This window comes from Streptomyces sp. P3 (assembly GCF_003032475.1).
Lineage (GTDB): Bacteria > Actinomycetota > Actinomycetes > Streptomycetales > Streptomycetaceae > Streptomyces.
In genome coordinates this window covers 9392005-9504013 of record NZ_CP028369.1, presented here as the reverse complement: position 1 = coordinate 9504013, position 112009 = coordinate 9392005, and the positions used below count along the sequence as shown (strand labels likewise).

Below are 112009 nucleotides of genomic sequence, written 5' to 3'. Positions count from 1 at the left end.
CGCGGCTCGCCGCGACGGCGCCCGTGCACCTGGTCCTGTTCGACGTGCTGCATCTCGGCGGACGCTCGCTGCTGCCCCTGCCCTACGCGCGCCGCCGGGCCCGGCTCGAGGCGCTCGCGCTGGACGGGCCCCGCTGGTCGACGCCGGGCGCACTGGTCGGCCACGGGCGCGAGGCCCTGGAGGCGACCCGGGCCCACGGTCTTGAGGGCCTGGTCTGCAAACGGCTGGATTCCCCGTACGAGCCGGGTGTGCGCTCGCGGGCCTGGATCAAGATTCGGAACATGCGCGTCGCGGACGTCCTGGTGGGCGGCTGGCTCCCCGGCAAGGGCCGGCTGACCGGACTGCCCGGCGCCGTCCTCGTCGGCCAGCGCGCCACGACGGGGCTGCGCTACGTGGGCGGCGTGGGCACCGGGTGGAGCGAGGCCGAGCGCACCGAACTCGCCGCGCTGCTGAGGGCCGCCGCGACCGACGCCTGCCCCTTCGACGCCGTGCCGCGGGCGCCCGGCGCGCACTGGGTCGTGCCCCGTCTGGTCGGCGAGGTCCGCTACAGCACCCGTACCCGGGCCGGGCTGCTGCGCCAGCCGTCCTGGCTGCGGCTGCGACCGGACCTGACGCCGGAGGAGTCGGCGGCCGACCTTCCGGACGTTTCCGCCTGAGCCGGCGTCCGCCGGCCGGCCGCGGGCCGTCCCCCGCCACGAACCCGGTGCGGACCTCTTGGCGCGGAAGGGGAAACCGAGGAAGCTGAACTCCCTTTTCCCCCACAGCCGTTCGGCTGCGCCCGCATACCGAGGGAGAACTCCGTGCCGTCACGCAGACTCAAGGCCCACCGCAGGAGATGGCTGACCGGACTCGCCGGTGCCGCCGCACTCGTCCTCGCCGTCCCCGCCACCGCCTTCGCCGCCCCTCCCCCGGCACTTCCGCAGAACGCCGAGGCCGGCGAACTGGCGTACCAGCCCGCCTTCGACTACGACACGGACGGGTGTTACTCCACCGCCGCGATCGGCCCGGACGGCACGGTCAACGGCGGCCTGAAGCCGACCGGCGCGCTCAACGGCAACTGCCGCGACGCCTCCGACCTCGCCTCCACCAACACCTATTCGCGCTACAAGTGCGACAACGACTGGTGCGCCTACCTCTACGGGCTGTACTTCGAGAAGGACCAGGCCCTCCCGGGCGTCAGCCTCGGCGGGCACCGGCACGACTGGGAGCACGTCGTGGTCTGGGTGCAGAACGGCCAGGCCCAGTACGTCTCGACGTCCAACCACGGCTCGTTCACCGTGCACACGGCGTCCTCGGTCCGCTTCGAGGGCACCCACGCGAAGGTCGTCTACCACAAGGACGGCATCGGCACGCACTGCTTCCGGATCGCCGGCTCGGGCGACGAACCGCCGGAGAACCACCGGGGCGTCTGGCAGTACCCGCCGCTGGTCGGCTGGAACGGATATCCGGCGGGCCTGCGCGACAAGCTCGTCTCCTACGACTTCGGCAGCGCCCACTTCGGCCTGAGGGACGACAGTTTCGCCGGCCACCTGTCGAAGGCCCTGCCTCCCGGGGTCGCCTTCGACCCCAACGCATAGCCGCGGCCAACGGGTTCGGCCCCGGATATGGCGTCCGGGGCCGTCCGGGCGGGCATGATGACCGGATGGATCTTCATGAGGAACTCCCGACGGCGATATCCGCGCGGGCGCCGCACATCCCCGCCCGGCGTCCGATGAAGGCGGACACGGCCGAGGGGACGGTCAGGTGATCGCCGCCCGGGTGCGGCACGCCGAGCGGGCCGATCTGCCGCGGGTCGCCGAACTGACCGCCCAGCACGCCGCGTACGAGCGTGCCGACCCTCCCTCGCCCGACCTCGCCCGGCGACTGGCCGGATACCTCTTCGACGCGGCGACGCCCCGCCTGTGCTGTCTGGTCGCCGAGCTGCCCGACGGCGAGATCGTCGGCTACGCCACCTGCGCGCCCGAACTCTCCACCTGGGAGGGCCGCGAGTACCTGCACATGGACTGTCTGTTCCTGACGCCCGGCCATCGGGGCCTGGGCATCGGCGCCCTGCTGATGGACGCGGTCGCGGCCGAGGCGCGGAGCAGGGGGCTGGCCGAGGTGCAGTGGCAGACCCCCGTCTGGAACGAGGGAGCGATCCGCTTCTACGCCCGGCGCGGGGCCCTGGGCGCGGACAAGCGGCGCTTCAGCCTGCGGGTGAACCCCTGACATCCGGCGCAGACGTCGGCGGAAACCGGGACTTTGGCGAGGCATGAGCCGCGAAGGTCTATCGTGTCCCGCATGTCCGTTCCGGAACTGATTCGCATCGTCTCCCGCGACTCGCCCATGGCACTGGCCCAAGTGGAGAGAGTGCGCGCCGAGTTGACCACTGCGTACCCCGGTGTGCGCACCGACGTCGTACCCGTGAGGACGACCGGCGACAAGTGGATGGGAGACCTGTCCCAGGTCGAGGGGAAGGGCGCGTTCACCAAGGAGGTCGACGCCGCGCTGCTGGCGGGCGAGGCGGACCTCGCGGTGCACTGCGTCAAGGACGTCCCCGCCGACCGGCCGCTGCCCGCGGGCACCGTGTTCGCCGCGTTCCTGCGGCGCGACGACATCCGTGACGCCCTGATCCACCCCGGCGGCCTCACTCTGGACGAGCTGCCGGACGGGACACGGATCGGCACCTCGTCGGTGCGCCGCGTCGCGCAACTCGCCGCAACCCAACCGCGCCTGGAGTGCGTGCCGTTCCGCGGCAACGCCAACCGGCGGCTGGAGAAGCTCGCCGCGGGCGAGGCGGACGCGCTGCTGCTCGCGGTGTCCGGCCTGGAGCGCATCGGCCGGCACGACGTGATCAGCGAGGTGCTGTCGACGGAGACGATGATGCCGCCGATCGGTGCGGGCATCCTCGCCCTGCAGTGCCGCGAGGGCGACGTGGACCTCATCGACGCGGTCAGCGCACTGGGCGATCCGGCGACCCACCGGGAGGCCACGGCGGAACGCATGTTCCTGCACGTGCTCCAGGGGCACTGCAACAGCCCGATCGCGGGCTTCGCACGGGTGGACCGCAGTGGTGAACTGTCCCTGCGGGCCTGTGTGTTCACTGCCGACGGCAAGACCCGGCTGAACGCCCACGAGTGGGCGGGCCGACTCGACCCGGCGACCCTCGGCACGTCGGTGGCGGTGGCGCTGCTGCGCCAGGGCGCCCGCGAGATCATCGACGGCATCCCGCACTGACCGCACGGCGGCCGCCGGGCACAAAGCGGCGGCCGGCGCGGAGGGCGGCCACCGTCAGGCGGTGCCCTCTTCGGCCTGGTCGCGCAGGAAGTTGCTGACCTGGCGGGCCAGGCTCTCGCGGCCCGCGCCGGTCGCGGCGCCGCCGGAGCCCTCCTGCAGGCCGATGCCGCCGCTCCACAGCCGGCGGTCGGCCCAGTCGTCGTCCACCCGCAGCTGGATCTGGACGTCCACCTGCTTCAGGGACGCCTCGGCTCCCGCCGCGTACAGCACGGCGGTGGCCCGGCGCAGCGGGTAGACGTCGAAGCCCTCGATGAACTGCGAGTTGCGCCAGTCGATGAACGCGCTCTCGCCGTCCGGGCCGAGCCGCACGTCGATCTGGCCGTCCTCGAGGTGGATCGTGGAGTGGCCGTCGCCGCGGTTCTCGACCGTCACCCGCAGACAGAAGTACGTCAGGCCCTCGGCTGCGTCGTCGCGCCCCCGCGGCGGCTCGCTCTGCTCCAGGCGGTGGACGCGGACCCGCAGACCGGCATGCTCGTCGTACTCCTGCCAGTCCCCGACCACGTTCGGCTCGTACACGGTGCACCTCTCGACTTCTACCGGCTGCTTCCTATCCGTGCGCCGATCGCACTGTCAAATGAGCGGAATGCGCTGTGGCCAGGGGCTTCGCCCCCTTTGATCGCTGATCAAGCCGTGCGCAGGCACTATCCGCCGACGGGGTCCGAAAGGGCTTGCCGACGGCGTGCCGCACATCACGTCGCGGACAAGATCAGCGAGATGGCCGCGGCCGGCCCGGTCGGCGGAGTGCGTGGACGGCTCCTCGGCCACGTACCGCGGCGTCCGCGCCGACACGGGTCGAGCCGGCCGGGAGAACGCCGCCCCGTCCGCCCGCGTCTTCAGGTGCGCGGGCGCGAGCGGGCCGAGCCGCGCAGGGCGGGCCGCGACGCGCGCAGGACCCCCGGTCGGCGGCGGCCGGACGGGCGACGTGCCGCCCACGGGAGCGCACTCCGGTCGGCCGGGTCGGCCTCCCGCAGGAGAAGCGGCGAAAACCGATGAAGCAGGACAAAATAGTTTCATGAGTCTCAATACGGGCATGAGCAGGTGAGTGCTTCGGACAGGAGGCACCGTCCGTGGGGCTTGCCGCAAAGGCCGGCCCAGGGTCTCCTCCGGTCCGCCCAGGCGCGATTCCCACGGTGTCCGCCCTTTCAACGGCATCCTCCTGAGGGAGGTGCGCGTGATGCGTACTACCGTCCGAACAAGGCAGCACCCCCATGACGACGCCCCGGACACGGGCGAGACCTTCGCACGGCTCGCCGGACTGCCCGACGGGCCCGAGCGCCAGGCACTCAGGGACGAGCTGGTCACCCTCTGGCTACCCATGGCCGAGCGGATCGCCGTCCGCTTCCGCGGCCGGGGCGAGGTCCTCGAAGACCTCTACCAGGTCGCGGCGCTGGGACTGGTCAAGGCCGTCGACCACTACGACCCGGACCGCGGACGCGCCTTCGAGGCGTACGCGGTGCCCACGATCACCGGCGAGATCAAACGGCACTTCCGCGACCACATGTGGACGCTGCACGTGCCGCGCCGGGTCCAGGACCTGCGCAACCGGGTACGGCACGCCGGCAAGGAGCTGTCCCAGACCATCCCGGGACGGCCGCCGACGATCGCCGAGATCGCCGCGTACGCCCAGCTGACCGAGGACGAGGTACGCACCGGCGCCGAGGCACTGGAATGCTTCTCCGCACTGTCGCTGGAGGCCGAGCTGCCCGGCACCGACGGCTACGCCCTCGAGGACGCGCTGGGGGACGCCGACCCCGGCTACGACACGGTCGTCGACCGGGTGGCCGCGGCGCCCTGCCTGCGGGCCCTGCCGGAACGCGAACGGACCATCCTGTATCTGCGGTTCTTCGCGGGAATGACGCAGAGCCGCATCGCGGAGCAGCTCGGCATCTCCCAGATGCACGTCTCCCGCCTGCTCAGCGGCTGCTTCGCGCGGCTGCGCGAGGAGATCAGCGCCGTGGAGGGCGACTGACCCGGCGCCGCGGCGGGACCGCCTGCTCCAGCGGGGGCGCGCCCGGGACCTGGGTGGGGCCGTACCGGTCCAGGACGTCCTCCAGCTCGGCCCGGATGTCCGGGGGCAGCTCCCCCCGGCGCCCCCACAGGAGGATCAGCTCGGCCACGCTGCGCAGCTTGACGTTGGTGTGCTGGGAGACCTCTCTCAGCACGGCCCACCCCTCGTCGGGCGTCATCCGCCCGAGCGCCACGACCACTCCGATGGCCTGGTCGACCACCGCATGGGAGTCGACGGCCTCCTTCAGCTGTTCGACCTCCTCCTGAAGCTCGAAGATCCGGGTCGTTTCGTCACGGGATGTGCGCGGTACTCGTCCCATCACCCCATCGTGCCACCGGGCCGCTCGGCAGGCGGCCCGGACCGGGTCGGCCGGACACTGGTGGCAGATCCCGTCTGCCGGGAGACCCGCCGGCCGAGAGACCAGGAACGCGAGCGCCATGAACCGTCGTCCGACATCCGCCCCCGGTGCCCGGGGCGCCCTCTCCACACACTCCGTGTTCGGCGCTCCCTGCTGGGTGAGCCTGACCAGCCGTGACCTCGAGGCCACCCAGGACTTCTACGGCGCGGTGCTGGGCTGGAAGTGGCTCAAGGGCACGCTGGGCGACCACTTCCGTACCGCACTGGTCGGCGGTGTGCCGGTCGCGGGCATCGCGGCGGTCGCCTCGATGTGGCAGATGGCGGTCGCGTGGACGCCGTATTTCGCGGTGCCCAGCGCGGACGAGGCCGCCTCCCGGGCCCGCGAGCGGGGAGGGACGGTGGCCGTGGGGCCCATCTCGCTCCCGCCGGGCCGGGCGGCGCTGCTGGCCGACCGGGACGGCGCGACCTTCGGCATCTGGGAGGGCGAGCTGATCGGCAACTGGGAGGCGTGGCGGCAGGCGGCGCCCGCCTTCATCAGGCTGCACACGCGCGACGCCTTCGACTCCGCCATCTTCTACGGCGAGATCCTCGACTGGGCCACCGACCGCCCCGGCGCCTGCGAGGTCCACTACGAGTCCGGCGAGGTCTGGCTGCGCAACCGCGGCGACGTCGTCGCCCGGATCGAGTCCGGCGCGCTGGAGGCTGCGCCGGACCCGACGATCCGCCCGCACTGGCAGGTGCACTTCGCCGTGGCGGACGTGTCGGCCTGTGCGCGCGCCGCGGAGAAGCACGGCGGCTCGGTGCTGCGCGAGAACGCCGAGGAAGCGGTGCTGCGGGACCCGGACGGGGCCCAGTTCACGGTGACCTCGCGCCGCGAACGCTGAGCCCCCGCCCGTCCCGAGGTCCGCTACGGGCGGCGCGGCGGCCGGGTCAGCACGAGGAGGCTGCGGGCCTCCAGCCCGACCTGCGCGTCGGCCTTGTACTCCGTCTCGTCCGGGCCGCCGTCCGGCTCCGCGGTGTCGGCGCACACCGTCCAGCGCTCGCCGTAGGCGGCGTCGGGCAGCCGGAAGACGACCGGCTCCCAGTAGCTGTTGAACAGCAGCAGGAACGAGTCGTCCACGACGGGTCCGCCGCGCGGGCCGGGCTCGGCGATGGCGTCACCGTTGAGGAAGACGCCGACGCTGTGCGCGTCGGGGCGCAGCCAGTCGCGGTCCGTCATCTCTCCCGCGTCGGGCCGCAACCAGACCAGGTCGGGCAGCGGCTGTCCCGCGTGGGTGACCGTCTCGCCGCGGAAGAATCGCCGCCGGCGCAGCACCGGGTGGCCGGCCCGCAGGGCGATCAGACGTCGGCAGAAGCCGGTGAGGGCCTGCTGCTCGTCGGACAACCGCCAGTCGATCCAGGACACTTCGCTGTCCTGGCAGTAGGCGTTGTTGTTGCCGCCCTGGGTGCGGCCGAGCTCGTCGCCGTGGGAGAGCATCGGAATGCCCTGCGACAGCAGCAGCGTGGCGAGCAGGTTGCGCTGCTGCCGGGCCCGCAGGGCGAGCACTCCGGGGCGCTGCGTGGGCCCCTCGATCCCGCAGTTCCAGGAGCGGTTGTCGCTCTCGCCGTCACGGTTGTCCTCACCGTTGGCCTCGTTGTGCTTGTCGTTGTACGAGACCAGGTCGCGCAGCGTGAAACCGTCGTGCGCGGTGACGAAGTTGACGCTGGCGCGTGGGCGGCGGCGGTTGTGGGCGTACAGGTCCGAGGAGCCGGTCAGGCGGGAGGCGAACTCGCCCAGCGAGCCGAGTTCGGCGCGCCAGAAGTCGCGCACGGCGTCACGGTAGCGGCCGTTCCACTCCGACCACAGGGGCGGGAAGTTGCCGACGTGGTAGCCGCCCTCGCCGACGTCCCACGGTTCGGCGATGAGTTTGACGCGGCTGATCACCGGGTCCTGCTGGATGAGGTCGAAGAACGCCGAGAGCCGGTCCACCTCGTGGAACTGCCGGGCCAGCGTGGCCGCGAGGTCGAAGCGGAAGCCGTCGACGTGCATCTCCGTGACCCAGTAGCGCAGCGAGTCCATGATCAGTTGCAGTACGTGCGGGTGCCGCATGAGCAGGCTGTTGCCGGTGCCGGTGGTGTCGTAGTAGTGCGCCCAGTCGCTGTCCACGAGCCGGTAGTAGGAGGCGTTGTCGATGCCGCGGAAGGAGAGCGTGGGGCCCTTCTCGTTGCCCTCGGCGGTGTGGTTGTAGACCACGTCGAGGATCACCTCGAGCCCGGCCGCGTGCAGCGCCTTGACCATGGACTTGAACTCGTCGACCTGTCTGCCGCGGATGCCGTGGGCGGCGTAGTCGTTGTGCGGGGCAAAGAAGCCGATGGTGTTGTAGCCCCAGTAGTTGGACAGACCCCGGTCCCGCAGCACGCCGTCCTGCACGTACTGGTGCACGGGCATCAGCTCGATCGCCGTCACGCCCAGCGAGGTCAGGTGCCCGGTCACCGCGGGGTGGGCCAGCCCGGCGTAGGTGCCGCGCAGGGCTGGCGGGACGTCGGGATGGGTCCGGGTCAGGCCGCGCACATGTGCCTCGTAGATCACCGTGTCGGCGTAGGGACGGCGGAGCGGCGCGTCGTCGCCCCAGTCGAACGCGGGATCGGTGACCACGCCCAGCAGCGTGTGGCCGGAGCTGTCCGCCGGGTCGGGGCGGTCACCGGCCCGTTCGAACAGCGAGGCGTCGTTGTCGATCTGGCCGTCGACGGCCCGCGCGTAGGGGTCCAGGAGCAGCTTCGCCGGGTTGCACCGGTGGCCGCAGGACGGGTTCCACGGCCCGTGCACCCGGTAGCCGTACCGTTGTCCCGGGCCCACGCCGGGCAGATACGCGTGCCAGACGAAGCCGTCGACCTCGGCCAGCGGGACGTCGCGGGTGTCGCCGTCGTCGTCCACGAGGACGAGGTCGACGTGCTCGGCGACCTCGCTGAAGAGTGCGAAGTTGGTTCCCTCCCCGTCGAAGTCGGCGCCCAGCGGGTAGGGGTGCCCGCTCCACGCGGGCACCCCTGCACGGCGATCCGTCCGATGACGCCGTGACGTCACCGGGCGGCCACCAGAACCCGCGGCTCCTCGGCGGCCGGGGCGGCCACGACGGCCACCGGCAGCGCGCGGGGCACCTTGCGCCCTTCGCGCAGGTTCGGCGCCGGCGCGGTCGGCACCAGCGGCTTGCGCTCGCCCGAGCGGGCCCGCTGGGAGAACCAGATGACCTTGCTGCCGGTGCCGGTGGAGCAGCAGCCCCAGCCGTCGCTCATCGCGGCGATGTGCTCCAGGCAGGCCCGCAGGTGCTGATCGGGGCGCAGATGACGGTCGTCGCCCCCGAGGGCCGTGATCAGATGCTGGCCGTTCCACCACATCTCGATGGACGTGCGCTTGTCCGCGGCGTGCTCGTCGATGGCCTCGAGCAGCATCCCGGCGCCGCGGCAGACGGGCTCGACGAGTGTCTGGAGGTCCCAGTGGTTCAGGTGCGCGGCCAGAATGCGCCTGACCTGTCCCACGCGTTCCGCACTGACGTCCACATCGAGGTGGTAGTAGCAGGGGACTGCGGTCTTCATCTCGTTCGCTCCTCACCGGCGAGGCTCCGCTCCTGTCGGCCCGACGGGCGGGCCACCGACACGAAGCGTGAGCGGTTATCGCTTCAGAGTCACAACCACAGTGGGGCTGCTACGCCATTCGTGCAACACGAGCACACCACAACCAAGATCCAACAGGACGTTGGGTGATGTGCCGTGCACCATAAGTGAAGGCCTCGGGAGGTTGGACGTTTTCGCACCTCTGCGGAAAGGGCCGACCCGCTCGTCTCGAGCGGCGTACCTCGTGAACTCCCGGAAGGTGAACAGCGCGATGCTGCAACCAGCGAAGACCGAAGTCGCCCGAACCCTGCGCAGTTTCCGGTCCTGGGAGCGGGCCATGCTCGCGCATCCCGAGGACCGCACCGCGCGGGCCGCCTTCGAGGACTGCGGATACACGCTGTGCGTGCTGATGGGCAAGCGGTGCGCCCGCGAGGCCGCGGACGCCGCGGAGCAGTATCTGCGCGCCGGCACGCCCGCCCGCCACCGCGAGCGCCGGGGCGCGAACCTGAGGAACGGCGCCGCACGGCTCACCGTGACGCGTCCCCTGCCCTGCCTGCCCGCGGAGACGTAGCCGCCCGCGGCGGTGCAGGTCCGTCGCCCAACACCGGGCGAACGAAGCCATTTTCAGTCAGCGGAGGTGCAGAGGTGAAGTCCACCAGGGCGATCGGCCGGATCCCGGTGCGGGACGTCGAACCGCGTGTGGAGTGCGGCAGGCGGCCGGCGAAAGCCGTGCTCGGTGAGACGGTGCGGATCTCCGCGACGGTGTTCCGCGAGGGCCACGACGCCATCGGCGCCAACGTGGTCCTCAAGAGCCCGGAGGGCGGCCGTGGACCCTGGACGCCGATGCGGGAGCTCGCCCCCGGCACCGACCGCTGGGGCGCCGATGTGACCCTGGAGGCCATGGGCCGCTGGACCTTCGCCGTGGAGGCCTGGAGCGACCCGATCACCACCTGGCGCCGCAACGCCGAGATCAAGATCCCGGCGGGGATCGACCCGGGGCTGGTTCTGGAGGAGGGCGGCCTGCTCCACGAGAAGGCGGCCGCCCGGGCCCCGCGCGGTCCGCAGCGCACCCTGCTGCGGGAGACGGCGAAGAAGCTGCTGGACGACTCGACCTCGGTGGCCGAGCGCTACGCCGCGGCGTTGACGCCGGAGGTGGACGCGGTGCTGGCGCGGTTTCCGCTGCGGGAGCTGGTGACCGCGTCGGAGCCGCTGCCCCTGCTGGTGGAACGCGAACGCGCCCTGTACGGCTCCTGGTACGAGTTCTTCCCCCGCTCCGAGGGCACCCCGCAGCAGCCGCACGGCACGTTCCGCACCGCCGCCCGCAGACTCCCCGCGATCGCCGCGATGGGCTTCGACGTCGTCTACCTCCCCCCGGTCCACCCCATCGGCACCACCTTCCGCAAGGGCCGCAACAACACCCTCGACCCCGGGCCCGACGACGTCGGTGTGCCCTGGGCGATCGGCTCGCCGGAGGGCGGCCACGACGCCGTCCACCCCGCGCTGGGCACCCTGGAGGACTTCACCTGGTTCGTCGGACAGGCCCGCGCGCTGGGCCTGGAGATCGCCCTCGACTTCGCCCTGCAGTGCTCCCCCGACCACCCCTGGGTGCACAAGCACCCGGAGTGGTTCCACCACCGCCCCGACGGCACCATCGCCTACGCCGAGAACCCGCCGAAGAAGTACCAGGACATCTACCCGGTCGCGTTCGACGCCGACATGAAGGGCCTGGTCGCGGAGACCGTACGGGTGCTGCGGCACTGGATGTCGCACGGGGTGCGGATCTTCCGCGTCGACAACCCGCACACCAAGCCGGTCGTCTTCTGGGAGCGGGTCATCACCGAGGTCAACCGCACCGACCCCGACGTGATCTTCCTGGCCGAGGCGTTCACCCGGCCCGCGATGATGCACACCCTCGCCCAGATCGGCTTCCAGCAGTCCTACACCTACTTCACCTGGCGTACCACCAAGGACGAGCTGACCGACTACCTCACCGAGCTGTCGGGGCAGGCCGCCTCGTACATGCGGCCCAACTTCTTCGCCAACACCCCCGACATCCTGCCCGCCCACCTCCAGCACGGCGGCCGGCCCGCCTTCGAGGCCCGCGCCGTCCTGGCCGCCACCCTCTCCCCCACCTGGGGCCTCTACAGCGGCTACGAACTCTGCGAGAACACCCCCCTGCGCGAGGGCGGCGAGGAATACCTCGACTCCGAGAAATACCAGCTCACCCCCCGCGACTGGGAGACCGCCGAACGCGAGGGCCGCACCATCGCCCCCCTCGTCACCCGCCTCAACGAGATCCGACGGGCCAACCCCGCCCTGCACCGACTGCGCAACCTCCGGTTCCACGGCACGGACAACCCCTCCGTGATCGCCTACAGCAAGCGCGAGGGATCGAACACGGTTCTGGTGGTCGTCAACCTCGACCCCCACCACACCCAGGAGGCGACGGTCTCGTTGGACATGCCGCAACTCGGCGTGGAGCACGACGCGACCCTGTCCGTACACGACGAGCTGACCGGTGACACCTACGCCTGGGGCAGGACGAACTACGTGCGTCTGGAGCCCGGTCGGACCCCTGCCCACGTGTTCCACGTCCGGTGACCCACCCCGCCGATCGGAGACCCCAGACCGCCATGACCGTCAACGAGCCCGTTCCGGACACCTTCGAGGACACACCCGCAAAGGACCGCGACCCCGAGTGGTTCAAACGCGCCGTGTTCTACGAGGTCCTCGTCCGCTCCTTCCAGGACAGCAACGGCGACGGCATCGGCGACCTCAAAGGCATCACCGCCAAACTCGACTACCTGCAATGGCTCGGAGTCGACTGCCTCTGGCTCCCGCCCTTCTTCAAGTCACCCCTGCGCGACGGCGGCTACGACGTCTCCGACTACACCGCCGTCCTCCCCGAGTTCGGCGACCTCGCCGACTTCGTCGAATTCGTCGACGCCGCCCACCAACGCGGCATGCGCGTCATCATCGACTTCGTCATGAACCACACCAGCGACCAGCACCCGTGGTTCCAGGAATCCCGCAACAACCCCGACGGACCCTACGGCGACTACTACATGTGGGCCGACGACGACAAGCAGTACCCCGACGCCCGCATCATCTTCGTCGACACCGAAGTCTCCAACTGGACCTTCGACCCCGTCCGCAAGCAGTACTTCTTCCACCGCTTCTTCTCCCACCAGCCCGACCTCAACTACGAGAACCCCGCCGTCCAGGAGGAGATCCTGGCCGCACTGCGGTTCTGGCTGGACCTCGGGATCGACGGCTTCCGCCTCGACGCGGTGCCCTATCTCTACGCGGCCGACGGCACCAACTGCGAGAACCTGCCCGCGACCCACCAGTTCCTCAAGCGGGTGCGCCGTGACATCGACGCGCACTATCCGGACACGGTGATCCTGGCCGAGGCCAACCAGTGGCCCGAGGACGTCGTCGACTACTTCGGCGACTACACCTCCGGCGGCGACGAATGCCACATGGCGTTCCACTTCCCCGTCATGCCCCGCATCTTCATGGCCGTCCGCCGCGAATCACGCCACCCCGTCTCCGAGATCCTCGCCAAGACCCCCGCCATCCCCGCAAGCTGCCAATGGGGCATCTTCCTGCGCAACCACGACGAGCTCACCCTCGAAATGGTCACCGACGAAGAACGCGACTACATGTACGCCGAATACGCCAAAGACCCGCGTATGCGCGCCAACATCGGCATCCGCCGCCGCCTCGCACCCCTCCTCGACAACGACCGCAACCAGATCGAGCTCTTCACCGCCCTGCTGCTCTCCCTGCCCGGCTCCCCGATCCTCTACTACGGCGACGAGATCGGCATGGGCGACAACATCTGGCTCGGCGACCGCGACGCCGTCCGCACCCCCATGCAGTGGACCCCCGACCGCAACGCCGGATTCTCCTCCTGCGACCCCGGACGCCTCTCCCTGCCCACCATCATGGACCCCGTCTACGGCTACCAGGTCACCAACGTCGAGGCGTCCATGTCGTCGCCCTCCTCGCTCCTGCACTGGACCCGCCGCATGATCGAGATCCGCAAACAGAACCCCGCCTTCGGCCTCGGCACCTACACCGAACTCCCCTCCTCCAACCCCGCCGTCCTCGCCTTCCTGCGCGAACACGAGGACGACCTCGTCCTGTGCGTCCACAACTTCTCCCGCTTCGCCCAGCCCACCGAACTCGACCTCAGCCGCTTCCACGGCCGCTACCCCGTCGAACTCTTCGGCACAGTCCGCTTCCCACCCGTCGGCGAACTCCCCTACCTGCTCACCCTCGCCGGCCACGGCTTCTACTGGTTCCGGCTCACCAGAGCCGCGTCCCGGACCGGCCGCCGCCCGTGAGGGTGCGCCGAGGAAAGGATGGGTCACCGTGACGAAGACCGCGAAGACCGCACCCCTGCGCCCGGGCACCGTGAGCGGCGTCCGCTCCGCGGGCCCGCTCGGCGCGCTGCTGTGCGAGTGGCTGCCCCGCCAGCGCTGGTTCGCCGGCAAGGACCGCCCGCTCACCGACCTGCGCATGCTGTCGATGACCGAGCTGTACCCGGGCTGTCTGCATCTGCTGGTGCACGCCGGCCAGTCGGGCGTCCCGACACCGGGGTGCACTCCCCCGGCCGGCGACTGCTACCAGTTGCTCCTCGGCCTCCAGGAGCATCTGTCGCCGCGGCTCGGGCGTGCGCTGATCGGCAGGGTGGAGGAGGGTCCGCTGGCCGGGCTGACCGTCCATGACGCGCTCCAGGACCCGCGCTCGGCGCACCTCCTCCTGGAGCGGATGCGGCACCCCGGCACACTCGGCCCGTTGTCGTTCGAGTCGGACCCTGCGGTGTCGCTGCCCCCGGGGCTCGCGCCGCGACTGCTGGAGGCCGAGCAGTCCAACACCTCCCTGGTGTACGGGGACGCGTTCATCCTGAAGATCTTCCGGCGCATCCAGCCCGGGGTGAACCCCGATCTGGAGGTGCCGGTCGCGCTGGCCGGCCAGGGGTGCGGGCGGGTGCCCGCACCCGTCGCCTGGTTCCGGACAACCCATCCGCAGGAGGCGACGCTCGGCGTGCTGCAGCCGTTCCTGCCCGACGCCTCGGACGGCTGGACGCTGGCGCTGCGCGCGCTCTCCCGCGGCGAGGACTTCACGGCGGAGGCCGAGGAACTGGGGCGGGCCACGGCGGACGTCCATCTGGCGCTCGCCGCGGCCCTTCCGGCCGGTCCGGACGCGGAGGACGGGCGCACGGCGGCCGCGATGACCGAGCGGCTGGAGGCGGCCGCACACCACGTGCCGGCGCTGCGGCCGTTCGTGCCGGGCCTCATCACCGCGTTCGGCGCGCTCTCGGCGTGCGACGCGGGTCCGCCCGCCCAGCGCATCCACGGCGACCTGCACCTCGGGCAGGTCCTGCGCGCCGGACGCGACTGGTTCGTCATCGACTTCGAGGGCGAGCCGTCCCGTCCGCTGGCCGAGCGGCGCAGCGCCCACTCGCCGGTCCGGGACATCGCCGGAATGCTGCGCTCCTTCGACTACGCCGCCCGCCAGCGCCGCCCCTGGCGGCCGGAGTGGGCGCGGCGTTGCCGGGAGGCCTACTGCGCGGGCTACGCGGCCCGCGCGGGCTGGGACCCCCGTAAGAAACATGCCCTGCTGCGCGCCTACGAGACGGACCGGGCCGTGTACGAAGTGCTGTACGAGGCCCGTAACCGTCCCGACTGGCTGCCCGTACCCATGGCGGCGATCGAACGACTCGCCGTCCGAGGAGGCTGACCCCTGTGGCCCTGCGTGACACCTCTCCGCCTGAGTCGGCCGGCCCCCGCCCGCGTACGGCGCCCGCGCTCGACGCGGGCGACCGCGGACGGCTGCTCTCCGGCGCCCACCACGATCCGCACGCGCTGCTCGGCGCGCACCCGGTGCCGGGCGGGATCCTCTTCCGGACGCTGCGGCCCTTCGCCGACGCCGTGAGCGTGGTGATCGACGGCGATCCCACCCCGCTGGTCTCGGAGGGCGACGGCCTCTTCGCGGTCGTGCTGCCGCTGGACGCGGTGCCCGCGTACACGCTGCTGGTGTCGTACCAGGGCGCCGAGCACAAGGTGGACGATCCCTACCGGTTCCTGCCGGCCCTGGGCGACCTCGATCTGCACCTCGTCCGGGAGGGGCGGCACGAGGAGCTGTGGAAGGCGCTCGGCGCCGAGCCGATGGCCCACCAGGGCGTGCTCGGCACCCGGTTCACCGTATGGGCGCCCAACGCCCGGGGGGTGCGGGTCGCGGGGGACTTCTGCTTCTGGGACGGGACGGCCTTCCCGATGCGGTCCCTCGGCGCGTCCGGGGTGTGGGAGCTGTTCCTGCCCGGGATCGGCGAGGGCGCCCGGTACAAGTTCGAGATCACCTCGCGGCACGGCGAGCGGTTCCTCAAGGCGGACCCGATGGCCCGGCGCGCCGAGGTGCCGCCGGACACGGCTTCGATCGTGCACGCCTCGCACTACGAGTGGTCGGACGGGGACTGGATGGCGCATCGGGGCGACGTCCCGGTGCATGTCGCCCCGTTCTCCGTGTACGAGGTCCATCTGCCGTCCTGGCGGCCGGGCCTGACGTACCGGGAACTGGCGGAGCAGCTGCCCGCGTATGTCTCCGACCTCGGCTTCACGCATGTGGAGCTCATGCCGGTCGCCCAGCATCCGTTCTCGGGTTCCTGGGGCTACCAGGTCACCGGCTTCTACGCGCCCACCGCCCGGCTCGGCACCCCGGACGACTTCAGGTACCTGGTGGACGCGCTGCACCGGGCCGGCATCGGCGTGATCGTGGACTGGGTGCCGGCGCACTTCCCCAAGGACGACTGGGCGCTCGGCCGGTTCGACGGGGAGCCGCTGTACGAGCCCGGCGACTCGCGGCGGGCCGAGCATCCGGACTGGGGGACGTACGAGTTCGACTTCGGCCGGGTGGAGGTGCGCAACTTCCTGGTGGCGAACGCCACTTACTGGTGCGAGGAGTTCCACATCGACGGCCTGCGGGTGGACGCCGTCGCCTCCATGCTCTACCTGGACTACTCACGCGACTCCGGACAGTGGACGCCGAACGTGTTCGGCGGCCGCGAGGACCTGGCCGCCATGGCGTTCCTGCAGGAGATGAACGCGACGGTGTACCGCCGCAATCCGGGCGTCGTGACGATCGCCGAGGAGTCCACCGCCTGGGACGGCGTGACCCGGCCGACGGACAGCGGCGGTCTGGGCTTCGGGCTGAAGTGGAACATGGGCTGGATGCACGACTCGTTGCAGTACATCGGCAAGGAGCCGGTGCACCGCAAGTACCACCACAACGAGATGACCTTCTCGATGGTGTACGCCTACAGCGAGAACTACGTGCTGCCCATCTCGCACGACGAGGTGGTCCACGGCAAGCAGGCGCTGGTCTCCAAGATGCCGGGCGACTGGTGGCAGCGGCGCGCCAACCACCGTGCCTACCTGGGCTTCATGTGGGCGCATCCGGGCAAGCAGCTCCTCTTCATGGGGCAGGAGTTCGCGCAGGGCGCGGAGTGGTCCGAGGCGCACGGCCCCGAGTGGTGGCTGCTCGACGCCGGGTACGCGTCGGCGGGCGACCACCGGGGCGTGCAGGACCTGGTGCGCGACCTCAACGCCGTGTACCGGGCCACTCCCGCGCTGTGGGAGCGCGACACCGACCCGGCCGGCTTCCGGTGGGTGCTGGGGGACGCCGCAGAGGACAACGTCTTCGCGTTCCTGCGGCACGACGCGCAGGGCGCGCCGCTCCTGGCCGTCAGCAACTTCTCCCCGGTGGTGCGCCACGACTACCGCCTCGTCGTCCCCGCCGGCGTCCCGGCCTGGCGTGAGGTGCTCAACACCGACGCCGAGCGCTACGGCGGCAGCGGCGTCGGCCTGCCCGGCGTCGTCCCCGCGCGCGACGGGGAGCTCAGGCTGACATTGCCCCCGCTGGCGACGGTCTGGATGGCCCCGTCGTCCGTGTGAACGGGGCCCGACGGGGCAGTCGGGTGCGTACCACCCACCAGAGAAGGGCTGACGTCGCGTGCGCACCGTGGGAGTGGAGGAGGAACTCCTCCTGGTCGACCCTGAGACCGGCGAACCGCGGGCTCTGTCCGCCGCCGTCCTGGCCCGCGCCGCGCGGTGCGAGGACGGCGAGGACGACGTCTTCGAGAAGGAACTGCACAGCCAGATGCTCGAGTTCGCCACCCATCCGCAGTCGGGGATGGACGACCTCGGCGCGGAGATCGTGCGGATACGCGGGGAGGCTGCCCGGCACGCCCGGGGGGCCGGGTGCGCGGTGGCGGCGCTGGCCACGTCGCCGCTGCCGGTGCGCCCCTCGGTCAGCATGAACCGGCGCTACCAGTGGATGGCGGAGCAGTTCGGCATCGCCACGCAGGAGCAGATGGTGTGCGGCTGCCATGTCCATGTGTCCGTCGGCTCGGACGAGGAGGGCGTCGCGGTCGTCGACCGCATCCGTCCCTGGCTGTCGGTGCTGATGGCGCTGAGCGCCAACTCGCCCTTCTGGCAGGGCCGGGAGACGGGTTACAGCAGCTACCGCAGCCGGGTGTGGCAGCGCTGGCCGTCGGCGGGTCCGACCGAGCTGTTCGGTTCGGCGGAGCGCTACCACCGGCGGGTCGCGGACATGGTGGCCACGGGCACCATCCTCGACGAGGGCATGGTCTATTTCGACGCCCGGTTGTCGGCGCGCTATCCGACGGTGGAGGTGCGGGTGTCGGACGTCTGTCTGCACGCGGACACGGCGGTGCTCGTCGCCACGCTGGTGCGCGGGCTCGTCGAGACGGCCGCCCGGGACCTGGAGGCCGGCCGGGAGCCGGTGGACCACAGTGTGAGCCTGTTGCGGCTGGCCGGCTGGCGGGCGGCCCGCTCGGGGCTGACGGGGGACCTTCTGCATCCGGCGACCATGCGGCGCGCTCCCGCCGAGACGGTCGTCGGTGCACTGCTGAAGCACGTGGAGGACGCGCTGGCGGACGCCGGAGACCTGGAGCGGGCCCGCGCTGCGTGCGGCGAGCTGCTGCGGCGGGGCAACGGCGCGCACCTCCAGCGCGAGGTGTTCGGACGCACCGGCAGTCTGCGCGAGGTGGTCGCCGCCTGTGTGCGCCAGACCCAGGCCTGAGCGTGGGGGAGCAAACCGGACGGCGCGGCTCCGGCGGCGGTGCGGGCGGACGGTCCGCGCACCGGGCGGGCGAGATCATCAACGCGGATTACTTATTCGTTCCAGGCCACAAGCGGTCTCACCTGGGCTAGATTCGACCACCGTCGATAACGGTTCCCGTCGGCGGAGTCACAGTCCGTACACGTCAGGAGCAGCGCATGCGCGACTTCGCTCTCGCTCCCCCAGCCGCCCCGCCCCTGACCGGGGGCCTCGCCGACACCGTCTTCGACACCGCCGCCCGTACCCCTGCCCTAGCGGTGCTCTCCCGCCGTACGGACGCCGCCTCCGGCGCCTGGGAGGAGGTGACCGCCGTCGAACTGCGGGACGAGGTGGTCGATCTGGCCAAGGGGTTCGTGGCCTCCGGCATCTCCCCCGGACACCGCGTCGCGATCATGGCGCGTACCCGGTACGAGTGGACCGTGCTGTGCCACGCCCTGTGGGTGGTGGGCGCCGAGGTCGTCCCCGTCTATCCGACGTCCTCGCGTGAGCAGGTCGAGTGGATCCTGCGGGACGCCGACTGCGTCGGCGTGGTCGTCGAGGACGAACAGAGCGTGATGACCGTGGGATCGGTGTGCGCGGCCCTGCCGGCGCTGCGGCACGTGTGGCAGTTGGACGCCGGAGCCCTCGAGGAGCTCACCCGGCGCGGCGAACCGGTGTCCATCACCACGGTCGACTCACTGCGCAGGATCGTGCTGCCCGACTCGACCGCGGTGATCGCCTACACCTCCGGCACCTCGGGCCGGGCACTGGGCTGCGCGCTGAGTCATCGCAGCCTGGCCAGCCCCTGCGACACCCTGCTGGCCGGCTGGGGGCACACGGCCGCGCCCGCCGGCCGGCCGGCCAGCGTGCTGGCCTTCCTGCCGTTCTCCCACGTGTACGGGCTGATGATCCAGGGGCTGTGTCTGCGCGGCGGCATCGTGATGGGCCACCAGCCCGACATAGGCGCGGAAGCGCTCGCGGAGTCGCTGCGCACCTTCCGCCCGACGTATCTGTACGCCGTTCCCTCGGTGTTCGAGAAGATCTACAAGAACTTCCTGCGGGCGGCCCAGGAAGCGGGGCGCGGCGCTCTGTTCGAGCGGGCGGCGAAGACGGCCCGCGACTTCGCGGCCGCCGTCGAACGGCAGCGGCTGGGCCGCGGCTCCGGGCCCGGCCTCGACCTGCGACTCCAGCACGCCCTGTTCGAACGGACGGTGTACCGCAGACTCCGGGCCGCGCTCGGCGGCCGGGTCCACCGCGCCACGTCGGGCGGCTCCCCGCTGCACCGGGACCTCTCGCTGTTCTACGAGGGCATCGGCATCTACGTGCACGACGGGTACGGCCTGACGGAGACCGCCGGCGGGATCACCATGCAGCCGCTCGGCCGGGAGAAGTCGGGCACGGTGGGACAGCCCCTGCCGGGCGTGGACGTCCGGGTGGCGAACGACGGGGAGATCCTGGTGCGCGGCCCGTCGGTGTTCCAGGGGTACGTCAACGACGACGCCGCGACGCGGGCGGCCCTGGCGGGCGGCTGGCTGGCCACCGGCGACCTCGGCTTCCTGGACTCCGACGGCTACCTCACGATCACCGGCCGCAAGAAGGACGTCATCATCACCAGCAGCGGCAAGAGCGTGGCGCCGACGGCGCTTGAGCAGCGGCTGCGCATGCATCCGCTGGTCCACCAGGCGGTGGTGGTGGGCGACAACCGGCCGTGCGTGGGCGCGCTGATCACGCTGGACCCGGATTTCCTGGCGCACTGGCGGGGAAGTCTGACGCTGCACGGCGACCCGCAGAGCCGGGAGGCGCGCGAGGAGAACGCCCTGCGCGAGGAGATCGGGCGGGCCGTGGCCGCCGCCAACAGCTCGGTGTCGCGCTCGGAGTCGATCCGGGCGTTCCGTATCCTGCCGCAGCCGTTCGACCAGGCCAACGGGCTACTGACGCCCTCGATGAAACTGCGCCGTGACTCGATCGTCGCGCACTACGCGGCGGAGATCGAGGCGATGTACCAGGCGCGGGCCCGGCTGCCCCGGCAGAGCCCGCAGGAGGAGGTCCTGAGCTGGGACGACGCGGACGACGTCTTCCGGTGAGCCGGGCCGCGCGGCCGCACCGCGCGGCCGAAGGGCCGCGCCGCTCGTCACCGTTGCGGGGCCGTATGCCACCGGAAACCGGACGCGTAGCCTGTGAGTCCTCGGGAACCCAGAGAGGGCGACGCCAGAGAGCCGTACGAGAAAGGACGACGGCCCCCGGACGCTCGGGGCCGCACTGACGACATGGCAGCCGAACCGCGGGGTAATGACGCATTGTCCTCCTGGGCGATTCCGGGCCGTACGGTCCGCTTCACGGGTGAACCGCAGGACGTGACGGGTGCGCGTCTGGCCACGGAGGAGTTCCTCCGGGAGCTGGCGCGGGCCTCGCCGCCCATGGCGTCGGAGTGCTGGCACGACATCGTGCTGATCGTCACGGAACTGGCGGCCAACGCGGTCCAGTACGCGCCGGGTCCCTTCGAGGTGCACCTGCGGCGCACCTTCGACGGGGTGCACGTCACGGTGCACGACACCAACAGCACGCCGCCGACCCCGCGGCCCTTTCATCCCGACACCGGCGGCGGGGGCATCGGCTGGTACCTGGTGGACACGCTCTGCAGTCAGGTCAGCGTGGTGCCGAACGAGGCGGGCCGGGGTGAGGGCAAGGACGTCCACGTCTTCCTGCCCTGGTGAGGCCGCCGTCCCTGGGGGTCCCGCCCGCGGTCAGAGCGACTCGCCGGCCGTGCGGATCGGTACGAACACCCTGATCGCCTTGCCGCCCGCCGGCTCCTTCTCGATGTCGACCTCCCGGGCCAGACGCAGCACCAGCGGCCAGCCGTAGCCGCCGGTGGCCCCGCCGGCCGGCGGGGCGGGCCCGCACACACCGGGCGGAACCTCGTCACTGTGGTCCCGTACCGTCATCCGGATCCCGTCGGCGCCGGACACGGCCTCGAAGCCGGCGAGTCCGCCGCCGTGCCGCAGGGCGTTGGTCACCAGCTCGGAGACGACCAGCAGCAGGTCGATCACGTCCGTCTCGTGCGCCGGGCACGTCACCGGGTCCCAGTCGGCCTCCACCACCGTCCGGGCGTGGGCCCGGGCGGCGGCAGCGGTCGCCACCGGCGCAGGCGCTGGCGCAGGCGCTGGCGCGTTGGGGAACGTCGGCCGTGCGGGCGCGAGTTCGTCCTCCCTCACGCCGTCGTCGTTCCCCGTGGGACCTGCCTCCGGTAGTGGTCGCCCACGGCGGCGAGGTAACGGGGGTCGGTCGTCTCGCTGTCGGTGTGGAAGCGGGGCGCCTCCTTGACCTCGTCCCCGGTGCAGGCCAGGGAGACCTGGCCGGCCTCCGTGTCGACCCCGCTCACCACGCCGACCGGGACCACGGCGCTCCTGCCGAACAGCCATATTCCCGTGTCGACGACCAGGTGCCGCATGCCCTGCGGGTCCGCCTCCCGTTCCACGTGCCCGAGCGTGCCGTCGGCCGTCGTGACGGCGTAGCCGGTCAGGTCCTGTCCCTCGGCATGCCCGCTGCCCGGCGGGTACGACCAGATTGCGTCGATGGTCACACTGCTCCCTTCTCGCGTTCCCGAGCAGCGGCTACCCTGCCGCCGCGGCCGCATTCGGCGGCCCGGCGACCGGTTGGGGACCGTGGCGGCGGACTGCGTCGGCCGCCCGGGCGACTGCGCGGAACGTCTCGGCATACGCGGCCGGATCGGGGGCAGACGCACTCCGTCATCGACGGCCCCGACGAACGGAGTGAACGGCATGGACGCCGTGACGGCACAGGCAGCGACGGCCACGGCGGAGCGTGCGGGCGCGGACGAAGCGCGCGAGGGGGTTCCGTTCATCGACATGCCGACCCAGGTGAGCCCCCGGGACGCGCGGGAGCTCTCCCGCCGCTTCTTCGACCGGCTGGCCGTCGTGGCGGAAGGCACCCACGAGTACCAATACGTGCGCAACACCCTGATCGAGATGAACCTGTCGCTCGTGCGGTACGCGGCCTCCCGCTTCCGCGGCCGGGGCGACGCGATGGAGGACATCGTCCAGGTCGGCACGATCGGACTGATCAAGGCCATCGACCGGTTCGAGCTGACCCGTGAGGTCGAGTTCACCTCGTTCGCCGTCCCGTACATCGTCGGTGAGATCAAGCGCTTCTTCCGCGACACGAGCTGGGCGGTGCACGTGCCCCGCCGCCTCCAGGAGGCCCGGGTCGAACTGGCGAAGGCCACCGAGGAGTTGCAGACGAGGCTGGGCCGCATGCCCACCACGCGTGAGCTGTCGCAGCTGATGTCGCTGTCCGAGGAGGAGGTCGTCGAGGCGCGAAAGGCCTCCAACTGCTACACGTCCGCCTCCCTGGACGCGGCCCTGACCTTCGACGGCGGCGTGGACGGCGAGTCGGTGCTGGCCGACTTCATCGGCGCGGAGGAGCCGGCCCTGGAACTGGTGGAGGACTTCCACTCGCTGGCCCCGCTCATCGCGGAGCTGGACGACCGGAAACGGCGGATCATCCATCTGCGGTTCGTCGAGGAGCGCACACAGGCGGAGATCGGCCGGGAACTCGGTATCTCGCAGATGCACGTGTCGCGGTTGATCAGCCGCATGGTGCACAGGCTGCGGACCGGGCTGCTGGGGGCCGAGGTGGCCTGAGGCGGGCCCGGAGGAGCCGGGTCCGGCACACCGGGATCACCCGGGACGGCAGGGTCGCCGTCCCGGGTGAAACTGTGTCGGGTACCCGTCTTCCGGCCGTGTATGCATCGTGTGCGCCTTCGGGATTTCCTGTGTGCACGACGTGACATGAGGCTTTGTTTCCGCCCGCTTCCGTGGGTTAGCCTGCGGCGGATTTCTCTCATCGCACACTTCCGTGAACTGCGGAAACACAGGCGCGACATGCGGGGCCGTCCACCGGGGCGGCCCGGTTCCGAGTCCCCGCCCGGGGGCTCCTGGGGAGCGGAACGAGGGTACGCATGACCAGCAACGCGACCGAGTCGTCGGACACGGTTCCCGGCGACCACGAGCTTCGCCAGCTCCTGGCCGGCCTGACGGCCGTACGGGACGGGGACTTCGGCACCCGGTTGCCCACCGACGGCGACGGTCTCATGGGCGACATCGCCACCGTCTTCAACGGCATGGTCGACCAGCTGTCGGTCTTCACCTCGGAGGTGACCCGGGTGGCCCGTGAGGTGGGCACCGAGGGCACCCTGGGCGGTCAGGCGGAGGTCCCCGGGGTGTCCGGGACGTGGGCCGATCTGACGGACTCCGTCAACGCCATGGCGGGCAACCTCACCACCCAGGTGCGGGACATCGCCCAGGTGGCGACCGCGGTCGCGAAGGGCGACCTCTCCCAGAAGATCGACGTGCCGGCCCGCGGCGAGATCCTGCAGCTGAAGGAGACCGTCAACACGATGGTCGACCAGCTCTCCGCGTTCGCCGACGAGGTCACCCGCGTCGCCCGCGAGGTCGGCACCGAAGGACGCCTCGGCGGCCAGGCGCAGGTGCCCGGGGTCGCCGGGGTGTGGCGGGACCTCACCGATTCGGTCAACTTCATGGCGGGAAACCTCACCAACCAGGTCCGCAACGTCGCCCAGGTGACGACGGCGGTGGCCAAGGGCGACCTCTCCCAGAAGATCACCGTCGACGCCCGCGGCGAGATCCTCGAACTCAAGAACACCATCAACACCATGGTCGACCAGCTCTCCGCGTTCGCCGACGAGGTCACCCGCGTCGCCCGCGAGGTCGGCACCGAGGGACGCCTCGGCGGGCAGGCCGACGTCAAGGAGGTCAAGGGCACCTGGCGGGACCTCACCGACTCGGTCAACTTCATGGCGGGAAACCTCACCAACCAGGTCCGCAACGTCGCCCAGGTGGCGACCGCGGTGGCCAAGGGCGACCTCTCCCAGAAGATCACCGTCGACGCCCGCGGCGAGATCCTCGAACTCAAGAACACCATCAACACCATGGTCGACCAGCTCTCCGCGTTCGCCGACGAGGTCACCCGCGTCGCCCGCGAGGTCGGCACGGCGGGCAACCTGGGCGGGCAGGCGACGGTCCGCGGGGTGTCCGGCACCTGGAAGGACCTCACCGACAACGTCAACGTCATGGCGTCGAACCTGACGGGTCAGGTGCGCTCCATCGCCCAGGTCGCCACCGCCGTGGCCCGCGGCGACCTGTCGCAGAAGATCACCGTCGAGGCCAAGGGCGAGGTCGCGGCCCTCGCGGACGTCATCAACACCATGGTCGACACACTGTCCGCGTTCGCCGACGAGGTGACCCGCGTCGCCCGCGAGGTCGGCACCGAGGGACGCCTCGGCGGCCAGGCGCAGGTGCCGAACGTGGCCGGCACCTGGAAGGACCTGACCGACAACGTCAACTCGATGGCCAACAACCTCACCGGCCAGGTCCGCAACATCGCGCTGGTGACCACCGCCGTGGCCCGCGGAGACCTTTCGAAGAAGATCGACGTCGACGCCCGCGGCGAGATCCTCGAGCTCAAGACGACCATCAACACGATGGTCGACCAGCTCTCCGCGTTCGCCGACGAGGTCACCCGCGTCGCCCGCGAGGTCGGCACCGAAGGACGCCTCGGCGGCCAGGCCGAGGTGGAGGGCGTCTCGGGCACCTGGAAGCGCCTCACGGAGAACGTCAACGAGCTGGCCGGGAACCTGACCCGGCAGGTCCGCGCGATCGCCGAGGTCACCAGCGCCGTCGCCGAGGGCGATCTCACCCGGTCGATCACCGTGGTGGCCTCCGGCGAGGTGGCCGACCTCAAGGACAACATCAACTCGATGGTGGAGTCCCTGCGCGAGACCACCCGGGCCAACCAGGAGCAGGACTGGCTCAAGACCAACCTGGCGCGCATCTCGGGCCTGATGCAGGGTCACCGCGACCTGCCCGTGGTCGCCGAGCTGATCATGGACGAGCTGGTGCCGCTGGTGTCCGCCCAGTTCGGCGCCTTCCACCTCGCCGAGGACGGCCCCGAAGGGCCCGAGCTGCGGCTCGTGGGCGCCTACGGCTACCCCGCCGACGACACCCGTCCCACCCGCATTCCCTTCGGCCGCTCCCTGGTGGGGCAGGCCGCCCGCAGCCGCCGCACGATCACCGTCGACGAGCTGCCGCCCGGCTACGTCACGGTCTCCTCGGGCCTCGGCGAGGTGGAGCCCAGCGCCCTGCTCCTGCTGCCCATCGTCTTCGAGGGGCAGGTGCTCGGCGTCATCGAGCTGGCGTCGGTCACCGCCTTCACGCAGACGCACGTGGACTTCCTGGAGCAGCTGCGGGTGACCATCGGCGTCAACGTCAACACCATCGTGGCGAACGCCCGCACCGACGAGCTGCTCGACGAGTCGCAGCGGCTCACCGCCGAACTGCAGGCCCGCTCGGCCGAGTTGCAGTCGCAGCAGGAGGAACTTCAGCACTCCAACGCCGAGCTGGAGGAGAAGGCCTCCCTGCTGGTGGCGCAGAACCGCGACATCGAGGCGAAGAACCTGCAGATCGAGCAGGCCCGGCAGGAACTCGAGGCGCGGGCGCAACAGCTGTCCCTGGCCTCGAAGTACAAGTCGGAGTTCCTGGCCAACATGAGCCACGAGCTGCGCACCCCGCTCAACAGCCTTCTGATCCTGGCCCAGTTGCTGGCACAGAACCCCTCGCGCAACCTCACCCCCAAGCAGGTCGAGTACGCGGGCATCATCCACTCGGCCGGCTCCGACCTGCTGCAGCTGATCAACGACATCCTGGACCTGTCGAAGGTCGAGGCCGGCAAGATGGACGTCTCGCCGGAGCGGGTCTCGCTGCGGCAGCTCATCGAGTACGTCGAGGCCACGTTCCGGCCGATGACGTCGCAGAAGAGCCTCGAGTTCACCATCGACACGGCCGCCGGCGCCCCCGCCGACCTGCTCACCGACGACTCACGGCTGCGGCAGGTGCTGCGCAACCTGCTGTCCAACGCGGTGAAGTTCACCGAGCAGGGCGGTGTGGAACTGCGCATCGAGCCGGCTTCCGACGAGGAGGTGCCGGGCGGGGTGGTGCGCGGCGGCACGGTGGTGGCGTTCCGGGTGAAGGACACCGGCATCGGCATCCCGGAGCAGCAGCTGGAGACCATCTTCGGCGCCTTCCAGCAGGCGGACGGCACCACCAGCCGCAAGTACGGCGGCACGGGCCTGGGTCTGTCCATCACCCGGGAGATCGCCCATCTGCTCGGCGGCGCGGTCACGGTCGACAGCACCCCGGGGCGCGGCAGCACGTTCACGCTCTATCTGCCGGTGGCGCGAAGGGACTTCAAGGAGGTCATCGACGGCGGCCGGCCGGTGGAGCGGGGCCTCGGCGAGCCGCCCGCGGCGATCCCGGTCGGCGCCCCGGGCGTGCCGGTGGCGCTCGGTCCTCCCGGTCGGCGTCCGCGCCGGCTGCTGGTGGTGGAGGAGCGGCCCCGCGGTCTGCTGACCCTGGTGGCCGAGTCCGTCGTCGCGGACATGGCGCGCGGCAGGGAGGACGGCACGTCGGCGGCCCCGGTGGACATCGTCACCGCGGTCGGGGCGCACGAGGCGGCGGGCGCGCTGGCGGCGGAGCCCTGCCACTGCGTCGTCCTGGAACTGGGCATGCCCGACGCGGAGGCATCCCGGTTCCTGGAGGCGCTGCACGACGATTCGGCGCTGACCGGTGTGCCGGTGCTCGTGCACAGCGGGCACCGCGCGGACCTCGCCCAGGAGCGGAGCCTGCAGTCCCGTGCGGCGGGCAAGCCGATGGAGTTCCTGTCCAGCCTGGACGAGCTGCGCGAGCGGATCACCCTGCATCTCTCCGCCGAGCAGCCGGGGGACGTGCTGGCCCTGGTCCGCCCGGACGACCCGCAGCCCGAGGGGCCGCCGCCGGTCGACGACGCCGTGGTGGGCCGCACGGTCCTCGTCGTCGACGACGACGCGCGCAACCTGTTCGCGCTCAGCGGGATCCTGGAGCTGCACGGCGTCCGGGTGCTGCACGCGGAGAACGGCCGCGAGGGGATCGACACGCTGCGCAACAACCCGGAGATCGCGCTGGTACTGATGGACGTGATGATGCCGGAGATGGACGGGTACACGGCCACGGCCGAGATCCGCCGCATGCCCGAGTACGCCGAGCTGCCGATCGTGGCGGTGACCGCCAAGGCGATGCCGGGAGACCGGGAGAAGAGCCTCGCCTCGGGGGCCAGCGACTACGTCACCAAGCCCGTCGACACTCATGACCTCATGGCCTGCGTCCGACGCTGGCTGACCGTCTGAGGACGTCCTGCCCCACCCGCGCCCAGGCGTTCCCAGCCGAGGAGTACGTACACCGTGACCATTCCCGCCCAGCCGACAGAACCCGGCGAAGCCCGGTCCCTGCCCGTGACGGCCGCAGCGCCGGGGGGCCCCGCCCCGCAGGCCGGGAACCGGCTCTGGTCCGACGACGACGCGAGCCCGCCGGAGGCGGACGCGCCGGCGGAGGGCGCCGCGTCCTCGTCCTCTCCGGTGGGCCGCCTCGCCGCGACCGTGGACCGGCTGCGCCGGGAGGTGCGCGCGGCTCAGGCCGAGGCGGACGGGCGGGCCCTGGTCGAACTCGCCAAGGGCATCCTCGTGGAGCGCCTCGGCTGCGGACCGGCCGAGGCGGCGCAGCAGTTGTCCGATCTCGCCGAGCAGGCCGGGACGACTCCGCTGGAGTTCGCGGTGGACGTCATCAACCAGGCGGCCAGGGACCGGGTGTCCGAGGTCACCGAGGCCTTCCTGGCCGCCGTCACGGGGACGGAGGACGCCGCGGAGCGGTCGGCAGCCGTGCGGCTGCGGGCCGCCGAGAGCGGCGCGCTGGCGGCGGCGCACGACACCCAGGCGGTCGCCGACTCCCTGCTCCAGCACGCGCTGGAGCCGCTGGGCGCGGTGGCGGTGGCGATCTGGGCGGTGGGTTCCGACGGTTCGCTGACGCTGGCGGGCAGTGCCGGGTTCTCCCCCGGCGAGGCCGAACGCTGGCGGTACGTGCCGCCGGACGTGGCGACCGTGGCACGGCACGCGCTCGCCGGGGGGTCGGCCCAGTGGATCGGGTCGCTCGGCGGGACCGGGCTGCCCACCGTGGGGCGTCAGCTGCACCCGGGCGGCGGGCGGGTCGCGGTGCCCGCCGCGACCGCCGGGCGGGTCCACGGGATTCTGGAGATCGCCTGGCCGGCACCGCTGCCCCCGCAGCCGCCCCAGGTGATGCGCCAGGTGGAGGCGCTGGCGGAGCTGTGTGCGCACACACTCCAGTCGTACGTGCACGTGGGCGGGCCCGGCCGGCAGCCGGTCGTGCTGCCGGACGCCTCGGAGCTGATGGACCTGACGGACGGCCTTCACGACCCCGCCCTGGTCCTGGTGCCGCACGTCGACGCCGGGGGCAAGCTCCTCGACTTCCGCATCCAGCACGTCAACGACCGCTTCCTCGACCCGGCGGGGCGGCCCCGGGCCGTGATCAACGGCGCGCTGCTGCTGGAGGCCTATCCGATGGCCGCCGGCGGCGGTGACCTCTTCCAGCGCATCGAGCGCGTGCACGCCACGGGCGAGCCGTTCCGGGCCCGCCGGATGAGTCTGACCGCGCTGGTCGGCGAGGTGCCGCTGGCGGCCGTCGCGGACCTCAGCATCAGCCGGCACGGCGCGTGCGTGCTGCTGATCTGGCGGATCGAGGACGAGGCGGCGCGGCTGGCGAGCCTGTTGCAGAACGCCCAGCGCCTCGGCCGCATCGGCGGTTTCGAGGAGGACCTGCTCACCGGCGAGACCACCTGGAACGGGCAGCTGTTCGCCCTGTACGGACGGCCCCTGTCGAGCCCTCCGGTACGCCTGGAGGAGCTGTCGGCGCACACGCACCCCGACGACGCGGTGATCGTCGGCCGGCTGCTGCGCACGCTGCTGCACCGCCGCCGTCCGGCTTCCGCCGCCTTTCGGCTGCAACGGCCGGACGGGGTGACCCGGCACATGCGGATCGTCGCCGAGCCGGTGCTGGACACCGACGAGCGGCTGGTCGCCGTGCGCGGGGCCTACCAGGACATCTCGTCGCAGCACTGGACGGAGGTGGCGCTGGCCGCCACCCGCGACCAGCTGGCGCAGACCGAGCAGCACGCCAGCGAGCGCAGCCGGCTGGCCCTCCAGCTCCAGCACGCCATCATGCCGCCCACCCGGGCCCCGCTGGAGGCTCCCGGCCTGCAGGTGGCCGTGCGCTACCGGCCGGCCGAGGAGGAGCACCTGGTGGGCGGCGACTGGTACGACGCCGTCGTGCTGCCCTCCGGCCTGGTGATGCTGTGCGTGGGCGACGTGGCCGGGCACGGCATCGAGGCGGCCACCAGCATGGTGGTGCTGCGCAACGCGCTGCGTGGACTGGCGGTGACCGGGGCGGGGCCGGGGCAGCTGCTGTCGTGGCTGAACATCGTCGCCCACCATCTGACGGGTTCGATCACGGCCACGGCGGTGTGCGGCCTGTACGACCCCGCCCGGCACACCCTGCGCTGGGCCCGGGCGGGTCACCTGCCGCCGGTGCTGGTGCGGGACGCCCAGGCGGCGCCGCTTCCCCTGCTGAGGGGGATGCTGCTGGGCGCCCTGCCGGAGACGGTGTACGAGGAGGAGGAGGTCCAGTTGGCCGCGGACGACACCCTGCTGATGTACACCGACGGCCTCATCGAACGGCGTGACCGGTCCGTGGAGGAGTCGCTGACGCAGCTGCTGGTCCAGGCCCGCACGGTGCCCCCGACGCTCGACCAGCAGCTGGACCGGCTGCTCACCTACAGCAGGTCCGACACGGACGACGACACCTGCATCGTGGGCATCCGCCTGCGGTAGGGCGCCCGCCGTGACGGGTGTGCGGGGGCGGATGCATGAGGTCGGGGTTCGGGGGTATCCGGCTGTGCGCACCGACAGGCCGGGGATCCGCAGGTGGAAAGGGGCAGGACAGGACGATGGGGAACATTCCCGTGCGCCCGCCCGCACCGGCCCGCCGCCCCGGCGCATCGAAGTCGCCCGCCGGGGTAGACGCCCCCGACCCCCAGCTTTCGGAGGAACACGTGTCCATCGCCCAGAACCCCCTGTCCGTCGAGGTCACGCTGCCTCGTGAGGACGTCGCCCTGGTGTCGGTCGAGGGCCATCTGGATCTCGACACCGCGACCGAGTTCCAGGCGCATCTGGCCAACCAGCTCCATCACGGACGGCGGCACTTCCTCATCGACCTCTCCGAGGTCCCGTTCATGGACTCGTCCGGGATGAACATCATCCTGCGGGTCTACCAGGAGGCCCGGAACCTGCCGGGCAGCGTGCACGTGATCAATCCGAGGCCGGCCGTGCGCCGCGTGCTGGAGCTGACCGGGGTCAGTATCACGGTGCCCATATCGGAGAAGGCGGACGACGCCCTGGGGCTCATCGACCGTCAGCAGGCGCCAGGAGCCCCGGGCGACTGACGGCCGTCGTCCGCAGGCCGGGCCCGGCCCGGGGGGCGACTCGGGAAAAGCGCAGGTGCGGACGACTGCCGCCCGACAGTTGTCATTTGACAACTGTCCTCGCGAGGCAACAGAGTGAGCGGGACAGATGCGGGAGGGATGATCACCGATGTGCCTGTGGGCGAACCCGAGCACGCGGGGACACCGTCAGGCGGTACGGGCGTCAGCGGCGTCGGAGTCGTGGATCTGCGAGGCCGCGGCCGCGCAGAACGCCTCCAGCCCCCTCAGCAGCGCGGTGCGCTGCACCGCCGGCATCTGTTCCAGCACGCCCTCCAGCGCCGCCTCCCGGCGTGACCTGAGGTCGGCGAGGAAGGCGCGCCCGCGACGGCTCAGGCACAGCTCCAGCTCCCGGCGGCTGCCGGCGGCGGTCCGGCGTTCCACGAACCCGACGGCCTGCAGCCGGTCGCACAGGCGACTGGTGGACGGTGGAGTGGACCCGAGGGAGTCGGCGAGCGTGCGCAGGTTGATTCCTTCCTGGTGCTCCAGGATGAACAGCACGCGCAGCTGGGACGCGGAGACCGGCGCCGTGGAGGCACGACCCCACAGGACTTCCAGCAGCTCGGACGCCTGTGAGGTCACACGCGCCACCTGTTGGGGCTGCGGACGCGAGGAGGAGGACATCACGGTGACACTCTCGCAGGGATCGGGGCGACTGTCAGCCCGCACCCGACGCGGGGCGACGACGGGACCGGCCGCGTGAACAGACTCGTCGCCGCGGGACGCGCCCTGCGCTCCGCGGCACCGCACCGGTTGCCCGACGCGCTGTGCGAGGTGCTGCGCGGACACTACGCGGCGGAAGCGGTCGAACTCCGGCTGGCCGACTACGGACTGACGGTGCTGCTGCCCGTGCTCGGCGGCGCGCGGGGCACGGGCGGCCCGGCGCCGGCCGCCGTGCACGGCAGCGCGCCCGGCCGCGCCTTCGGCGCCCAGGAACCGCATGTCGAGGAACTCGGCGACGGACTCGTCCTCGCGCACCTGCCCGTGACCGTGCGCGGCGACCGGCTGGGCGTCCTGTCGGTCACGCTGCCGGGGGCACAGGCCCGGGAACGGCTCACCGAGCTCGCCGAGGTGGCGCAGCTGCTGGGGCACGAGATCGTCGTCGCCGAGCGCGACACCGACGCGTACCGGCGTGCGCGCCGCAAGGACCGGCTGACGCTGGCGGCCGAGATCCAGTGGCAGTTGCTCCCGGCCCGGTCCTGTGCCCGGGACGAGTACGCCCTGGGCGCCCAACTGCAGCCCGCCTACGCCGTGTTCGGCGACAACTTCGACTGGGCGGCCGACGACGACCGTCTGACGGTGTGCGTCACCGACGGGATGGGCGAGGGCATCGAGGCGTCACTGCTGACCAGCCTCGGCATCAACGCACTGCGCAACGCGCGCCGGGCCGGCGTCCCGATCGCGGACCAGGCGGCCCTGGCGGACCAGGCGATCCACGCCCACTACGGGGGCGAGGCCCATCTGTCGGTCCTCCTGGTGGACATCGAGCTGTCCACCGGACGCGTTCAGGTCGTCGACGCCGGTTCGCCGCACCTGCTGCTGGTGCGCGACCGGGCACTGACCCGGGTGGAACTGGACGCGCAGCTTCCGCTGGGCATGTTCGAGGAGACCGACTACGTGGCGCAGGAGCTCACCCTGCTGCCCGGCGACCGGCTGCTCTTCGTCAGCGACGGGGTGCACGCGGTCGTCGCGCCGGGCGGCGAGGCGTACGGCGAGCACGCGCTCGCCCGGGCGGTGGCGTCGGCGGCCCTGCTGCCGGCGGCGGACGTGCCGGGCGCGGTACTGCGTGCGCTGGCCGGCCACCGGGGCAGACCCGAGCCGGACGACGACGCGCTGGTCGTGTGTCTCGACTGGTTCGGACAGCCGTCCCCGTCGCCGTCCGGCCGCCCCGGCTCACAGCTGTCGCCCGGCGGGACGCACGGCAGTGTCCCGCCGGGACCGCAACGGCACGACGCGGACGAGGAGTGAGAGAGATGCCGGAAGAACAGACGGCTGCGGAGCGGCCGGCCGAGCGGGCGGCGCCCGTGGCGGAGGTGGGGGCGTTCCTGGGCCGTCGCCGCGAGCAGATCGCCCAGCGCTGGGCCGACGAGACCCTGTTCCGCGCCGTGTTCACGGTCTCGCGGGACGAGGCGGTGGAGGCGGGCCGCGGCGTCGTCGACGCGCTCGCCCGGGTGGCCGCCTCAGGCCGGGTGGAGGACTCCGACAGCGCCGGATTCACGCCGGTGCGCGAGCAGTTGGCCAGGATGGCGGCCGCCCGGGCGCGCGCCGGTCTCGGCAACGCACAGATCTCCCACGAGGTGGACGCCCTGCGCACACCCGTGGTGGATCTCCTGGTCACCGACCTGCCGTCGGCGCCCGCCGAGCACCTCAGGGAGTGTGCGACGACCCTGACCGCGTTGATGGGCACTCTGCGGCTGGTGGTCCTGGAGACCTCGCTGACCGAGGGCCAGGCCCTCATCGACCGGCAGCAGCTGCAGCTGACGGAGGTCGCCACGCCGGTCATCCGGCTGTGGGACGGCATCGTCGCCGTGCCGCTGATCGGGACGCTCGACAGCGCGCGCAGCCAGGTCGTGATGGAGACGCTGCTGGAGTCGGTCGTCGACCAGCAGGCGCGGTTCGCGATCCTGGACATCACCGGGGTGCCGACCGTCGACTCGCTCGTCGCGCAGCACCTGATGAAGACGGTCGCCGCCGTGCGGCTGATGGGCGCGGAGTGTGTCGTCTCGGGCATCCGGCCCGCCATCGCGCAGACGATCGTGCACCTCGGCCTGGACCTGCCCGTCGTCACCCGGTCGAGCCTCGCCGACGCCCTGGCGTACGCACTCGACCGGCTGGGCGCCGGCATCGTGTCAGCCCCGTCCGGCGGTGCGGGTACCCGGTGAACCACGACCTCTCCCGCGCGGGCACCGCCCATGTGCCCGTGCTGCGGCTCGGCGACGTCCTGCTGATCACCCTTCAGGGCGACCTGCACGACGGAGCGGCGGAGCAGCTCCAGCAGGACGTCGCCGAGTCGATCGTCCGCAGCCGGGTCACCGGCGTGGTCATCGACATCTCCGGCGTGGAGATCGTCGACTCGTTCCTGGGTCGGGTGCTGGCGGAGATCGCGGCGAGCGCCCGGCTGCTGGCCGCGCGGACCGTGGTGGCCGGCATGCGTCCCGCGGTGGCGATCACGCTGGTGGAGCTGGGGCTGACACTGCCGGGGCTGCGGACGGCGCTGAGCACCGAGGCCGCCATGGAACTGCTCGCGGCGTCGCCGGACGACCCTCGCCGGGAGCCTCGGTGAGCGAGACGTCCGCGGGCGTCGACGCCCGCCTGCCGATCCGTTCGGACCTGGACCTCGTGTGGGTACGGCAGCATGTGCGCCAGGCGGCGTCGGCGCTCGGCTTCGGGCTGGTGGAGCAGACCAAACTGGTCACCGCCGCCAGCGAACTGGCCCGCAACACGCTGATCTACGGCGGTGGCGGCGAGGTGGAGGCCCGGGAGGTGTCGGACGGACGGGCGGCACGGGGGCTGCGGCTGACCTTCACCGACGGCGGGCCGGGCATCGCCGACCTGGACCAGGCCCTCAGCGACGGCTTCACCTCGGGCGAGGGGCTGGGGATGGGACTCGGCGGCGCGCGCCGGCTGGTGCACGACTTCGCCATCGACAGCGCGCCGGGGGCCGGCACCACGGTCACGGTGACCTCCTGGGCGGTCCGCCCGCCCCGGCCGCGTGAGGAGCAACCCGGATGACGCGCGTGTGGGACGTCCCGGTGCACGACTCGACGCGGGTGCGCGACGCCCGGGTGGCCGCGGAGGACGCGGCGGCGCTGGCCGGACTGGACGGGCCGCGCACCGCCGACGCCGCGCTGGTCGCCACCGAGCTGGCGACCAACCTGCTCAAGCACGCGCGGGGCGGGCAGTTGCTCGTGGAGGCGGTCGCCGCGCCGGGCGGGCCCTCCGAAGCCCTGCTGGTGCAGATCGTCGCCGTCGACCACGGCCCGGGCATATCCGACGTCCCGGCCGCACTCGGCGACGGGTTCTCCACCGCGGGCTCCCTGGGAGCGGGGCTGGGCACCTGCCGACGGCTGTCGGACGACTTCGACCTGCACAGCGTCCCGGGCCGCGGGACCGTGGCACTGGCCCGGATCGGCGGCGCGACGGTCTCCTTCGACCGTCGCGGCCCGGCCGGTGCCTCGTCCCCGCACTCCCCCGCCGCGGTGCGGGCCGGCGGGATCAACATCCCCTTCGGGGGCGGCGAGTGCTCCGGAGACGCCTGGACCTGCGTACGGGACGGCGACGGGCTGACGCTGATGATGGCCGACGGGCTGGGGCACGGGCCCGAGGCGGCCCGCGCCTCCGCGGCCGCGGTGGCGGAGGCGCGGCGCGGCGCCCACCTCCCGCCGGCCGAGCTGCTGCGCCGCCTGGACGGCGCGCTGCGCGGCACACGGGGCGCGGCGGTCGGGGTGGCCCGGCTCGACCTGCGCGCCGGGCGGCTGCGCTTCGCCGGCATCGGCAACATCGGGGCGCGACTGCGCGAGGGCGACTCCTGGCGGCATCTGATCTCCCGGCCGGGCATAGTCGGCGTGCACCGGCCCGCCACCCTGCCGGAGACGGAGGCCGACTGGGCCGCGGACCGGCTGCTCGTGCTGCACAGCGACGGGCTGCCCAGTCGCTGGGCGCCGCCCGCCGACCCCCGTCTGCTGTGCGCCGACCCCGCCCTCACGGCCGCCGTGACGGTGCGCGACGCCGGCAGTTCCGCCCGACCCGTACGGGACGACACCGCCGTGGCCGTCCTGTCCCCGAACCCGTCGGACCGTTCATGAAGCGCAGCTGGCAGATCGGGGCCGTCGACGACGCGGCACGGGCGCGTATCGCCGTCGCCCGGCTGGCCGCCGCGTACGGCGTGCCACCGCTGGACCGCATCCGGCTGTCGGCCGCGCTCAGCGCGCGGCTGCGCCGGTGTCTGACCAAGGGCGGCCGCTGGCGGCTCGAGCTGACCGCGGCCGGGGGGTCGCTGCACGTCGAGGTCGCCGCCTCGCCGGCCGGCGGCGAACCGCCGTGGCGGTTCGCCGCACCCTGCCCGGAGCCGGCCCCGGCCCCCGTCACCGATCCGGCGGCGGGCGACGTCACCGCCTTGGCGGAGGCGCTCCTCGGCGCGGACGAGGACACCGCGCTCGTGCTGGAGCGGCTCACCGGGCAGGAGGAGCTCGTCGCCTTCCACCGGGAGGAACTGCACCAGACCAACCAGGGCGTCCTGGCGCTGCACGCCGACCTGGACGCCGCCGGGCGGGCGCAGCGGGAGGCGTTCGCGGCGGAACGCGCGGCACGCCGGGAGGCGGAGGACGCCCGCCGCAGGCTGACGTTCCTCGCCGACGCCAGCGCCGCGCTCACGGCCTCCCTCAACCACGAGGAGATCGTCCGCCGGCTGCCCGAGCTGTTGGTGCCCGAGTACGCCCGCACGGTCGACGTGTGGCTGTTCGACGCCGAGGACGAGCGGGGGGCGTCCGCACCGCGCCCCGCGGCCGCGGTGGTCGCGGCCCGCACCGGCCGGCCCCAGTACGCGGCCGCCCGTCCCGGCGGTCTGCCCGGTGTGGACGACCTGCCGGCGTCGGCGCTCCATCCGGGCCGGCCGCTGCTGTGCGTGCCCCTGCCGACGCGCCGGGCGCCGCTGGGCGTGCTGACGCTGACCCCGCCCGGCGAGCGCTGGAACCCCGACGACGCCGTCATGCTCGTGGAGCTCACCCGGCGGGCGGGCGGCGCGCTCGACAACGCCCGCCGCTTCGAGCACAACCGGGACATCGCCGAGACGCTGCAGCGCGCCCTGCTGACGGAGCTGCCTACTACCTCGGGGCTGCGGCTGGCGGCCCGCTATCTGCCCGCCACGTACGGGCTGAACATCGGCGGCGACTGGTACGACGCGTTCCGGCAGCCCGACGGCAGCCTGATCACCGTCATCGGCGACGTGACAGGGCACGGGCTGCACGCGGCGGTGATGATGAGCCAGCTGCGCACCGCGTTGCGCGCCTACGCCGTCGACGGAGGCAGTCCCGGCGAGCTGCTGACCCGGCTGCACACCTTTCTGCACCGCCTCCAGCCCGACCTGTACGCGACCGCCGTGATCGCCCGCTTCCGGCCCGGCGAGCCCGTGCTGACGTGGGCGGCCGCGGGTCATCCGCCGCCCGTGCTGCGCGGCCCGGACGGACGGGTGCGCACACTGGACGCCAGGCCGGGGGCGATGCTCGGCATCCCGTTGCACCAGGAGATCGCCGACCACACGGCGCCGCTGGAACCCGGTTCCACACTGGCGCTCTACACCGACGGCCTGGTCGAGCGGCGGGCGCAGGGCATCGACCCGGGGATCGACCGGCTGGCGGCGGCGCTCGGCGCGTTCGGTGCCGAGGAGCTGGACACGGACCTGGACGGCGCGGCCGAACGCATCCTGGAGCCGATGCTGAGCGACTCCGAGCGCGACGACGATGTCTGTCTGCTGCTGTGCCACATCGACAGCCACGTCGGCGCCCGGATGGACGGCCAGGTCGACGGCCGTACCGCCGGCCGGGTCGGCAGCCGGGTCGGTGACGCTCGCGGCGGCGCGTGAGCGGAGCGGTCAGCCCTGCGGACCGGCGGGCCCCTGACCGGACGCCGGCGAGCCCGTCGCCCTGCGGGCCTGGTGGAAGGCGAACAGGCCGTGCTCCAGAGCGGTGCGCTGGGCCGGCGTCATGGCCTCGAACACCGCGGTGAGCCGCCGGACCCGGCGCTCGGCCACGTCCGCGAGGACGCGGTGGCCGTAGGTGGTCAGCACGAGCTGCACCTCACGCCGGTTGTGCGGCTGCACGGCCCGCTCGAGCAGCCCCGCGGCCTCCAGCCGGTCGCAGAGGCGGCTCGCGGTGGGCAGACCGACGCCGAGGTGCTCGGCCAGGGCCGTCAGGTTCATCTCCGGGCGGCCGCGGACCGTCCGCAGGGCATGGAGCTGCCGGGCGGGCAGCCGGGGAGAGGCCTCCTCCGCCGCCGCCAGCCAGCAGGCCACCAGACTCTCCACCGCGTCGGCGACCTGCCGCGCCTGCCTCCCGCGGTTCGTCCACCGTCCGTCGTCGGAGCTGTCCGCATACCCCGCTGTCACGGCTGCCGGACCACCGGATTTGTCATGTACGTCGGCCTACCCGAAGGACCGGGGCGTACACAGGTCCATCGGGGGTAGGACGCTGACCTCAGGAGAAACGTTCGTCTGCATGCCTCGCCCGACTGGCGGAAAAGGTCCGGGCGCGGTGCTATCGATGAGGTGCGAACGGCCCGGGGCGGGGCACGCGCATGACGTCGGGGCAGACCGCCTGGAGCCGCAGAAAGGGATGGACATCGTGACACGACCCAGGATCCTGGTGGTGGGCGCGGGCTTCGCGGGGGTGGGGTGCGTTCGGCGGCTGGAACGCGAGCTCTCCACCGCGGAGGCCGACATCACCCTGGTGACACCGTTCGCCTACCAGCTCTATCTGCCGCTGCTGCCACAGGTCGCCTCAGGCGTGCTGACCCCCCAGTCGATCGCCGTGTCGCTGCGCCGCAGCAAGAAGTACCGCACCCGCATCATCCCGGGCGGCGCCATCGGCGTGGACCTCGCGTCGAAGGTCTGCGTCATCCGGACCATCACCGACGAGATCGTGAACGAGCCGTACGACTACATCGTGCTGGCTCCCGGCAGCGTCACCCGCACCTTCGACATCCCGGGGCTGACGGACCACGCGTTCGGGATGAAGACCCTCGCGGAGGCCGCGTACATCCGCGACCACGTCATCACCCAGCTCGACCTCGCCGACGCCAGCAACGACCCCGCCGAGCGGGCCTCGCGGCTGCAGTTCGTGGTCGTCGGCGGCGGTTACGCCGGCACCGAGACGGCCGCCTGTCTGCAACTGCTCACCCACAACGCGGTCAAACGCTATCCGCGGCTGGACCCGAACCTGATCAAGTGGCATCTCATCGACATCGCCCCGAAGCTGATGCCGGAACTCGGCGACAAGCTGGGCCGCAGCGCCCAGGAGGTGCTGCGCAAGCGCGGCATCGACATCTCGCTGGGCGTGTCGATCGCCAAGGCGGGCCCGGAGGAGGTCACCTTCACCGACGGGCGGGTGGTACCCACCCGGACGCTCATCTGGACCGCGGGCGTCGTGGCGAGCCCGCTGATCGCGACGCTCGGCGCGGAGACGCAGCGCGGGCGGCTCGTGGTCGAGGCCGAGATGAACCTGCCCGGCAGCGACGGGGTGTTCGCGCTCGGGGACGCCGCGGCCGTGCCCGACCGGGCCAAGGGCGAGAAGGGCGCGCTCTGCCCGCCCACCGCGCAGCACGCGATGCGGCAGGGCAAGGTCGTCGCCGACAACGTCATCGCCACGCTGCGGGGCCGACCGATGCGGCCGTACGCGCACAAGGACCTCGGTCTGGTCGTCGACCTCGGCGGCACCGACGCCGTCTCCAAGCCGCTCGGCATCGAGCTGCGGGGGCTGCCCGCGCAGGCCGTGGCGCGCGGCTACCACTGGTCGGCGCTGCGCACCGGCGTCGCCAAGGCGCGGGTCCTGACCAACTGGACGCTGAACGCGGTCGCGGGTGACGATTTCGTCCGGACCGGTTTCCAGGCGCGCCGGACCGCGAAGCTGAAGGACTTCGAGTACACCGACAGCTATCTGACGCCCGAACAGGTGCGGGCGCGCGTCGAGGGGACCGGTCCGGAGACCGCCTGACATCCGCAGGACAGGAGAATACGACGGCGTGAGGGCTGCGGCACGGTCGTTCGGCGCACGGTGGCGGGATCGGTTCGCCGCGTCCGATCCCGGTCTGCTGCGTCTGGCGGCGGGGCTGCGGACGGTCGGCGCGATCGCCCTCACGCTGGCCGTGCTCTCCCTGCTGGGCGCGGACGTCTCGCATCTGGTGGCGGGAGCCATCGCCTCGATGGTCGCCACCTTCGCCGTCCGGGAGAAGCAGCGCGGCCGGCAGGCCGTCACCCTGATGCTGGGACTGCCCGTGGCGCTCGCCTCGGTGTCGCTGGCGGCGCTGCTCACCTCCCGGGCGGTGGCCGGCGACTTCTTCTTCATCGCCCTGATCTTCTGCGCCGTCTACGGCCGCCGCTTCGGCGACCGGGGCACGGCGCTCGGGCTGATCGCCTTCCAGGTCTATTTCATGGCCCTGTTCGTCGGGGTCGGGACCTCTCTGCTGGCCGGCTACCTGGGGGTCGTCGCGGTGGCCTTCGTGTGCAGCGCGGCGGTCCGGTTCCTGCTCGTGCCGCAGACACCGTCCGGGATTCTGGAACGGCTGCGGCAGGCGTTCCGGGCGCGGCTCGCCCAGTTGCTGGACGCCCAGCTGGACCTGCTAGACGCAGGGCCGGACGACGCGGAGAAGGCCCTCGGCCAGGTGCGCGAGGGCACCGCCCGGCTGCACGAGACGGCCATGATGATCCAGGGCCGGCTGGCGGAGGGCACGCCCGACGAGACGGTGGCCCGCATGGTCCAGCGCCGGATCGCCGACGCCGAGATCGCCGCCGAGCGGCTGGGGCTGCTCCTGCTCACCGCCCGCAGCGCCGAGCGGGCGGACACGCTGACCCTGCACCTGCCCGGCGCGCCGCTGCCCGAGGCCACCCGGCTGCCGGTGCGGGACGAGGCTCTCGACACCCTCCGCCATGATCTGCGGGCCCTGCGGCTGCTGGTGCGGCATCCCGTCGAGGCGGGGTCGGGCACCGCGCTGTCGCAGGTGCGCAACCGGCTGCTCGGCTACCGGGAGGAGGAGAACCTGCCGCCGGCGCCGCCTCCCGTGCAGGACGTCTTCCGGGGCGTCGGCGAGACGGCGCGTGCGGTGCTGGGCCTGCGGATCGCGCTCGACGGCCCGCAGGACGAGTCAGGCGACAGTCCCGAGACGGCCCGCTCCCGAGAGGAACTCGACGCGGAGGACGCGGCGATCGGCGGCGCCGAGGAGGACGAGGCCCCGGCCGCCGAGGTCACCGGGCTGCGGCGGCCGACCACCCGGGCCGCCGTGCAGGTCGCCGTCGGGTCCTCGCTGGCCATCCTCGGCGGCGAGCTGCTCTCCGCGCACCGCTGGTACTGGGCGGTGCTGACCTGCTGGATCGTGTTCATCAACACGTCCTCCACCGGGGAGATCCTGGTCAAGGGCTACCGGCGGCTGCTGGGCACCGTGCTCGGCGTGGTGGCCGGCATCGCGTTGGCGGGTCTGGTGGGCCATCACACGTGGACGGCGTTCGCGGTGGTGCTGCTGTGCGTGTTCGCGATGTTCTACACGGCGCCGCTGTCGTACACACTGATGTCCTTCTTCGTGACCGCCGCGCTCGGTGTCCTGTACACGTTGCTGCACACCTACAGCCTGTCGGTGCTGGTGCTGCGGGTGGAGGAGACGGCGCTGGGGGCGGCCTGCGGGATCGTCGCCGCGGCGCTGGTGCTGCCGGTGCACACGGACCGGCGGACCAACGAACTGCTGGCGACCGTGCTCGAGCGGCTGAGCGGGGTCACCGAGGCGGCCGTGGAACAGCTGAGCGGCGCTCCCCCGGTCGATCTGCTGGAGCAGGCCCGGGGCCTGGACCAGGCGCTGGCCGATCTGCGGGCCGCCACCCAGCCCCTGACCCACCCGGTCACCCCGCTGCGGTCGCGGCGGGACACCGCCCGCTACGTCGTCGCACTGCTGGAGACCTGCGCCTACCACGCGCGGTCCCTGGCGGCGACCGCGGAACTGCTGCCGACCCATCCGTCGATAGCGGCGGACCCGCGGCTGCGCCGGGCCGGTGTGCGCATCCTGCACAACATCGGGGCGATCGACGCGCGCGTCGCGGACGGGCGGAGCACGGCGCAGGTGCTGGCCGGGCCGAGCGTCGCCGCGCTGCTGAAGCCGGGCGTCCCGGGGACGCCGCGCTACGGGCGGGTGACCGACCGGGTGCTGCGGCATCTCCAGCGCCTGGACGAGGCGGTGGTGGGCCTCGCCCGCCCGCTCGGGGCGCCGGTGGCGGCGCCGAAGTGAGAGCGGGCCGGGGGCGGGCTCGGACACGGCCGGGGCTCCCGCCGGCTGCGGCGGACCCGGCCGGGCTCAGAAGTCGGTGGGCATTCCGCTGGCCGCGGCGATGCCCCGCAGAGCCTCGGTGTCCTTCTGACGCTGCCGTATGCAGCCGGCGATCTCGGCGAGCCGGGACGGGTCGGACGCGGTGACCGCGTCGGTGACCACCCGGACCGGGCCGGTTCCGTCCACCTGGATCTCCACCAGCTGGTTGTCCAGCCGGCCGGTGACCGCGGTGGCGATGACCAGAGCGGCCTCGTCGCGGATCTCCTGAGGCAGGTCCTGGGTCTCCTGCGGGTCGAGGGCGAAGTCGATGCCTTCGGGTCGCTGTTCGTCGAGGGCGCGCAGCGCCGGGGCGACGACCTCCAGCAGGAGCTGGTAGTCGTCGCTGTCCATGCGGACGCGCAGCAGGTCGAGATACATGTCCACGGGCCGTCCGTCGCGCGGGAACTCTGCTTCGTTCATCTGGTCCGTGTTCCCCGGCAGACGGTTGTCAGACCTTGCGCCAGCGAGCCATGCAGAAAGAGAACAGTCCGAAGAGGACGAGCCCGGCGGCGACGCAGGCCAGCAGGGCCGGCCCGGCGGGGGTGCCGGCGAAGGAACGCAGCGTGTCGTCGAGCCCCTTGGCCTTGTCGGGACGGTAGTCCACGGCGGCCCGGACGGCGAACGCCCCGGCGGCCGCGAACACCAGCCCGCGGGCCGCGCCGCCGCCCACCCCGGTGACGTCCACCAGGCGCCGCACGCCCGGGGACATCTCCCCGAGCCGCAGCTGCTTGCGATAGGAGCGCATGACGGCGCGGGCGCCGATCCACAGGCCGGCGACGACGATCCCGACACCGGCCGCGCCGACGATCCACTGGCCTCCGGGAAGGCCTAGCACCCGCGCGGTGACGTCCCGGGACTGTTCGTCGCTCGAACCGCCCCCGTCGCCCGACCCGGCGGCGAACTCCAGCACGGAGTAGGCGACGAAGGAGTAGAAGGCGCACCGGGCGAGCGCGGTCAGCCGCTTCCTGGCGCCGCGCCCGTCGGCGCCGGCCCCGCCGAAGACGGCCTCGGACAGCCGCCACAGCGCCATGCCGACCAGCCCGACGCCGAGCGCCCACAGCAGTACGGCGCCGAAGGGCTTCTCCGCTATCTCGGCGAGGGCGCCGCGGCGGTCGGCCTCCTGTCCGCTCTCGCCGAAGGCGATCTGCAGGGCGATCACGCCCACCAGCAGATAGATCACACCCCGCGCGGCGAGCCCGGCCCGGGCCGCCCCCTTGGTCAGCGACCCCCGGGCCGCCCGTTCCGCCTCGGCCCGCCCGTTGCGCGCCAGTGCACTCGCGTTCATCCCGACCTCCCGGAATCCTCCCCGAACTTCGCGAGATCCGCATGCCCCGGCTCGGGCCGTGCACACCCGCCGGTCGGCGGAGGGGGCCCACACCACGCGGGCCCCCCCGCCGAGGCGCACCCGAACGGGCGCACACCACGGGCGGGCGCGCAGAGGCACAGACGCACGGACGGGCAGGCGCACCGCGGCCACTGCCATGGTGCGCCTGCCCGTCCCGGCCGCTCAGGCGTACACGCGCGGACCGTCGCCTGGGTGTCGTCCGGCGGCGTCTGCCGCCGAGGCCGCGTCGAGCCACTGGCGCGCCGTCTCCAGGGCATGTCGTACGTCCCGGGTCCCGGTGGACACGCACAGGGTGTAGGCGAGGTCGCGGGCCTGCGGATGCTGTTCGCCGGCTCCGGACTCCCTCAACGCCTCGTATTCGTCGACGAGTTTGCGCAGCACGGCGGGATGGGGCATCAGCATGGGTCTCTTCTCTCCGTTCTTCGGTCGGGACCCGGGGGTGAGCGGTCGAGTGTCCTGCCGCGTCAACGCAGCGCCTCCTGGCGCACCCGCTCGCAGCTTCGGCTGATGAGCCGGGAGACGTGCATCTGGGAGATGCCCAGCCGGTCGGCGATCCTGCTCTGCGTCATGTCCTCGAAGAAGCGCATGTAGAGGATGGCGCGCTCGCGTTCGGGCAGTCGCCGCAGACCCTCCTTGGCGGACTCGCGGTCCACCACGGTGTCGAAGGAGGAGTCGGCCGCGCCGAGCGTGTCGGCGAGGCTGTACCCGTCGTCGCCGGCCGGGAGCTCGGCGTCCAGCGACAGCGTGCTGAAGCTCTCCAGGGCCTCCAGGCCGGCCGCGACCTCGTCCTCGGTGAGGCCGGTGTGCGCGGCGATGTCGGCGACCGCGGGCTCGGGGGCGCCGGGGGCCTGGGCCAGTTCCCGGCGGGCGACGCGCACCTTGTTGCGCAGCTCCTGCACGCGGCGGGGCACGCGCAGCGCCCACATGCGGTCACGGAAGTGGCGCTTGATCTCACCGGTGATGGTGGGCACGGCGTAGCTCTCGAAGGCGCCACGCTCGGGGTCGAAACGGTCGACGGCCTTCACCAGGCCGAGGGCCGCCACCTGCCGCAGATCCTCGGTGGCCTCGCCGCGGTCGCGGAACCGGCCCGCGATCCGGTGGGCCATGGGCAGCCAGGCGGTGACGATCTCGTCGCGCAGGGCGTCCCGTTCGGGCCCGTCCTCCAGGGCGACGAGCCGGGCGAAACGGCCTGCCGTGTCGGGCGCGTCGTCGTGGGTGCGGCGCAGCTGGGCGGTCGTCCGCGCGGTGGGCCGGGCACTGGGCTGAGCAGGGGTGGAAGCCGTGATGTCGTGACGGCTTGTCGACATGTCGATAGGCATGCGAATTCGCTCCTGAACGGTCATTTCAGGGACAGACGACGAGAGGGCTTCCACCACCCGGAGCGCACGGGGCGCCCCGGGGCGGACATACCGCTCCCGACGGCGCGCCTCCGGTCCGAAGCACGAACCTCCGTCTGCCCTGACCCATGGGGCGCAAACTCCGCTTGCCCGAAACCCGCTCCGGCAATGTCGGCGGCCGCGCCCTTCAGGGCCGGCCCGCGGGTCGGAAGACGGGCACGACGGCGGTGATGCGCTTGCCGCCGGAGGGGAGACCGGCCACCCGGACGTCGCGGGCCAGCCGGCAGACGATCGGCCAGCCGCGGCCGCCCGCGCGGCCTCGTTCCCGTTCGTCGTACGGGTCGACGGCGACGGGCAGCCGGTCGCTGCGGTCGCTGACGGAGACCCGCACGGCGCGGCCGTCCACGTCGACGTCGAATCCCGTCATGCCGCCCCCGTGGAGGATGGCGTTGGTGGAGAGTTCCGAGGCGACCAGCAGCGCGTCGGAGAGGCCCTGCTCGTCGTACGGACACCCGGTGGCCCCGCATCGGCCGACCACCGCCCGTCGTACGGCGTTGCGGACGTCGGCCGGTCGGCACCACTCACGGTCCCCGCACCGGAACGGGTCGTCCGGCGTGTCCACGAAGTCGGTGGAGTGGTTCGTACGCATCCCTTCGCTCCCCTGACTGTTGCCGAGTGGTGGTGGCCGACGAGTGAGCTGTCGCGCCGACCTGCTGCTGTTGTGGCGGCCGTCGGCCTCAGGCCGGCGCCGGCGACGCCCGGCTTCGGGCGGGACCGTGATGTCGCCCGCGTCCGTCGCGGTCGGGGCCGGGCACCGCGGTCCGGCGTCGGCGGGCGGCCGGGGAGGCACCCGCCCGGCCACGGCCTCGACGTGACGGGAGGCGACCCGCTCGCGCCGGCGGTCCGGGTGCCGAAAGGGCGGGCCCGGACTGCGCCGGACCGCACCGTGCGGGCCTCTTCTCTTCGGCTGGCCGCCCCGCCCGCGACCAAACCTCCGGGACGGGGAGCAATCGTCCACCCGGACCGGGGTAGACGGCGTACATGATGGATGTCGTGGACTCGGACGAACTGCTGCGCCGCATCCAGCGGGCCAGGACCTGCGCCCAGGAGGAGGTGCGGGCCTGGCGGGCCCGCGGCGCGGATCTCGCGGACGCCGACGCGGACGGGGCGCGTGACGCCCGCACGCGGGGTATCGCCTACGAGGCCGTGCTCAGGGTGCTGGACGAGATCGTGACCCCGGGCCGGTCGGCCGAAGGGCTCTGACCTGGCCGGCGACGGCCGGGGGCCGCCATCCGGACTACGCCAAGTGAGGCCGCCGGGGCCGCAGATGAGGTGAAACAGGTCACGCAACCGGGTTTTTGGTGTGCCAAATCCCCGCGAGTGGTTTACCGTTCATACATACGTGGTGGTCGGGGTCGACTCGCTTCTCCCGCACTCCCACTCCCATACCGCCCTGGCTGGCTTCCCCCGTCCAGCCAGGGCTTTTCTCTGCCCGAACCCGGAAAGTCACGTCCGCCGAGGTGCCCTGGGCGTCCCGAGCGGCTGAAATGGAAGAGGCAAGCACCCCCGACGACCGCCGGCGAGAGGCCCGCGCCATGACCAGAGCGACCAAGCTGCTGACCGCCCTCCCCCCGCCCCAGCGCCAGCGCCTGATGACCCTCGCCCACGAGGTCTCCTTCCCCGAGGACGCCCGGATCTTCGAAGCGGGCGGTACGGCCGACCGCTTCTGGATCCTGCGCTCCGGTGCGGTCTCGCTCGTCCAGCAGGTGACGTCGTTGCGCCGGGTGACCGTGGCCGGCCTCGGCTCCGGCGACCTGCTGGGATGGTCGTGGCTGTTCCCGCCGTACCGGTGGGACTTCGGCGCGGAGGCCTTCAGCCCCGTGCGCGCCTACGAGTTCGAGGCACAGCCGGTGCTCAAGCTGTGCGAGGAGGATCCGGCACTGGGCCTGACGCTGGTGCGGATCGTGGCCGAGATCCTGGCGCACCGGCTGGAGATGACCCGGGGCAAGCTCATGGAGCAGTACGGCACGCGTCGGCGCGGAGTGCTGTAGCGGCACGCGTCGGCGTCCACCGCCGACCGCCTTCCGCGACGCACCGCGTCCGGCCCGCACCCGCCGTGCGCCGGCTTCCGCGCCGGAACTCCCCCGCCCGGGTTCCGGGCGGTTCAGGCCCCCGCGACGAGGGTCACGCCGAGGACGATCATCGTGGCGGCGACCAGGCCGTCCAGGACGCGCCAGGCCGAGGGCCGGGACAGGAAGCGGCCGAGCAGCCGGGCCCCGAAGCCCAGCGCGGCGAACCAGCACACGCTGGCGAGCGCGGCGCCGAGGCCGAAGGTCCAGCGCAGCGGACCGCGGTCGGCGGCGACCGAACCGAGCAGGAAGACGGTGTCGAGGTAGACGTGCGGGTTGAGCCACGTCATCGCCAGGCAGGTCAGGACCGCGCGCCGGCGGGAGCCCACCGGGTCGCCCCCGGTCACCAGCGCGCCCGACGGCCGCAGCACCCGCCGGACCGCCAGCGCCCCGTAACCGAGCAGGAACAGGCCGCCGATCCAGGCCACCGCGGTCAGCGCGCCCGGCCAGGCCGTCACCAGTGCGCCCACCCCGCCGACACCGAGCGCGATGAGCAGAGCGTCCGAGAGGGCGCAGATCCCGACGACGGCGAGGACGGCCTCGCGCCGGATCCCCTGGCGAAGGACGAAGGCGTTCTGGGCGCCGATGGCGACGATGAGCGAGAGACCGGTGCCGAACCCGGCGGTCGCGGCGGCGAGAGCGTGGGACATACCGACCACGCTAGGGAGGCGATCACCGGGCGTACAGCTAAAGATTCTTACGTATCATTAGCGCCCGTGATGACGACGTGATGACGGACCTGCCTCTCGACCAGGTGCGGACACTGCTCGCCGTGGTGGACGAGGGCACCTTCGACGCGGCCGCCGCCGCCCTGCACGTGACGCCGTCGGCGGTCAGCCAGCGGGTGAAGGCCCTCGAGCAGCGCACGGGCCGGGTGCTGCTGCTGCGCACCAAGCCGGTGCGGGCGACCGAGTCCGGGGAGATCGTCGTGCGGTTCGCCCGCCAGCTGGCCCGGCTGGAGCGCGACACGCGGTCCGAGCTGGGCATGAGCGCGGAGGGCGAGCCCACCCGGGTGACGGTCGCGGTGAACGCCGACTCCCTCGCGACCTGGTTCCTGCCCGCCCTGTCCCGGGTGCCGCAGGAGCCGCCGCTCTGTTTCGAACTGCACCGCGAGGACGAGACGCGCACGGCGGAACTGCTGCGCGAGGGGCTGGTGATGGCCGCGGTGACCTCGTCGCCCGACGCGGTGACCGGCTGCTCCGTGCGCGCACTGGGCACGATGCGCTATCTGGCCGCCGCGAGCCCGGAGTTCACGGCCCGCCATCTCTCCGACGGCCCGTTGCGCGAGACCCTGCCCCGGGCGCCCGTGATGACGCTGGACCGCAGCGACGACCTCCAGGACGCCTTCGTGCGCGGCCTGCGGCGCGGGGCGGGCGGCGCGAGCACCCTGCGCCACGCCGTGCCGACCTCGGAGGGCTTCGTGGCGTCGGTCGTCGCGGGCTTCGGCTGGGGCATGGTCCCCGCGGCGCAGGCCGAAGCGCCGCTGCGGGCCGGCCGGCTGCTCTCCCTCGCCCCGCGCCGGCCCCTGGACGTCCCCCTGTACTGGCAGCAGTGGCGGCTCGACTCGCCCGCGCTGGCCGCGGTCGCGGACGCGGTGGCGGCCACGGCTGCCGAGACCCTGCACCCTCCCCGCCGGAACGCGCCACAGCAGTAGCCGAAGACGACAGCGGCGACGACGGCGACGACGCAGGAGTGGTCGGCCGCACCGAGGGCCTTCAAGGGGCGGGGGGCCCTCAGGGGGCGGCGGGCCGGTTCTCACGCAGGGTGGCCAGCCGGGTCTGCGCGCTGTCCAGCAGCATCTCCAACGCGGTCGGGTAGGCGCTGGTCACCATGCGGGTCGACAGCAACGCGGCCGCCTCGGCGATCCGGGGGTGGGTCTCGGCGGGCAGCCGGGCGTAGGTCGAGCGCCACATCCCGTCGTCGGCGCGCTGCGCGGCCCGTGGCAGGGCCAGGGCCGCGGCGTCCAGGGCGGCGAAGGCCAGGGTCTGGTCGATGAAGGCGTGGTAGATCCGCACGGTCTCCGGCAGCGGGAAGCCGGCCGTGCGCAGCACGTCCAACACGGCCTCGTCGGCGGCGAGTTCGTTGGCCCGGCCGGTCACCCGGCTGGTGGTGAGCTGGGCGGCCTGCGGGTGGGCGACATAGGCGGCGTGGATGCGCACGCCGACGGTATACAGGTCGGCCCGCCACTCCCCCGTCGGCCGCCAGCCACGCAACGCCTCGCCGATGAGGGCGTCACCGATGGCCAGCGTGAGATCGTCCATGCCCCGGAAGTAGCGGTAGAGCGTGCTCGGGTCGCAGTCGAGGGCGAGGCCGAGGCGGCGGGCGGTGAGTCCGGCGCTGCCGTGCTCGCGCAGCAGGCGCAGCGCGGCCTCGACGATCAGCCGCTCGGACAGCACCGTGCCGCTGCGGGTGGGCCGGCGTCTGCGCCGCTTCTCCTCGGGCACGACCTGCTTGGCCATACGTCCCGCACGCTCCCTCCGGCCTGTCGCCGTCCTGCCCGCGGCCTCCGGGCTCCATCCTTATGCCAACGCCATTGACCTTACGTGAGCCCCGGGCGTTGTATCGGTGCCGGGCCCCGCTTCGCACACGTCCTTCTCAGGTTCGGCCGAGGGAGTTCTTCTCATGCGTGTCCTGCTCGTAGGCGCCGGCGGTGTGGGCACCGCCGTCACCCGCATCGCCGCCCGCCGTCCGTTCTTCGAGGCGATGGTCGTCGCCGACTACGACCCCGCCCGCGCCGCGGCCGCCGTCGCCGCACTCGACGGCGACGAGCGGTTCCTCGCCGAGCGGATCGACGCCGCGGACGAGGCGGCCGTTGTCGCCCTGCTCGCCCGCCACCGCTGCGACGTCCTGCTGAACGCCACGGACCCGCGGTTCGTGATGCCGCTGTTCGGCGCGGCGCGCACGGCCGGCGCCACCTATGTCGACATGGCGATGTCACTGTCCCGCCCGCACCCGGAGCGGCCGCACGAGGAATGCGGCGTCAAGCTCGGCGACGCGCAGTTCGCCGAGGCCGACGACTGGGCGGCCGCCGGCGCCCTGGCGCTGGTCGGCATGGGCGTCGAACCGGGCCTCTCGGACGTCTTCGCCCGGTACGCGGCCGACGAACTCTTCGACGAGATCGAGGAGATCGGCGTGCGCGACGGCGCGAACCTCACCGTCGAGGGCTACGACTTCGCCCCCTCCTTCAGCATCTGGACCACGATCGAGGAGTGCCTGAACCCGCCGGTCGTGTACGAAGCCGACCGCGGCTGGTTCACCACCGCGCCGTTCAGCGAGCCCGAGGTGTTCGACTTCCCCGAGGGCATCGGGCCGGTGGAGTGCGTCAACGTGGAGCACGAGGAGGTGCTGCTCGTACCGCGCTGGGTGAAGGCGGACCGGGTCACCTTCAAGTACGGCCTGGGCGCGGAGTTCGTCGAGACGCTCAGGACGCTGCACCGCCTGGGGCTGGACGGCACCGCGCCGGTGACGGTGCCGAGCGCGCGGGGACCGGTCCAGGTCTCGCCCCGTGACGTGGTGGCCGCCTGCCTGCCCGACCCGGCGACGCTGGGCGAGCTCATGCACGGCAAGACCTGTGCGGGCACCTGGGTGCGCGGCGTCAAGGACGGGGCGCCTCGCGAGGTGTACCTGTACCACGTGGTCGACAACCAGTGGTCGATGGCCGAGTACGGCAGCCAGGCCGTCGTGTGGCAGACGGCGGTCAACCCGGTCGTCGCCCTCGAACTGCTCGCGACGGGCGCATGGACGGGGGCGGGCGTCCTCGGACCCGAGGCGTTCCCGGCCCGCCCCTTCCTCGACCTGCTGACGGAGTACGGCTCGCCGTGGGGGCTGCGGGAGCAGTGAACGACTTTCCGGGCGCGACCTGTTTCACCTCCGCGTCGCCGGTGACCCGATCAGGAGCAACCATCCGGAACATCACAGACGAGAGATCGCAGGTGACTTCGATGGACGACTGGCGACAGCACGCCGCGTGCCGCCGCGAGGACCCGGACCTCTTCTTCCCGATCGGAACCTCGGGCCCGGCACTGATGCAGGAGCAACAGGCGAAGGCGGTCTGCCGGCGCTGCCCCGTGCAGGAGGCGTGCCTGGAGTGGGCCATGGAGACCGACCAGACACTCGGTGTGTGGGGCGGCACGAACGAGACGGAACGCCGCGCCCTCAAGCGGCGCATCAAGGCACGACGCAGTTCGTGACCGTGAAGGTGAGCCGAGGTGAAGGGCCTTGACGCCTCAGCCGTCTCCCGGGGGCGGCGCGGCGGGGAGCCGCAGGGTGAACACACTGCCCTCGCCCGGGGTGCTGGCCGCTTCGGCCGTGCCCCCGTGGGCGTCCGTCAGCTGGCGGACGATCGGCAGGCCCAGCCCGCTGCCGCCGGTGCGCCGGCTCCGCGACTTCTCCGCCCGCCAGAACCGTTCGAAGACGTGCGGCAGATCCTCGGGGGTGATGCCCGTGCCGGTGTCGGCTACCTCCAGGACGACCCGGTCTCCGTCGCGGCGGGCGGTCAGCGTGACCGTGCCGTCCGCCGGGGTGTGGCGCACGGCGTTGGCCACGAGGTTGCCGAGGACCTGGCGCAGCCGCACCGGGTCGGCGTCCAGCCACACGGCGTCCTCGGTCCCGGTGCGCAGGGCGACCCCGGCGGTGTCGGCGGCCACCCGGTGCGCGGCGGCGACCTGGGCGAGCAGATCGTCGGCGGGCACCGGTTCACGGCGCAGGAGGAGGGTGCCGGCGTCGGCGGCGGCGAGGTCGCGCAGGTCGTCGATGACCCGCTGCAGGACCAGCGCCTCCTCGTGCAGCGCGCCGAGCAGCTCGGCGTCGGGTTCGACGAGACCGTCGCGGGTCACCTCCAGCCAGCCCCGGATGTTGGTGAGCGGGCTGCGCAGTTCGTGGGCCACGTCCGCGACGAGGGCCTTGCGCTGGACCTCCAGCCGTTCCCTGCGCTCGGCCAGGTCGTTGAACGCCTCCGCGAGGATGCCGGTCTCGTCCCGCGTCGTGACGGGAACCCGTGCGTGCCGGTCCGGGGGCTGCTGCGCGGCTTCCGTCAGGGCTCGCAGGGGGCGCACGAGACGGGTGGCGACGAGGGCGCTCACCGCGACGGTGACGGCCAGCACCAGCCCCGCCACACCGACGACCTTCGCCTTGTTGGCGGGTGACATGACCCAGCGGGGCTGGGCGCCCATGTCCCCACCGCCCAGGAACAGTTCGGCGACAGGGGCCACGTACGGGTCGAGCTGGACGCGGCGGGCCTCCTCGAGGCAGCTCTGTGCCGCCCGCATCGCCCTGGCGCCGCGCGCCTTGCCGTACACGGGCCCGGGGGTCGCGTCCCGGCCGAGGACGCCGGGCGCGCCGAGGCCGAAGAACAGCGGCGTCCCGGGATCCAGGCCCTCGCGGGTCAGGCAGCCGGCCGCCTGCCCCTGGAGCGCGGCCAGCGCCTTCTCCTCTGTGGGCATCGGGGTGTTGAGCCGGCCGTCCGCGCACTCGTCGGGCACATAGCCGGACGGTGTCGCGCCGTCGGCGTCCTCGACCACCGGGCGGCCGCTCGGGGTCCGGGTCACGGTCGTCTCGATGCCGTTCCGGGCGAAACACGCCTGCCGGTCGCGGGCGTCGGCGTCGAGTTCGTCGCGTTCCCCGGAGGTGAGCCGGTAGGGGCCCACCACCCGTGGATCGGTGCCGCTGAGCTGGGCGCCGCGCTCCGTGTACGTGTCGGTGCGCAGCGGGTCGACGGTGGCGGCGGCGCGCGGCGGCAGCGACGTACCCCGCGGCGCCGAGTCGGCGAGGGGGGTGCGGTCGGTCGAGGTGAGGGCGATGCGCCTGCCGGTCCTCGCGGACAGCTCACGGACCGTGTCCTGGACGCCGGTCCACTCGGGATGGGTGGCCGCGTAGCCGCTGAGCTGCGCGAGGATGTCCATGTCGTCGGCGAGCGCCTGGCCCTGCTCCTCCCGCAGCGCGCGGGTGGTGGTGGTCACCGCCAGCCAGGCGGTCGCGGCCACCGAGCACACGGCGATGAGGACCGACGCGCTCAGCAGCCGGACCAGCAGACGCTTGCGCAGCGGTATCCGGGTGCGCTTCACGGCCGGCCGCCGCTGAGCTTGTACCCGACGCCGAACACGGTGAGCAGCCGCACGGGCTTGCGCGGGTCGGCCTCGATCTTGCGGCGCAGGTTCATGATGTGCACGTCGACGGCACGTTCGGTGGAGGAGCGGTCGAAGCCGCGGGTGCACTGGAGCAACTGCCGCCGGGAGAAGACCCTTTCGGGTTCGGCGGCCATGGCCAGCAGGATCTGGAACTCGGCCGGTGTGCATTCCACCGGCTCGCCCTCGCAGCGCACCTCGTGCCGCTCCGGGTCGACGGCGAGCCCCGCGGCCCGCACGACGAGGCCGTCCCGCCGGTCGTCGCCGGCCCGTCCGCTGCGCCGCAGGACGGTGCGGATGCGGGCCATCAGCTCGCGCGGGCTGTACGGCTTGGTCATGTAGTCGTCGGCGCCGAGTTCGAGGCCGAGCAGAAGGTCGTCCTCGGCGTCGCGGGCGGTCAGCATGAGCACCGGGACGTCGTCGCCCTGCCGCAGCACCCGGCACACCCCGAACCCGTCGACGACCGGCAGCATCAGGTCGAGCACGACGAGGTCCGGCCGGTCCCGCCGCACCGCCTCCAGCGCGGCGGAGCCGTCGTGCACGACGGTGGCGGAGTGGCCCTCGGCGAGCAGCGAGCGGCGGATGAGCTCGGCCTGCATCGCGTCGTCCTCGGCCACCAGTACATGAGCGCACACGCGACTACTCCGTCTTCCTCAGCGGGCCACAGAGGCATGGTCGCCCATGACGACCACGGGGTGCAGGGCGGGGTCGAGGGTCCGCAGCAGTTCCCTCATGTGGCGCTCGGCGATGCTCACGCATCCGTGGGTGGGGCCGCCGTGGTCGACGTGGAGCCAGATCCCGCCGCCGCGACCCGCGCCGAGCGGGCGGGTCCAGTCGAGCGGGGAGACGCCGGGCGTGCGGTTGTAGTCGATGGCGACGACGTAGTCGAAGGAGCCCTCCAGCGACTCGCCCTCGAAGCCGGTGCCCGGCGAGCGGAAGCCTCTGCCGTGGTCGTAGGGGAGTTTCGTGCCGGGGTCGGGCAGCAGACCGCCGGCGTCGGTGAGGCCGTAGACGCCGACGGGCGAGCGCAGGTCGCCGCCCATGTGGTGGTCGCTCCAGCCGCGCAGGGCGTTGTGCGCGGGCCAACGCTCGCCGGCCTGCCAGCCGGTCGCGGTGCGCCGGTAGAGGACGACGGTGGAGAGCGGGGAGTTCCTGCCGCGGCCGGTCACCACGACCGCCTGCCGCGCGTCGCCGGGCACCTGGGACCAGGTCCTCGGCCCCAGGCCCGGTATCCGCCGCGGCACGCTGCGGGCGGCGGCCCCGGGCGCGGGAGTGCTCGGCGCGGCGCTCACCGCGGCGGGGGCGGCGGGGGCGCCGTCGGCCCCGGCCCCGGCCCCGGATCCGTGGGGGGCCGCGGTGCCGCCGCATCCGGTGAGCAGCAGGGATGCGGCGAGCAGCAGGGCACGGGGGCGGGGCAGCGGCCGGGGAAGGTGGGCGATCATGGGTCGACTCTCGCCGACAGGTGTGTGGAACTCGTCAGGTTGCGGGGCCTGTTCGCCGGCTACGGCGTGACGGGCTTGCCCCGGCCGTACAGCCAGGTCCGGAACAGGTTGCCGAGGTCCTTGCCGGACGTCCGTTTAGCGAGGCGTTCGAACTGGGCGGTGGTGCCGTTGCCGTCGCGGTGTGCCGCCGCCCAGGCACGCAGGATGCGGAAGAAGGCGCGGTCCCCGACGGTGGTGCGCAGCACGTGCAGGGTCATGGCGCCGCGGGCGTAGACCGGAGTGCCGAAGATGTTCGCGCCGCTGCCGGGGTCGCCGGGCGGGAACGCCCACAGCTCGTCGCTCGCCGGGAGGGCGTACAGGCCGTCGAAGGTCTTCTGGGCGCTGTCGCCGCCGTGCTGCTCGGCGTAGAGCCACTCGGCGTAGGTGGCGAAGCCCTCGTTGAGCCAGATGTCCTTCCACGAGGTGAGCGAGACGGAGTCGCCGAACCACTGGTGGGCGCTCTCGTGGACGAGGGTGCTCAGAGAGGGCGCCCGGTCGTACACCGGCCGGGTCTGGGTCTCCAGGGCGTAGCCGACGTTCGGGGCGTGGTCGACGATCGATCCGGCGGCGCGGAACGGGTAGGGGCCGAACAGCCGGCTCTCCCACTCCAGTACGGAGGGCAGTTTCTTCAGCACCGGCGCGGCCGCCGCGGCCTCGCGCGGGTCGACGGCGTTGTAGACCTTGAGTCCGTCGCGGGTGGTGTACTGCTCGACCTGGAACTTCCCGACGGTCGCCGTGGCGAGGTAGGCGGCCATGGGCTCCTTCTGCCGCCAGCGGTAGGTGGTCGTGCCGTGCGCGGTGCGCTGTCCGACCAGGACGCCGTTGGCGACGGCGGCACGGCCGGCGGGGACGGTGATGGTGAAGTCGTAGGAGGACTTGTCGAGGGGGTGGTTGTTCGCCGGGAACCAGGTCATGGCGCCCTGCGGCTCGCCGGCGACGAAGGCGCCGTCGTCGGTGGGGATCCAGCCGTCCAGGGAGCCGTCGGGGTCGGTGACCGGGCCGGGGGTGCCGTGGTATCTGACGGTGACCTGGAACCGCTCGCCCTTGCGCAGCGCGTGTCTCGGGGTGACGACGAGTTCCTGGCCCTGGCGGCGGTGTGCGGCCTTGACGTGATCGACCGTCAGGCCGGTGACGTTCAGGCCCTGGAAGTCGAGGTCGAATCGGGTCAGCCGCTGGGTGGCGCGGGCGGTGAGGACCGCCTTGCCGTCGAGGCGGCGGCTGCCGGGGTCGTAACGGAGGGTCAGGTCGTAGTGGGTCACGTGGTAGCCGCCGTTGCCGGCCAGCGGGAAGTAGGGGTCGCCGACGCCGGCCGCGCCTGCCGGTCCGGCCGCGGTGGCGGGTCCCGCCACCGCCAGCAGCGCCGCCACGGCGACGGGGACGGTGGCGGCGACGGCTTCGCGTCGCAGCAGGACGGTGGCGCGTCTGCGGGGGTGTGTCACGTGCGCTCCTGGGGGGTGGCGTGTGATCAAACGTCCTCAGACTAGGACGGGACGCCGCGGTGTTCCCCCTCATTCAGGTCAAGCCGAGCTGTGTCCTCGGACGCGCGGGCCTACGATCGACGCGATCCGCCAACCCGAGGACGGCCACCATGAAGGTTCGCGTACGTCGCGTCTACGACCCGCCCGATACCGGGGACGGCGTGCGGGTGCTGGTGGACCGGCTGTGGCCGCGTGGGGTGTCCAAGGAGGCGGCTCGCGTCGACGAGTGGCCCAAGGGCCTCACCCCGTCGACGGAACTGCGCCGTTGGTACCACACGGGCGAGGGCTCCCACGAGGAGTTCGCCCGCCGCTACGAGGCGGAGCTCGCCGAGCCCGAGGCAGCTGAACTCCTCGACCATGTACGCGAGTTGGCGGCGAAGGGACCGGTCACGCTGCTCACCTCCGCGAAGTCACCGGAGCGGAGCCACACGGCGGTGCTGGTCCGCCTGCTGACGGCGGACCAGCGCTGAGGTCAGCCGGTCTGCTTCGCCGCCGCCCGGCCGGCCGCCCGCCCGGAGAAGAGGCAGCCGCCGAGGAAGGTGCCTTCGAGGGCGTTGTAGCCGTGGACGCCGCCGCCGCCGAAGCCGGCGACCTCGCCCGCCGCGTACAGGCCCTCGACCGGCTGCCCGTCGGCGCCGAGCGCGCGTGAGTCGAGGTCGGTCTGGATGCCGCCGAGCGTCTTGCGGGTGAGGACGTGCAGCTTGACGGCGATCAGCGGGCCGGCGTCCGGGTCGAGTACACGGTGCGGGGTGGCGACGCGGCCGAGCCGGTCGCCGATGTAGCGGCGGGCGTTGCGCATGCCCTGGACCTGGGCGTCCTTGCTGTACGGGTTGGCGATCTGCAGGTCGCGGGCCTGGATCTGCCGGCGCAGTCCGTCCACGTCGAGCAGCGGCTTGCCGGTCAGCGCGTTCATCTTCCCGACGAGCTCGTCGAGGGTGTCGGCGATCACGAAGTCCGCGCCGTGGTCGAGGAACGCCTGCACCGGCGCGGGGGCGCCCTTGCCGAGCAGTCGGTCGCGCAGCACGGCCCGGCGGTCCTTGGCGGTGATGTCGGGGTTCTGCTCGGAGCCCGACAGCGCGAACTCCTTCTCGATGATCCGGCGGGTGAGGATGAACCAGGAGTGGTCGTGGCCGGCGATGTCCTCGGTCGTGCGCAGGTACTTGAGCGTGCCCAGGGTGTCGTAGCCGGGCAGGCACGGGTCGGGCAGCCGACGGCCGAGGGCGTCGAACCACAGGGAGGACGGACCGGGCAGGATGCGGATGCCGTGACCGGGCCAGACGGGGTCCCAGTTCTGGATGCCCTCGGTGTAGTGCCACATGCGGTCGCGGTTGACCAGTCGGACGCCGGCCTCGGCACTGATGTCGAGCATCCGGCCGTCGACGTAGGCGGGCACTCCGGTCACCATCTCGGCGGGGGGCGTGCCGAGCCGCTCGGGCCAGTAGCGCCGCACGATGTCGTGGTCGGCGCCGATGCCGCCGCTGGTGACGACCACGGCCCGGGCGGTCAGCTCGAAGTCGCCGATCGCCGCGCGGCTGGAGGCGACGCCGCGCGCGCAGTCGTCGGGGGCCAGGACCGTGCCGCGCACGCCGCGGGCGGTGCCGTCCTCCATGACCAGTTCGTCCACCCGGTGGCGGTGGTGGAAGGTCAGCAGTCCGTCGCGGGCGGCCTGCTTGGCGTACCGGACGAACGGATCGACGACGCCGGTGCCCGTCCCCCACGCGACGTGGAAGCGGGGTACGGAGTTGCCGTGCCCGTCGGCGCGCAGATCGCCGCGCTCGGCCCAGCCGACGGTCGGCACGAAGGAGATCCCGTGCCCGGCGAGCCAGCTGCGCTTCTCCCCCGCCGCCCACTCCACGTAGGCGCGCGCCCAGCGCACCGCCCAGGAGTCCTCGTCCTCGGTCCGGTCGAACTGCGCGCTGCCCTGCCAGTCGTTCCAGGCGAGGTCGAAGGAGTCCTTGATGCCGAGGCGGCGCTGCTCCGGGGAGTCGACGAGGAAGAGCCCGCCGAAGGACCAGAACGCCTGGCCGCCGAGGTTGGCGGCGTTCTCCTGGTCGACCAGGGCGACCCGCCGGCCTCTGCTGGTGAGTTCGTGCGCCGCGACCAGGCCGGCGAGGCCCGCTCCGACGACGATGACGTCCGCGTCCATGGCGACCGTTGCCCTTCTGTCCGAGTCTGTCTGAGACCGTCTGAGTCTGTCCGTGGTGGTGCGTGTGCGTGTCAGGCGTGGTGTCCGCTGCCGTCGGTCAGCAGCGCGGTGAGCAGTTGCTTGAGCCAGGCGCGGGCGCTGTTCACGTCCTTGTCCAGCAGCAGTTGGGTGGTGACGCCGTCGTAGGCGGCGACCACCGCGCGGGCGGCGCGGTCGCCGTCACCGAGCACGGCGGGCAGGGGGGTGTGGCCGCGGGCCCGGGACAGCCGGTCGGCGATCGCGCGGCGCAGCCGGGCCCGGTGTTCGAGCAGGGTCTGCGCGACGGCCGGGTCGCGGGCGGCGTGCACCAGGAAGTCCGTCTTGACCAGCAGCCAGTCCAGGTCGAGGAGGAGCACCTCGGTGACGCGGTCCACGGAGGCCGGCACGTCGAGGTCGGGCCCGTCGCCGGCGAGGGCGTCGGCCACCTGCCGGGCGATGACCTCCGCCCGCTCCTGGTAGAGGGCGAAGAACAGTTCGTCGAGGCTGTCGAAGTTGGAGTAGAAGGCGCCCCTGCTGTAGCCGGCGGCCTCGCAGACCTCCTCGATGGAGACCCGGCCGAAACCCTTGGCGGCGAACACGGCGAAGGCGGCGTCCAGCAGGTTGGCGCGGGTGCGGACGCGCCGCCGCGTGACGCGTCCCGTCGTCCGCTGCGCTGTCATGGCCACACCCCCGTTCGATACATGAATGTATCCGATACGTCGATGTATCGAAAGATCCCTCCGAGGCCCCCCTTCCTCCGGAGGTCTCCCGACGACCCCTTCCTCCGGAGACACGCCATAACGAACGGATTTTCGATTCAGGCGTACGCTGGAACCATGACCGCGCACCACCTCCAGGGCTCCCTCTTCGACCAGACCGACGAGCCACGCCTCGGTCCCCTCGACGGCCTGCGCCGCACCGTGCTCGGCGCGGGCGCCTGGATCGACGTGCTGCCGGGCTGGCTCACCGGCTCGGACACGCTGTTCGCACACCTCGCGGCCGAGGTCCCCTGGCGCGCCGAGCAGCGCAGGATGTACGACAACGTCGTCGCCGTCCCACGCCTGCTGGCGTTCTACGCGGAGCGCGAGACACTGCCCCACCCGGTGCTGGACGAGGCCCGCCGGGAACTGTCCGCGCACTACGCCCGGGAACTGGGCGAGCCGTTCGTCACCGCCGGGCTCTGCCAGTACCGCGACGGCAACGACGGCGTCGCCTGGCACGGCGACCGGATCGGCCGCGGCGCCGACCAGGACACCATGGTCGCGATCCTCTCCGTGGGCTCCCCGCGCGACCTGCTGCTGCGCCCCGCGGGCGGAGGCAAGGCGGTGCGGCGCCCGCTCGGCCACGGCGACCTGATCGTGATGGGCGGCTCCTGCCAGCGGACCTGGGAGCACTGCGTCCCCAAGTCCGGCCGCGCCGCGGGGCCGCGCATCAGCGTCCAGTTCCGCCCGCACGGGGTGCGATGACACCGGGCGCGTGCGCGGCGCGCCTGCCACGGCCGGCCGCCCGGGGGTGCGCCCGACTCGGAACCCTGCCGTCCGCATCCGTCCGGTGATCTGCTTTGCTGTCCCCCGTCGAGAACGAACCTTTGCGGACACGGGGACGACCATGCGGGCGGACGTACGGCAAGTGGCGGACGGCACCTACCTGGTGCACGGCTCGCACACCAACTGGGTGATCCTCTCCGAGGGGGACGCCTTCACCCTGATCGACACCGGATACCCGGGCGACCGTGAGCAGGTCCTCGACTCCCTGGCGGCGGTGGGCGGTTCACCCGAGGCGCTCACGGCCGTGCTGATCACCCACGCCCACAACGACCACCTGGGCTCCGCCGAGCACCTGCGCTCGGTGTACGGCGTCCCGGTCTATCTGCACGAGGCCGAAGTCCCGCACGCGCGCAGGGATTTCCTCCAGCAGGTGAGCGTCGGGGCGGTCCTGGCGAACGCCTGGCGGCCCGGCGTCGTGCCGTGGCTGGTGCACGTGGTGCGCTCCGGCGGCACCGAACAGCACCCGGTCACCGCACCCGAGGCGTTCCCCGTCACCGACGGCCCGCTCGACCTGCCCGGCCGGCCGGTCCCCGTGCACACCCCGGGCCACACCGACGGCCACACGGTGTACCACCTGCCGCAGGCGGGGATCGTCGTCTCCGGCGACGCGCTGGTCAGCGGCCACGCGACCTCACGGGTGAAGGGGCCGCAGCTCCTGCCGGACATGTTCCACCACGAGCGGGCCCGCGCGGTGGCGTCGCTGGACGTGATCGGCGGCCTCGCGGCCGACCGGCTGCTGCCCGGTCACGGCCCGCTGCACGAGGGGTCCGTGCGGGCGGCGGCCGAGCTGGCCCGCGAACGCGCCGTCTAAGGTCAGGCCATGGCTTTGCAGATCAGCGCCACCAATCCGGAGCACCCGGCACTCCTGCTGGAGCTGCCCTGGCACCTGCCCCTGGAGGAGTGGCCCGACGAGGTCCTCGTCCCGCTGCCGCGCGGCATCTCCCGCCACGTCGTGCGCTACGCCCGGGCCGGTGACGAGGTCATCGCCGTCAAGGAGCTCGCCGAACGGCCCGCGCTGCGCGAGTACGAGCTGCTCCGCGACCTGGACCGGCTCGGCATCCCCTCCGTCGACCCGCTGGCCGTGGTCACCGGCCGCACCGACCCGGGCGGGGGCTCCCTGGAGCCGGTGCTGGTCACCCGCCATCTGGGCGGTTCGCTGCCGTACCGGTCGATGTTCGAGACCACGATGCGCCCGGCGACCATGCACCGGCTGATGGACGCCCTCGCCGTGCTGCTGGTGCGGCTGCACCTGGCCGGTTTCGCGTGGGGCGACTGCTCGCTGTCCAACACGCTGTTCCGGCGGGACGCGGGCGCCTACGCCGCCTACCTCGTGGACGCCGAGACCGGTGACCTGCACCCGCAGCTCAGCCCCGGCCAGCGCGACTACGACCTCGACCTGGCCCGGGTCAACATCAGCGGCGAGCTGCTCGACCTGGAGGCCTCGGGGGCGCTGCACCCCTCCGTGGACCCGATCGAGTTCGGCACCGAGATCTGCGGCCGCTACGGGGCTCTGTGGCAGGAGCTCACCCGCACCTCGGTGTACCCGGCGGGCAAGTACCACTACATCGAGCGCCGCATCCGCCGGCTCAACGAGCTCGGCTTCGACGTCGCCGAGATGCAGATCGAGCACTCCTCCAACGGTGCCTCGGTGGCCTTCGTGCCGAAGGTCGTGGACGCCGGCCACCACCAGCGCCAGCTGTTGCGCCTGACCGGTCTGGACACCGAGGAGAACCAGGCCCGGCGGCTGCTCAGCGACCTCGAGAGCTGGATGGCCACCCAGGACGACTACGCCCCGAACGACCCCCTCGCGGCCCGCCCGGAGGTGTTGGCGCACCGCTGGGTGCGGGACGTGTTCCGGCCCACCGTGCGCGAGGTCCCCCTCGAACTGCGCGGCTCCATGGACCCGGCGGAGATCTACCACGAGTTGCTGGAGCACCGCTGGTACCTCTCGGAGCGCGCGCAGCACGACATCGGGCTCGACACGGTGGTCGCGGACTACATCAGGAACATCCTGCCCAGGGCACGCGAGACCCTGGAGCCGACCCTGCCGGAGTGAGTCCGCCCGGCGTCCTGCGTCAGCCCTGCGGCACCACGGTGACCGGGCAGTCCGCGTGGTGCAGGACGCCGTGCGCCACCGAGCCGATCCGGGCGCCCACGGCCGTGCGGTGGGCGCGTCTGCCGACCACCATCAGCTGCGCCCGGCCCGACACCGAGAGCAGCACCTGTCCGGCGCTGCCCATCTCCACGTGCTCCACCACGGGCACGTCCGGGAACCGCTGCCGCCACGGTTCCAGGGCCGCGGCCAGCGCCTTCTTCTCGTACGGCTCGAGACCGCCGGCCTCGTCGGCGAGGCGGAGCGAGCCGGGGCTGTAGGCGAACACGGGCGGCAGCGTCCAGGCCCGCACGGCCCGCACGGCCGCACCCCGGGCCGCGGCGGTCTCGAAGGCGAATCGCAGCGCGGGGGCGCTGTCCTCGGGGTCGCCCTGCTGACCGACGACGATCTCCTGACCGCCGGCCTCGGCCGAGGCCCGGTCGCCCGCCCGCACCAGCACCACCGGGCGCGCGGCCTCGGCGATCACCTGCTGGCCGACCGAGCCCAGCAGGAACCCGACCACCGGCCCGTGCCCGCGGGAACCGAGCACCAGCAGCTCCGCCTCCGCCGCCGCGGCGACCAGCGTCTCGACCGGGCCGCCCTCCCGGACGTCGGTGGCGACGGTCAGTCCGGGGTGCCGCTCGGTGATCTCCGCGACGCTCCGCCCGGCCGCGTCCCGCACCCAGCGTTCCTGCGCGTCCCGGTCGGCCACGTCCTGCGCCGCGTTCGGCTGGAACCGCCAGGCGTGCACCACCCGCAGCTCCAGGTCGCGCCGGACGGCCTCGCGGGCCGCCCAGGCGAGCCCCGCGAGGCTCTCGTCCGTTCCGTCGACCCCTGCCGTGATCGGGCCCGTCATCCCGCCGCCTCCTTGTGTCGTGATCACATCCGTCGGGCCCCAGTCTTCACTACGCTGCGAGCATGGCTTTGGACTGGGAGCAGGTGATCGTCGACGCGGCCGACCCGTCGGCGCTGGGACGCTGGTGGGCCGCGGCCCTCGGCTGGGTGGTGGTCGACGACTCCCCCGAGGAGTACGAGATCCGACCGGAGCAGGACCGGACGCCGGGCCTGCTCTTCGTCCGGGTCCCGGAGACCAAGACGGTCAAGAACCGGCTCCACCTGGACTTCCGCCCCGACGACCAGCGGGCCGAGGTGACCCGGCTGCTGTCCCTGGGCGCCCGCCACGCGGACGTCGGGCAGGGCGAGCAGCCGTGGGTGACGATGACCGACCCCGAGGGCAACGAGTTCTGCGTCCTGGGCGAACGGCGGCCTTCTTGACCGTGGGCGCCCGGTACTGACCTCGCAGCGCACGGTCCGCCGACGGCACGGAGCGGACCGGGGCGATCGAACATACGATGGGCACAGCCGGCGCGGCCTTCGCCGTGCCGCGACGACCGACGACCCTCTCGGGGTGGGAGACGTATGGCACAGGCCGCCGATTCGGCGCGGACCGTCATCCTGACCGTGGACGACGACCCGGGGGTATCCCGTGCCGTCGCCCGTGACCTGCGGCGCCGTTACGGTGCCGGGTACCGGATCGTGCGCGCCGAGTCCGGGGAGTCCGCGCTGGAGGCGCTGCGGGAGCTGAAGCTGCGCGGCGACCTGGTGGCGGTGATCCTGGCCGACTACCGGATGCCGCAGATGAACGGCATCGAGTTCCTCGAACAGGCCATGGACGTCTATCCGGGCGCCCGGCGCGTGCTGCTGACCGCCTACGCGGACACGAGCGCGGCGATCGACGCGATCAACGTCGTCGACCTCGACCACTACCTGCTCAAGCCGTGGGACCCGCCGGAGGAGAAGCTCTACCCGGTGCTCGACGACCTGCTGGACGCCTGGCGCGCCAGCGACTACCGGCCCGTGCCCGCCACGAAGGTCGTCGGACACCGCTGGTCGGCGCGGTCCTCGCAGGTGCGCGAGTTCCTGGCCCGCAACCAGGTGCCGTACCGCTGGTACTCCGCCGACGAGCCCGAGGGGCAGCGGCTGCTGGCGGCGGCCGGCGAGAACGGGCAGCGCCTCCCGCTGGTGGTCACCGCGCAGGGCACCCCCCTGGTCGAGCCGGACGCGCCGGAGCTGGCCGCGCAGGTGGGGCTGGCGACCACGCCGACGGCCGAGTTCTACGACCTGGTGGTGATCGGCGGCGGCCCGGCCGGACTCGGCGCGGCCGTGTACGGGGCCTCCGAGGGGCTGCGGACGGTGCTCGTGGAACGCTCGGCGACCGGTGGGCAGGCCGGGCAGAGCTCCCGCATCGAGAACTACCTGGGCTTCCCCGACGGGGTGTCCGGAGGCCAGCTCACCGAGCGGGCACGCCGCCAGGCCGCCAAGTTCGGCGCGGAGATCCTCACCGCGCGCGAGGTGACCGGGCTCGAGGTCAACGGGTCAGCGCGGGTGGTGCGCTTCTCGGACGGCTCGGCGGTGGCCGCGCACAGCGTGATCCTCGCGACGGGCGTGTCCTACCGGCAGCTGGCGGCCCCGGGCTGCGACGACCTGACCGGCTGCGGGGTGTTCTACGGGTCCGCGCTCACGGAGGCGGCCGCCTGCCAGGGGCACGACGTGTACATCGTGGGCGGCGCCAACTCGGCCGGGCAGGCGGCGATGTACCTGTCGCGGGGCGCCAAGTCCGTGACGCTGCTGGTGCGCGGGGAGTCCCTCGCGGCGTCGATGTCGCACTACCTGATCCAGCAGATCGAGGAGGCGCCCAACATCTCGGTGCGCGCCGGGACGGTCGTCGAGAGCGCGCACGGGGACGGGCACCTGGAGCAGCTGACGCTGCGGGACGTGACCACCGGGCAGAGCGAACTCGTCGACGCGCAGTGGCTGTTCGTGTTCATCGGCGCGGCCCCCCTGACCGGCTGGCTGGACGGCGCGGTGCTGCGCGACGAGCGCGGGTTCATCCTCGCCGGGCCCGACCTCACACCGGACGGGCGGCCGCCGGCCAACTGGGAGCTGGACCGGCCGCCGTACCACCTGGAGACCAACATCCCCGGCGTGTTCGTGGCGGGCGACGCGCGCGCCGAGTCCGCGAAGCGCGTCGCGTCCGCCGTCGGAGAGGGAGCCATGGCCGTGATGCTCGTCCACCGGTATCTGGAGCAGTCGTGAGCGGGCGGCTGATGCCGTGCAGCCCGGCCGAGATCAGCTCGCTGTTCCTGTTCGAGAAGCTCTCCCCCGACCAGTTGGGACGGCTGTGCGGCGAGGGGCGGGTGGAGAGGTTCGAGCCCGGCCCGGTGTACACCGAGGGTGATCCGGCGACCTGCTTCTACGTGATGCTCGAGGGCTCGGTCGTGATGTACCGGCGGGTCGGCGGGGACGACATCGAGGTCAGCCGCACCTCCCAGCGCGGGGTCTACGCCGGGGCCATGCAGGCCTACCTGGGCGACCGGGTGCCGCAGGTCTACCAGAACTCGATGCGGGTGACCGAGCCGACCCGGTTCTTCGTGCTGCCCGCCGAGTCGTTCTCGGCGGTCATGCAGGAGTGGTTCCCGATGGCGGCCCACCTGCTGGAGGGACTGTTCTTCGGTTCGAAGAACACCCAGCGGGCCGTCGGCCAGCGCGAACGGCTGCTGGCGCTGGGCTCGCTGTCGGCCGGTCTCACGCACGAGCTGAACAACCCGGCGGCGGCGGCCGTGCGGGCCACCGCCACGCTGCGCGAACGGGTGGCGAAGATGCGGCACAAGCTGGCCGTGATCGCCTCCGGCGGCTACGAGCCGGCGGCGCTGACCCGGCTGATCGAGATACAGGAGCGCACCGCCGAACTGGTCGCCAAGGCACCGATGTTGAGCCCGCTGGAGGCCTCCGACCGGGAGGACGCGCTCACCGACTGGCTGGACGACCACGACATCACGGAGGGCTGGCGGATCGCTCCGACCTTCGTACAGGCCGGACTCGACGTGGACTGGCTGGAGCAGGTCGCGGACGCCGTGGACGAGGACATCCTGCCGGGTGCGATCGGATGGCTCAACTACACCGTCGAGACCGAGCTGTTGATGGACGAGATAGACGACTCGACCAACCGCATCTCCCATCTCGTCGACGCCGCCAAGCAGTACTCGCAGCTCGACCGCGCCCCCTACCGGGTCGTCGACGTGCACGAACTCCTCGACAGCACCCTGCTGATGCTCGGCGGCAAGATCGGCCGGCGCATCCAGGTCGTCAAGGACTACGACCGCACGCTGCCGAAGATCCCCGCCTACCCGGCCGAGCTCAACCAGGTGTGGACCAACCTCGTCGACAACGCCGTGTTCGCCGTCGACAGCGCCGGCGGCGACGGCACGTTGACGGTGCGGACCGCGCGGGAGGGCGACCGGCTGCTGGTGGAGTTCCGTGACACCGGCCCCGGTATCCCGCCGGACATCCGGGGCCGCATCTTCGACCCGTTCTTCACCACCAAGCCGGTGGGCGAGGGCACCGGTCTGGGCCTGGACATCTCGTGGCGGATCGTCGTCAACAAGCACCACGGCAGCCTGCACGTCGAGTCCGTTCCGGGCGACACCCGCTTCCAGGTCCTGCTGCCGCTGACCGCCCCCGCCGCCGACGACCCCGAGACCCCCGAGGAGCCCGTATGACCGACGTGAACGGCATCGACCCGAGCGTCCCGCCCAGCGGCGACGGCTGCGTCGACTGCGACGCCGCGGGCGGCTGGTGGTTCCACCTGAGGCGCTGCGCGAGCTGCGGGCACGTGGGCTGCTGCGACTCCTCCCCCGCCCAGCACGCCACCGCCCACTACAAGACGACCGGGCATCCCCTGGTCCGCAGCTTCGAGCCCGGCGAGGAGTGGTTCTGGGACTACTCCAGCGACGAGCTCTACGAGTCGGGGCCGGAACTGGCCCCGCCGGTCAGCCACCCCGTGGACCAGCCGACGCCGGGACCCGCCGGGCGGGTGCCGCAGGACTGGGCGCGATCGCTGCACCGCTGACCCCGCCGGGTCCTCGCTCCCGGCCTCCGTGCTCGGGCCCGGCCGCGGCCTCCGTGCTCGGGCCCGGCCGCGGCGACCGCCAGATCGGCGAGGAGCCGTTCATCATGGGCGAGACGGCCGGCGTGCTCGTCTCCACCGTCCTCGCCGAGTTCGGTGCGGCGAGCCGCACGGAGGCCGTGGCGATCGCCCACCGCGAGGGGCTGCTGGAACCGGCGGCCGGCGCGCCGGACCGGGCCTCGCGCACACGCGGTGAGTTGACCCGCACGGCGACACCGGGTGAGGGTGCGAGGACACGAAGAGCCAAGGCGCGGTCCCGTCTCCTGTCCGCGCCGGAAGGGTGACCGCCTTGATCGGCATTTCCGACATCGAAGCCGCCGCCGCACGGATCGCCGGACATGTCGTCCGCACCCCGACCGTGCCGAGCCCCGGCCTGTCGGCCCTGCTCGGCGTCCCGGTGACGACGAAACTCGAACTCCTCCAGCGCACCGGCTCGTTCAAGGCGCGGGGCGCGACGGCGAAGCTGCTGTCGCTGAGCGAGGCCGAGCGGGCCGCCGGGGTGGTCGCCGTGAGCGGCGGGAACCACGGCGTCGCGCTCGCGGTGATGGCCGCCGCCCTGGACGTGAAGGCCACGGTGGTGATGCCGCGCTCCGCGCCCGCGCGCTCCGTGGAGACCGCGGAGGCGGCCGGCGCCTCGGTGCGGCTGACCGACGGTATGGACACCGCGTTCGCGCTGGTGGAACGGTTGCGCGACGAAGGACTCACACTGGTGCACCCGTTCGACGATCCACTGGTCGTCGCCGGACAGGGCACCGTCGGTCTGGAGCTCGCCGCGGACGCCGACGAGCTCACCGACGTGCTGGTCAGCATCGGGGGCGGCGGACTGATCGCGGGCGTCGCAGCGGCGCTGCGGGCGCGCCGCCCGCAGGTGCGGATCTGGGGCGTGGAGACGGAGGGCGCGCAGGCGATGTCGCAGGCGCTGACGGCGGGCGGACCGGTGCCGGTGGCACTGTCGTCGATCGTCACCACTCTGAGCGCGCCCAGCGTCTCGCAGTTGACGTACGACCATGTCCACGCGCTGGTCACCGAGGTGCTGGTGGTCTCCGACCGGGAGGCCGTGCGGGGGTCGGTGGAGTTCGCCGAGCACGCGAAGGTGTGGACCGAGCCGGCGGCCGGCTGTCTGCTGCCCGCGGCCCGGCGGGTCGTCGAGCGGGTGGGCGACGGGGCACGGCTGGGACTGGTGGTCTGCGGGGGCAACGTGACGACTGCCGACATGAGGGATTGGACGGACGGGTTCGGGGTGCGCTGAATCGATTCCCCGGTGAAGGCGAAAACCCGGCCGAGGGGTCGCCGAACAGAATGGACCGCGCCCCGGAAGGTCGATTTCCGGACGCCCGAGGAGACGCGCCCGTCCTGTTTACCGCGGGTTACACCCGCAGGAGGGGACGGGTGCGACCCGGGCCGATGTCCGCCAATTCCCTTTTCTCGCACACCTACTCGACCCGCGGCGAAGCCCTTTCTTGAATGAAGGACAGGAATCGGGCCGACTTGCCGGTCCCGTTGAACGGACCCCCTCGCGCCGGTCGTACCACTGGGAAAGGTGAGTGACAGCGGTTTCGACGAGGGATGACCATGGTCAAGACGCACGTCTCCACGCACGAGTGGGTCGCCGGGAGGTACCGGCTGCTCGACGTCGTCCACCGGGAGACGAACCGCGTCAGCTGGTACGGCGAATACGTCGAGGAGACCGGGGCCGCCCGCCCCTGCCTGGTCACCAGGATCGGTCTGCCCCCTGAACAGGGCGAGGAGAAGGCGCGGCAGGCCGCCGACCGGGTGCTGCGCATGTCGGAGACGATGGCCCGGCTGTGCCCGGGCCGGATCGCCTCGGTCGTCGACGCCCTGGAGGAGGAGGGGTCCCTGTGGACCGTCACCGAATGGATCGACGGCCTCCCGCTGGGCCAGCTCCTCGCACAGAAGGGCGCGTTCAGCCCGGGAAGGGCCGCGGCGATCGGGCTGCAACTGCTCGACGTGCTCGAGGCCGCGCACGGTGAGGGCGTCACCCACGGCGAGCTGAGCCCCGGCCAGATCTTCGTGCGGAGCCAGGGTCCCCTCGTCCTCACCGGGTTCGGGCTGGCCGGCGCGACCCTGGCGCCGCGCGTGGCGGCCCCGTCGTACGCCTCGCCCGAACAGGCCCGCGACGAACGGATCGGCCCGGCCGCGGACCTGTGGGCGCTGGGCGCCCTCCTCTACACGATGGTCGAGGGACGGCCTCCGTACCGGGACCGGGACCGGCCCGAGGCCACCTTGAAGGGCGTGGACAGGCTGCCCCTGCGCACCCCGCTGCGCGCCGGTCCCCTCACCCCGATCGTGCAGGGACTGCTGCGCAAGGACTCCCGGGAGCGGCTGACCCGCACCGTGGTGCGCCAGTCCCTCACCCGGCTGCTGGAGGACGACCCGCACGCCGCCGTGCCCGCTCCCCCGTTGCGCCGCGTCCGCGCCGCCGCGCGCCGCGTCGGCCCGCAGTGGAGCGGCCGGGCGATGGCGGCCGGGACCGCGCTGGCCGTCGTCACGGTGGCGCTCGCCGCCCTCGCCGTGGCCCAGGGCCTGCCCGACGGCGACGACACGGCGGCGGGCGACGCCCGGCCGTCCGCCTCCGCCACGGGGCCGGGCGAGGACGCCGGCGACAGAGTCTCCGCCACGCCGGACCCGACCCCCACACCGACCTCCGCTCCCAGCACGCCGGACGCTCCCTCCCCGAGCGCGCCCCCGCGCACCTCGCCCCCGCCGCCCGCCGACGCCCTCCCGGACGGCTTCCGGGTCTACCGCGCCGACGAGGGCTTCTCGGTGGCCCTGCCCAAGGGGTGGCAGCGGCTGGACACCGCCCGCTCCCCCGACGGGGCCTATCGCGTCACCTTCGGCGCGAAGGGCGACCCGCGCACCCTCGCGGTCACCTACAGCAGGAAAGCCGGACCCGACCCGGTCGCCGTCTGGCGCGACGACGTCGAACCCAACCTGAGGCGCACCGCGGGTTTCCGGCGGATCGGCGAGATCAGGGCCACGACGTACCAGGGGTTCAAGGGCGCGGACATGGAGTGGCTCGCCGACGGCGCCGACGGGCAGGAACGCACCTTCGGCCGCGGATTCCTGCTCGGCGGGCACCGCAGTTTCTCGCTCCGCTGGACGACGCCCGCCGCGGACTGGAACACGGCCGCCGACCGGCAGGCCCTCGACACGTTCCTCAGGACCTTCCGGCCGGGCTCCGCCGCCTGACGGCCGGGCTCCGCCGCCCGCCCGGCGACATCGACAACGGGGCCCCGGGGGAGGGGCGCCGGCGCCCTTCCCGGTCGCCGTGGGCCTGTTTCCCCCCGCGGCGGCAGGGGACCCGGGGCTCATGGTGCGAATCGGATACACGATGATGACCGAGCAGGCCGGCCCCCGTGACCTGGTCGACCACGTGGTGCGGGCCGAGGAGGCGGGCTTCGACTTCTCGGTGACGTCGGACCACTCCTTCCCGTGGCTGCGCTCGCAGGGACACGCGCCGTACGCCTGGAGCGTGCTCGGGGCGGCCGCCCAGGCCACCTCGCGCATTCCGCTGATGACGTACGTGACGTGTCCGACCTTCCGCTACCACCCTGCGGTGGTGGCGCAGAAGGCGGCGACGATGCAGTTGCTGTCCGAAGGACGCTTCCGGCTGGGGCTCGGCTCGGGCGAGAACCTCAACGAGCATGTGGTGGGCGGCGGGTGGCCGCCGGTGGACGTCCGGCACGAGATGCTCGAGGAGGCCGTGGAGATCATCCGTGCGCTCTTCGAGGGCGGGCACGTCACCCGGCACGGCGCCCACTTCGACGTGGACTCGGCCCGGCTGTGGGACCTCCCCGACGAGCCGCCGCCGATCGGGCTCGCCGTCTCCGGCGACCGCTCGTGCGCGCTCGCGGGACGGCTGGCCGACCTGGTGATCGCCACCGAGCCCGAGCAGGGACTGCTCGAGGCGTTCGACCGGCACGGCGGTGCGGGCAAGCCGCGCGTCGGCCAGCTCCCCGTGTCGTACGACGGCGACCGGGAGACGGCCGTGCAGCGGGCCCACGCCCAGTTCCGCTGGTTCGGCAGCGGCTGGAAGGTGAACTCCGAACTGCCGCATCCGGACTCCTTCGAGGCGGCCACCCGGTTCGTGACGCCCGACGACGTCGCCGCCTCGATTCCCTGCGGCGACGACCCGGAGGACTTCGTCGAGGCCGTACGCCCCTACGTCGAGGCCGGGTTCACGGAGGTCGCCCTGGTGCAGATCGGCGGGGACACCCAGCCTGCCTACCTGGACTGGTCCGAGAAGACCCTGCTGCCCGCGCTGCGCGGCGCCTTCGGGTGACCGGCCGCCGGACGGACCCCGCCGCGGGTCTGTCCGGGCGGGGCCGGGGAGCGCGTATAGGCTGCCGTTCCGGACATCCGCGGTGCCGATCCCGCGGCCGGCAGCCTGTGGAGGAGAGCCACCCGTGACCCTGGCGATCGACCTGCCCGAGACAACCGTCGAGGCGTCCCCCGAGACGTCCCCCGCGCCCCTGTCCGACCTCGTGGCGCGCGACGCCCGCGAGTTCGGCGTCTACGCGCGGACCGGCGGGTGGGCCTTCGGCCTGCTGGTGGCGCGCAGTGTCCGGCCGGGCGGGCAGAGCGCGGACGAGACGCCGAAGGTGTCGGCGAAGGAGTTCGCCGGGCTGGCCGGCTGTTCCCCCGAGCGCGTTCTGCGGTTCTACAAGGCGTGGGACCGGGCCGCGGACGACGGTCTCGTCCCGCACTTCGAGGAGCTGGCGCCCGGCCAGGAGGTCGAGCTGCCGGACGCCGAGGTCTGGCTGACGTACTACGTCTCGCGCTCCAGCGCCACGTCCGAGCGTGGGACCGCGATCGCGGAGGCCGCCGCGGCCGAGGGCATCCGGCCGACGAAGGCGCTGGAGGTCGCGGAGAACCCCACCGCCCTGCGGGCCGCGATCCTCGCCGACCCCTCGACCGCCCGCGCGGCCCGTGCCGCCCTCCTGGACCGTGTCAGGGAGGACCCGGAGCTGCAGCACGAGCTGGCCCGTGACGTCGTGCGCACCGACGACCTGAAGAAGGCCGTGGCCTCCGAGAGCCGCTCGGCCGACCGCATCGGTTATGTGCGCCAGATCGCCGAGTCCGGGCGGATCAGGACGCCCGCCGGACAGACCCTCGACGCGCCCGCCGAGCTGCGGCAGGAGGCCGAGCGGCACCTCTCGCTGCTCGACGAGCTGGACGACGGCGAGGACAGCGGCGAGTGGGCGAACGACGCCTACGACACCATGAAGAACCTGGTCGTGGAGACCGTCGAGGCCGACCCCGGACTGCGTGTCCAGGAGCGGCGCACGAAGTTCTACAGCAGCCTCCAGCGGGCGACCAGGGTCTTCGAGGAGCTGACCTTCGACGACGTCGACCCTCAGGAGTTCTACGAGGACGACATGGTCCAGCAGCTGGAGGAGCTCCAGCAGGCGATCGGCAGCTGCATCACCGCGCTGCGCGGCGCACGCGGCGCCGCCCCCGAGGCGGGTGGTCCGGCTCAGTCCGTGGTGTAGTGGCTGCGGGTCCACAGGGGCAGCACGAACCAGCACAGCCCGTACCACGCGACCACGGCCGCGACCAGCCACGGCACGAACGCGTCGTGGGTGGCCACCCGCAGGATCAGCAGCAGCGAGGAGGTCATGGTGGCGAGCAGCAGAAGCAGGCCGACCAGGGTCAGCCTGGACGCCACCTGCACCGCCTGCGGCTTGACCCGCCGCCCGGAGACCAGGCGGTGCAGGGACACCGGACCGATGAGGGCGCCGGTCGCACAGGCGCCGAGGACCACGGTCACGATGTAGATGACCTGGTCGATGTCCCGCAGGTCCGCGTAGCGCGGCGTGAACACGACGGTCAGCAGGAAGCCGAAGAGGATCTGCACACCCGTCTGGGCCACGCGGATCTCCTGGATGAGCTCCCCCCACATCCGGTCGGCTCTCTCCTCCTCGGTCTCGTTCCGCCCCGTGCGCCCCTCGGAGCTCGTCGCCGTGTCCGTCACCTTCGTCGTCCTCCCGGTTCGTGTGGTCCCTCGACCGCCTCCTCACCGCGAGTACCCCGGGAGCGCCGGTTCTTGCCGCCCGGCGCCGGGTCCGTCTACCAGCGGCCCTCGACCTGCTCCTTGATCCGCCGGTCGTAGAGGTCGCGCACGGCCGCGAGGGTGGCGTCGGAGAGCTCCGGGAGCCGGGCGGCGGCCGCGTTGGCGCGGGCCTGCTCGGGCGAGCGGGCGCCCGGGATCACCGTGGTCACGCCGGGCTGCTGGACGATCCAGCGCAGCGCCAGCTGGGCCGGGGTGTATCCCTCGGGGGCGAGGGCCGCGAACTCGACGGCAGCCTCGACGCCGGTGGCGTAGTCGACGCCGGAGAAGGTCTCCCCCTGGTCGAAGGCCTCACCGTGCCGGTTGTAGGCACGGTGGTCGTTCTCGGGGAACACGGTGTCCGCGGTGTACTTCCCGGAGAGCAGTCCGGAGGCGAGCGGGACCCGGGCGATGATGCCGACGCCGGCCTCCCGGGCCGCCGGGAGCACCTCGGTCAGGGGCTTGAGACGGAACGGGTTGAGGATGATCTGGACGCTCGCCACGCCCGGCCGGGCGATCGCGGTGAGCGCCTCGGCGCAGGTCTCCACGCTGACCCCGTAGTGCGCGATGCGCTCCTCCTCGACGAGGGTGTCGAGAGCGTCGAACACCTCGTCGCTGGAGTAGACGGGAGTCGGCGGACAGTGCAGCTGCACGAGGTCGACGCGGTCGACGCCGAGGTTGCGGCGGGAGCGGTCGTTCCAGGCGCGGAAGTTGTCCAGGACGTAGTTCTCGGGGATCTGGTCGACGCGGCGGCCCATCTTCGTGGCGACCAGCACATGCAGGTCGGGCCGGCCGCTCAGGAAGGCGGCGATGGTCTGCTCGCTGCGTCCGTCGCCGTACACGTCGGCCGTGTCGAAGAAGGTGACTCCCGACTCGGCCGCCGCTTCGAGGACCGTCAGGGCTTCCTTGTCGTCGACGTCGCCCCAGTCGGCCCCCAGCTGCCAGGTGCCGAGACCGACGACGGACGCGTGCTGACCGGACCTGACGAATTCGCGCTCTTCCATGCCGTCAGTGTGTCATCCGTCGTGTCATCCGTCGCAGCCCGCCGCGGAACGCGGCCCTCCGTCGTCGGGGCCGCCGTCGAGGTGGGTCACCCACGGATCGCTCCGGCGTGACGGAGCTCGCGGGAGGCTACCCGCCGGAGGCCGGCGTCCGGGCGTGCGTGCCGCGCGCCAGCTTCGGACCCAGCCAGCGCTTGAGGCGGCGCAGCGCCTCGAGGCGTCCGGCCGCCCTGTCGAGGCGGTAGTACAGCTGGGGCGGGACATAGGGGAGCAGGGGCGAGTGGCGCTGTCCGAGCAGCGCGAACATCTGCTCCGGGGGGTAGTGGATGTAGCGGGTGAGGTTCTCGTACCACTGGGCGCTGTAGCGGGCCGCGCTCTGCTGGGACAGCAGCGCGGACTTGCGTACGCGTTCGTAGCGGCCGAGGGCCTGCGAAAGGTCCGCGCTCTCGCCCAGCGCCTCGGCGAGGGCGATGGCGTCCTGAAGGGCGAGGGTGGTGCCGGCGCCGATCGAGTAGTGGGTGGTGTGCGCGGCGTCGCCCAGGAGGACGAGGTTGCCGCGGTGCCAGCTGCGGTTGACGAGGGTGCGGAAGGTCAGCCACTGGGCGCTGCCGCCGGCGCCGGTGGCGCGGCCGACGAGGGGGTGGCCGTCGAGGATGTGCGCGAAGAGCTTCTCCAGGTCGGCGAGGCCGTCGGCCTCCCTCGCCCGGTCCAGGCCGAGCCCGGCCAGGGTCTCGGGGGCGCACTCGATCACGCAGGTGCTCCGCTCGTCGCTGAAGGGGTAGCCGTAGCACCAGATCCAGCCGTGCGCGGTCTCCACGAAGGCGAAGGTGAAGGAGTCGAAGACCTTGGTCGTGCCCAGCCAGACGTAGGAGTTGCGGCCTTCGGTGAGCTGGGCGCCGAAGTCGTCGGCGTGGTGGGTGCGCAGCGCGCTGTGGACGCCGTCGCCCGCCACCACGAGGTCTGCGTCCGGCAGGTTCGCCGCGGTGATCTCGCTCTCGAACTCCAGCCGTACACCGAGCGCGTGGGCCCGGTCCGCGAGGATCTCCAGCAACCGGTGGCGGCCGATGCCGTGCCCCTCGTCGCCTGGCTGACGGGTGATCAGGTCCCGTACGTGCGCGACGCCCGCGTTCCAGCGGACGGAGCTCTCCTCGATCGCGCGCGCCGACTCGGGGTCGCGGGCACGGAGTTCGTCGAGGAGACCCTGCCAGTACGTGACGCCCCAGCCGTAGGTCGAGCCCTCCGGGTTGCGCTCGTGGACGGTGATGTCGTGGGACGGGTCCTGCCGCTTGAGCAGGATCGAGAGATACAGGCCGGCGGGCCCGCCGCCGACACAGGCGACCTTCACGCGCACCCCTTGGAGCTACCAGACGTGTTTGATTGACGACGCAGGGTAGCAGCGGGGACGGCACCCCCGGGGACGCCCCACCTGCCCGATCACGCCACTTTCCGCACGTGAGCCACGCCACCGACGACGCGGCGACCCGAGAAAGATCACCGGAAGCGGTGGTCCAGACGGAAAGGAATTGCCCGTTCCGCCGCACGGCGGCCGCACCCACGGCCAAGATCATCTTTGTTCAAGATTGCACGACATGTAAGTGAATGTCCGGATCGGAGCCAACCACTCGCGGGCGATTTCCCGGCCCGGTGGCCCGGCCGATAGGCATGCGGGGTCGTCAACCTCTCGCACTCCTGGAGATCCCGCATGCAGCAACTCAGCCGTCGTCGCGCCCTCGGCGCGGTCGCCGCCGGCGCCGCGCTCGCCGCCGTCCCCGCCGCCCGTGCCGCCCACGCCGCCGACGGCGGGCACGAGGCGCACGACTCCCCCGAGGCCTTCGACGAGGTCTACAAGGGCCGTCGGATACAGGGCCGGAGCCGGACCGGCGGCGGCCATCACCACGGCGGTGGCTACGCCGTGTACGTCGACGGTGTCGAACTGCACGTGATGCGCAACGCCGACGGCTCCTGGATCAGCGTGGTCAGTCACTACGACCCGGTGTCCACACCGCGGGCCGCGGCCCGGGCCGCGGTCGACGAGCTGCAGGGCGCCCGGCTCGTCCCGTTCCCGGCCGGCTGACCCGCCGACCGCCCCGCCCTTCCGCACCCTTGGAGCACCGCACATGACCGTCCGCAAGAACCAGGCCGCCCTGACCGCCGACGAGAAGCGGCGGTTCGTCGCCGCCGTCCTCGAGCTCAAGCGCACCGGCCGCTACGACGCCTTCGTCACCACGCACAACGCGTTCATCCTGGGTGACACCGACGACGGCGAGCGCACCGGCCACCGTTCGCCCTCCTTCCTGCCGTGGCACCGCAGATTCCTGCTGGAGTTCGAGCGGGCGCTGCAGTCGGTGGACGCCTCGGTGGCGCTGCCGTACTGGGACTGGTCCGCCGACCGTTCGCCCCGTTCCTCACTGTGGTCGCCGGACTTCCTCGGCGGCACCGGGCGCAGCAGGGACGGCCAGGTGATGGACGGTCCGTTCGCCGCTGCGGCGGGCAAATGGCCGATCAACGTCCGGGTGGACGGCCGCACCTATCTGCGCCGCTCGCTGGGGACGGGCGTCCGCGAGCTGCCGACCCGGGCCGAGGTCGAGTCGGTGCTCGCGATGGCGACGTACGACATGGCTCCCTGGAACAGCGCCTCCGACGGCTTCCGCAACCACCTCGAGGGCTGGCGCGGCGTGAACCTGCACAACCGGGTCCATGTGTGGGTCGGCGGGCAGATGTCGACCGGGGTCTCCCCCAACGACCCGGTGTTCTGGCTGCACCACGCCTACATCGACAAGCTGTGGGCCCGGTGGCAGCGCCGGCACCCCGATTCCGGGTACGTCCCGGGCGGCGGGACGCCGAACGTCGTCGACCTGCACGAGACGATGCGGCCCTGGAACGACACCACCCCGGCGGAGCTTCTCGACCACACCGCCCACTACACCTTCGACGCCGACTGACCGCTCCGGCTGATCGCACCGGCCTGTTTGCCGCCGCGCCGACGGGTACCCGCCAGGGGCAGCACCGACAGGATGAACCCCCGACTACACAGGAGGAGACGACCGTGTCGCAGGTCGAGGAATCCATCGAGGTCGACGTGCCCGTGCACACGGCCTACAACCAGTGGACGCAGTTCGAGAGCTTCCCCGAGTTCATGGGCGGCGTGCAGCGCGTCGAGCAGCGCACCGACACGCTCACGCACTGGGTGACCAGTGTCGACGGCGTGCACCGGGAGTTCGACGCGGAGATCACCGAGCAGATCCCGGACGAACGGGTCGCCTGGACCACGGTCTCGGGCGAGGCCAGGCAGGCCGGGGTGGTGACCTTCCACCGGCTCGACGACGCCCACACCAAGGTGATGCTCCAGATGGAGTTCCAGCCGGAGGGCGTCGCCGAGAACGTCGGCGACAAGCTGGGCTTCGTGAAGCGCCGGACCAAGGGAGACCTGGAGCGCTTCAAGACGTTCATCGAGGAGCGCGGCCTGGAGACCGGGGGCTGGCGCGGCACGGTGGTGTGACCGCCACCGGCCCGGCGCCGCCGATCAGCCCGCGTCGGCGGCCGCCGTCCGGCACTCCGGGTGCCCCCAGCCCTGGTCGTTCTTGGCGATCTGCTCGCCGGCCGCGTAGGGGCGGCCGCACAGGCAGCGGCCGGGAAACTTGGCGCTGATCGTGCGGGTCGACGAACCGCCGCTCCGCCGGGGCGACTTGCCCCCGGCGGAGCGGCTCTGCTTGGAGGCGGGCCGCGCCTTCGGGGTGTCCGGCGAGGCCGGCGGCTCGGGCGAGCCCTGGGCGCTGCCGGCCGGCTGCTGGACGACCGCCGCCTGGCTGGCCGCGCGGTCCGCGAAATCGTTCAGCGGGTCGCCGTCCACCTGGTGAGCCGGCACGTAACGGAAGTCGACGGAGCGGCCCGCGAGCAGCTCGTCGATGCGGACGACCAGCTCCTGATTGGCCACCGGCTTGCCGCCGGACGTCTTCCAGCCGTTGCGTTTCCAGCCGGGCAGCCATGTGGTGACGGCCTTCATCGCGTACTGCGAGTCCATCCGGACCTCGAGCGGGACGGCCGGGTCGGTCGCCGCCAACAGGCGTTCCAGCGCGGTGAGTTCGGCGACGTTGTTGGTGGCCCTGCCGAGCGGGCCGGCCTCCCAGCGGGCCGGCGCCTCCGCGTCGTCCGCGACCACCCATGCCCAGGCCGCCGGTCCCGGGTTCCCCTTCGAAGCCCCGTCGCACGCGGCCACCAGTCGTTCACGCATGCGCCCGATCATGCCATGACCCGCCCGGGGCCCCGCCACGCCGCCCGGCCGGACCGGGCCGGCACGCCGCTCGGCCGGACCGGGTCAGACGTCCGTGGTCCGCGGCATCTCACCGGCCGTGGTCGTCACGTCGATCACCGAGAAGTTCGCTCCCTGCGGGTCGCTGATCGCCGCGAACCGTCCGAACGGGGTGTCCATCGGGCCGAAGCGCAGGGTGCCGCCGTTCTTGGTCGCCCGCGCCACGGCCTCGTCGCAGTCGTCGACGGTGAAGTAGACGTTGACGTACGAGGGCACCTCGGGCGGGAACTCCTCCGTCATCCGCATGCGGCCCAGCACCGTGTCGCCGCCGATCTCGAACATCCGGAAGTCGACCGCGTCGTCCTGCATCTGCTTCGCCGTGTACGGGAACACGGCCGGGAGGAAGACGTCCGTCCGCTCCGGTTCGCGGGTGAAGACCTCGGCCCAGCAGTACGCGCCGGGCTGCTCGGGCGGGGCCTCGAAGCCCTCGTGGGCGCCGGCCTGCCACACGCCGAACACCGCGCCGCCCGGCTCGCGTCCCAGGCACATCGTGCCGAAGTCGCCCACCTGCATGGGCTCCATCAGCACCTCGCCGCCGTTCTCACGGATCCTGGCGGCGGTCGCGGCGGCGTCCTCGGAGGCCAGGTACAGACACCACTGCGACTGGCCCTCCTGGCCCGGCATCGGCGGGACCACCGCGGCGACCGCCTTCCCGTCGGCGTAGGCCTGCGTGTAGTTCCCGTACTCCGACGACGCGTCCCCGAAGGTCCAGCCGAGGACCTCGGCGTAGAAGTGCTTGGCTGCCTCCACGTCGCGGAACATCGCGTCGGCCCAGCACGGGGTTCCCTCTGGTCGTACGGTCATGACGGCGGCCCTCCCGGTGAGATGGATTGTCCGGTTCCTCACGCTAGCCACCCCGCGTTCGCCTCGCGCGCCGAACACCCGGTTCCCCCTGCACGGCACAGCGTGGCCCACGAGCAGCGGTGGCCGGCCCGGCTTGCGCCGCTGCCGCTGGTGGCCGCGCCGAACCGCCGGCCCGGGGCGGCCCGGGTCAGGGGTGCACGTACCCCCGGTCGCTCCACCACCACCGGTCGGCCGCGATCCGGTGGCCGGCGCGGTCGAGCGGGCGGTCTCCGGCGGCGGGGCCGGGCGTGTGCGTCGCCGCCCTGCGAGGCCTCCCGTCGCAGGACGCACCGCCGCGCCTCCGGGGCGTTCGGCCGGCCGAGTGGGGCGCGCCCACCCGGGGGCCCTCACCCGGCTGGCCGGAGAGATCGACACCGCCGCGGCCCGCACCGTGTGGGACGAGACGCCGCGTGCTCCGCACCGCACGCAGGCGCCCGTCCGGGCCCACGGGGCCTCCCGCCCGGCAACGTCCTGGTCGAGGACGGGCGGCTCACCGCGGTGATCGACCTCGGCCGTGTGGGGGCGGGCGCCCCGGCCGTCGACCTGATCGTCGCCGTCGCCCGGAACCTGCCGCCGCGCCCGCGCGCGGCGTCTTCCGCCAGGCGTCGGCGCGGACCACACCGATCGGGCGCGCGACCGGGGCCGGGCGCTGTCGATCTCCCTGATCCGGCTGCCGTACTACCGGGCGACCACTGTGCCGCCGGTCGCGAAGTCCCCGCATGCGATCAGGGAGATCCCGGCCGGACCCGGTCCGCGGGCGCCCCGCGAGAGGTGGCTACGCGCCGTCGTAGGCCTTCTTCAGAGCGGCGACGTCGAGCTTGCCCATCGCGTACATCGCCTTGGTGGTGCGGGTGGCCTTCTCGGGGTCGGGGTCGCTGATCATCTCGATCAGTCCGTCGGGGATGACCTGCCAGGACACGCCGTACCTGTCCTTCAGCCAGCCGCAGGGGCCGGGCTCGCCGCCGTTCTCGGTGAGCTTGGTCCAGTAGTGGTCGACCTCGGCCTGGTCCGCGCAGTAGATCTGGAAGGAGATCGCCTCGCTGAAGGTGAACTGCGGGCCCCCGTTGATGCCGACGAACTTCTGCCCGTTGGCGGTGAACTCCACCGCGAGCACCGATCCGGCCGGGCCGGGGCCGGCCTCGTTGTAGCGTCCGACGGCGCCGATACTGGAGTTCTTGAAGACCGAGACGTAGAAATGGGCGGCTTCCTCGGCCCGGCCATCGAACCAGAGACACGTGGTGAATCCGTCGGTGGTCATGAGCACCTCCTGGGTGGGAACGCGGTCGCCAGTATCGACTCCCGCCCGAGCGGAAACTCATCGCTCGGCGCGTGTCTCCCGCCCGGCGCGTGTCTCCCGCCCGGCCCGCGTCTCCCGCTCTGCCGGTGTCTCCGCTCTGCCCTCGGCGGATCTGCCACGGGCAGAGAACCGGCGTGCGGGCGTCCGCCCCGGTCAAGAGTGGGGTCGACGGCATCACACCACGACGAGGAGACCCGATGACTCCACTCACCACGCTCGCTCCCCGCGCCGCGGAGGGCGACACCGCGCCCTCCCGCTTCGACGACCAGCTCGCCGCCCAACTGCTCGGCCAGCGCATCGTGCTGCTGGGCACCCAGGTCGACGAGGTGTCCGCGAACCGGGTCTGCGCGCAACTGCTCATCCTGTCGGCGGAGGATCCTCGCACCGACATCGCCCTGTACATCAACAGCCCCGGCGGATCGGTGCACGCCGGGCTCGCCATCTACGACACGATGCGGCTGATCCCCAACGACGTGTCGACCCTCGCGATGGGATTCGCGGCCAGCATGGGCCAGTTCCTGCTCAGCGTGGGCGCCGCCGGCAAGCGGTACGCGCTGCCGAACGCGCGCGTCATGATGCACCAGCCGTCGGCCGGGATCGGCGGCACCACGGCGGACATCGAGATCCAGGCGGAGAACCTGGAGCACACCAAGCGGACCATCGAGCGGATCACCGCCGAGCACACCGGCCAGTCCCCGCAGACCATCTCGCGGGACGGCGACCGCGACCGCTGGTTCACGGCCGAGGAGGCCAGGGAGTACGGGATGGTGGACCGGGTCGTGGAGTCCCTCGCGGACGTCCGCCCGGCCGCGCAGAAGCGACGGATGGGGCTGTGACATGGGGACCTACACGATTCCGAACGTCATCGAGCGGACCCCGCAGGGCGAGCGGTCCTACGACGTGTTCAGCCGGCTGCTGTCCGAGCGGATCATCTTCCTCGGCACCGAGATCGACGACGGCGTCGCCAACGTCGTGATCGCACAGCTCCTGCATCTGGAGGCGGCGTCCCCGGAGAGCGAGATCTCGATCTACCTCAACTCCCCCGGCGGCTCGTTCACCTCGCTCATGGCGATCTACGACACGATGACGTTCGTCCGGGCGCCCATCTCCACGCTCTGCGTCGGGCAGGCCGCGTCGACGGCGGCCGTGCTGCTGGCGGGCGGCGATCCCGGCCGGCGGCTCGTCCTGGAGCACGCGCGCGTGCTGCTCGGGCAGCCGGCCAGCGGCGGCCGGCAGGGCACGGTCTCCGATCTCGCCCTGCAGGCAAAGGAGATGGTCCGCATCCGCGCCCAGGTGGAGGAGGTGCTGGCCCGGCACACCGGCCACGACATCACCGCCCTGCGCGCGGACATGGACCGCGACAAGGTGTTCACCGCGCAGGAGGCGGTCGCGTACGGCCTGGCCGACGAGGTGCTGAGCCGGCGTCCCCTGACGGTGTGAGACGCCGGTCCGCGCGGCTCGTCAGGCGGCCAGGCAGAGCCCGTCGTACCCGGAGGCGGTCGTCGCCCGGCTCCGCACGGGGCGCCGGCCGGCGTGCCGGACCAGCTCTCCCTGGGCCCGCGACAGCAGGTCCGCGAGGCTCAGACCGAGTGCCTGGGCGGCGGCCGCGAGCACCTCCGAGGAGGCCTCCTTGCGGCCCCGCTCCACCTCCGAGAGATACGGCATGGAGATGCGCGCCTCGTCGGCGACGTCCTTGAGCGTGCGCTCCTGCGCCCGGCGTTCACGGCGCAGCACGTCTCCGACGAGGTCGCGCAACAGGGGTTCCCGCGGCGTCGGTCGGGAGACGGTCCCGGGCGGCGCGGCGGGCACCGGGACGGGGACGGGGACGGCAGGGGCGGTACCCGGGCGCTCGGCGGACGGGCGCAGCGGGATCACGCGGGCTCGGTTCGGCGTCTGGTTGCTCACCTTCCCAGCCTAGGAGAGCGGGCCGCCGCGGGAAGAGGGGGTGCGTTGCGCCCTGGGTGGAATCGGCGGCCCCCGTCGGCCACGGCGACGCGGAGCCCGCCGCCGCGGCCGGCCCGGGCACGCATGGGCCGTCCGTGAGCGGGTACTCGCCCTCCGAGCGGCGCCGCACACCGGTGCCCGCTCACGGAACGAGCACGACGCACGCCGAACCGTGACGGGGCGGGCACGGTGACCGAGTACCGCGACCTTCGAGGGAGAGGCCATGCAGACCGCCGCTGTCCGGTCGGGGGCCGGGATCGTCGACCACGCCGCCGGGTCCGGACCGCACGACGCACCGCTGCCCGGCGTCGAGTCGCCGCGGAGCGTGGCTCCCCGCGACGCGCGCGAGCTGTCCCGCCAGTTCTTCCGGCGGCTGGCCGTTCTCGAGGAGGGCACGCCCGAGTACCAGTACGCGCGCAACACCCTCATCGAGATGAACATGTCCCTGGTCCGTTTCGCGGCGGGCCGGTTCCGCGGTCGCGGGGACGAGATGGAGGACATCGTCCAGACCGGGATGATCGGCCTGATCAAGGCCATCGACCGGTTCGAGGTCGCGCGCGAGGTCGAGTTCACGTCGTTCGCCCTGCCGTACATCGTCGGCGAGATCAAGCGCTTCTTCCGGGACACGACGTGGGCGGTGCACGTTCCGCGGCGGCTCCAGGAGCTGCGCGTCGAGTTGGCGAAGGCCCGCGACGAGCTGTCCAGCCGGCTGGACCGGGAACCGACGGTGGCGGAGCTGGCCACGCTGATGAACCTCCCGCCGAAGCAGGTGGTAGAGGCGCAGATCGCCTCCAACGGCTACAACTCCTCCTCGCTCGACGCGGCGATCACCGGCGACGGCTCCGGGCAGGGCGAGTCGGTCCTCGCGGACTTCATCGGCATGGAGGAGAACCGGCTGGGACTCGTCGACGACTTCCACTCGCTCGCCCCGCTCATGGCGGAGCTCAGCGAGCGTGACCGGCGGATCATCCACCTGCGGTTCGTGGAGGAGGCCACCCAGGCGGAGATCGGCGAGCGGCTCGGCTGCTCCCAGATGCACGTGTCCCGCCTCATCAAGCGCATCATCGGCCGGCTGCGCCAGGGCATGCTGGGCGAGCTGGGCTGTGCCTGACCTGTCCGGCCGGCCCCCTGCCGGCCCCTGCACCTGCCCCCTGAGCTAACGGGCCGGCGGTCCGAAGCTGAGCACGGCGCGGACCCGCTTGCCGACCGGTACGCGCTCCGCGGTGACCTGCGCCGCCACCGCGTGCACGATCTCCAGGCCGTGCCGGCCGACCCGCTCGGGGTCCTTGGGGTAGCGCATGGGCAGGGCGTCGCTGCTGTCGTAGACGCTCACGGTGACCGAGGCCTCGGTGCCCTCCAGCTCCAGGATGTAGGGCCCGTTGCTGTGCCGGTCGGCATTGGTGACCAGTTCGCTGACCACCAGCATCACGTCACCGCACACGCGGTCGCCCACCGTGGCGCACCACTCGGTCCTGAGCTGGTCGACGAAGTGCGCGGCGAAGGCACGGGCCTCGGCTATGCAGCCGGGGTCGCCCGTGTAGTGCGCCGCGCGCCGTAGCGGTTCCACGGGTACGTCGAAACCAGTGGGTATCACTGCCCCGTCCAGATGCTCGATCATGCAGTTCTCTCTTGGAGGCCGGACTGGCCGGACGCTGCTGTGCACCAGTGCTCGTACCCCGTGCCGCGCCGTGCAGTCCCCGTCATTCCTGACCTGTTCAGGCTACGGCCATGCGGTACCTCACACAGCGGGCGGCCCCGGACCGGACCGGCCTCGAGCGAGACGAACGGTTCGTCGCGGCCGGCGCCGGCGTCTATTGGGGCAGCGAGGACAGCGAGCTGCCGGGCGCGCTCGACAGGCCGGACAGCGAGTTCGACGACGAGGGCGGCTCCGGCGCCTGGGACGACGGCGGCGAGGACGGCGGCTCGGAACTCGGCGGCTCGGAGGACGGCGGCTTCGAGCTCGGGGGTTCGGAGGACGGCGGCTTCGAGGACGGCGCCTCGGTGGACGAGCCGGACGACGGCGGCAGGACGCATCCCGGCGGGCTGGCGCCGGTCGCGTCACCCCTCGCGTCACCGGTCGACGGCGACGCGCACGGCGGGGACGCGGGACTGGTCAGGGAACTCGGCGGGGCGACGATGATGGACGGCGTCGTGTGCGCCGGCGGGTGCGTGGGCCGGTCCTTGTGTCCGTCGTCGCCCGGCCGCCGGGCGAACCAGTGGTGCGAGTCGTCGGGGTCGTAGAGCACGAAGACCTTGACCACGGTCGTCGAGGGCATGACCGTGACGGTGGTCGCGGGGCTGTACGCGGGCCACGAACGGCCCGTCCGCCGGTACCCGCTCTGCTGGGCGACGGGCGGGGTCAGCGGGTTGCCACAGGCGCAGCGCACCCGGGGCACGCCGTGCCTGTCGACCAGGACGGCCGTCCCGGCCTGCAGAACGGCCTGGTAGGAGGTGGCGGCGCCGTCGCGGTACCCGTGGTTGGTGACCCGGGTGTCCAGGCGCAGCTGCACCGAGGTGAGCGAACGCAGGTAGGCGGGGACGCCGGACGGGTCGATCCCCGCCACCGAGGCGAACGCCTTGTTCTTGTCGGGCGCCTGCTGGAGGGCCTTGATCTGCTGCTCCACGTCGCAGCTCGCGACATTGCGGGTGCCGCCGTACAGGCCGGGCTCGCCGCCGCGGACGGCGGGCACCGTCTTCCCGGCCGGGGTGGAGCCAGAGGGGGCGACCGTGGCGGGCGGGACGGACGTCTTCGTCGTGGAGGTCGTGGTCACGGGGTCCGGGCCGACGTCGCCGGCCGGCTGCATGAACACCTCGCCGGCCTGGTCGGACTTGCCGCCGCCGGGCAGGGTCAGCACGAGGGCGAGGGCGGTGGCGGCCACGACGGCGAGGGCGATCAGCGCGAGCCGGGGCGCGGACCTCCACCACGGGCGACCTGGCGGCCCGTCGCCCGCTCCGAGGTCGGCGCCGGGCGGCTGGGAGGGCGGCCCCTGGGGCGGCTGCGCCGAACCCGCGGACAGCGGACCCGAGGGCGGGCCGGTCGGCCGCCCGGAGGGTTCGGTGGGCGGTTCCGAGGGACGGCCGGACGACGGCGGTTCGACGCTCACGAGCACTCCCGACGAGGGGTCCCCCGCGGCACGCGGTCCGACGGAGCCGAGGCGATCGGCGGTGACGGCAGGACCGCGCGCCTGCGGGACGTGCGACCGGCGCAACCGGAATCACCCGACCTGCGCCGCTTTTTCCACAATGACCATTGTGTGCTCCGGTCTGGCGTCGCCCGCAAGCCGGGCCCGGACGGTCCCTCCCGGCGGGCGCTCTCCCCCGGCGCTGCTTAGCGTGGCAGGGTGAGTGCTCACACCCCCCACGACCAGGCAGGATTCCCGGCGCACGGCTGGGGCCGCGCGGTCGTCACCGCGTTGGCCGGGCTGATCGCCATGGGCGTGACGGCCGCCCTGGGACTGTGGGCGGCGGGAGCCGCGGACCTGCCCGAGGGCGCCTTCCCCCGGGTGGTCGCGGCCACCGTCGTCACGGCCGTCGGCGGCACGGTGGAACTCGTCGGCGACGCGGGCGGCCTCGCCGAGACCGAGGCCGCTCTGACGGTGATCCCGCTCTCCGTGACCCTCGTCGGGGCGCTCGTCGTCGGCGCCGGATTCCTGTGGCCGTTGCGCCACCGGGCGGTCGCCGGCGCCGCCGAGCTGGCCGGCTGGGCGGCGCGGATCGCCGTCGTGTGGCTGCTGGGTCTGCTCGGCCTGTCGTTCGCCGCCCGCAAGACCTTCAAGGTCTCCCTCGGCGACGGCACACTGAGCGACCTGTTCGACGTCGGTCCCGAGGTCGGTTTCACCACGGACGTACTGCCGACGGTGGTGGTCGGACTGCTGTGGCTGGCCGGTGTGCTGGTGCTGGCCCTGCTGGTCGCGCGCGGAGCGCCGCTGCCGGCCCGGTTGCTGCGTTTCCAGGAGCCGGTGCGGCCTGCCGCGCACGCGATGGTCGTGCTGCTGCTGGTCTGCGTCTTTCTGGGATTCGTCGTCGCGCTCGTCGTCGCGGCGACGCGTGGGCACGCCGCCGAGACTTTCGCGGTGATCCTGCTCGGCCTGCCCAATCTGGTGTGGCTGGTGTTCACCGTCGGACTGGGCGCCACCTGGGACGGCCGGGTGGAGGGTCCCTTCGGGCTGCCGATGCCGCATGTGCTGGACGAGGTGCTGCGCGGCAAGGACACCGCTCGGCTCGACCTCGGCGCCCTCGCCGCGTACGACGGCCGGGTCTGGTGGCTCGTCGTGGTGGACGCGGTGCTGCTGCTGGGGGCCGGATTCCTGCTGGCGGCGCACTCACCGCCGGGTATGCCGGCCTGGCGGCACGCCCTGCACATGGCCGTCGCGCTGGCGGCCACGGTGCTGATGATCTGCCTGGTCGGCCGGATCTCCGCGCACTACGGACTGTCCGTGCTCGGGCTCGGCGACCTCGGCGGCAATCTGTCCGGCGAGTTGTTCCTGCGGCCCCGCCTGTGGTCCGCGCTGGGCCTCGCCGCATTGTGGGGACTGGTCACCGGGTTCCTGGGCGGTCTCCTCGCGGGTCTGGTCCGCCGCCGGCAAACGCCGCCCCCGCTACGCTGACGCCGCCGCTTCGGGCTCCCGCGAGCCTCCGGACCCACGCGAGCCTCGGGGGCGACGAAACTCAGGCCTGACAGAGCCAGGGCCGAGGAAACTCAGGCCTGACAGAGCCAGGGCCGACGAAACTCAGGCCTGACGGAGCCGAGGGCCGAGGAAGCTCGGACCCGACGCGCCTCAGAACCGGCCGCCGAACACGGGCCGTGCCCAGAGCGGGGGCTCCGGTGCCGGCGGCAGGATGTCGACCCGCTCCGTCGGCGGGTGAGCCGCCCGGTGCGCGCCGCCCGCCGTCGACCTCAGCTCGGCGACGAACGCTCCGCAGGTGTCCTGGCGGTCGTCCGGGCTCTTCGCGAGCGCCCGGACGAACACCCCGTCGACGTGCGGTGGCAGGTCGGGCCGGGTCTGTGTCAGCGCCGGCGGGTCGGCGTTCTGGTGGGCCCACAGCAGCGCCATGTCGTCGTCGCGGAGGAAGGGCGGGCGGCCCGCGAGGCACTCGTAGACGACGCAGGCGAAGCCGTAGACGTCGCAGCGGCCGTCGACGGGGCGGCCGGAGATCTGCTCGGGCGAGACGTAGTCGAGTGTGCCGACGAACTGGCCGACCGTGGTGAACCCGGTCAGCGACAGCGACTTCTTCGTCAGCCCGAAGTCGGTGAGGTAGGCGTGCTCGGGGTGGTCGGTGTCGGTACCCCGGGCCACCAGGATGTTGCCGGGCTTGACGTCCCGGTGCACGAGCCCGTGCTCGTGGGCGGCGTCCAGCGCCGAGGCGATCTGCGCGGCGATGCGGACGGCCTTCGCGAGCGGCAGCGGCCCCTGCCGGTCGAGCAGATGGCGCAGGTCGCTGCCCTCGACGTAGCGCATCGCGATGTACAGCACGCCGTCGGTCTCGTCCGCCTCGAAGACGGGCACGATGTGCGGGTGGTCGATCGCCGCGGCCGCCCGCGACTCATGGGTGAACCGCTTGCGGAAGACGTCGTTGCGGGCCAGCTCCGGGGCGAGCAGTTTGAGCGCGACCGTCCGGTCCAGGCGCAGGTCGTGGGCGCGGTAGACGACGGCCATGCCGCCGCGGCCGATCTCGCGCTCGATGCGGTAGCCGGCCAGCTGCCGGCCGATCAGTTCGGAGGGCCGGCCGGAGAACGGGCTGGTCGTGTGCGGCATCAGGGCCTCCCGTCCCGGTTCACGATCCGGGTGACGGTGTGGTCGAGGTCCTGGCGCAGGTGCTGTTCCTGGTTCCCGGCCCGGTCACGACCCCGGTCCTGGTCCTGGTCCCGGTCCTGGTCCCGGCTGTGATCCCGGCCGGGGCTCCGGCTCTCCGCCGGGTCCTGCGGCGGGTCGTCCGCCGCGTGCGGCTCACGGTCCGTCGCGTACGTGCTGAGGCGCGTCCCGTCGCCGTACACCCAGCGTCTGCCGACGGAGTCGTACATCCAGACGTCCTCGCCGTCGACGACCACGCCGATCCGCAGCCCCTGGGTGCGACGGCGGAAGGACTCGCCGTCGAGGTCGCCGTCCGCCAGTTCCTCCATCGCCGCCCGGTAGCGGGACAGGGCCTGTTCGGCACGGTCGAGGAGAGGCCTGGGGTCGGCCGCGGCCGTGTGCGGGCCGTCGGAGCGGGGCGGGTCCTTGGGGACGGCGACCAGACAGCGGCCGTCCACCCAGGCCGACCAGCCGTTGGAGCACAGCACGCGTCCCCAGTCACCGCGCCGCTCCAGGAGCCGGACCGGCAGCAGCGGGTCGAGCGGCAGGGTCGGGCGGGCCGGATCGGGCTCCTCCCAGGCGGGCATGCCGTGCTGCGGCACGACGTGCGTGGGGCTGAATCCGGGAGTCGTCATGCGCCGCCCTACTTCCGCATCACCGCGGGCTCGTGCCGGCGCAGCAGCCGGGAGACGACGAATCCGAAGGCCGCCGAGAGCACGACCAGCATGCCCACGTCGAGCAGCCACACCCCGGCCGAGTGCTCGAACAGCGGGTCGCCGGTGAGGTCGCCGGGCACGATCCGGGAGAGCCCGATGGTGCCGGCCATCGCGCCGAGCGCCCACCGCGAGGGCACCAGCCACGACAGCTGGTCCAGGCCGGGCACACCGCTCAGTTGCAGCAGCGCCCCGCAGAAGACCACCTGGACGATGGCGAGCAGCACCAGCAACGGCATCGTCACCTCCTCCTTGCGCACCAGCGCGGACACCAGGAGCCCGAGCATCATCGCGGTGAAGGACAGCAGCGCCACGGCGACGGTGATCTCGACGAGGGGCGGCATCAGCACGCCCTTGCCGCCGGGCGCGTGCAGGTCGACCCCGAGCAGGGCGACGAGCGTGAGGACCACCGCCTGCACGACGGTCACCGTGCCCAGCACCACCACCTTGGACATCAGGTACGCCGATCTGGACAGGCCCACGGCGCGTTCGCGCTGGTAGATCACGCGTTCCTTGACGAGTTCGCGCACCGCGTTGGCGGCTCCGGTCAGGACGCCGCCCACGCACAGGATGAGCAGCGCGTTCATCGCGGTCTCCCGGGTGAGTTCGCCGCCCGCGAGAGCCCGGGCCATGACGCCCATGACGAACGGCAGGGCGATCATGATCGCGAGGAAGGTGCGGTCGGCGGCGAGGGCGGACGTGTAGCGGCGCACCAGGGTGCCGACCTGGGCGCTCCGGCTGCGGGGCCGCGGCGGCGGCAGCATGATCACCGGTCCCGAGCGCGGCAGCCGCGGCTGTTCGCTGTCGTCGAGGACGTAGCGCCGGCGCGACGGCGAGTCGCGGTACTCCCCGGCCCAGTCCCTGTCCTGGTCGCGTTCGAAGGCCTCGAAGGCTTCCGGCCACTGCTCGAAGCCGAAGAAGGCGAGCGCGTCCTCGGGCGGCCCGTAGTAGGCCACCTTGCCGCCGGGCGCGAGCACCAGCAGCCGGTCGCAGACGTCGAGGCTGAGGACGCTGTGCGTGACGACGATGACGGTGCGGCCGTCGTCGGCGAGGCCGCGCAGCATGTGCATCACCGAGCGGTCCATGCCGGGGTCGAGGCCGGACGTCGGCTCGTCGAGGAAGAGCAGCGAGGGCTTGGTGAGCAGTTCCAGGGCCACGCTGACGCGTTTGCGCTGCCCGCCGGAGAGGCTGTGCACGGGCTGGTCGGCGCGTTCCGAGAGACCGAGCTCCCGGATGACCTCCTCGACCCGCTCGCGGCGCTCCGCCTTGGCGGTGTCCTGCGGGAAGCGCAGCTCGGCTGCGTAGGCGAGGGCGCTGCGCACGGTCAGCTGGGCGTGCAGGATGTCGTCCTGCGGGACCAGGCCGATGCGCTGGCGCAGTTCGGCGTAGTCGCGGTAGAGGTCGCGGCCGTCGTAGACCACCGTGCCGTGGCCCGCGGGGCGCTGGCCGGTGAGGGCGCCGAGCAGCGTGGACTTGCCCGCGCCGCTCGGCCCGACGACGGCGAGCAGGCACTTCTCCCCCACCGGGAACGACACGTGGTCGAGGAGCACCTTGCGGCCGCGGTCGACGGTGACCGTCAGGTCCTGCACGTCGAGGGAGACCTCGCCGGTGTCGACGTACTCCTGGAGCTGGTCGCCGACCAGACAGAACGCCGAGTGGCCGATGCCGACGATGTCGCCGGGGCCGACCGGGGCGCGGTCGACGGGCAGCCCGTTGAGGTAGGTGCCGTTGTGGCTGCCGAGGTCGACGATCTCGTGGCCGCCGTCGGGCAGCGCGCGCAGTTCGGCGTGCCGGCGTGAGACGACGAGGTCGTCGACGACGAGGTCGCTGTCGGCGGCACGGCCGATGCGCACGGTACGCGGGGGCAGCGGCCGGACGTTGGTGGGCTGCCGGAAGGTGCCGGTCAGGGCGGGCATCGAGACGGCCGACGGGCGCTCGGGCTCCGGCGGCGCCAGGCCGGACAGGACGACGCGGGGCCCGTCGGACGGGCTGCCGAAGCGGATCACGCTGCCGGGGCCGACGCCCCACTCGTGGATCTGACGGCCGTCGGCGAAGGTGCCGTTGGTGCTGTGGTCGTCCTCGAGGATCCAGTGGTCGCCGTCGGGGCGCAGCACCGCGTGGTGCCAGGAGACGCGGCTGTCGTCGATGACGACGTCGCTCTGCGGGTCCCGCCCGAGGCGGTAGTCGTGGCCCGGGATCAGCAGAGTGGAGCCCGCCTCGGTCTCCAGCACGAGTTCGGGCGCAGTCGAGGAGACCGGCCGGTCCGTCATGCCTGAATTCTATCGATTCGCACCCTTGTGTGCCTGACGGGAGATGAGCGGCGCGCGTGAGCCGGCGAGGTCTCGCCCGCCGTGCTGTCGCAGGACAGGAAGGCCGTGGAGGGCGTGCTGCCGCTGCGTCCCGACCTCGGCGACCGGCTCCCCGCCGCCCTCGACCGCATCCGGGAGGCGGCCGAAGGCGTCCCCGGCACCACCGTCCGGCTGGCCGGGCCGGCCGCCGGCCAGGCCGACCTGTCGAACGCCTTCGCCGGCATCGACGGTCTGCTCCTCGGCGTGGCGCTGGCCACGGTGCTCGTCATCCTGCTGCTCGTCTACCGCAGTCTGCTGCTCCCGCTGGTGATCATCCTCGGCGCGGTGTTCGCGCTGGGTCTCGCGTGCGCGGTCGTCTACGCTCTCGCCGACCACGACGTCGTCCGCGTCGACGGACAGGTGCAGGGCATCCTGTCGATCCTGGTGATCGGCGCGGCCACCGACTACTCCCTGCTGTTCACCGCCCGCTACCGGGAGGAACTCGCCGCGGGCGCGGACCGCCACGCCGCCGGACGAGCCGCGCTGCGGCAGTCCTGGGGCGCCGTCACGGCCAGCGCCGCGACCGTCGCGCTGGGACTGCTCGCCCTGCTGCTCAGCGACCTGACCAACAACCGGGCCCTCGGACCGGTCGGCGCCATCGGGATCGGCTGCGCCGCGCTCGCCTCGCTCACCTTCGTGCCCGCCGTCCTGGTCCTCCTCGGAAGCACCGCCTACTGGCCCGCGAAGCCCGCCCCGGCCGGGGGACGCGGCGCGGGAGCCGGTATCTGGCACCGGGTCGCCGCCCTCGTCGACCGGTCGCCGCGCCGCGTGTGGGCGGTGACCCTCGCCCTGCTGCTGGCCGGCGCCGCCTTCGCGCCCACGCTGAGTTCGAAGGGCGTCCCCCTCGCCGAGACGTTCGTCGACGACGCCCCCTCGGTCGCCGCGCAGCAGACGCTGAGCAGGCACTTCCCGGGCGGCTCGGGCAACCCGGCCGTCGTCGTGGCCGACGCCGGCCGGCTCGCGCAGGTGCTCGCCGCGGCCCGCACCACCGACGGCGTCGCCGCGGCGGCCGGGGTGAGCGCCTCCGGACGGCCCGGCGGGACGCCGCTGGTGGTCGACGGCCGCGTCCGTGTCGACGTCACCCTCGCCTCGCCCGCGGACAGCGACGCCGCCAAGCGGACCGTGGTGCGGCTGCGTACCTCCCTGCACGCGGTTCCCGGCGCGAACGCGCTCGTCGGCGGCTACACCGCCCAGCAGTACGACACCCGGCGCACCGCCGAACGCGACCGGACCCTCATCGTCCCCGTCGTGCTGGCCGTCATCCTGCTCATCCTCACGCTGCTGCTGCGCTCGCTGCTGCTGCCCGCGTTGCTCGTGGCCACCGTCGCGCTCAACTTCGCGGCCACGCTGGGCGTCTCGGCCCTGGTGTTCCGGCGCCTCCTCGGCTTCGGCGGAACCGACCCCTCCGTACCGCTGTACGGCTTCGTGTTCCTGGTGGCGCTGGGCGTCGACTACAACATCTTCCTGATGTCCCGGGTGCGCGAGGAGTCGCTGCGGCACGGGGTGCGCGAGGGCGTGCTGCGCGGGCTCGTCACCACCGGCGGGGTGATCACCTCGGCGGGTGTGGTGCTCGCCGCGACCTTCGCCGCGCTCGGCGTCATCCCGCTGGCCTTCCTGGTCCAGATCGCCTTCATCGTGGCCTTCGGCGTCCTCCTCGACACCCTCGTGGTCAGGTCGCTGCTGGTCCCCGCGCTCGTCCGGGACATCGGGGCCCGGGCCTGGTGGCCGGGCCGGCTGAGCCGCCCCCGGAAACCCGTCGAGGAAGACCGGCTCGCGCGCGTGTGAACATGCCCGCCCGGATCGCGGGTAGCCGACCCGGGCACGAGTCGTCGGTCTCGGCGGTATCCGTTTCGCTGTGGAGGTGTCTGCCGCTATGCGCGCGAAGGTGTTGGAGAGGTTCCCGGCGGGAGCACCGCGCGGATCGTGGCCCGCGGAGGAGTACGCGGCCCGCCGACGGGCCGAGGGCGAGCCCGCGACCGTGGTCATGGATCTGAAGTCGGACGCGTTCCTCGTCGTCGTCCCGGGGCCGGACGAGGACTGACCCGAGGGACGCAGCGGCGGACCGCGTCCCTGGCGAAGGGCCGTCGGCCCGTCGGGGCGCAGCCGGGAAACGGGCCCTCTCGGGCCGTGGCCGCGGTAGGGAACGGGCCCCTCATGCCGTCAGGGCGGCCAGCTGGGCACGCCGCGACTCCCGGGTCTGGGCCTGGACCATGAGGAACAGGGCCTCACGTGCGAGGCGTTGGGCGCGGTTCGTCAGCAGCATGGAGCGGCCGCCGCCCGCGACGACGGCCGCCGTGGTCGCCGTCTGCAGCACCGCGAAGGCCTGCGTCCGCAGGGCCAGGCGTTCTTCGAGGCGCTCGTCGGGCGCCGCGCCGTCGGCGAGGGCGTAGGCCTGACGGCGGGTCTCGTCGAGGCGGCTGCGCAGCGGGACCGCCGTCTCCTCGTCCAGCAGGTCCAGGGCCGCCCGCGTGACGCCGAAGACCGCGGGGTTGGTGTTGACCGTTTTGCTGCGGTCGGTCGCCGACCAGCGTGCGTGCGGGGTGCGCACGACGACCGCCTCCGCCGGGACCCACAGGCCGTCCAGCTCCAGCGAGACCGTGCGGGCGGCCGTCAGGGCGGCCAGCCGCAGCGGGGCCGAGGCCCGCAGACCCGGCTGTTCGCGCGCCTCGGTGAACGCGAACAGGGCCTCGCCCGACTCCGTCACCCCGGCCAGCAGCATGACGTCGCTCAGGCCCCAGCCCGTGTACCAGGGCACCGTCCCGTCGAAGCGCCAGCCGCCGCGTTCCCGGGCGGCCCGCACCGGCGTGCGCGGATACGCCCGCAGCTGGGCGTACGCCACGCCGGCCAGCAGCTCGCCCGTGGCCAGCCGGGGCAGCAGACGCTCGCGGTACGGGCCCTCGCTCCCGGCCAGCGCCAGCACCGGCGTGTGGTGCTGGGCCTGCACGAACCAGGTCGAGCAGCAGGCCCCGGCCAGGATCTCCGTCGTCTCCCGCACCACAGGTGCCGGAGCCCCGGCACCGCCGTACTCCGTCGGCGCGTTCACGCCGAGCAGGCCCTCGCGGCCGATCTCCGTGAGGTGGCTCCTCGGTACCTCCCCCAGGTCGACCTGCTCGGCGTGCGGGGCCAGCAGGTCGTCGGCGAGGCGATGGGCGCGGGCGACGAGCGGGTGCGGTGCGGTCATGGGCGGGATTCTTTCCCGGATCTCGGCGCGGGGTGTCGATCCGGGGGAGGGTCGTTCGTGTAGGAGGTGGGAAACGAGACGACGCCAAGGAGGACGTCATGAAGCACTACCTGCTCAGCGTGGTCCAGCCGGCCGGCGGTGAGCCGCCCGCCGCCGACGAGCTGGCCGAGATCATGAGCCGCGTGCAGGCCTACAACGACGAGCTGCGCGCCGCCGGGGCCTGGGTCTTCGCCGGCGGTCTGCACGGCCCGGAGACGGCCACCGTGCTGCGGCCCGACAACGGTGAGGTGCTCATCACCGACGGACCGTACGCCGAGGGCAAGGAATACCTCGGCGGCCTCTGCCTGATCACCGCCGCCGACCTGGACGAGGCCCTGGAGTGGGGGCGCAAGGCCGCGCTCGCCACCACGCTGCCGATCGAGGTCCGCCCCTTCGTGGACACTCACTGACCCATGGCGGACGCCACGGACGTCGAGGCCGTCTTCCGCGCGGAGTACGGCCGCGCCGTCGCCGTCCTCGTCCGCTTCCTGGGCGACATCGACCTCGCCGAGGAGGCGGTCCAGGAAGCCTTCGCGACGGCCGTGCGCCGCTGGCCGGAGACCGGGGTGCCGCCCGCCCCGGCCGGCTGGATCATCACCACCGCCCGCAACAGGGCCGTCGACCGGCTGCGCCGGGAGTCCACCCGCGACGCCCGCCAGGCGGAGGCCGCCCTGCTGTACGGCGCCGACCCGCCCGTGGAGGAGGGCCCCGTGCGCGACGAGCGGCTCCGGCTGATCTTCACCTGCTGCCATCCCGCGCTGGCCCCGCAGGCGCAGGTGGCCCTGACCCTGCGGCTCCTCGGCGGGCTCACCACCGCCCAGATCGCCCGCGCCTTCCTCGTCCCCGAACCGACCATGGCCCAGCGGCTGGTCCGCGCCAAGTCGAAGATCAGGGACGCGCGCATCCCGTACCGCGTACCGCGCGACGCGGATCTGCCCGACCGGCTGAGAGGCGTCCTCGCCGTCGTCTACCTGGTGTTCAACCAGGGATACGAGGGCGAGGCGGGCCTGTGCGCGGAGGCGGTGCGGCTCGGCAGACTCCTCGTCGAACTGATGCCGGACGAGCCGGAGGCCGTCGGCCTGCTGGCGCTGATGCTGCTCGTCGAGTCCCGTCGGGACGCACGCGTGGACGCCGGCGGCACGCTCGTGCCGCTGCCCGAGCAGGACCGCGACCGGTGGGACCGCGCACTGATCGCCGAGGGCCAGGCGCTGGTCCGCCGCTGTCTGCGCCGCGACCGGCCCGGGCCGTACCAGATCCAGGCCGCCGTTCAGGCCGTCCACAGCGACGCGCCGGCCGCCGCCGCCACCGACTGGGGGCAGATCCTGCGCCTGTACGACCAGTTGACGGCCCTCGCCCCGAGCCCGGTCGTGGCTCTGAACCGGGCGGTCGCCGTGGCCGAGACCCAGGGCCCGAGTCCGGCGCTCGACCTCGTGGACGCGCTGGACCTGCACGGCTACCGCGTCTGGCACGCCGTCCGCGCCGACCTGCTGCGCCGGCTGGACCGGACGGCCGAGGCCGCGGAGGCGTACCGGGCGGCCCTGGCGCTGAGCGAGAGCCCGGCGGAGCGCGCCTTCCTCGAGCGGCGGCTGCGCGAGCTCGCCCGCTGAGGCGGTCCGGCAGGCCGATCCGACCGCCCGGTCGGCAGGGGCCGACGGGTTGGAACGGCTCACGGCGGGCAGCTGCGTGGGGCTGCTCGGCAGGGGACCGGCGGGCGGGGCGACGGGACCGGTGCGCATGGGACCGGTACGGCAGGAAGGGCCGGAAGGGTCCTGGGCGGGTCGGCAGGGGGCCCGACGGGACGGGCGGCGGACGGGCGGCGGGACGGGTGGGCAGAAGGCCGGCAGGGTCGGCGGGGTGGGTCACGGGCGGTGGGTCGGCGGGACCGGGGCCGGGTCGCTCCAGGGCCCGTCGGGAACGCCGTCGGCGAGGTCGTCGTCCGCGGGAATGTATTTTGGCCCCCGAATGGTTGGCATATACATCGAGCTGACCGCTCGTCCCGACGACCCAGGGCCGCGAGGCCCGCGTACCCCAGCGAGGCACGATGACCACCGCCGCCACTCCCGAGCAGCCCGCCGACGTCGTGGCCCGGCTGCGCGCCGCCTTCCGAACCGGCCGCACCAAGCCCGTCGCGTGGCGCACGGACCAGTTGCGCCGCCTGCGCCGGCTGCTCACGGACCAGGGAGCGGAGCTGGCCGCGGCCCTCCACGCAGACCTGGGAAAGAGCTCCACCGAGGCCTACCGCACCGAGATCGACTTCACGGTCAGGGAGATCGACCACACCCTCGAGCACCTCGACGGATGGCTGCGTCCCGAGCCGGCCCCGGTCCCCGCCCATCTGGGCGCCGACGCGCGCGCCTGGACGCAGTACGACCCGCTCGGCGTCGTCCTTGTCATCGCCCCCTGGAACTACCCCGCCCAGCTCCTGCTCGCCCCGCTGGTCGGCGCCCTCGCCGCAGGCAACGCGGTGGTCGTCAAGCCCAGCGAACTCGCCCCCGCCACCTCCGCGGCCCTGGCCCGCCTGCTGCCGGCGCACCTCGACACCGAGGCGGTCGCCGTCGTCGAGGGCGGCATCCCGGAGACCACCGCCCTGCTGGCCGAGCGGTTCGACCACATCTTCTACACCGGCAACGGCGTCGTCGGCCGCGTCGTGCTGCGCGCCGCCGCCGAGCACCTCACCCCGGTCACCCTCGAACTCGGCGGCAAGTCACCGGCGTTCGTCGACCGTGACGCCGATCTGTCCGTCGTCGCCGACCGGCTGGCCCGCGGCAAGTTCCTCAACGCCGGCCAGACCTGCGTCGCCCCCGACTACGTCCTCACCGACCCGGCGACGGCCGCCGCCCTCGAGCCGTTGCTGGCGCGGGCGGTGGAGGCCGTCTACGGCGCCGACCCGCAGACCTCCGCCGAGTACGGCCGCATCGTCGACGAACGCCACTTCGACCGGCTCGCCGGCCTGCTGGACTCCGGCCGCGTCGTGGTCGGCGGCGCCAAGGACCGCGCGGACAAGTACCTCGCGCCGACCGTGCTCGCCGACGTCGACCCGAAGTCGCCCGTCATGCAGGAGGAGATCTTCGGCCCGATCCTGCCGATCGTCACCGTCGACGGCCTGGACGAGGCGATCGGCTTCATCAACGACCGCGACAAGCCCCTCGCCCTGTACGTCTTCACCGACTCCGACGACACCCGCGGCCGGATCGCCGCCGAGACCTCCTCCGGTGGCCTCGGGTACGGCCTGCCGCTCGCCCATCTCACCGTCTCCGACCTGCCGTTCGGCGGGGTGGGCGCGAGCGGCATGGGCAGCTACCACGGGCGCTACTCCATCGAGACGTTCAGCCACCGCAAGGCCGTGCTGGAGAAGCCGCTGGGCTGAGGCACGGTCCGGCATGTCGGCGGCGGCGACCGGGGAAGCCCTCCGCAACACGGGCCACCGCCATGGCCCGTTGACGGAGGCGGCCGCGACAGGGCGGCCGTCCCCGGCGGGTGCGAAACTGCCCGGATGGCCTCCGAGACGATCACCGCGGCCGCCGCGGGCACCTGGAACTGCGGCGACCTGTCCGTCAACCGCCTCGGCTTCGGCGCGATGCGGCTGACGGGCAGCGCCGCCTTCCACCTCGGCACGCCGAGCGACCGCGACCGCTCGATCGCCGTACTGCGCAGGGCCGTCGAGCTCGGCGTCGACCACATCGACACCGCGGCCTTCTACTTCTCCTCCCTGCGCTCCGCCAACGAACTCATCGGCCGCGCGCTGTCCCCGTACCCGGACGGCCTGGTCATCGCCGCCAAGGTCGGCCCGTACCGCGACTACCGGGGGGAGTGGGGGGCCCGGGCCCGCCCCGAGGACCTGCGCGGCCACGTCGAGGAGAACCTGCGCCAGCTCGGCCGCGACCACCTCGACCTCGTCTACCTGCGCCGGATGGGGCAGGAGTCGATCGCCGAGCACTTCGGCGCGCTCGCCGCGCTGCGCGAGGAGGGCCTGGTCCGCCACCTCGGGATCTCGGCCGTCCAGCCCCGCCACCTCGCCGAGGCGCAGGCTGTCGCCCCGGTGGTGAGCGTGCAGAACGAGTTCGGTCTCGGCCACCCCGGCCCGGCGTCCGCCGAACTGCTCAGGCTCTGCGGTGAGCAGGGCATCGCCTTCGTCCCCTACTTCGCCATCGCCGGGAAGGGGGCCGAACACGGGGCGACCGCCGCCCACGACGACGAGGTGCTGCGCATCGCCCGCGCCCACGACGCGACGCCCGCCCAGGTCCGGCTCGCCTGGACGCTCGCCCAGGGACCGCACGTGCTGGCCATCCCAGGTACCGGAAGCCCCGCTCACCTGGCCGAGAACGTGGCCGCGGGAGCGCTGCGCCTCACGGAAGAGGAGAGGGACCGCCTGAACACGGCCCACCGCGGCGCGGGCCGCGTGCAGGGGAACTGACCCCGCCCCGGCCGCCGCGGCCCGACCGTACCGGCCCCCGCTGGCGCGTATGAGGTTTTACGTATAACCTCACCCGTCAATCCCCTCCGGAAGAGTTCTTCCGCATGGTTCCCCGTACAGCGTCCGCACGCCTCCGCACGCCCCGAAAGGTCCCCGATGAGCCGCATCGCCCTGGTCACCCTCGTCGTCGACGACTACGACGAGGCGATCCGCTTCTACACCGATGCGCTCGGCTTCCGGCTCGTCGAGGACGAGCCCCGCCCCGACGGCGCCCGCTGGGTCGTCGTGCGGCCCGGGGACCGCCAGGACGGCGTCGGACTGCTCCTGGCCCGCGCCGAGGGTGACGCCCAGCGCGCCCGGGTCGGTGACCAGACCGGCGGCCGCGTGGGGTTCTTCCTGCACACCGAGGACTTCGCCGCCGACCACGCCCGCATGCTCGCCGCCGGCGTGACGTTCCTGGAGGAGCCCCGCCACGAGGCCTACGGATCCGTCGCCGTCTTCCAGGACCTGTACGGAAACCGCTGGGACCTGCTCCAGCCCGCCGCCTGAGCGCCGTCCGCCCGACCACATCGCCCGACCGCACCGCCCGCCGAACCACTCGCCGAGGAACACGCACATGCCCCGCATCGACACCGACACCCTCCGCCGGCTCCCCAAGGCCGTCCTGCACGACCACCTCGACGGCGGACTGCGCCCCGCCACCGTCGTCGAGCTCGCGGCGGAGGCCGGCCACACCCTGCCCACCACCGACGCCGACGAGCTCGCCGCCTGGTACTTCGAGGCCGCCAACTCGGGTGACCTGGTGCGCTACATAGCCACCTTCGAGCACACCCTCGCCGTCATGCAGAGCCGTGAGGGCCTGCTGCGCACGGCCGAGGAGTACGTGCTCGACCTGGCCGCCGACGGCGTCGTCTACGGCGAGGTGCGCTACGCCCCCGAGCTGATGCTGAACGGCGGGCTGACACTCCCCGAGGTCGTCGAGACGGTGCAGGAGGGTCTGGCCGCCGGCATGGCGAAGGCCGCCGCCGCCGGTACCCCCGTCCGGGTGGGCACCCTGTTGTGCGGCATGCGCATGTTCGACCGCACGCGCGAGACGGCCGACCTCGCCGTCGCGTTCCGGGACGCGGGCGTCCTCGGCTTCGACATCGCCGGTGCCGAGGACGGGTTCCCGCCCGCCGACCACCTCGACGCCTTCGCGCACCTGCGCCGCGAGAACGTCCCCTTCACCATCCATGCCGGCGAGGCCCACGGCCTGCCCAGCATCCACCAGGCGCTCCAGGTGTGCGGCGCCCAGCGCATCGGGCACGGCGTGCGCATCACCGACGACATCGTGGACGGCAAGCTCGGCCGCCTCGCCGGCTGGGTGCGCGACCGCCGGATCGCGCTGGAGATGTGCCCGACGTCCAACCTCCAGACGGGCGCCGCGACCTCGATCGCCGAGCACCCGATCACCGCGCTGAAGGACCTCGGCTTCCGCGTCACGCTCAACACGGACAACCGTCTGGTCTCCGGCACCACGATGACCCGCGAGATGTCGCTGCTCGTCGAGCACGCGGGCTGGGACGTCGAGGACCTGCGCACGGTGACCGTGAACGCCCTCAAGAGCGCGTTCATCCCGTTCGACGAGCGCACCGCCCTCATCGAGGACGTCGTCCTGCCGGGTTACGCCGCCGCGCTCTGAAGCAGCCCGCGCAGGTAGGCGGCCTGTCCGACGTGCTGCAGGTCGTCGGACAGGACGCTGACCAGCCGTACGCCCAGCGTGACCGGCGGATCCCAGCGCTCGTCCACCACGCGCCCCAGGTCGGCGGCGGTCAGCGTGCGCAGCGCCTCGACGCTCTGCGCGTGGACGGCGTCGTGGTAGCCGGTCAGCAGGCCGGGGTCGCGGACCCGCACCTTCGCGACCTGTGCGGCGCTGTGCCCGTACCCGGTGTCCTCGTGCGGCAGGTCGAGGCCGAACCGTTTCTCCCAGTCCTGGGTCAGCCACACCTGGTCGAGCCCGAAGGCGTCGGCCATGTGGTCGTCCTGGACCCGGGTGAGGTGCCAGACCAGCCAGGCGACCGAGTTGGCCGATGGTGCCGGCCGGCTGTTGAGGGCGTCGGGGTCCAGGCCCTCGACGGCGGCGCGGACCTCTTCCTGGATGCGGTTGTACCCGTCGATGAGGATGTCCTTCGCATGCATGGGTCCACCATCGCCCAGCGGGCGCTCAGGCGCCCCCTGTTTCCAGCAGCCCCATGAGTGCCCGGGCCGCCGGGCTGGTCGCCCGGGCCGGCGGCAGCAGGGCCACCGTCTCGTAGGCGGCCTCGCCCGTGCCCTGGAGGGCGAGGGCGGTCAGGGCCTCGCGCTTGTGCCGGAAGTGACGCGGTACGACCGCGACGCCGAGGTTCTCGTCCACCAGGTCCAGCAGGCTGTGCACGTCGTTGACCTCCAGGGCCACCGTGCGGTGCACGCTCGCGCCGGCGAACGCGGCGTCGGTGGCGCTGCGCGGCCCCCAGTCAGGGTGGAAGTCCACGAACACCTCGCCGGCCAGGTCCGGTGGCGTCAGGGCCGCAGACGCTCCGGCGAGGCGGTGGTCGGGGTGGCACAGGACGTACATCGGCTCGGCCGCCAGCGGGACGCAGCGCAGCTGGTCGGTGTCGGTCTGGGTGCGGTAGGCGAAGGCCAGGTCGAGCCGGCCGGCCGCCACCTCCTCGCCGAGCGCGCCCGAGCCGGTCTGCCGCAGCCGGATCTCCACGTCGGGGTGGCGCCGCCGGAACGCCGCCAGCAGACCCGCCACGTGCACCCCGGCGATGCACTGCTCGGTGCCCACGGAGAGGGTGCCGCGGACCACGCCCTGCACGGCCGCGACCGCCTCGTGGGCCGCCCGCACCTGCGCCAGGACGCGCTCCGCCTCCCCGAGCAGCGCCCGGCCCGCCTCGGTCAGCGTCACCCGCCGGGTGGTCCGGACGAAGAGAGGGGCGCGCAGCTCCCGCTCCAGGGACCGGATCGACGCCGACAGGCCGGACTGGGAGACCATCAGGCGTTCGGCGGCCCGGGTGAAATGCTGGTCCTCGGCGACGGCTACGAAGTGCTGGAGGTGGCGCAGTTCCATGATTGAGAAGCGTATCCGCTGAATCTCATCGGATTCTTCTGTTGGACCACTGCCCGCAGGTGGAGCCAGAGTGGGTAGCGGTTGACGGGAGTGATCTTCCCGGACCCGATCGTCGTGCCAACCCCCTCTGGAGTCGCGTTGTACACCGCACACCCCGACCGTTACGCGGACATGCCCTACCGGCGCACCGGGCGCAGCGGCCTGAAGCTTCCCGCGCTGTCGCTCGGCCTGTGGCACAACTTCGGCCCGGACCGCCCGGTCGAGACACAGCGGGCCATTCTGCGCCGCGCCTTCGACCTCGGCGTCACCCACTTCGACCTGGCCAACAACTACGGCCCGCCGCCCGGCGCGGCCGAGTCCGCGCTGGGCGGTTTCCTGAGGAGCGACTTCGCGGCGTACCGCGACGAACTGGTGATCTCCACCAAGGCCGGCTACCTGATGTGGCCCGGCCCGTACGGCGAGTGGGGTTCGCGCAAGTACGTGCTGTCCTCGCTGGACCAGAGCCTGTCGCGCATGGGGCTGGACTACGTCGACGTCTTCTACTCGCACCGCCCCGACCCCGAGACTCCCCTGGAGGAGACGATGGGCGCCCTGCACTCCGCGGTGCAGCAGGGCAAGGCGCTGTACGTAGGCGTCTCCAACTACTCGGCCGAGCAGACCCGCGAGGCGGCCCGGATCCTCGGCGAACTGGGCACCCCGCTCCTCATCCACCAGCCGCGCTACTCCATGCTCGACCGCCGCCCGGAGAGCGAGGGCCTGCTGGACGCCCTGGACGAACTCCAGGTCGGGTCGATCGTGTTCTCGCCGCTGGAGCAGGGGCTGCTGACCGGCCGCTATCTGAACGGCATCCCGGAGGACTCGCGGGCGGCGAGCGACAGCCCGTTCCTGAAGTCCGAGGCCGTCACCGAGGAACTCGTCGGCAAGCTGCGCGCCCTCGACGACATCGCGAAGTCGCGCGGCCAGTCCCTCGCCCAGCTGGCGCTCGCCTGGGTGCTGCGCGGGGGCCGGGTGACCTCCGCGCTCGTGGGCGCGAGCAGCGCCCGCCAGATCGAGGACAGCGTCGGCGCGCTCTCCCGCCTGGACTTCGAGGCCGACGAGCTGACCCGGATCGACACGGTGATCAACGGCTGAGCGTTTTGCCGGGCGGTCGGTCGCCGGCGAACTCCGAAAACGGTGTCGGTCGACCGTCCCGCGGATCCCGAGCGGTCCGCGGGTGCCGAAGAATGTGACGGAACAGGGCCGGAGGGCATAGGTCCAGTCCCGTTCGCCGGGCTCCCGCGCAGGACGACGGTGAATTCGGCATCGAGTATTCCGTTTATGCCCGCCCGGGTTGTCGGCGGTTATCCCTATGTCCACCGCTCGCAGCGGTCGTGCGGCGATCCCGTGCCGTCCGGACCGCCGCGAGCGGAGGAATTCATCGGCGCCGGACTCAGGCTCCGGCCGGCACGCGGTCCAAGAAACCCAGGACGGACGTGATCCGGTCCTGCGCGTCCAGCGTGATGACGTCGGATCCGGCCACCGGGGCGGCCCCGGCCCCGTTCACCAGCTCCCAGGAGAACCGGGCCGTGTCGTGGTGGCCGTCGACCGCGCCGGAGAGCCGGAAGACGAAGCCCGGGAACTGGGCGTGCGCCGCCGTGACCACGGCCGCGATCTCCTCGTGGCCGCGGACGTCGGCGAGGGGGTCGGTGTACGTGCCCCGCACGGCCCACGCGGCGGCGACGGCCTTCGCCAACGCCTCGGGCTCCCGTGCGTTCCAGGCCTCGAAGTAGCGGGCGACGGCGTTCTCGTAGCGGTCGGTGTTCGCGGACATGGGAAATCAGCCCCCAGGAAAGGTCGTCGTTACTGGTCAGGTCCCGGATTACGGCCTTCGCCGATCCGGTGTGACCAGCTTGCCCGCGGCCGCCGCCCGGGTCGATTACCCGCCGGGTAATGACGGTGTTCGGCAATGCTCGCCGCATTTCGGCCATGAACCGCGGGGAATATGCCAGGAGACTGGCTAAAAAGACATGGTGACAGTGTTTCAGCAGTGAACATACTCGAACGTCGGGGGCAGTTTCCCCACAGGAGCCGCACGGAAAGCGAGGCGCGACCGGCAAGCGAGCACCGGGGGAGAGAGACGTGCACGACGAATTCCTGTGCCATGTCACCGCGTACGGCGTCTGCGACGGCCGGCGCATCGGCGTACCACTGGGCACCTACCGCGCGCCTACGCTGGCGCTCGCCCTGTGGTGGCTGCGGGACCGGGCGTCCTGGATGGCCGAACGACTGGATCCGCTGCCCGAGAGCGAGTACTTCCCGCCGGGGGCGCTCGTCCCCGTCGCCGACACCGTGCAGGACGTGCCCGGGCTGCTGCGGGCCTGGTGCGCCGACACGGGCCGGCAGGAGCTGGTGGCCGACGAACTGGCGGGCGGCAGGCTGGTGCGGATCGCGGTCAGCGACGACACCACCGAGTACGAGCTCCTCGCGGAGTCCGTCGACGCACTGCGCATGCAGCGCACCGTCCCGGCCCTCGTCCTCCCCGTCGGCTGAGGGGGAGGAGCCGGCGCCCGCGCACACCGCCTTCGGCGCCGGTCCAGACGACGATCGCCGGCAGCGTCTCGTCCTGGCGGAACGCCCGCTGGGCGGTGATCACCTCGGTCGACTCGGCGCTGCGCGGCAGGAACGCCGCCTGGTCGTTGGTGGCGACCTCGCCGAGCCGTCCGGCGAAGGGGCCGAGGGCGCCCCCGACGCCGAGCCAGACGGCGACGAGCAGCAGGGGGACGAGCCATCGTGCGCGTCGGGACATGGCGGGCATCGCTCTCCAGATTCCGGGAACCGCGTCAGCGGCGGTCATGTGTATCTCGATGATGAACAATCTCAACCATCGAGTTATTGATCGCGGGTGATCGTAGACGGCACTCGTACTTCCGTCGCAGGCGGGTGTACGGATGCGGTGCGGGCGCACGTTCGTGCGCCCGCGTCTCCGTCCGCCTCTCCTCTACGTAGATCCACCGATGCGCCGGCCCGGCCGCCCGGGCGAGGATGCGAGTCCGCGCACTTCCCCGGCCGAAGCGAAAGGACATCGCACCCGGTGCTCCCCTGGATCATGTTCTCGGTCATCCTCATCGCCCCGTTCGTCGTGGGCGCGACCCTCGCCGTCCGTACCACCCGCCGGGCGAACAAGGCGGACCGGGCGATGCGCCTCCTCGCCCAGCGCCCCGGCTGGAGCCGTGTCGCGGGCGACGCGCGAAAGCAGTACTCGACCCGGTTCGCGGGCCACTTCCCCTGGCTGCTGCGCACCCTCTACGGCACCGCCGTGACCGGCTCGCTCGGCGGCCACCCGGTCACCGTCAGCAGACTCTGGGAGCCGGTCGGGCGCAGGGACGTACGGCACTGGCTCGTCGTGTGCTTCGACGTGCCCGGCGACGGCCTCTTCCTCCGGCTGGAGCGGGAGTGGAGCGCGGCCGAACTCAACCTGCGCTGCGAGGGCCTTCCGTACCTGCCGATGGGCAAGGACCAGGCGGGGACGGTCGAGCGGTTCTACTCCTCCGGCCTGCCCGAGCAGCTGATGAGGTTCGCCGCACCGGCGGTCTCGTTGTACGAGGCCGGGGTGTGCTTCGTCTACCCGATGCCCGACGTGGTGGACATGGGCTCACTGCTGAAGGGGCTGGCGGCCCTGCTCCCGGACCTCACCGAGCTCGCCCGGGCCGCCGGCCCGAAGGAGCCGCAGGACGCTCCCTAGCCGGTGCCGCGGCCGCAGCGGCGAGCGGCGAGGAGCAGCAGGCGGTCCGCGGGGGACGGTCCCGCCGGACTGCTCAGCGCGTCGGCGGCGGCCCGGTTTCGGAGAGCTGCTCGTTGAGGGCCGCGAGGAAGCGCACCACGACCGTCAGCTCGTCCGCCGTGAAGCGGGCCCGGGCGGCCTCGGTGGCCTCGGCCAGCGGACGGAAATAGGTGCGGGCCGCCGAGCGGGCGTCGGAGGCGTAGTACAGGTGGACCACCCGGCGGTCGGCGCTCTCGCGGACCCGGCGGATGTGTCCGGCCCGCTCGAGCCGGTCCACGCACGCGGTGACCGCGCCCGAGGTCAGTCCGAGGTGCTCGCGCAGCCGCTTCGGCGTCATCGGCTCCTCGGCGTCCAGGATCGCCGCGAGCGCCTGGACGTCGGTGGCGTGCAGGGCGTGCTCGCCGGCGAACCCGTGCACCAGCCGGTTGATCCCGCCGTTCATCCGCCGCAGCTGGACGGCGAAGGCGTGCAGGTCGGCTGGGTGCGGGAACGCCTCGGACTCCCGTGCCGCCGCCGGGCGTTCCCGGTCGTTCGCTGTGGCCACGCGATCAGCGTAGTCGGCCGCCTCGTCACTCGATCGTGCGCACAAACCGGCGTCCCCGCATCCATGACGGCACTCGGCGTGGAAGCGATCAACAGGGGGCCGTCGAGGCGGAGGACCGAGGACTCATGAGCGCACAGGGCGACCGCACGGGACCGCTGAGCCTGGTGACCGGCGCGACCGGATACATCGGCGGGCGGCTGGTTCCGGAGCTGCTCGCGGCCGGGCACCGGGTGCGCTGTCTGGCCCGCTCCCCCGACCGGCTGCGCGACCACACCTGGGCGGGCGACGTCGAGACCGTGCGCGGCGACGTCACGGACGCCGCGTCGGTCGCGGCGGCGATGCGGGGCGTGGACGTCGCCTACTACCTGGTCCACGCCCTGGGCACCGGCGACGACTTCGAGGAGACCGATCGCCGCGCGGCGCGGATCTTCGGCGAACGGGCCCGGGTCGCCGGCGTCCGTCGCGTCGTCTACCTCGGCGGTCTCACCCCGGCCGGCGTGCCCGAGCGGGAGCTCTCGCCGCATCTGCGCTCGCGTGCCGAGGTGGGCCGCATCCTGCTGGCCTCGGGGACGCCGACGACGGTGCTGCAGGCGGCGGTCGTCATCGGCTCCGGCTCGGCCTCCTTCGAGATGCTGCGCTATCTGACCGAGCGCCTGCCGGTGATGATCACCCCGAGCTGGGTGCACACCCGCATCCAGCCCGTCGCGGTGCGCGACGTGCTGCGCGCGCTCGTCGGCAGCGCCACCATGCCGGACGACGTCAGCCGGGCCTTCGACATCGGCGGCCCGGACGTGCTGACGTACCGCGAGATGATGCTCCGCTACGCCGCGGTCGCCGACCTGCCGCGCCGCCTCATCGTGTCCGTTCCGATGCTCACCCCCGGCCTGTCCAGCCACTGGGTCGGCCTGGTGACGCCCGTGCCCGCGTCGATCGCCCGGCCGCTCACCGAGTCGCTGCGGCACGAGGTGGTCTGCCACGAGCACGACATCGCCCGGTACGTGCCCGACCCGCCGGGGCATCCGGTCGGGTTCGACGAGGCGGTCCGGCTCGCGCTGCGCAAGGTCCGCGACGCGCAGGTCGCCACCCGGTGGTCGTCCGCGTCGGTGCCCGGCGCGCCCAGCGATCCGCTGCCCACCGACCCCGGCTGGGCCGGCGGCAGCCTGTACACCGACGACCGGGAACTCGCCGTCGACGCGCCGTGCGCCGCCCTGTGGCGGGTGATCGAGGGCATCGGCGGCGAGAACGGCTGGTACTCGTTCCCGCTCGCCTGGGCCGTCCGCGGCGGGCTCGACCGGCTGGTCGGCGGGGTGGGGCTGCGCCGCGGCCGCCGGGACGCCGCCCGGCTGCGGGTGGGCGACTCGCTGGACTTCTGGCGGGTCGAGGAGATCGAGCCCGGACGGCTGTTGCGGCTGCGGGCGGAGATGCGGCTGCCGGGCCGGGCCTGGCTGGAGCTGTGCGCGCGGACGGACCCCGAGGGCCGGACCCGGTTCCGCCAGCGCGCCCTGTTCCATCCGCACGGGCTCCTCGGCCACGCCTACTGGTGGAGCGTGGCGCCCTTCCACACGGTCGTCTTCGGCGGCATGGCCCGCAACATCGCCCGGGCGGCCGAGGCGGGCGCGCGGGCCCCGGAGCCCTCGTCCGTGCGCTGACCCGGCGTGCGCGATCCCCCGCGATCTTCCGGCGGGGCTGGTGCGTCCGCCGCGCCCCGCCGCCCGGAAGCAGTTCTTCGTCCGCCCTTTGTCGCCCCGGAGCCCGATCATGAACGTCTCGGTCGTCCTGTTCACCGCCGACCTGCGCCTGCACGACCATCCGCCGCTGCGCGCGGCCCTCGACGGATCACGGCAGGTGGTGCCGCTGTTCGTGCGCGACCGGGCCGTGGACGCCGCCGGGTTCGCGGCGCCGAACCGGCTGGCCTTCCTCGCGGACAGCCTGCGCGACCTCGACGCCGGGCTGCGCGAGCGGGGCGGCCGGCTCGTCCTGCGCTCCGGCGACCTGGTGGACGAGGTGTGCGGGGCGGCCGTGGAGGCGGACGCCGACGAGGTCCATCTGGCCGCCGACGTGAGCGCGTACGCGCGGCGCCGCGAGGAACGGCTGCGGGCGGCGCTGGAGGCACAGGGCGTGCGCCTGCACGTGCACGACGCGGTGACGACGGCGGTCGGTCCCGGAGCGGTGGTCCCGTCCTCCTCGGACCACTTCGCGGTCTTCACGCCGTACTTCCGGCACTGGTCCCAGCAGCGGCTGCGGACCCCGCTGCGCGCGCCCGGCCCCGTCCGGGTCCCGGACGGCGTCGGTTCGCAGGAGCTTCCCTCCCGAGGTGATCTGTCGGGACTGTCGCCGGCGCTGGCGGAGGGCGGCGAGACACAGGGACGCCGACGGTTCGCCTCCTGGCTGCGCTCCGGCATCGCCGCCTACGAGGACCGGCACGACGACCTGGCCGGCGACGCCACCTCACGGCTCTCCCCCCACCTGCACTTCGGCACGCTGTCCCCGGCGGAACTCGTGCACCGTGCGCGACGGGCGGGCGGCCCGGGCGGCGAGGCCTTCGTGCGGCAGCTCGCCTGGCGCGACTTCCACCGTCAGGTGCTGGCGGCCCGGCCCGGCGCGGCGCACGCCGACTACCGCACCAAGCACGACCGCTGGCGCTCGGAGCGCTCCGCGCGCGAGGACGTCGAGGCGTGGCGGGCGGGCCGCACCGGCTACCCGATCGTCGACGCCGCGATGCGGCAGCTGCGGCACGAGGGCTGGATGCACAACCGCGGCCGGCTGCTGACCGCGAGCTTCCTCACCAAGACCCTCTACGTGGACTGGCGCGTCGGCGCCCGGCACTTCCTGGACCTGCTGGTCGACGGGGACGTGGCCGACAACCAGCTCAACTGGCAGTGGATGGCGGGCACCGGCACCGACTCGCGCCCCAACCGGGTCCTCAACCCGGTCACCCAGGCGAAGCGTTACGACCCCGACGGCGCGTACGTGCGGCGCTGGCTGCCGGAACTGCGGAACGTGGCGGCCCCCGCGATCCACGAACCGTGGAGGCTCCCCGGACCGGACCGGGCCGCGCTCGACTACCCGGACCCGATCGTCGGGCTCTCCGCGGGCCTCGACCGCTTCCGGCGAGCCCGGGAACGCCGCTGAACGGGGTTCGGCCGCGACGCTCGCGCTCAGGCGGTGTCGTACACCCCGGCCAGCAGCGTCAGGGCCTCGGCCAGCCCGGCCGGCCGGTGCAGGCCCGGCGCGGGGCGTCCGGTCCAGCCGGCGCCGCCGAGCACCACCACGGGGGCGCGCCGGGCGCCGGCGACGCCCCACCGGGTCTGCGCGATGTGCCGGGCGAGCGGAAGACTCGCGGTGGAGCGCGCCTGGGCCCACAGGACGACGGCGACCGGACCCAGCCGCCGGACCGCCGAGTCCAGCGCCTCGGCGGGCACGGCCGCCCCGAACATGCGGGTGGGCACCCCCAGTTGGCCGAGAGCGGCGTCGAGCGCCTCCAGCGGCAGACTGTGCTGTTCGCCGGGCACGCAGGCCAGCAGCACGGGTCCCGGCCGGCCCGCCGCCTCCCGCGGTGCCGCGGCCCGCGTGGCGCGGCGCAGCGCGGTGGAGACGTGCCAGGAGAGCAGGTGCTCCACTTCGACGTATCGGTCGCCGGAGGAGACCCACTTGCGGCCCACGGCGTGCAGCGTCGGGACCATCACCTCCTGCCAGGCGACGATCAGTCCGTGCCGTTCGACGGCCGCGTCCAGGAGCTCCGCCACGCCCGGCGCGTCGAGCCGTACGGCGGCGCGGGCCAGCCCCCGGCACTCCTGGCGTACGTCCACGCCGAGCAGGAGAGCGTCCTGCGGACGCGCCGGCCCCCGGCCCCCGCCCGCGGTGCGGTCCCGGCCCAGGGCGCCCACCGGTCCCGCGTCCGCCGGGTCCGCGTCCGCCGAGCGGGTGTGCGCCGGGCCGCCGCCCGTGTCCGGGCCCGGCGGATCCGGCTCCGCCGCGCTCGCGAGGCTCCCGCGGATCGCCTCCCTCGCCGCCCGCGCCGCGTCCGCCGGGGGCACGCCGGAGGCGGTGAGCCGGCACATCGCCTCCAGTACGGCCACGTCACCGGGCCGCCAGCGCCGGTGCCGCCCGTCGTCGCGGACGACGGGCCCGATGCCGTACCGCCGGTCCCAGGAGCGCAGGGTGGTGGGCGCCACGCCCAGCCGACGGGCCAGCGCCCCGGTCGTCAGTCCGGCTTCGTCCGGGCTCGGGATCTCACTCATGGACCGACGATACGAGACCGCCGCTCCGCCCTCTCCGACCTCTACACATAAGGAGCAAATAAGAGCAGAATGAACATGCGCGGCACTTACCGCACACCGCAGCGAAGCGGTCAGGCCGGAAAGTCGAAGGAGACGAACCATGGCCAACGTCTCGCCCACCAGAGGTGACATGTCGACGCACCCCGACGTTTCCGAGATGCAGGCGCGGTACGCGCGCATGCTCGGTGGTCGTGATGTGGCACTCGTGGACGGACCGGTGTTCCTGCTCGGTCTGTACTGCGCCGTGTCCCCGTGGATCCTCCACTACACCGTCAGCCAGCCCGCGCTCATGACCCACAACCTGATCGTGGGCATCGCCATCGCCCTGCTGGGGCTCGGGTTCACCGCGGCTCCCGCCCGCATGTACGGCCTGAGCTGGGCCATGTGCGCGGCCGGCATCTGGATGATCATCGCGCCATGGGTCGTCGGCGAAAGCCCGGACGCCGGTGTCGCGGTGAACAACATCATCATCGGCGCCCTGGCGCTGGTCCTGGGGCTGCTGTGCACCGCCACGGCGGCGAAGAGCGCACCGAAGCCGTAGGGACGGCTGCCCGCCCGTGAGACGGCCGGTCCGGTCCGCAGGGGGCGGACCGGACCGGCCGTCTCACGGCGCGTACACGTACGGCGTCGTCGTGGTGAGCGCCATGAAGCCGAGGCGTTCGAGGATGGGGCGGCTCTGGTCGGAGGCGTCGACCTGGAGGTAGCGGTAGCCGCGGTCGGCGGCGATACGGGCGCGATGGGCGATCAGCGCGCGGTAGACGCCGCGGCCGCGCCAGCCGTCGACCGTGCCGCCGCCCCACAGCCCGGCGAAGGCGGCCCCCTCGATCAGCTCCATCCGCGCCGAGCTCACCGGTGTCTCCCCGGCCAGCGCGACGACGGCGACGAGGGTGTCCGGGGCGGTGGCGAGGCGGGCCAGCAACAGGTCCCGCAGGCGGGAGCCGTCCCGGCCGAAGGCCTTCTCGTGGGCCTCGACCATGAGCTCGACGCCCGCCCGGTCGGTGACCGGCACGACGCGGACGCCGTCGGGCGGCCGGACGTCGCCGAGCTGCTCGCCCGTCTCGGCGATCAGCAGGGTCTCCTCCGGCTCGGACGTGAACCCGGCCGATCCGAGCCGCTGTGCGAGATCGCCCGGACGGTCGTGCCCGTGCAGCTTCCACTCGAACTCGCGGCCGAGCCCCGTGAAGAAGGCGACCTGTTCCGCGACGGCCGCGTCGACGCCGGCGTCGTCCAGGTCCGACCAGACGACGCCGTTCCAGCCACCGTCCCCGCCGACGTGCCGCACCACGTTCCCGGTCCGTTCGACCCGCGCGTCGGGGCTCTCGGGACGTGCGCCTTCGCGCATGTCCCGGTCGTACAGGGCGAGTACCGCGGCGTGATCCATGCGCCCACCCCAACACCCCGGCTGGCCCCGCACAAGGCGATTACGGCCGCGCGGACGGCCGGTGCGGGAAGCGGCGGGGAAGGCCGGGAGAGCCGGGAGCGGGAGGGCCGGGCCCCGCAACGCCGGGCGCGCGACCGCCGACAGCGCCGGGGCCGGGAACGCCGCCGAGCGGCGGCCACCGGCCCCTGGCCTGCCGGGGCCCGTGGTCCGTGGGTCCGAAGGCGCCGCTCAGCGCTCCGTTCCGGGGCGGAACCTGCGGTACAGCAGCGCTCCGCCGAGCAGCATGACCGTACTGCCCGCCAGCGCGGTCAGCGTGGCGTCGGCGCCCGTGTGGGCCAGCGACGACAGGGCCTCAGGGCCCCTGGTCCCGGGCTCGACGGACGGCGCCGCAGGACCGGCCTTCGGCCCTTGGTGCTCGGGCTGCGCGGGCGGGGTGTGCCGGGACGGCGGCTGGTGCGCGGGCCGCCCGGGCTTC

Annotated in this window: 106 protein-coding genes and 2 pseudogenes (2 of these 108 running past the window's edge); 65 read left to right on the top strand and 43 right to left on the bottom strand. The window is 72.9% G+C overall.

What is annotated here, in order from left to right; translation table 11 throughout:
* The 4 genes from C6376_RS42150 to hemC form a co-directional block, all read left to right on the top strand.
* Positions 1 to 656, top strand: the 3' portion of a protein-coding gene (locus tag C6376_RS42150; protein ID WP_107449491.1) for an ATP-dependent DNA ligase. Its footprint begins 301 nt before the window's first position; the window shows 656 of its 957 coding nt (coding positions 302-957); its start codon lies beyond the left edge, outside the window; the stop codon is at positions 654 to 656.
* Between the two features lie 144 nt (positions 657 to 800).
* Positions 801 to 1577: an NPP1 family protein gene (locus tag C6376_RS42145; RefSeq protein ID WP_107448455.1), complete on the top strand. Its 777-nt coding sequence runs from the start codon at positions 801 to 803 to the stop codon at positions 1575 to 1577.
* A 166-nt stretch (positions 1578 to 1743) separates the two neighbouring features.
* On the top strand, positions 1744 to 2208 hold the full coding sequence (locus C6376_RS42140; protein WP_107448454.1) for a GNAT family N-acetyltransferase: 465 nt from the start codon (positions 1744 to 1746) through the stop codon (positions 2206 to 2208).
* Between the two features lie 72 nt (positions 2209 to 2280).
* Complete coding sequence (hemC, locus tag C6376_RS42135; protein ID WP_107448453.1) at positions 2281 to 3216, top strand: hydroxymethylbilane synthase; 936 nt, start codon at positions 2281 to 2283, stop codon at positions 3214 to 3216.
* Between the two features lie 54 nt (positions 3217 to 3270).
* Here hemC and C6376_RS42130 read toward each other — a convergent pair whose 3' ends face one another.
* The gene (locus tag C6376_RS42130) at positions 3271 to 3792 is read right to left on the bottom strand and encodes a hypothetical protein (protein WP_057581170.1); all 522 of its coding nucleotides are present in this window, start codon (positions 3790 to 3792) and stop codon (positions 3271 to 3273) included.
* Positions 3793 to 4450: 658 nt separating this feature from the next.
* Here C6376_RS42130 and C6376_RS42125 point away from each other — a divergent pair.
* Entirely contained in the window at positions 4451 to 5245 is a 795-nt protein-coding gene (locus C6376_RS42125) for a SigB/SigF/SigG family RNA polymerase sigma factor (protein ID WP_107448452.1), read from the top strand.
* Here C6376_RS42125 and C6376_RS42120 read toward each other — a convergent pair.
* Positions 5223 to 5603 carry an ANTAR domain-containing protein gene (locus C6376_RS42120; RefSeq protein WP_107448451.1) on the bottom strand — a complete coding sequence of 127 codons (381 nt, stop codon included), beginning with the start codon at positions 5601 to 5603 and terminating at the stop codon, positions 5223 to 5225. The genes C6376_RS42125 and C6376_RS42120 overlap by 23 nt on opposite strands.
* Before the next feature lie 118 nt (positions 5604 to 5721).
* Here C6376_RS42120 and C6376_RS42115 point away from each other — a divergent pair, with 118 nt between their 5' ends.
* On the top strand, positions 5722 to 6525 hold the full coding sequence (locus tag C6376_RS42115) for a VOC family protein (RefSeq protein ID WP_107448450.1): 804 nt from the start codon (positions 5722 to 5724) through the stop codon (positions 6523 to 6525).
* A 23-nt stretch (positions 6526 to 6548) separates the two neighbouring features.
* On the opposite strand, the gene glgX is transcribed toward C6376_RS42115, so the two are convergent.
* A complete protein-coding gene (gene glgX / locus C6376_RS42110; protein ID WP_254076293.1) occupies positions 6549 to 8663 on the bottom strand; it encodes a glycogen debranching protein GlgX in 2115 nt (704 codons plus the stop codon).
* Positions 8664 to 8698: 35 nt separating this feature from the next.
* The gene (locus C6376_RS42105; protein ID WP_107448448.1) at positions 8699 to 9211 is read right to left on the bottom strand and encodes a pep a2; all 513 of its coding nucleotides are present in this window, start codon (positions 9209 to 9211) and stop codon (positions 8699 to 8701) included.
* Positions 9212 to 9500: 289 nt separating this feature from the next.
* Between C6376_RS42105 and C6376_RS42100 the strand changes: the two genes are divergently transcribed.
* From C6376_RS42100 to C6376_RS42065, 8 genes are all read left to right on the top strand, one after another.
* On the top strand, positions 9501 to 9800 hold the full coding sequence (locus C6376_RS42100; RefSeq protein ID WP_107449490.1) for a DUF5133 domain-containing protein: 300 nt from the start codon (positions 9501 to 9503) through the stop codon (positions 9798 to 9800).
* Between the two features lie 74 nt (positions 9801 to 9874).
* Positions 9875 to 11830, top strand: a complete 1956-nt coding sequence (locus C6376_RS42095) for an alpha-1,4-glucan--maltose-1-phosphate maltosyltransferase (RefSeq protein ID WP_107448447.1) — start codon at positions 9875 to 9877, stop codon at positions 11828 to 11830.
* Positions 11831 to 11862: 32 nt separating this feature from the next.
* Complete coding sequence (gene treS / locus C6376_RS42090) at positions 11863 to 13581, top strand: maltose alpha-D-glucosyltransferase (protein ID WP_107448446.1); 1719 nt, start codon at positions 11863 to 11865, stop codon at positions 13579 to 13581.
* Positions 13582 to 13636: 55 nt separating this feature from the next.
* The gene (locus C6376_RS42085; RefSeq protein WP_254076459.1) at positions 13637 to 14980 is read left to right on the top strand and encodes a maltokinase; all 1344 of its coding nucleotides are present in this window, start codon (positions 13637 to 13639) and stop codon (positions 14978 to 14980) included.
* 5 nt (positions 14981 to 14985) lie between these two features.
* Positions 14986 to 17190, top strand: a complete 2205-nt coding sequence (gene glgB / locus C6376_RS42080) for a 1,4-alpha-glucan branching enzyme (RefSeq protein WP_107448444.1) — start codon at positions 14986 to 14988, stop codon at positions 17188 to 17190.
* A gap of 58 nt (positions 17191 to 17248) precedes the next feature.
* Complete coding sequence (locus tag C6376_RS42075) at positions 17249 to 18340, top strand: glutamate--cysteine ligase (protein WP_107448443.1); 1092 nt, start codon at positions 17249 to 17251, stop codon at positions 18338 to 18340.
* A gap of 197 nt (positions 18341 to 18537) precedes the next feature.
* Positions 18538 to 20442 (top strand): long-chain fatty acid--CoA ligase, encoded by a 1905-nt coding sequence (locus C6376_RS42070; RefSeq protein ID WP_107448442.1) that lies wholly within the window; start codon positions 18538 to 18540, stop codon positions 20440 to 20442.
* A 183-nt stretch (positions 20443 to 20625) separates the two neighbouring features.
* Positions 20626 to 21072, top strand: a complete 447-nt coding sequence (locus C6376_RS42065; RefSeq protein WP_107448441.1) for an ATP-binding protein — start codon at positions 20626 to 20628, stop codon at positions 21070 to 21072.
* A 30-nt stretch (positions 21073 to 21102) separates the two neighbouring features.
* Here C6376_RS42065 and C6376_RS42060 read toward each other — a convergent pair whose 3' ends face one another.
* Positions 21103 to 21495: an ATP-binding protein gene (locus C6376_RS42060; protein ID WP_107448440.1), complete on the bottom strand. Its 393-nt coding sequence runs from the start codon at positions 21493 to 21495 to the stop codon at positions 21103 to 21105.
* A gap of 71 nt (positions 21496 to 21566) precedes the next feature.
* The gene (locus C6376_RS42055) at positions 21567 to 21938 is read right to left on the bottom strand and encodes a hypothetical protein (RefSeq protein ID WP_107448439.1); all 372 of its coding nucleotides are present in this window, start codon (positions 21936 to 21938) and stop codon (positions 21567 to 21569) included.
* 199 nt (positions 21939 to 22137) lie between these two features.
* On the opposite strand from C6376_RS42055, the gene C6376_RS42050 reads away from it, so the two are divergent.
* From C6376_RS42050 to C6376_RS42035, 4 genes are all read left to right on the top strand, one after another.
* Positions 22138 to 23019 (top strand): RNA polymerase sigma factor SigF, encoded by an 882-nt coding sequence (locus tag C6376_RS42050; RefSeq protein ID WP_173985833.1) that lies wholly within the window; start codon positions 22138 to 22140, stop codon positions 23017 to 23019.
* Between the two features lie 317 nt (positions 23020 to 23336).
* Positions 23337 to 27614: a HAMP domain-containing protein gene (locus tag C6376_RS42045; RefSeq protein WP_107448438.1), complete on the top strand. Its 4278-nt coding sequence runs from the start codon at positions 23337 to 23339 to the stop codon at positions 27612 to 27614.
* Between the two features lie 54 nt (positions 27615 to 27668).
* A complete protein-coding gene (locus C6376_RS42040; RefSeq protein WP_107448437.1) occupies positions 27669 to 30164 on the top strand; it encodes a SpoIIE family protein phosphatase in 2496 nt (831 codons plus the stop codon).
* A gap of 221 nt (positions 30165 to 30385) precedes the next feature.
* Positions 30386 to 30775 (top strand): STAS domain-containing protein, encoded by a 390-nt coding sequence (locus C6376_RS42035; protein ID WP_107448436.1) that lies wholly within the window; start codon positions 30386 to 30388, stop codon positions 30773 to 30775.
* Positions 30776 to 30961: 186 nt separating this feature from the next.
* On the opposite strand, the gene C6376_RS42030 is transcribed toward C6376_RS42035, so the two are convergent.
* Positions 30962 to 31435, bottom strand: coding sequence for a MarR family winged helix-turn-helix transcriptional regulator (locus tag C6376_RS42030; RefSeq protein WP_173985832.1), 474 nt, complete (start codon positions 31433 to 31435; stop codon positions 30962 to 30964).
* 75 nt (positions 31436 to 31510) lie between these two features.
* Between C6376_RS42030 and C6376_RS42025 the strand changes: the two genes are divergently transcribed.
* From C6376_RS42025 to C6376_RS42000, 6 genes are read left to right on the top strand one after another with little or no spacing between them, the layout of a single operon-like run.
* Positions 31511 to 32779 carry a PP2C family protein-serine/threonine phosphatase gene (locus C6376_RS42025; RefSeq protein WP_107448434.1) on the top strand — a complete coding sequence of 423 codons (1269 nt, stop codon included), beginning with the start codon at positions 31511 to 31513 and terminating at the stop codon, positions 32777 to 32779.
* A 5-nt stretch (positions 32780 to 32784) separates the two neighbouring features.
* On the top strand, positions 32785 to 33693 hold the full coding sequence (locus tag C6376_RS42020) for an STAS domain-containing protein (protein ID WP_107448433.1): 909 nt from the start codon (positions 32785 to 32787) through the stop codon (positions 33691 to 33693).
* Positions 33690 to 34094 (top strand): STAS domain-containing protein, encoded by a 405-nt coding sequence (locus C6376_RS42015; protein ID WP_107448432.1) that lies wholly within the window; start codon positions 33690 to 33692, stop codon positions 34092 to 34094. The genes C6376_RS42020 and C6376_RS42015 overlap by 4 nt, the downstream gene beginning before the upstream one ends.
* The gene (locus tag C6376_RS42010; RefSeq protein ID WP_107448431.1) at positions 34091 to 34543 is read left to right on the top strand and encodes an anti-sigma regulatory factor; all 453 of its coding nucleotides are present in this window, start codon (positions 34091 to 34093) and stop codon (positions 34541 to 34543) included. Before C6376_RS42015 ends, C6376_RS42010 begins: the two co-directional genes overlap by 4 nt.
* Positions 34540 to 35616, top strand: a complete 1077-nt coding sequence (locus tag C6376_RS42005; RefSeq protein ID WP_107448430.1) for an ATP-binding SpoIIE family protein phosphatase — start codon at positions 34540 to 34542, stop codon at positions 35614 to 35616. Before C6376_RS42010 ends, C6376_RS42005 begins: the two co-directional genes overlap by 4 nt.
* Complete coding sequence (locus C6376_RS42000) at positions 35613 to 37391, top strand: PP2C family protein-serine/threonine phosphatase (RefSeq protein ID WP_107448429.1); 1779 nt, start codon at positions 35613 to 35615, stop codon at positions 37389 to 37391. Before C6376_RS42005 ends, C6376_RS42000 begins: the two co-directional genes overlap by 4 nt.
* Positions 37392 to 37400: 9 nt before the next feature.
* Here the strand turns inward: C6376_RS42000 and C6376_RS41995 are convergent, their stop codons facing one another.
* The gene (locus C6376_RS41995) at positions 37401 to 37913 is read right to left on the bottom strand and encodes a MarR family winged helix-turn-helix transcriptional regulator (protein ID WP_107448428.1); all 513 of its coding nucleotides are present in this window, start codon (positions 37911 to 37913) and stop codon (positions 37401 to 37403) included.
* A 226-nt stretch (positions 37914 to 38139) separates the two neighbouring features.
* Here C6376_RS41995 and C6376_RS41990 point away from each other — a divergent pair, with 226 nt between their 5' ends.
* A complete protein-coding gene (locus tag C6376_RS41990) occupies positions 38140 to 39516 on the top strand; it encodes an NAD(P)/FAD-dependent oxidoreductase (protein ID WP_107448427.1) in 1377 nt (458 codons plus the stop codon).
* 28 nt (positions 39517 to 39544) lie between these two features.
* Positions 39545 to 41791, top strand: coding sequence for an FUSC family protein (locus C6376_RS41985; protein WP_107448426.1), 2247 nt, complete (start codon positions 39545 to 39547; stop codon positions 41789 to 41791).
* 66 nt (positions 41792 to 41857) lie between these two features.
* Here the strand turns inward: C6376_RS41985 and C6376_RS41980 are convergent, their stop codons facing one another.
* The 5 genes from C6376_RS41980 to C6376_RS41960 form a co-directional block, all read right to left on the bottom strand.
* Positions 41858 to 42289: a hypothetical protein gene (locus tag C6376_RS41980; protein ID WP_107448425.1), complete on the bottom strand. Its 432-nt coding sequence runs from the start codon at positions 42287 to 42289 to the stop codon at positions 41858 to 41860.
* Between the two features lie 28 nt (positions 42290 to 42317).
* Positions 42318 to 43154 carry a DUF1206 domain-containing protein gene (locus C6376_RS41975; RefSeq protein ID WP_107448424.1) on the bottom strand — a complete coding sequence of 279 codons (837 nt, stop codon included), beginning with the start codon at positions 43152 to 43154 and terminating at the stop codon, positions 42318 to 42320.
* A 222-nt stretch (positions 43155 to 43376) separates the two neighbouring features.
* The gene (locus tag C6376_RS41970) at positions 43377 to 43616 is read right to left on the bottom strand and encodes a DUF5133 domain-containing protein (RefSeq protein WP_107448423.1); all 240 of its coding nucleotides are present in this window, start codon (positions 43614 to 43616) and stop codon (positions 43377 to 43379) included.
* Positions 43617 to 43678: 62 nt separating this feature from the next.
* On the bottom strand, positions 43679 to 44533 hold the full coding sequence (locus C6376_RS41965; RefSeq protein ID WP_173985831.1) for a SigB/SigF/SigG family RNA polymerase sigma factor: 855 nt from the start codon (positions 44531 to 44533) through the stop codon (positions 43679 to 43681).
* A gap of 205 nt (positions 44534 to 44738) precedes the next feature.
* Complete coding sequence (locus tag C6376_RS41960; protein WP_107448422.1) at positions 44739 to 45200, bottom strand: ATP-binding protein; 462 nt, start codon at positions 45198 to 45200, stop codon at positions 44739 to 44741.
* Positions 45201 to 45592: 392 nt separating this feature from the next.
* On the opposite strand from C6376_RS41960, the gene C6376_RS41955 reads away from it, so the two are divergent.
* Positions 45593 to 45814, top strand: a complete 222-nt coding sequence (locus C6376_RS41955; RefSeq protein WP_107448421.1) for a hypothetical protein — start codon at positions 45593 to 45595, stop codon at positions 45812 to 45814.
* Between the two features lie 332 nt (positions 45815 to 46146).
* Positions 46147 to 46602, top strand: a complete 456-nt coding sequence (locus C6376_RS41950) for a cyclic nucleotide-binding domain-containing protein (RefSeq protein ID WP_107449487.1) — start codon at positions 46147 to 46149, stop codon at positions 46600 to 46602.
* Positions 46603 to 46715: 113 nt separating this feature from the next.
* Here C6376_RS41950 and C6376_RS41945 read toward each other — a convergent pair whose 3' ends face one another.
* Positions 46716 to 47330, bottom strand: coding sequence for a LysE/ArgO family amino acid transporter (locus tag C6376_RS41945; RefSeq protein ID WP_107448420.1), 615 nt, complete (start codon positions 47328 to 47330; stop codon positions 46716 to 46718).
* A gap of 80 nt (positions 47331 to 47410) precedes the next feature.
* On the opposite strand from C6376_RS41945, the gene C6376_RS41940 reads away from it, so the two are divergent.
* The gene (locus tag C6376_RS41940; protein WP_107448419.1) at positions 47411 to 48334 is read left to right on the top strand and encodes a LysR family transcriptional regulator ArgP; all 924 of its coding nucleotides are present in this window, start codon (positions 47411 to 47413) and stop codon (positions 48332 to 48334) included.
* 79 nt (positions 48335 to 48413) lie between these two features.
* Here the strand turns inward: C6376_RS41940 and C6376_RS41935 are convergent, their stop codons facing one another.
* Complete coding sequence (locus C6376_RS41935; protein ID WP_107448418.1) at positions 48414 to 49139, bottom strand: TetR/AcrR family transcriptional regulator; 726 nt, start codon at positions 49137 to 49139, stop codon at positions 48414 to 48416.
* A 163-nt stretch (positions 49140 to 49302) separates the two neighbouring features.
* On the opposite strand from C6376_RS41935, the gene C6376_RS41930 reads away from it, so the two are divergent.
* Together C6376_RS41930 and C6376_RS41925 are read left to right on the top strand one after the other, a co-directional pair.
* Positions 49303 to 50520, top strand: coding sequence for a saccharopine dehydrogenase C-terminal domain-containing protein (locus C6376_RS41930; protein ID WP_107448417.1), 1218 nt, complete (start codon positions 49303 to 49305; stop codon positions 50518 to 50520).
* 101 nt (positions 50521 to 50621) lie between these two features.
* On the top strand, positions 50622 to 50870 hold the full coding sequence (locus C6376_RS41925) for a WhiB family transcriptional regulator (protein ID WP_107448416.1): 249 nt from the start codon (positions 50622 to 50624) through the stop codon (positions 50868 to 50870).
* Positions 50871 to 50906: 36 nt separating this feature from the next.
* Here the strand turns inward: C6376_RS41925 and C6376_RS41920 are convergent, their stop codons facing one another.
* Genes C6376_RS41920 through C6376_RS41905 form a run of 4 tightly spaced genes read right to left on the bottom strand, consistent with a single transcriptional unit; the run spans position 50907 to position 55722 of the window.
* Entirely contained in the window at positions 50907 to 52742 is a 1836-nt protein-coding gene (locus tag C6376_RS41920; RefSeq protein WP_107448415.1) for a cell wall metabolism sensor histidine kinase WalK, read from the bottom strand.
* A complete protein-coding gene (locus C6376_RS41915) occupies positions 52739 to 53437 on the bottom strand; it encodes a response regulator transcription factor (protein WP_107448414.1) in 699 nt (232 codons plus the stop codon). The genes C6376_RS41920 and C6376_RS41915 overlap by 4 nt, the downstream gene beginning before the upstream one ends.
* Before the next feature lie 18 nt (positions 53438 to 53455).
* Positions 53456 to 54244 carry a L,D-transpeptidase family protein gene (locus C6376_RS41910; RefSeq protein WP_107448413.1) on the bottom strand — a complete coding sequence of 263 codons (789 nt, stop codon included), beginning with the start codon at positions 54242 to 54244 and terminating at the stop codon, positions 53456 to 53458.
* Between the two features lie 59 nt (positions 54245 to 54303).
* Positions 54304 to 55722 carry a M1 family metallopeptidase gene (locus tag C6376_RS41905; protein ID WP_107448412.1) on the bottom strand — a complete coding sequence of 473 codons (1419 nt, stop codon included), beginning with the start codon at positions 55720 to 55722 and terminating at the stop codon, positions 54304 to 54306.
* A gap of 149 nt (positions 55723 to 55871) precedes the next feature.
* On the opposite strand from C6376_RS41905, the gene C6376_RS41900 reads away from it, so the two are divergent.
* On the top strand, positions 55872 to 56231 hold the full coding sequence (locus tag C6376_RS41900; RefSeq protein WP_107448411.1) for a DUF488 domain-containing protein: 360 nt from the start codon (positions 55872 to 55874) through the stop codon (positions 56229 to 56231).
* Positions 56232 to 56233: 2 nt separating this feature from the next.
* Here C6376_RS41900 and C6376_RS41895 read toward each other — a convergent pair whose 3' ends face one another.
* A complete protein-coding gene (locus C6376_RS41895; RefSeq protein WP_107448410.1) occupies positions 56234 to 57907 on the bottom strand; it encodes an FAD-binding dehydrogenase in 1674 nt (557 codons plus the stop codon).
* Positions 57908 to 57978: 71 nt separating this feature from the next.
* Entirely contained in the window at positions 57979 to 58605 is a 627-nt protein-coding gene (locus C6376_RS41890; RefSeq protein WP_107449486.1) for a TetR/AcrR family transcriptional regulator, read from the bottom strand.
* Between the two features lie 156 nt (positions 58606 to 58761).
* Between C6376_RS41890 and C6376_RS41885 the strand changes: the two genes are divergently transcribed.
* The 3 genes from C6376_RS41885 to C6376_RS41875 all read left to right on the top strand — a co-directional run bounded on the left by C6376_RS41885 (position 58762) and on the right by C6376_RS41875 (position 61528).
* Positions 58762 to 59391 (top strand): alpha-ketoglutarate-dependent dioxygenase AlkB, encoded by a 630-nt coding sequence (locus tag C6376_RS41885; RefSeq protein WP_107448409.1) that lies wholly within the window; start codon positions 58762 to 58764, stop codon positions 59389 to 59391.
* A gap of 142 nt (positions 59392 to 59533) precedes the next feature.
* Positions 59534 to 60283: an MBL fold metallo-hydrolase gene (locus tag C6376_RS41880; protein ID WP_107448408.1), complete on the top strand. Its 750-nt coding sequence runs from the start codon at positions 59534 to 59536 to the stop codon at positions 60281 to 60283.
* 9 nt (positions 60284 to 60292) lie between these two features.
* Positions 60293 to 61528, top strand: a complete 1236-nt coding sequence (locus tag C6376_RS41875; protein WP_107448407.1) for a DUF4032 domain-containing protein — start codon at positions 60293 to 60295, stop codon at positions 61526 to 61528.
* Between the two features lie 19 nt (positions 61529 to 61547).
* On the opposite strand, the gene C6376_RS41870 is transcribed toward C6376_RS41875, so the two are convergent.
* Positions 61548 to 62420: a universal stress protein gene (locus C6376_RS41870; protein ID WP_107448406.1), complete on the bottom strand. Its 873-nt coding sequence runs from the start codon at positions 62418 to 62420 to the stop codon at positions 61548 to 61550.
* A 62-nt stretch (positions 62421 to 62482) separates the two neighbouring features.
* Here C6376_RS41870 and C6376_RS41865 point away from each other — a divergent pair, with 62 nt between their 5' ends.
* From C6376_RS41865 to C6376_RS41825, 9 genes are all read left to right on the top strand, one after another.
* Positions 62483 to 62839 carry a VOC family protein gene (locus C6376_RS41865; RefSeq protein ID WP_107448405.1) on the top strand — a complete coding sequence of 119 codons (357 nt, stop codon included), beginning with the start codon at positions 62483 to 62485 and terminating at the stop codon, positions 62837 to 62839.
* A 144-nt stretch (positions 62840 to 62983) separates the two neighbouring features.
* Complete coding sequence (locus C6376_RS41860; protein ID WP_107448404.1) at positions 62984 to 64660, top strand: FAD-dependent oxidoreductase; 1677 nt, start codon at positions 62984 to 62986, stop codon at positions 64658 to 64660.
* Complete coding sequence (locus tag C6376_RS41855; protein ID WP_107448403.1) at positions 64657 to 66123, top strand: ATP-binding protein; 1467 nt, start codon at positions 64657 to 64659, stop codon at positions 66121 to 66123. The genes C6376_RS41860 and C6376_RS41855 overlap by 4 nt, the downstream gene beginning before the upstream one ends.
* A complete protein-coding gene (locus C6376_RS41850; protein WP_107448402.1) occupies positions 66120 to 66473 on the top strand; it encodes a UBP-type zinc finger domain-containing protein in 354 nt (117 codons plus the stop codon). The genes C6376_RS41855 and C6376_RS41850 overlap by 4 nt, the downstream gene beginning before the upstream one ends.
* Positions 66474 to 66577: 104 nt before the next feature.
* Complete coding sequence (locus C6376_RS41845) at positions 66578 to 66814, top strand: hypothetical protein (RefSeq protein WP_159083461.1); 237 nt, start codon at positions 66578 to 66580, stop codon at positions 66812 to 66814.
* A gap of 5 nt (positions 66815 to 66819) precedes the next feature.
* Positions 66820 to 67779, top strand: a complete 960-nt coding sequence (locus C6376_RS41840; protein ID WP_107449485.1) for a threonine/serine dehydratase — start codon at positions 66820 to 66822, stop codon at positions 67777 to 67779.
* A 317-nt stretch (positions 67780 to 68096) separates the two neighbouring features.
* The gene (locus C6376_RS41835; protein ID WP_107448400.1) at positions 68097 to 69740 is read left to right on the top strand and encodes a serine/threonine-protein kinase; all 1644 of its coding nucleotides are present in this window, start codon (positions 68097 to 68099) and stop codon (positions 69738 to 69740) included.
* Between the two features lie 121 nt (positions 69741 to 69861).
* Positions 69862 to 70833, top strand: coding sequence for an LLM class F420-dependent oxidoreductase (locus C6376_RS41830; RefSeq protein WP_107448399.1), 972 nt, complete (start codon positions 69862 to 69864; stop codon positions 70831 to 70833).
* A 124-nt stretch (positions 70834 to 70957) separates the two neighbouring features.
* The gene (locus C6376_RS41825; RefSeq protein WP_254076292.1) at positions 70958 to 72043 is read left to right on the top strand and encodes a hypothetical protein; all 1086 of its coding nucleotides are present in this window, start codon (positions 70958 to 70960) and stop codon (positions 72041 to 72043) included.
* On the opposite strand, the gene C6376_RS41820 is transcribed toward C6376_RS41825, so the two are convergent.
* From C6376_RS41820 to C6376_RS41810, 3 genes are all read right to left on the bottom strand, one after another.
* Positions 72028 to 72453 (bottom strand): DUF6328 family protein, encoded by a 426-nt coding sequence (locus C6376_RS41820; protein WP_107449483.1) that lies wholly within the window; start codon positions 72451 to 72453, stop codon positions 72028 to 72030. The genes C6376_RS41825 and C6376_RS41820 overlap by 16 nt on opposite strands.
* 167 nt (positions 72454 to 72620) lie before the next feature.
* On the bottom strand, positions 72621 to 73604 hold the full coding sequence (locus tag C6376_RS41815; protein WP_107448398.1) for an aldo/keto reductase: 984 nt from the start codon (positions 73602 to 73604) through the stop codon (positions 72621 to 72623).
* 127 nt (positions 73605 to 73731) lie between these two features.
* On the bottom strand, positions 73732 to 74952 hold the full coding sequence (locus C6376_RS41810; RefSeq protein WP_107448397.1) for an FAD-dependent monooxygenase: 1221 nt from the start codon (positions 74950 to 74952) through the stop codon (positions 73732 to 73734).
* 351 nt (positions 74953 to 75303) lie between these two features.
* On the opposite strand from C6376_RS41810, the gene C6376_RS41805 reads away from it, so the two are divergent.
* From C6376_RS41805 to C6376_RS41795, 3 genes are all read left to right on the top strand, one after another.
* Positions 75304 to 75675: a tyrosinase cofactor gene (locus tag C6376_RS41805; RefSeq protein ID WP_107448396.1), complete on the top strand. Its 372-nt coding sequence runs from the start codon at positions 75304 to 75306 to the stop codon at positions 75673 to 75675.
* 43 nt (positions 75676 to 75718) lie between these two features.
* Positions 75719 to 76543, top strand: a complete 825-nt coding sequence (locus tag C6376_RS41800; RefSeq protein ID WP_107448395.1) for a tyrosinase family protein — start codon at positions 75719 to 75721, stop codon at positions 76541 to 76543.
* 104 nt (positions 76544 to 76647) lie between these two features.
* Entirely contained in the window at positions 76648 to 77100 is a 453-nt protein-coding gene (locus C6376_RS41795) for an SRPBCC family protein (RefSeq protein ID WP_107448394.1), read from the top strand.
* A gap of 24 nt (positions 77101 to 77124) precedes the next feature.
* Here C6376_RS41795 and C6376_RS41790 read toward each other — a convergent pair whose 3' ends face one another.
* From C6376_RS41790 to C6376_RS41780, 3 genes are all read right to left on the bottom strand, one after another.
* The gene (locus C6376_RS41790) at positions 77125 to 77844 is read right to left on the bottom strand and encodes a ribonuclease H (protein WP_107448393.1); all 720 of its coding nucleotides are present in this window, start codon (positions 77842 to 77844) and stop codon (positions 77125 to 77127) included.
* Between the two features lie 72 nt (positions 77845 to 77916).
* Positions 77917 to 78714 carry a VOC family protein gene (locus C6376_RS41785; RefSeq protein WP_107448392.1) on the bottom strand — a complete coding sequence of 266 codons (798 nt, stop codon included), beginning with the start codon at positions 78712 to 78714 and terminating at the stop codon, positions 77917 to 77919.
* A gap of 814 nt (positions 78715 to 79528) precedes the next feature.
* The gene (locus C6376_RS41780) at positions 79529 to 80011 is read right to left on the bottom strand and encodes a VOC family protein (RefSeq protein ID WP_107448391.1); all 483 of its coding nucleotides are present in this window, start codon (positions 80009 to 80011) and stop codon (positions 79529 to 79531) included.
* Between the two features lie 236 nt (positions 80012 to 80247).
* On the opposite strand from C6376_RS41780, the gene C6376_RS41775 reads away from it, so the two are divergent.
* Together C6376_RS41775 and C6376_RS41770 are read left to right on the top strand one after the other, a co-directional pair.
* Positions 80248 to 80886: an ATP-dependent Clp protease proteolytic subunit gene (locus C6376_RS41775; protein ID WP_107448390.1), complete on the top strand. Its 639-nt coding sequence runs from the start codon at positions 80248 to 80250 to the stop codon at positions 80884 to 80886.
* 1 nt (position 80887) lies between these two features.
* Positions 80888 to 81490, top strand: a complete 603-nt coding sequence (locus C6376_RS41770; protein WP_107448389.1) for a ClpP family protease — start codon at positions 80888 to 80890, stop codon at positions 81488 to 81490.
* Positions 81491 to 81511: 21 nt separating this feature from the next.
* On the opposite strand, the gene C6376_RS41765 is transcribed toward C6376_RS41770, so the two are convergent.
* Positions 81512 to 81955 carry a RodZ family helix-turn-helix domain-containing protein gene (locus C6376_RS41765; protein WP_107448388.1) on the bottom strand — a complete coding sequence of 148 codons (444 nt, stop codon included), beginning with the start codon at positions 81953 to 81955 and terminating at the stop codon, positions 81512 to 81514.
* Between the two features lie 262 nt (positions 81956 to 82217).
* Here C6376_RS41765 and C6376_RS41760 point away from each other — a divergent pair, with 262 nt between their 5' ends.
* Entirely contained in the window at positions 82218 to 83105 is an 888-nt protein-coding gene (locus C6376_RS41760) for an RNA polymerase sigma factor SigF (RefSeq protein ID WP_107448387.1), read from the top strand.
* 45 nt (positions 83106 to 83150) lie between these two features.
* On the opposite strand, the gene C6376_RS41755 is transcribed toward C6376_RS41760, so the two are convergent.
* Both C6376_RS41755 and C6376_RS41750 read right to left on the bottom strand, forming a co-directional pair.
* A complete protein-coding gene (locus tag C6376_RS41755) occupies positions 83151 to 83612 on the bottom strand; it encodes an ATP-binding protein (RefSeq protein WP_107448386.1) in 462 nt (153 codons plus the stop codon).
* A gap of 193 nt (positions 83613 to 83805) precedes the next feature.
* Complete coding sequence (locus tag C6376_RS41750; RefSeq protein WP_173985829.1) at positions 83806 to 85098, bottom strand: DUF6777 domain-containing protein; 1293 nt, start codon at positions 85096 to 85098, stop codon at positions 83806 to 83808.
* Positions 85099 to 85335: 237 nt separating this feature from the next.
* Here C6376_RS41750 and C6376_RS41745 point away from each other — a divergent pair, with 237 nt between their 5' ends.
* Positions 85336 to 86601 carry a streptophobe family protein gene (locus tag C6376_RS41745; protein WP_107448385.1) on the top strand — a complete coding sequence of 422 codons (1266 nt, stop codon included), beginning with the start codon at positions 85336 to 85338 and terminating at the stop codon, positions 86599 to 86601.
* 171 nt (positions 86602 to 86772) lie between these two features.
* Here the strand turns inward: C6376_RS41745 and C6376_RS41740 are convergent, their stop codons facing one another.
* From C6376_RS41740 to C6376_RS41730, 3 genes are read right to left on the bottom strand one after another with little or no spacing between them, the layout of a single operon-like run.
* Positions 86773 to 87750, bottom strand: a complete 978-nt coding sequence (locus C6376_RS41740; protein ID WP_107448384.1) for a serine/threonine-protein kinase — start codon at positions 87748 to 87750, stop codon at positions 86773 to 86775.
* Entirely contained in the window at positions 87750 to 88421 is a 672-nt protein-coding gene (locus C6376_RS41735) for a hypothetical protein (protein WP_254076291.1), read from the bottom strand. The genes C6376_RS41740 and C6376_RS41735 overlap by 1 nt, the downstream gene beginning before the upstream one ends.
* Positions 88422 to 88429: 8 nt before the next feature.
* Entirely contained in the window at positions 88430 to 90769 is a 2340-nt protein-coding gene (locus C6376_RS41730; RefSeq protein ID WP_107448383.1) for an FHA domain-containing protein, read from the bottom strand.
* A 63-nt stretch (positions 90770 to 90832) separates the two neighbouring features.
* Here C6376_RS41730 and C6376_RS41725 point away from each other — a divergent pair.
* Positions 90833 to 92632 (top strand): annotated as a pseudogene (locus C6376_RS41725) (MMPL family transporter); the annotation flags it as partial.
* An 88-nt stretch (positions 92633 to 92720) separates the two neighbouring features.
* The gene (locus tag C6376_RS44635) at positions 92721 to 92888 is read left to right on the top strand and encodes a hypothetical protein (protein WP_173985828.1); all 168 of its coding nucleotides are present in this window, start codon (positions 92721 to 92723) and stop codon (positions 92886 to 92888) included.
* Positions 92889 to 92999: 111 nt separating this feature from the next.
* Here C6376_RS44635 and C6376_RS41720 read toward each other — a convergent pair whose 3' ends face one another.
* The gene (locus C6376_RS41720) at positions 93000 to 94028 is read right to left on the bottom strand and encodes an acyl-CoA dehydrogenase (RefSeq protein ID WP_107448382.1); all 1029 of its coding nucleotides are present in this window, start codon (positions 94026 to 94028) and stop codon (positions 93000 to 93002) included.
* A gap of 98 nt (positions 94029 to 94126) precedes the next feature.
* Here C6376_RS41720 and C6376_RS41715 point away from each other — a divergent pair, with 98 nt between their 5' ends.
* The 6 genes from C6376_RS41715 to C6376_RS41690 all read left to right on the top strand — a co-directional run bounded on the left by C6376_RS41715 (position 94127) and on the right by C6376_RS41690 (position 100162).
* Positions 94127 to 94477: a YciI family protein gene (locus tag C6376_RS41715; RefSeq protein ID WP_107448381.1), complete on the top strand. Its 351-nt coding sequence runs from the start codon at positions 94127 to 94129 to the stop codon at positions 94475 to 94477.
* Positions 94478 to 94480: 3 nt separating this feature from the next.
* Positions 94481 to 95674, top strand: a complete 1194-nt coding sequence (locus tag C6376_RS41710; protein ID WP_107448380.1) for an RNA polymerase sigma factor — start codon at positions 94481 to 94483, stop codon at positions 95672 to 95674.
* Positions 95675 to 96108: 434 nt separating this feature from the next.
* Positions 96109 to 97434, top strand: a complete 1326-nt coding sequence (locus tag C6376_RS41705; RefSeq protein ID WP_107448379.1) for an aldehyde dehydrogenase family protein — start codon at positions 96109 to 96111, stop codon at positions 97432 to 97434.
* A 126-nt stretch (positions 97435 to 97560) separates the two neighbouring features.
* Positions 97561 to 98481, top strand: a complete 921-nt coding sequence (locus C6376_RS41700) for an aldo/keto reductase (RefSeq protein WP_107448378.1) — start codon at positions 97561 to 97563, stop codon at positions 98479 to 98481.
* Positions 98482 to 98637: 156 nt separating this feature from the next.
* Positions 98638 to 99030, top strand: a complete 393-nt coding sequence (locus tag C6376_RS41695) for a VOC family protein (RefSeq protein WP_107448377.1) — start codon at positions 98638 to 98640, stop codon at positions 99028 to 99030.
* Between the two features lie 67 nt (positions 99031 to 99097).
* The gene (locus C6376_RS41690) at positions 99098 to 100162 is read left to right on the top strand and encodes an adenosine deaminase (RefSeq protein WP_107448376.1); all 1065 of its coding nucleotides are present in this window, start codon (positions 99098 to 99100) and stop codon (positions 100160 to 100162) included.
* Here C6376_RS41690 and C6376_RS41685 read toward each other — a convergent pair.
* Both C6376_RS41685 and C6376_RS41680 read right to left on the bottom strand, forming a co-directional pair.
* Positions 100144 to 100659, bottom strand: a complete 516-nt coding sequence (locus C6376_RS41685) for a DUF664 domain-containing protein (protein WP_107448375.1) — start codon at positions 100657 to 100659, stop codon at positions 100144 to 100146. The two genes, C6376_RS41690 and C6376_RS41685, sit on opposite strands and share 19 nt — an antisense overlap.
* Positions 100660 to 100684: 25 nt before the next feature.
* A complete protein-coding gene (locus tag C6376_RS41680) occupies positions 100685 to 101569 on the bottom strand; it encodes a LysR family transcriptional regulator (protein ID WP_107448374.1) in 885 nt (294 codons plus the stop codon).
* 138 nt (positions 101570 to 101707) lie between these two features.
* On the opposite strand from C6376_RS41680, the gene mgrA reads away from it, so the two are divergent.
* On the top strand, positions 101708 to 102700 hold the full coding sequence (mgrA, locus tag C6376_RS41675) for an L-glyceraldehyde 3-phosphate reductase (protein ID WP_107448373.1): 993 nt from the start codon (positions 101708 to 101710) through the stop codon (positions 102698 to 102700).
* A gap of 298 nt (positions 102701 to 102998) precedes the next feature.
* Here the strand turns inward: mgrA and C6376_RS41670 are convergent, their stop codons facing one another.
* Entirely contained in the window at positions 102999 to 103379 is a 381-nt protein-coding gene (locus tag C6376_RS41670; protein WP_107448372.1) for a nuclear transport factor 2 family protein, read from the bottom strand.
* Positions 103380 to 103687: 308 nt separating this feature from the next.
* Here C6376_RS41670 and C6376_RS41665 point away from each other — a divergent pair, with 308 nt between their 5' ends.
* Positions 103688 to 104098, top strand: a complete 411-nt coding sequence (locus C6376_RS41665) for a hypothetical protein (RefSeq protein ID WP_107448371.1) — start codon at positions 103688 to 103690, stop codon at positions 104096 to 104098.
* 40 nt (positions 104099 to 104138) lie between these two features.
* Here C6376_RS41665 and C6376_RS46045 read toward each other — a convergent pair.
* Positions 104139 to 104363, bottom strand: a pseudogene (locus tag C6376_RS46045) (hypothetical protein); the annotation flags it as partial.
* Positions 104364 to 104639: 276 nt separating this feature from the next.
* Between C6376_RS46045 and C6376_RS41655 the strand changes: the two are divergent.
* Entirely contained in the window at positions 104640 to 105290 is a 651-nt protein-coding gene (locus C6376_RS41655; protein WP_107448370.1) for a hypothetical protein, read from the top strand.
* A 73-nt stretch (positions 105291 to 105363) separates the two neighbouring features.
* On the opposite strand, the gene C6376_RS41650 is transcribed toward C6376_RS41655, so the two are convergent.
* Positions 105364 to 105873, bottom strand: coding sequence for a MarR family winged helix-turn-helix transcriptional regulator (locus C6376_RS41650; protein ID WP_173985827.1), 510 nt, complete (start codon positions 105871 to 105873; stop codon positions 105364 to 105366).
* A 125-nt stretch (positions 105874 to 105998) separates the two neighbouring features.
* Here C6376_RS41650 and C6376_RS41645 point away from each other — a divergent pair, with 125 nt between their 5' ends.
* Both C6376_RS41645 and C6376_RS41640 read left to right on the top strand, forming a co-directional pair.
* Positions 105999 to 107522: an SDR family oxidoreductase gene (locus C6376_RS41645; protein ID WP_107448369.1), complete on the top strand. Its 1524-nt coding sequence runs from the start codon at positions 105999 to 106001 to the stop codon at positions 107520 to 107522.
* A 109-nt stretch (positions 107523 to 107631) separates the two neighbouring features.
* Entirely contained in the window at positions 107632 to 109005 is a 1374-nt protein-coding gene (locus tag C6376_RS41640; protein ID WP_107448368.1) for a deoxyribodipyrimidine photo-lyase, read from the top strand.
* A 26-nt stretch (positions 109006 to 109031) separates the two neighbouring features.
* Here the strand turns inward: C6376_RS41640 and C6376_RS41635 are convergent, their stop codons facing one another.
* Positions 109032 to 110114: a MerR family transcriptional regulator gene (locus C6376_RS41635; protein ID WP_107448367.1), complete on the bottom strand. Its 1083-nt coding sequence runs from the start codon at positions 110112 to 110114 to the stop codon at positions 109032 to 109034.
* A gap of 139 nt (positions 110115 to 110253) precedes the next feature.
* Between C6376_RS41635 and C6376_RS41630 the strand changes: the two genes are divergently transcribed.
* Complete coding sequence (locus C6376_RS41630; protein WP_107448366.1) at positions 110254 to 110694, top strand: SPW repeat protein; 441 nt, start codon at positions 110254 to 110256, stop codon at positions 110692 to 110694.
* Positions 110695 to 110757: 63 nt separating this feature from the next.
* On the opposite strand, the gene C6376_RS41625 is transcribed toward C6376_RS41630, so the two are convergent.
* Both C6376_RS41625 and C6376_RS41620 read right to left on the bottom strand, forming a co-directional pair.
* Positions 110758 to 111534: a GNAT family N-acetyltransferase gene (locus C6376_RS41625; protein WP_107448365.1), complete on the bottom strand. Its 777-nt coding sequence runs from the start codon at positions 111532 to 111534 to the stop codon at positions 110758 to 110760.
* 228 nt (positions 111535 to 111762) lie between these two features.
* On the bottom strand, positions 111763 to 112009 hold the 3' end of the coding sequence (locus C6376_RS41620; RefSeq protein WP_107448364.1) for a chaplin. The gene runs 542 nt beyond the window's last position; 247 of the gene's 789 nt are visible here — the last part of the coding sequence; its start codon lies beyond the right edge, outside the window — the gene reads right to left on this strand; the stop codon is at positions 111763 to 111765.

Excerpts from the sequence above, each read along its gene's own strand:
- hemC (WP_107448453.1), top strand. The coding sequence starts at position 2,281 with ATGTCCGTTCCGGAACTGATTCGCATCGTCTCCCGCGACTCGCCCATG.
- C6376_RS42125 (WP_107448452.1), top strand. The coding sequence starts at position 4,451 with ATGCGTACTACCGTCCGAACAAGGCAGCACCCCCATGACGACGCCCCG.
- C6376_RS42120 (WP_107448451.1), bottom strand. The coding sequence starts at position 5,603 with ATGGGACGAGTACCGCGCACATCCCGTGACGAAACGACCCGGATCTTC.
- C6376_RS42115 (WP_107448450.1), top strand. The coding sequence starts at position 5,722 with ATGAACCGTCGTCCGACATCCGCCCCCGGTGCCCGGGGCGCCCTCTCC.
- C6376_RS42105 (WP_107448448.1), bottom strand. The coding sequence starts at position 9,211 with ATGAAGACCGCAGTCCCCTGCTACTACCACCTCGATGTGGACGTCAGT.
- C6376_RS42100 (WP_107449490.1), top strand. The coding sequence starts at position 9,501 with ATGCTGCAACCAGCGAAGACCGAAGTCGCCCGAACCCTGCGCAGTTTC.
- treS (WP_107448446.1), top strand. The coding sequence starts at position 11,863 with ATGACCGTCAACGAGCCCGTTCCGGACACCTTCGAGGACACACCCGCA.
- C6376_RS42070 (WP_107448442.1), top strand. The coding sequence starts at position 18,538 with ATGCGCGACTTCGCTCTCGCTCCCCCAGCCGCCCCGCCCCTGACCGGG.
- C6376_RS42065 (WP_107448441.1), top strand. The coding sequence starts at position 20,626 with ATGGCAGCCGAACCGCGGGGTAATGACGCATTGTCCTCCTGGGCGATT.
- C6376_RS42050 (WP_173985833.1), top strand. The coding sequence starts at position 22,138 with ATGGACGCCGTGACGGCACAGGCAGCGACGGCCACGGCGGAGCGTGCG.
- C6376_RS42045 (WP_107448438.1), top strand. The coding sequence starts at position 23,337 with ATGACCAGCAACGCGACCGAGTCGTCGGACACGGTTCCCGGCGACCAC.
- C6376_RS42030 (WP_173985832.1), bottom strand. The coding sequence starts at position 31,435 with ATGTCCTCCTCCTCGCGTCCGCAGCCCCAACAGGTGGCGCGTGTGACC.
- C6376_RS42020 (WP_107448433.1), top strand. The coding sequence starts at position 32,785 with ATGCCGGAAGAACAGACGGCTGCGGAGCGGCCGGCCGAGCGGGCGGCG.
- C6376_RS42005 (WP_107448430.1), top strand. The coding sequence starts at position 34,540 with ATGACGCGCGTGTGGGACGTCCCGGTGCACGACTCGACGCGGGTGCGC.
- C6376_RS42000 (WP_107448429.1), top strand. The coding sequence starts at position 35,613 with ATGAAGCGCAGCTGGCAGATCGGGGCCGTCGACGACGCGGCACGGGCG.
- C6376_RS41990 (WP_107448427.1), top strand. The coding sequence starts at position 38,140 with ATGGACATCGTGACACGACCCAGGATCCTGGTGGTGGGCGCGGGCTTC.
- C6376_RS41980 (WP_107448425.1), bottom strand. The coding sequence starts at position 42,289 with ATGAACGAAGCAGAGTTCCCGCGCGACGGACGGCCCGTGGACATGTAT.
- C6376_RS41975 (WP_107448424.1), bottom strand. The coding sequence starts at position 43,154 with ATGAACGCGAGTGCACTGGCGCGCAACGGGCGGGCCGAGGCGGAACGG.
- C6376_RS41970 (WP_107448423.1), bottom strand. The coding sequence starts at position 43,616 with ATGCTGATGCCCCATCCCGCCGTGCTGCGCAAACTCGTCGACGAATAC.
- C6376_RS41965 (WP_173985831.1), bottom strand. The coding sequence starts at position 44,533 with ATGCCTATCGACATGTCGACAAGCCGTCACGACATCACGGCTTCCACC.
- C6376_RS41960 (WP_107448422.1), bottom strand. The coding sequence starts at position 45,200 with ATGCGTACGAACCACTCCACCGACTTCGTGGACACGCCGGACGACCCG.
- C6376_RS41955 (WP_107448421.1), top strand. The coding sequence starts at position 45,593 with ATGATGGATGTCGTGGACTCGGACGAACTGCTGCGCCGCATCCAGCGG.
- C6376_RS41950 (WP_107449487.1), top strand. The coding sequence starts at position 46,147 with ATGACCAGAGCGACCAAGCTGCTGACCGCCCTCCCCCCGCCCCAGCGC.
- C6376_RS41945 (WP_107448420.1), bottom strand. The coding sequence starts at position 47,330 with ATGTCCCACGCTCTCGCCGCCGCGACCGCCGGGTTCGGCACCGGTCTC.
- C6376_RS41940 (WP_107448419.1), top strand. The coding sequence starts at position 47,411 with ATGACGGACCTGCCTCTCGACCAGGTGCGGACACTGCTCGCCGTGGTG.
- C6376_RS41935 (WP_107448418.1), bottom strand. The coding sequence starts at position 49,139 with ATGGCCAAGCAGGTCGTGCCCGAGGAGAAGCGGCGCAGACGCCGGCCC.
- C6376_RS41930 (WP_107448417.1), top strand. The coding sequence starts at position 49,303 with ATGCGTGTCCTGCTCGTAGGCGCCGGCGGTGTGGGCACCGCCGTCACC.
- C6376_RS41925 (WP_107448416.1), top strand. The coding sequence starts at position 50,622 with ATGGACGACTGGCGACAGCACGCCGCGTGCCGCCGCGAGGACCCGGAC.
- C6376_RS41910 (WP_107448413.1), bottom strand. The coding sequence starts at position 54,244 with ATGATCGCCCACCTTCCCCGGCCGCTGCCCCGCCCCCGTGCCCTGCTG.
- C6376_RS41900 (WP_107448411.1), top strand. The coding sequence starts at position 55,872 with ATGAAGGTTCGCGTACGTCGCGTCTACGACCCGCCCGATACCGGGGAC.
- C6376_RS41895 (WP_107448410.1), bottom strand. The coding sequence starts at position 57,907 with ATGGACGCGGACGTCATCGTCGTCGGAGCGGGCCTCGCCGGCCTGGTC.
- C6376_RS41890 (WP_107449486.1), bottom strand. The coding sequence starts at position 58,605 with ATGACAGCGCAGCGGACGACGGGACGCGTCACGCGGCGGCGCGTCCGC.
- C6376_RS41885 (WP_107448409.1), top strand. The coding sequence starts at position 58,762 with ATGACCGCGCACCACCTCCAGGGCTCCCTCTTCGACCAGACCGACGAG.
- C6376_RS41880 (WP_107448408.1), top strand. The coding sequence starts at position 59,534 with ATGCGGGCGGACGTACGGCAAGTGGCGGACGGCACCTACCTGGTGCAC.
- C6376_RS41875 (WP_107448407.1), top strand. The coding sequence starts at position 60,293 with ATGGCTTTGCAGATCAGCGCCACCAATCCGGAGCACCCGGCACTCCTG.
- C6376_RS41870 (WP_107448406.1), bottom strand. The coding sequence starts at position 62,420 with ATGACGGGCCCGATCACGGCAGGGGTCGACGGAACGGACGAGAGCCTC.
- C6376_RS41865 (WP_107448405.1), top strand. The coding sequence starts at position 62,483 with ATGGCTTTGGACTGGGAGCAGGTGATCGTCGACGCGGCCGACCCGTCG.
- C6376_RS41860 (WP_107448404.1), top strand. The coding sequence starts at position 62,984 with ATGGCACAGGCCGCCGATTCGGCGCGGACCGTCATCCTGACCGTGGAC.
- C6376_RS41850 (WP_107448402.1), top strand. The coding sequence starts at position 66,120 with ATGACCGACGTGAACGGCATCGACCCGAGCGTCCCGCCCAGCGGCGAC.
- C6376_RS41845 (WP_159083461.1), top strand. The coding sequence starts at position 66,578 with ATGGGCGAGACGGCCGGCGTGCTCGTCTCCACCGTCCTCGCCGAGTTC.
- C6376_RS41835 (WP_107448400.1), top strand. The coding sequence starts at position 68,097 with ATGACCATGGTCAAGACGCACGTCTCCACGCACGAGTGGGTCGCCGGG.
- C6376_RS41830 (WP_107448399.1), top strand. The coding sequence starts at position 69,862 with ATGGTGCGAATCGGATACACGATGATGACCGAGCAGGCCGGCCCCCGT.
- C6376_RS41820 (WP_107449483.1), bottom strand. The coding sequence starts at position 72,453 with ATGTGGGGGGAGCTCATCCAGGAGATCCGCGTGGCCCAGACGGGTGTG.
- C6376_RS41815 (WP_107448398.1), bottom strand. The coding sequence starts at position 73,604 with ATGGAAGAGCGCGAATTCGTCAGGTCCGGTCAGCACGCGTCCGTCGTC.
- C6376_RS41805 (WP_107448396.1), top strand. The coding sequence starts at position 75,304 with ATGCAGCAACTCAGCCGTCGTCGCGCCCTCGGCGCGGTCGCCGCCGGC.
- C6376_RS41800 (WP_107448395.1), top strand. The coding sequence starts at position 75,719 with ATGACCGTCCGCAAGAACCAGGCCGCCCTGACCGCCGACGAGAAGCGG.
- C6376_RS41790 (WP_107448393.1), bottom strand. The coding sequence starts at position 77,844 with ATGATCGGGCGCATGCGTGAACGACTGGTGGCCGCGTGCGACGGGGCT.
- C6376_RS41785 (WP_107448392.1), bottom strand. The coding sequence starts at position 78,714 with ATGACCGTACGACCAGAGGGAACCCCGTGCTGGGCCGACGCGATGTTC.
- C6376_RS41780 (WP_107448391.1), bottom strand. The coding sequence starts at position 80,011 with ATGACCACCGACGGATTCACCACGTGTCTCTGGTTCGATGGCCGGGCC.
- C6376_RS41775 (WP_107448390.1), top strand. The coding sequence starts at position 80,248 with ATGACTCCACTCACCACGCTCGCTCCCCGCGCCGCGGAGGGCGACACC.
- C6376_RS41770 (WP_107448389.1), top strand. The coding sequence starts at position 80,888 with ATGGGGACCTACACGATTCCGAACGTCATCGAGCGGACCCCGCAGGGC.
- C6376_RS41760 (WP_107448387.1), top strand. The coding sequence starts at position 82,218 with ATGCAGACCGCCGCTGTCCGGTCGGGGGCCGGGATCGTCGACCACGCC.
- C6376_RS41755 (WP_107448386.1), bottom strand. The coding sequence starts at position 83,612 with ATGATCGAGCATCTGGACGGGGCAGTGATACCCACTGGTTTCGACGTA.
- C6376_RS41740 (WP_107448384.1), bottom strand. The coding sequence starts at position 87,750 with ATGCCGCACACGACCAGCCCGTTCTCCGGCCGGCCCTCCGAACTGATC.
- C6376_RS41735 (WP_254076291.1), bottom strand. The coding sequence starts at position 88,421 with ATGACGACTCCCGGATTCAGCCCCACGCACGTCGTGCCGCAGCACGGC.
- C6376_RS41730 (WP_107448383.1), bottom strand. The coding sequence starts at position 90,769 with ATGACGGACCGGCCGGTCTCCTCGACTGCGCCCGAACTCGTGCTGGAG.
- C6376_RS44635 (WP_173985828.1), top strand. The coding sequence starts at position 92,721 with ATGCGCGCGAAGGTGTTGGAGAGGTTCCCGGCGGGAGCACCGCGCGGA.
- C6376_RS41720 (WP_107448382.1), bottom strand. The coding sequence starts at position 94,028 with ATGACCGCACCGCACCCGCTCGTCGCCCGCGCCCATCGCCTCGCCGAC.
- C6376_RS41715 (WP_107448381.1), top strand. The coding sequence starts at position 94,127 with ATGAAGCACTACCTGCTCAGCGTGGTCCAGCCGGCCGGCGGTGAGCCG.
- C6376_RS41710 (WP_107448380.1), top strand. The coding sequence starts at position 94,481 with ATGGCGGACGCCACGGACGTCGAGGCCGTCTTCCGCGCGGAGTACGGC.
- C6376_RS41705 (WP_107448379.1), top strand. The coding sequence starts at position 96,109 with ATGACCACCGCCGCCACTCCCGAGCAGCCCGCCGACGTCGTGGCCCGG.
- C6376_RS41700 (WP_107448378.1), top strand. The coding sequence starts at position 97,561 with ATGGCCTCCGAGACGATCACCGCGGCCGCCGCGGGCACCTGGAACTGC.
- C6376_RS41695 (WP_107448377.1), top strand. The coding sequence starts at position 98,638 with ATGAGCCGCATCGCCCTGGTCACCCTCGTCGTCGACGACTACGACGAG.
- C6376_RS41690 (WP_107448376.1), top strand. The coding sequence starts at position 99,098 with ATGCCCCGCATCGACACCGACACCCTCCGCCGGCTCCCCAAGGCCGTC.
- C6376_RS41685 (WP_107448375.1), bottom strand. The coding sequence starts at position 100,659 with ATGCATGCGAAGGACATCCTCATCGACGGGTACAACCGCATCCAGGAA.
- C6376_RS41680 (WP_107448374.1), bottom strand. The coding sequence starts at position 101,569 with ATGGAACTGCGCCACCTCCAGCACTTCGTAGCCGTCGCCGAGGACCAG.
- C6376_RS41670 (WP_107448372.1), bottom strand. The coding sequence starts at position 103,379 with ATGTCCGCGAACACCGACCGCTACGAGAACGCCGTCGCCCGCTACTTC.
- C6376_RS41645 (WP_107448369.1), top strand. The coding sequence starts at position 105,999 with ATGAGCGCACAGGGCGACCGCACGGGACCGCTGAGCCTGGTGACCGGC.
- C6376_RS41640 (WP_107448368.1), top strand. The coding sequence starts at position 107,632 with ATGAACGTCTCGGTCGTCCTGTTCACCGCCGACCTGCGCCTGCACGAC.
- C6376_RS41635 (WP_107448367.1), bottom strand. The coding sequence starts at position 110,114 with ATGAGTGAGATCCCGAGCCCGGACGAAGCCGGACTGACGACCGGGGCG.
- C6376_RS41630 (WP_107448366.1), top strand. The coding sequence starts at position 110,254 with ATGGCCAACGTCTCGCCCACCAGAGGTGACATGTCGACGCACCCCGAC.
- C6376_RS41625 (WP_107448365.1), bottom strand. The coding sequence starts at position 111,534 with ATGGATCACGCCGCGGTACTCGCCCTGTACGACCGGGACATGCGCGAA.